Genomic DNA, 115,343 nt, shown 5'->3' with positions numbered 1-115,343 from the left:
CGCAATGCTGCTTTGCACGAGATTGGCCGATTGCCAAGTGATGAAGGCCGTGACCGTCAGGATAGCGACGATCAACGGCACAATGGCCAGAGCCAGAATCTGATATCGAAGCGTCACGCCTAGCTCCTCCCCACATCGCCGGACGGCTTTTGGAATAGGACTTTAATGCCCCGCTTCGAGGGACGGAAGGGGCGATATGCAATGCCAATTTGCGGCACATTGCCAAAGGGTAATATTATTTCGTATAGACTTAATTATGTAGATAGAATGCAAAGCGCGATCAGCTTTCCATTGCGCCTTGTTGCAAGAGCGGTATAGGAAAGGCAGAAATTGAACGTTCGCGCGCTTCATTCGCGACGTGCAGAACTCCCAATTCTGTTCGTCCAGCCCAATCCCCATCGTTGAAGTGCGCCTTCGGAGGAGTGAATATATGCAATATTGCGGCAAGGCGCCTCGCCAGCTTCCCAAGGAGAGAAGGCGATGAACGCCGAAGTAAAGCGCGGGCACTCGGGTGCAACCGACAAGCCGGCCATCGAGCTGAAAAATGTCCAGATTTCGTTCAAGCTGGTCGACGGCGGTCGCTTCGATGCCGTTGCCGAAAGCAATCTCACGGTCGCGGAAAACGAATTCGTCGCCATCGTCGGGCCGACCGGATGCGGAAAGTCGACCTTGCTCAATGCCGTGGCCGGTCTTCTCACGCCTGCCCAGGGCATTGTCGAGATCAACGGCCAGCGCCTGCAAGGGCTTAATCGCAAAGCGGGTTATCTCTTCCAGCAGGACGCATTGATGCCCTGGAAGACCGTGCTCGACAATGTCGCCATCGGCCTCGAAATCGCGGGCACGGCAAAGTCCGAAGCCCGAAGGCAGGCGCAGGAATGGCTTGCGCGCGTGGGCCTTGCAAGCTTCGGTGATCGCTATCCGCATATGCTTTCCGGCGGCCAGCGCAAGCGCGTGGGTTTGGCGCAGGTGCTGATCCGCAATCCGAAATATCTGCTGATGGACGAGCCATTCGGCCCGCTGGACGCGCAAACCCGCGTGATCATGGGTGATTTGCTGCTCGATCTGTGGTCGCAGGACAAGAAGGCCGTCATGTTCGTCACCCACGATCTGGAGGAAGCCATCGCGCTTGCCGACCGCGTCGTCATCATGTCTGCCGGTCCCCGTGCGCGCATCATGGCGGAATATCGCATTCCGCTCGAACGCCCCCGCGAGATTTCCGAAATCCGCCTCGACAACCAGTTTCACGAGATTCACCGGGAAATCTGGGGCGCGCTCAAGGAAGAAGTCCTCAAAGGCTACCAGCAGACGAGTGGAGAACGCGCCGGAGTACGTTCATGAAAAAGCCAATGCTGTTTCTGGCGCAGCTCAGTATTGCTGTCGCCGTTATTCTCGTGTGGCACGTCTTCACGGCCACGCATCTTTTCGGCAATCCCGCCAAGGCGAAGTTTTTCTTCGCCACGCCGGGCGATGTTGCCTTGCGCACCTATAAATGGTTTGCGGAAGGCACGATCTGGTATCACCTCGGCATCACGCTGCTCGAAGCCATGTTGGCCTTTGCCATCGGCTCGATTGCCGGTGTTCTGATCGGCTTCTGGTTTGCGCGCAAACCCATATTGGCCGCTGTTTTCGACCCCTATGTAAAAGCCGCAAACTCGCTGCCGCGCGTCGTTCTTGCGCCGATTTTTGCGCTGTGGCTTGGCCTCGGCATCTGGTCCAAGGTGGCGCTTGGCGTTTCGCTGGTGTTCTTCATCGTCTTCTTCAACGTCTATCAGGGCGTGAAGGAAGTGAACCAGACCGTACTGTCCAATGCCCGTATGCTTGGCATGAACGAGCGGCAATTGCTGCGCAATGTCTATCTGCCATCGGCTTTGTCGTGGATGTTTTCGAGCCTGCATACCGCCGTCGGCTTTGCCGTCGTGGGCGCGGTTGTGGGCGAATATCTCGGCTCTTCGGCAGGGCTTGGCTATCTCATCCATCAGGCCGAAGGTGTGTTCGATGTGACCGGCGTTTTTGCGGGTATGCTCGTGCTGACCGTCTTTGTGCTCATTATCGACTGGGGCGTTTCCCTCATCGAGGAACGCTTGCTTGTCTGGCGTCCGAAAGCGGCAACCCACAACGCATGAAGGCGCAGCAATTTATTCAGGAGGAAAATCATGAAGATTACTCGTAGAGACGCCCTGCTGGGCGCCGCAGCGCTCGGACTGGCTGGGATTGCTTCCCGCCTGCCTGCCTATGCGCAGGATGCATCGGCAACGCCTGAAAAGCCCGAACTGATGTTCGGCGTCGGCGGCAAGCCGCTATTCTATTATCTGCCACTGACGATTGCCGAGCGCAAAGGCTTCTTTGAAGAGCAAGGCCTGAAGGCGACCATCAACGATTTCGGCGGCGGTGCAAAGTCGTTGCAAGCCTTGATCGGCGGTTCGGTGGATGTCGTCACTGGCGCTTATGAGCATACGATCCGCATGCAGAACAAGGGCCAGGACATCAAGGCCGTCTGCGAACTCGGACGTTTCCCCGGCATCTGCATCGGCGTGCGCAAGGACCTCGCAGGCGAGATCAAGACCATCGCCGATCTGAAGGGCCAGAATGTTGGCGTCACCGCGCCGGGCTCATCGACCTCGCTGTTCTTGCAATATGCATTGATGAAGAACGGCCTATCGGAAGATGCCGCGTCGATTATCGGCGTTGGCGGCGGCGCAAGCGCGGTTGCAGCCATCAAGAAAGGCGAAATCGCGGCTCTCGTGCATCTTGATCCAGTGATTACCCGTCTCGAAGTCGATGGTGATATCAGCTTGCTGATCGACACCCGCACCGAAGAAGGTACGCGGCAGCTGTTTGGCGGGACCAATCCTGCCGCGACGGTTTACGTGCAGCAGAGCTTTATCGACGCCAACCCGATCACCACCCAGCGCGTCGTCAATGCTTTCGTCAAATCGCTGGACTGGATTCACAAGGCTTCAGCAGATGACGTTGCCGACGCTGTGCCGGAGGAATATCTGCTCGGTGATCGCGAACTCTACAAGACCGGCTTTGAGAAATCGCGCGCCATGTATTCCGAAAAGGGCCTGATCGCGGAAGAAGGCTTCAAGAGCCTCTATGAAATGCTGAAAGCGCTCGATCCCGAGCTTTCGAGCGCGGATATTTCATTCGCGCAGACTTTCGACCCGCGCTTTGTGCAGGCGGCAAAAATCTGACAAAAAGACCGGGATCGCTTCAGATCCCGGTCTTATCCTATTTATATTGCATTACGGAATTAAACGCCGTCATGGGACGGACGGGCGATATGTCGCTTTAGCAACGCGGCTGCGAACTCGAAATCCTCAGTTTCAATGGCCTGGAGAATCTCCAGATGGTCGGCGCATGCCTGACGAATCCGCGCTTCGCATAGACGGTCAAATTCACAGGATTCCGTCAGTCTGCGCAAATGGTTCTGCCAGCGGATCGCCTGGGTAAGAAAACGGTTATTGGCCCATGACACCAGCGTTTCGTGGAAATTCGCATTGACGTCGAACCAGAAGCCATCCGGAAAATCGGATATCGGGCGTTCGAGTATTTCAAGTTGTTCTCTTTGCAGCTCCTGCAGCTCGGACTGAACCGGGCTATAGTCGGCTTGTGTCAGCGCACCGCATTCGATGACCACCCGGAAAGAATAGCTTTCATTGATGGCGTGTTCGTTGTCGAGCGCTTCCGCAAAGCGCCAGCCATATCCGGGAAGTCTCTCGGCCAGCCCTTCGGCGGCAAAGCGCATCAATGTCCGGCGCACCGTTCCACGGGTCACTTCGAACTGCTCCGCCAGCGCGGCCTCTGAAATTTCCAGACCAATCGTGCCGGAAGCGCGCGCATTCATCAGCCTGTGATAGAGGTCTTCGAAATCGGATGGTGGCAAAATCTCGTTTGACAGCTCGTCCGGTTCTGGAAAACGCTGCAAGAGATAACCACGGTTCGGAGCCTGCGCGACGATGCCTCGCTGCACCAGAAGTTGCAGAACCTGCCGGACAGGCGAGCGCGAAACATGAAGCTCCCGCGCAATCGCAGCATCGGAAATGCGATCACCGATCTGCCAGCGCTCCTTGGTGATAAGCGCCAGCATCTTATGCGCAACTTCTACCTGAAGATTGCTCAAGCCGGTTTGCGCCACTGTTCCATCTGTCTGGGGTGCTTTCACGATGATATTCACGCGCGTAAATCCTCCATGACAAATTTATAACAAAAATCTGTACGCGCGGGAGATTCATTCACGCCCGGGCACACCAATGTGATCAGAGCGTGATGAGGCAATTGGATCGCAATTTTACTAATAATTACAATAATTTATGGCCGTCGAGCGACTTCGTTCGACCGGAACGGGCCCATTTCAATGCAGGAAACGGGCGCCCCAACAAAAAACAGGCGACAGATCGAAGACCTGCCGCCTGTTAATAACAATGGACTGGAGGTCACATCATTATCAGTCGATATTCCCAAGCCTCGTCAGACAACCCGACACGTTACTGCGAACATAAACCTAGACGAAACCTGTCTGGATACCGGGACAATGCCCCGATATCCGATCTTGATAAGCGATATTAGAACGAACGCTGGAAGCGAACGATACCACCCCAAGCGTCCTTCTCGACGACGCGGTCACGCCATTCGCCACCGAACTTGGTGTACGAAATTTCCGGGGTGATCGTGAAGCCAGGAACCAGCGTGTAGGCTACGTTAGCCGTAGCTGCAGTCTTGCCCCAATCGTCGTGTGCGCCCTGAATGTTGAAGACAGCCTTGTCGGTTGCCTTGAACTTCGCGCCGCCCCATACAGCCCAATCGCCGCCCCACTGGCCGTAGTTCTGCAGCGGGGATTCTTCCGAAGCGTAACCGCCCTGTACCCAAACCGAGAAGCGGTCGGTGATGTTCAGGTCGCCACGAACCTTTGCGGACCATTCTTCGATGACCGAGTCGTAAGCGGCGATACCGGCGATCGAGCCCCAGCCGCCCTCGTACTTCAGACCGCCGAGGATGTGCGGGGTGTAACCGTCGATAACGTAGCCCGAACCGCCTTCTTCAACAGCCAGGATAGCCGAGAAGCCGTTGCCGCCCTTGTAGGTGTACGAAATCTGACCGGTGGTGTAGGAGCCTGCTGCGATCACGTCATCGTTGATGACGCCGCCGAGGTAACCGGTGAAGGTGTGGAATGCGGATTCGTCGATACCGACCTTGAAGCCGCCGAGCTGGATGTAGCCGATACGGAAATCAACGCCCTGCGTCGTATAACCGTAATCACCATCTTCACGGCCATTGTTGGCGCCGTAGTTGAAGCGGGTTTCGGTGTAGGTCTTCAGGGTGCCGAGTTCGGTTTCCGAAGCGGTGTGGGTGCGCAGCGTGAAACGAGCGCCCTTGTCCCAGCCCTTACGGTCGAGACCGGTGTAGACGTCATCGCCGCCCTTTACGTCGTAACGGACATAGCCGCTGATGCGCAGGCAGGTTTCGGTGCCCGGGATGTAGAAGTAGCCAGCGCCGTAAGCATCGCAAACGCGGACGTATTCAACTGCTTCAGGTTCCGGCGCAACGATTGCGTCGGCGGCCTGTGCGCCGGAAACTGCAACGAGCGCTGCAGCGGAGCCGAGGAGAAGGCTCTTGATGTTCATTTCTGACCTCCAGGATCAAGTTGTTTGAAGTTTCGATTTTTTTACGAGTCGTTTTTTACGATTGCATAATACGATTTTCATTGATGGTTTCGTTAGTCAATGGCGTTTTTTTCCAATAAGATACAGACCGTTACTTCCATAGCGACCGTTGAAAATCTGCAACACCCGCAGAAACGCGCAACTGATCGATCCCCCACTTTTGCGGGAGTTTTGATTTTCACCTCCCGGTTGTCCGGGAGCACTGTTTTGAGGATTTCTGCACTTCACGATGGAACGCGTGCAGATAACGGAAACGGCTACATGCGGCGTGCAAGATCCGCGCATGCGAGCAACATCACGCACCGCATCCGCAGTGTGCAACCCATGGTCTCGACATTTCCGGTGGTAGCCAAACCCGCCATATTTCACCCCTCTCAAATACATCCCCGCAGCCGTTGTCCCCCAACGACCTTTGGAATGGACGGATGCTTCGCGCATTTCTGTTACAATCAGATGACGAACAGTGAGCGCTGCAACCAATATCGTTGTTTTAAATGATCGCGGGCAGAGTTCAGCTTATAATTTTTTATTATTTAGCGAGGGTTTAGCAAAATTCCCTACACACCCGCACTTTTTCTTCTATTGCCGCTGATTTTGGATTCACGCGGCTGGCAATGCCAGCCCGCCCCAAGCCATGTTTATCCCTTCGAAAGCGCAATCACCGGGTCCAGCCGCGAGGCATTTCGCGCAGGGAGATAGCCGAACACGACACCGATCAACGTCGAACACAGGAAGGCGGCCACAATCGACGTGGTCGAGTAGATCAGGCTGAAATTCGAGCTGAGCAGGCTAAACAGCAAGCCGAAGCCAAGTGCCGTCAGAATGCCCAGCACACCACCGATCAGGCAGACAAGCACGGCCTCGATCAGAAATTGCTGCAAGATATCACTTTGCCGCCCGCCAACCGCCATGCGCACCCCGATTTCCGAAACGCGCTCGGAGACAGTGACGAGCATGATGTTCATCACGCCGATGCCGCCGACAATCAACGAGATGATGGCGATTGCCGCCACCAGCAGCGTCAGCGTCTGGGTCGTGCTGGTGATCGTCTTGCGAATGTCGTCGGTGTTCAGAATATAGAAGTCCTTGGTGCCGTGGCGCTGCAACAAGAATTCAGTGACCGACTGCTCCGCCAGCGCCGTATCAATCCCGTCTTTGACCTGCAAGGTGATGCTGCGCAGCGAATTGCTGCCCAGAAATCGTGCCTGAACAGTCGTGTAGGGCAGATAAAGCGACAGATTCTGGTTGGAGCCGAAGCCGCCCTGCTGCGGCTCCATCACACCGACAATCCGTGCTGGAACATTGCCGATCAAAAGCACCTCTCCCACCGGATTGATATCGGCAAACAGGGCGTTCTTGGTGTTCTGGTCGATGACCACATCCTGCGCCGTTGTTCGCACGGCTTCACGATCAAAGAACTGGCCGTCGGCGATCTTGCTGCCCTTGGCGACAAAATATTGCTCGCTGACGCCGTTCACCAGCGCGTTGGACTCCTGCGAGCCGAAGCGCACCGTGCTGTTCGTCGAGACTGTTGGCGTGGCAGCAGCGACATAGGGCTGTTTGGATAATTCTATCGCGTCAGAAACCACCAGTGTGGTGATTTTTCCAGATCGCACATCGCCAAAATCCTTGCCTGCGAAGATTTCCAGCGTGTTGGTGCCAAGACTGGAAATATTGGCCAGCACCCGTTCCTGCGAACCGCGCCCCAGCGCGACCACACTGACGACGGAAGCAATGCCGATAATGATGCCAAGCATGGTCAGGAAGGTGCGCAGCTTGTGCGCCCGCATCGAGAGCAAAGCCATCAGAAAGGCTTCGCGGATCGACCCCATCAGCCCGTAAAGCGACAGCGAACGCTTGCGAGCCGATGCTGCATCCTGGGGGCTGAGGGCGCTTTCCACGATCTCGCTCTTTTCCACCGGATGGTCGGCGATGATCTCGCCATCGCTGATTTCGATGATGCGTTCTGCCTTGCTGGCAATCGACATATCGTGAGTAACGATGATGACCGTGCGCCCCTCGGCGTGCAATTCGCCCAGAATGCGCAGCACCTCTTCGCCGCTGTGCTTGTCGAGCGCGCCTGTCGGCTCATCGGCCAGAATGAGGCTGGCATTGTTCATCAACGCGCGCGCAATGGAAACACGCTGCTGCTGGCCGCCGGAAAGCTGACCGGGGCGGTGATGCAGCCGGTCGCCCATGCCCAGACGCGTCAGCAATGACGCAGCACGCTTGGCGCGCGTCGACGGATCGATCCCCGCATAAATCGCCGGTATCTCGACATTGCCGATTGCCGTCAGCTCGGGCAGCAGGTGATAACGCTGGAAAATGAAGCCGAAATGTTCGCGCCGTAACGCGGCCAGCTCATCGACATCCATGGCGGCGGTTTCCCGTCCGCCGATTTCGTAGCTGCCCGACGTAGGACGATCGAGGCAGCCCAGAATATTCATCAGCGTGGATTTACCAGAACCCGATGCGCCGACAATCGCCACCATCTCGCCTGCATTGATGGTGAGGTCGATGTCTTTCAGGACCGCGATGGAACTGTCGCCCGACGGATATTCGCGACGAACTTTTCTGAGGCGGATCAACGGTTCCGTCATGATCAGAAGCCCATCGGCGGGCCACGACGACCGGCCCGTGGAGCACTCGCCGCCGCACCTGCCGCCAATTCGCCGCTAATGACGCGTTCGCCCTCGTCCAGACCGGATTTCACCTGAACCATCACCTTATTGTTCAGGCCGATTTCAATCTTCTTGCGTGTGATCTCGCCCTTGTCATCGACCACGCGCACCGTATAGCGCCCATCAGCATCGGGCGCGCCCAAGGCAGAGGACGGAATGGTCAGGACATTCTTCTCCTGCCCGAGAACGATATGGACTTCCGCGGTCATATAAGTGCGCAAATGCCCGTCTTCGTTTGGGATGGTGAAAAGGCCGTTATAATAGATCGCTTCCGACGAGGAACTGCCCGAAGAAGAAGAGCTCGTGCTTGAGGAACTGAAGCTGCTGTCGCTCTTGATGGATTCTGGTGCTGGCTCCACCGATTCCAAGCTCGCTTCATAGCGACGATCCTGATCACCGAGCACGGTGAAATAGAGCGGCAGACCGGGTTTGACCCGGACGATATCGGCCTCGGAAATTTCCGTATAAACCGTCATCCGGTCAAGCTGACCGAGAATGACGATGGTCGGTGCGGATTGCGTTGCGTTGACCGTCTGGCCTTCCTGGCTGACGATGGACAGCACCGTCCCCTCAATTGGCGCAGTGATCTGCGTATAGCCGAGATTGGCTCTTGCAGTCTCGACGGCAACCCCAGCGGCCTTGATCTGCGCCTTGAGCGATTCAATCTGCGCCTGCGTGACATTCAGATCGGCGGCGGCCTTGTCGTACTCGGCCTGCGAAACGGCATGTTTGGCGAGCATGGCTTTCTGGCGCGACAGGGTTTGCTCGTTCAGCACCAGCGTCGCCTGCTTTTCCTTGAGCTGCGCGTGCATATTGGCAAGCGACGCCTCCGCCGTCCGCAGATTGTTTTTCTGCGTCGTGGAGTCGATCTCGGCAATCAGATCATTCGCCTTGACGGTCTGCCCCAGCTTTACTTTCACCGAAGTGATGCGGCCCGACGCCTGTGCGCCGACTGCAACCAGACGAACCGGCTTGACCGTTCCCGTGGCAAGCACCGTCACCTCGATGTCACTGCGCGTCACTGTCGCGGTCATCATTGATGGTGACTGTGACGACGATTGACTGCGCCAGTAAAAATATCCGCACACGATCACAGCGATGAGGACTGCGATCGTGACGACGAGACGTTTAAAGCGCATTCAGGGAACCTTGCGTTTTCTCGTGGATTGAATGTGACCTCTGAAACGGCCGAATGGTGCCGCATGATCAAGTGTCGGAATGGAAAAATCCACAAGAAATCTAAAACTGCGGGCAATCTTTTCAATGCCAGCATCGGCTGAACCAGCATATGAGACTGAAAGCAACTGCCGAAATGCGGCTGCCAAATCTTTGTGACCGGGATTGCGTTTAGCTGTTGGCGGCTGCCCGACGCGCCAGCGGATCAGGCTCTTTCACTGATGACGCGCCGCAAAAGATTATTGGCCGTGGTGATATCGGAATTTTCAAATTCCCTGAACAAATTCTGGTGCACACTGTCCAGAATAGTCTGCATGATGGAAACGACACGACGTCCCTCATCGGTCAGTCTGATCCGATTGGCCCGACGGTTGTTCTCATCCACCTCGCGGCGTGCGAGCTGAAGCGCTTCAAGCGCATCAATCATCCGCACCAGCGAAGCAGCCGTCAGCCCCATTTCCGTCGCGATATCGATTTGCTTGGCCCCATCGCCCACATGCGCGATCCAGAACAGACAGGCCGCGATCCCGGAATCCAGTCCAAGATCGAGTAATGCCTCATTGGCCAGCGACCGCCATATTTTTGCGGAGACAAGTATATTCGCCATCAAGTCGCGCAATAAAATCAATTTTTCTGCATCAATCGTCATCGACAAACTTCTTTTCCAATCACTCGCCCCAAAAGAACGATTAAGCCTCTCATTTTGAAATGCATGATTATACTATCAATTGAATTCGCAAAATCGCAACTTTTTGAAAAAACATGAGAAAAACACAATTAGTTATGCAATTATTTCATAGTTAAATTTCATGAAAATGAACATCTATTCTTATAAAATTAAAAATATAAATCAATATATATTATATAAATTGGTATCTCTTATGCAACATGCGTGCAATATCAACCTTAATTACTTTAACTATCGTTGAGACTTAAGTTTTGTCGCGATATAGATGGGCTATCAAAAGTTCACGCTGAATCGAGGCAACTCTTATGAAAATGAAGACCGTTCTGATCTCTTCGGCAGCAACGATGATGTCTTTTTCATCTTACGCTGCCGACACAATCGTCGCACCGGATCCGGAAGCCGTTGAATATGTGCGCGTTTGCGACGCCTATGGCGCCGGCTATTTTTACATTCCCGGCACCGAAACGTGCCTGCGCATTCACGGTTATCTGCGCTACGATGTGAACGGCGGCGACAATGTCTATACCGGCGTTGATCGCGAAGGCTGGGACAAGGGCGCGCGTTTTGCTCTTCGCACCTCGACCGCTTCCGAAACGGAACTGGGTACATTGCGGACTTTCACCGAAACCCGTTTTAACTACTGGGCGGATAACTCACGCAGTGAAGGTGATTACGGCGGCAGCAAGAAACCCAATGGTGAACGTGTTCGCGGTGGCGCCGGCTCGGACGTTGTCCTTCAATTCGCCTATATCGAATTGGGTGGCTTCAAGGTCGGCCTCGACGAGTCGGAATTCCACACCTTCACGGGCTATCTTGGCGACGTCATCAACGACGATGTGGTTTCTCCCGGCGCGTATCGCACAGGCAAAATCTCCTACACATTCGCAAGCAACAGCGGCTTTTCAGCGGTAATCGCTCTTGAGCAAGGCGGCGACAACGATAACGGTTACAGAAACCCTGCTGGCCACCATTATATCATTGACGGCTATATACCGCATGTCGTCGGCGGCCTGAAATATGCAGGCGGCTGGGGCTCGATCGCGGGCGTGGTTGCGTATGATTCCGTTATCGAAGAATGGGCCGCCAAGGTCCGCGGCGACGTCAATCTGACCGACCGTTTCTCGCTTTGGCTACAGGGTGGTTATGCTTCGGAAGACGACCCGGACCAGATGTACGGGCAGTGGGGTGGCGACTGGGCTGTCTGGGGCGGGCTGAAGTTCAAGGCAACCGACAATGTGGCGTTCAATCTGCAGGGCGCGCATGACGATTGGGGCAAGACGGCTGCTGCCGCCAATATCGCCTACCAAATCGTGCCCGGCTTCACCATCACGCCAGAAGTCAACTACACCAAATTCGGCGGCGACTGGAAGCGTTATGAAGCCTCAAATCGCAGCACCACTGTCAACGATGCCTGGGGAGGAACCGTGCGCTTCCAGCGGTCGTTCTAATGGCTCTCATGGCATTCACCAGCACCACCAGCTTGTGATGATCTGACCTCCAGTCGAAATGACATCACAAAGGGGAGCAGCGACAGAACCCGCATCTGTCGCTGCTTTTCCCAATAAACAGTCTCTATGCAGACAGCCGTCCATAACTGGCCAGTACTTCACGCAGCCTGTCGTGATCAATGGCCTGAACACGCAGGCGGTCATAGGAAGTCCCGCCCATATCTTCTGCTGCCAGCATGGCATTGACCACTGCCTCCTCTACGCCGTCGACCGCAGCGAGATAGAAGGGATCGAGCGGCTCGTCATTGACCACTTGCATCTGGAGGAAGGGCTCAGAGCGATGTTGCATCGGGCGCTGATTGGCCGTTGAGAAGGCCAGGAAAATATCGCCCGAATTGTTGCCGCCCGGTGTGCCGTTGCGACCGATCCCAATAGCAGCGCGGCGCGCCAGCCGCTGCAACTGATGCGGCATCAAAGGCAGGTCAGTCGCCAGGACCACGATGATGGAACCGCGTTCCTGCAACTGGCTTTGTGGGGTGCCGTCGCGCATATGCTGGCCAACCGGAACACCGGCAATCGTCAGCCAGTCGCGCTGACCATGATTGGCTTGCACCAGCGCGCCAATCGTAAAACTGCGGCCGCCGAATTCCACGACGCGCGATGACGTGCCCGTCCCACCCTTGAAACCATAGGTGATCATGCCCGTGCCGCCGCCGCAATTGCCTTCCTGTACAGGGCCGGAAGCGACGCTGTCGAGCGCCTTGCGCACATCGGCTTCCGTGACCGGAAAGCAGTTGATGTCGTTCAGGACGCCGTCATAGGTCTCCGCAATAACCGGCATGATCCAGAGAAAATCGTCAGTCTGGTAGGTCGAGGCATAGCGGTCCACCATCCAGCGGGTGGTGGCGTGATGCGCCATGCCGATGCCATGCGTATTGGTAATGACGACGGGTCCCAGAAAATAACCGCCATCCGCGATCCAGTGCGTGCCGGTCATTTCGCCATTGCCGTTGAAACGATGCACACCGGCATAGACCGGAACGGGCGTTTCCGACTGCATATGCGGCAGAATGGCGGTCACCCCGCTGCGAACGGGACGCTTGCGACCGGGACGCGGCTCGTTCTCGATGATCGTCTGAAAGCCAACGCCGACGCCATCAACATCGGTGATCGCATTGTGAGGCCCAGTGCGCCCGGTGAAGGGGATGCCAAGATCGCGGCCACGCGGTTTACAAAGAGGTATTTGTGAAGTCATGTCATTTCTGCCGGGAACGGGATGAAGATCGGCAGAAGTCGTAGCATCAACGCCTAAGATAAAGAAGAGACGCCAGCGATTGCCAGCTACGGACCATGACATATCAAACGATCTGTTCGTCCCTGTCGCTCCACGGGGCGGATTTCCCGAACGCCGGTAAAGCTCGCCTCAATGGACGATCCACAAATCATCCGAGAAATGCTCGAACCTTGCATCGATGCGGTATATCAGATTGTAACCGCAGTGCGAGACATGTATGATAAAGTACCGAATATCTGAGATATCCTTTAATGCGTTACGAATCCTCCAATGAGTCCATTGCTGAAAGCTGCTATCGCCGCATTCGGACCGATATTATCTTTGGGCGGCTGGCGCCTGCGCAGCGGTTGCGACTGGAAAGCCTGAAGGATTCCTACGACACCAGCGTCAGCACGCTACGCGAGATTCTGAACCGGCTATCGTCGGAAGGCTTTGTCGTCGCCGAGGGCCAGCGCGGCTTCGAAGTCGCCCCCATGTCGGATGCCGACCTCAAGGAAATCGCCGCGTTGCGTCTCCTGCTGGAAACCCACGCGCTCGAACAGTCCTTCGCTTTCGGGGGCATGGACTGGGAGGCGCAGTTGGTCTCCGCGCACTACAAGCTGGCGCGAATGGAGCAGATCATGGCGTCAGGAGACACCAGCCGGGCGGAAGAATGGAAGCGTTACGACTGGGAGTTTCATCAGGCGCTGATTTCCGCCTGCGGCTCCCGGTTGCTGATGGAAACCCATGCCACCGTTTTCGATAAATATCTGCGCTATCAGATGGTTGCGCTGTCCTATCGCGGCGACGTCGCCGAAAAGGAACATAAGCAATTGCTCGATGCCGCGCTGGCGCGCAATGCGACCGAGGCAAAAGCCATTCTTATCAAGCACATAGATGGCGGCGTCCAACATGCGCTGGCCGGCGGCACCCTACCCTGATGACCACTGCGTCGAACATGTCCGCCACGGAAAAGGAAACACCATGCTGCGGGAAGACAGTGCATCCACCGAAACCGTCAGCGATGTCGTTTTCCGGCAAATCCGCAAGGACATCATCTCCGGGACATTGCCGCCGCGGGCCAAGATAAAGCTGGAACAGGCGAAAGAGCGCTATTCGATCAGCGTTTCGTCGCTGCGCGAAATCCTCAACCGACTGACGACCGAAAATCTGGTCGTGGCCGAGGGGCAGCGCGGCTTTGAAGTCAGCCCAGCGTCCCGCAAGGAGCTTGAGGAACTGGCCGATCTGCGCGCGGTTCTCGAAACCCACGCCATTGGGCTATCCTTCGCGGTGGGCGATCTTGAATGGGAGGGGCGTATCGTCGCCGCCCACCACAAACTCGCGGCTGCTGAAAAGGTTTTGCTCGCGGGCGATGCATCGCGCACCATCGACTGGGTTCGTTACGACTGGGAGTTTCACCAGGCCATCGTGTCGGCGTGCAATTCGCAAACGCTGCTGACCACACTATCCTCGGTGTTCGACCGCTTTCTGCGCTATCACATGCTTGCGCAGACATTTCGCGGACGCCCTGTGGTCGACGACCACAAATTGCTGTTTGAACTGGCCGTTGCGCGAGATGTCGACGGCGCGCAAGCCGTCATACGCCGCCATATCCAGAGCGGCGTAGAGCATATCCTCAAAAGCGGACGCATCGTCTAAACCGTCATCCGCTCGATCACACCTGCGCGGGCGCGGGGCGTGAAAATACGTTTTATGCAAAATACAAAATCTCATATGATTTCGGTAAACTCGGTTGATTTGCCAAGCATCATCTGCCAAACATATACTCATACGGCCATCTGATCCACGGGAGAGGATCGATAGAGCGCCAGTTTTTGGGAGGAGGAACGAATGTTTAAATCGATGCTGACACGTCGCAATGTGATGCTGGGCGCGGCGGCGCTGGTTGCCGCTGCCGGGATGACCAAGCCCGCATCCGCGATTACGCCCGAGGAAATCAAGGCGCGCGGCAAGCTGATCGTCGGTATTCAGGGCGACAACCCGCCATGGGGTTTCGTGACGAGCGGCGGCCAGCAGGACGGTCTTGACGCCGATATCGCCAATCTGTTCGGCAAGGAACTGGGCGTGCCGGTCGAATTCGTACCGCTTGAAGTCAACAACCGCATTCCAGCCCTGACCACCGGTCGCGTCGATGTGCTTTTCGCAACCATGGCCATGCTGCCGGAGCGCGCCAAGGCCGTACAATTCAGCAAGCCCTATGTAGCCAACGCCATTGTGCTGATCGGCCCGAAATCCATGTCGATCAAGACCAATGAAGACATGGCCAATCTCACCATCGCCGTTGCGAAGGGCGCAGCGCAGGACACCCAGGTGACCAAGAACGCGCCAGCCAGCGCCACCATCCGCCGCTATGACGGCGATGCGCCGAGCGTTCAGGCTCTGGCTTCGGGTCAGGCGCAGGCCTTGGGCGGAAACATCTTCTATATGGACCGCGTCGAAAAAGCCCGTCCGGGCGAATTCGAAAACAAGCTCGAATTCCAGAAGCTCTATAACGGCGCCTGCACGCGTCTGGGCGAAAAGGAAATCAACGCCGCCATCAACAGCTTCATCGACAAGATCAAGGACAATGGCGAGCTGAAGAAAATTTACGACAAGTGGATGAAAGTGCCGGTTCCGGAATTCCCGGAAAAGCTGGAAGGCGTTTCCTTCACTGCCAACTGATCATTCCGCATTCCTGATTGCAGACGCTGGCTAAGAAGCATTCCCGGCAAAAGCGCGAAGTCGCTTTGCGTTCAAATGCATAAAAACAAGATTTGGATTGGAGCCGGGGGGCGCCAATCCGATCCAAAAATGCCAGCGTCTGCAACCGTTTCCTCCTGTCGTAAAACGGCCTGCCCGCCGTTACGGGAAGCACCATGTCCAGAACAATCTTCATCTTGAACGGCCCCAATCTCAATCTGCTCGGCGAGCGCGAGCCGGCGGTCTATGGCACCACGACGCTTGCCGATATTCGCGAACGGTCGATAAAAGTGGCCGAAACGCTGGGATTTACGGTCGATTTTCGCCAGACCAATTTTGAGGGCGAGCTGGTGGAAAGCGTGCATCAGGCGCGCAGAGAAGCCTGCGGCATCATCGTCAATCCGGCGGGCTATACATTCACGTCAGTCGCCCTGCTCGATGCGCTGAAAATGTTCGACGGCCCGAAGATCGAGCTGCATATTTCCAACGTCCATGCCCGCGAGAGCATCTACCACAATTCGCTCATTTCGCGTGTCGTGACCGGGATTCTGATCGGCTTCGGCGCGGATGGTTATGAGCTGGCTGTGCAAGCCATGGCAAAAATGGTCGACAGGGACTGACCGACAGGCTCTGGTCATCCGCCGGTCAATTGCAGCAAAGAGAGCAACGGCGATCTCGCCGCGCCTTGAAAAACAGACAGAGCGAACGATGAATTACACCCTGGATTTCACGCCGGTCATCGATGGCCTTCCCAACCTGCTGCTTGCCTGTCTGGGCACCTTTACCCTGGCCATATTCGGCATGTTGCTGGCAATCGTCATCGGTATTGGCGGCGTCCTGCTGCGCGGCTCGCGCTACTGGTTTCTGCGCTGGCTGGTCATCGGTTTTGTCGAACTGATCCGCAACACGCCATTTCTCGTCCAGATCTTCTTCATCTATTTCGCATTGCCGCTTGCCGGTGTCCGGCTCGATCCGACGCCGACCGCCATCATCGCGCTCGGGATCAATGGCGGGGCCTATGCCATCGAAATCATCCGCGGCGGCGTTCAATCCATTCCGAAAGGCCAGATCGAAGCCGGTATCGCGCTTGGCCTGCACAAGGCGCAGGTCTTCCGGCTCATCGTGCTGAAACCGGCCCTGCGGGCGATCTTCCCGTCGCTGACAAGCCAGTTCATCCTGTTGACGCTAACGACTAGCATTGCCTCGGCAATCTCGGCCTATGAGCTGACTTCGGTTGCCCAGCGCATCGAATCCGACAGCTTCCGCAGCTTCGAGGTCTATTTCACCGTTACGGCGTTCTATCTGGTGATTTCCTGGGTCATGATGCGCCTCTTCTCCTTCATCTCGGCGCGCTATTTCGCCTATCCGGTCAAGTAGGAGGTTTCCCATGGGCCACGATGAATTCGTCTTCCTGCTGATCGGATTGAAGTGGACAGTCGCGCTTTCCGCCGTTGGCTTCGTCTGCGGCTGCACGGCTGGCCTCGGCATCGCCTTGCTGCGCACATCGGGCTTTCCGCTGCTGGAGCGACTGACCGCCGGCTATATCGCGGTTTTTCAGGGCACGCCGCTTTTGATGCAGCTCTTTGTGGTCTATTACGGCCTCGCGCTCATCGGCCTGAAACTCGATGCGTGGCTGGCCGTCGCCATTGGCCTGACGCTGCATGCCAGCGCTTATCTTGGCGAAATCTGGCGCGGCTCGATTGAAGCCATTCCCAAGGGCCAGACGGAAGCTGCGAAGGCGCTCAGCCTTCGCTATTTCTGGCGCATGAAATACGTGATCCTGCCGCAGGCCATCCGCATTTCACTGCCTGCGACCATCGGCTTTCTGGTGCAGCTGATCAAGGGAACCTCGCTTGCCTCCATCGTCGGCTTTACCGAGCTGACGCGGGCCGGAAACATCATTTCCAACCAGATTTTCGAACCGCTCACCGTCTTCGGCATTGTTGGCGCGCTCTATTTCCTGATGTGCTGCCCGCTGACGATTTTTGGCGCGCATCTGGAACGTAAATTTGCCGCGTCGAGCCGCTGAGCCCGATAAATGCCCGAACGCACGCGCAAGTTTCTGGGCGAGCTATTGCATCACTGACGTTATTACAGCCTGCCTGTAGCAGAGCGGGACAGAGACGCGCCGGAGACATCGCGCAAGATCTGGATGAGCATTTGCAGCGCCCCGGAGCTCGCCGTATCCGTCCGCATTGTCAGGCCCACCGGGCCGGTGGTCTCGCTGGTATCGATCGGCAGCATGACCAGTTTGCCTTCCGCCACATCGCGCGCCGCCACACCTTCGGAAATGATCCAGATCGCATCGCTGTCGCGAACGAAAGCGCGCCCGAAGGCATCCGATACGGTTTCCACCTGAATGGGCAGCGCGCCGATGCCGTTGGCGATCAAAAGCCGCTCCACGAACGGACGGATGATCGAATTTTGCGTCGGCATCAGCACCGGATAATCCGCCAGATGATCGAAAACCGGTCGCCCGTCGGTCAGCGGATGCCCTGCCCGGACCAGAAACCGCACCTGTTCGGAATAGAGATGCTCGAAGGAAAAGCCGGTCATCTTTTCCGGCGCGGCCAGACGCCCGACAACGAGGTCAAGATCGCCCACGCGCAATTGCTCCAGCAGAACGGCATTCTCGCCCGTGACAATCTTGACCCGGCTCCCCGCCTTTTCCGCCAGAAACAGGCTCATGGCTTCGGGCATGATGCGGGTGGAAACTGTCGGCAAAGCGCCGATGCGGATGGGTGGGCCGGAACCGTCCAACTCATGCGAAACGGAATCCAGCCCCTGCCGCAAGGCCGTCAGCGCCGTGCCCGCATGGCGCAAAAATACCTCGCCAAAACGCGTCAGGCGAATGCCGCGACCGTCACGCTCCAGAACCGGGACACCCAGCACCTCCTCCAGTTCGCGGATTGTCTTGGTGACGGCGGGCTGGCTGATATTCAAAATCTCGGACGCCTTGACCACACTCTTCTGCCGCGCCACTTCAACGAAGGTGTGCAGATGGCGAAATTTGATCCTGTTCCCGATCACCTGTTCAATAACCTATAAGTTATGAGTTTGACTGATAATATCATTTTACTTAACCAATTGGAAAGCGCAACACTGCTGATCAAGAGGAGAAAGCCGTGCAATTCGCCAAGGTAAATGACGTCGTGCTTCACTATGATTTGCAGTGGCGCGGAGATGAAAAGCCTGTTCTGGTTTTCATCAATTCGCTGGGAACCGACATGCGCATCTGGGATGATGTTCGGGCAAAGCTCGGCAACGATCTCCCGACACTGGTTTACGACAAACGCGGACACGGCCTTTCCGATATTGGCAACACCCCTTACACCATCGCACTTCTGGCGCAGGATCTGATCGCGCTACTGGAAAAACTGTCGATCCGCCGCGTGGTTCTGTGCGGTCTTTCGGTCGGCGGTCTGATTGCGCAGGGTGTTTATGCCGCCCGCCCAGATCTCGTCGTGGGCCTGATCCTCTCCAACACCGCGCACAAGATCGGAACGGCGGATATGTGGAACGCCCGCATCGACGCCATTACGCAAAACGGTCTGGCCAGCATTCTCGACGGCACCATGCCGCGCTGGTTCACCGACGATTTCCGGAAGCCGGACAATGACGCATTCCGCGCCTATTGCAACATGTTCGTCCGCCAGCCGCTCGATGGCTATGCGGCCACCTGCGCGGCTTTGCGCGATGCGGATTTCACGCAAACGGCGAAGGCGATTTCCGTGCCCGTGCTTTGTATCGTCGGTGATCAGGATGGTTCGACGCCGCCAGCCCTCGTCAAGGAACTGGCAAGCCTCGTGCCCGGTGCGACTTTCGCTGAAATCGCGCATAGCGGCCACATACCCTGCGTGGAACAGCCAGACGCCTATGTCTCGCTGTTGCGCGATTTTCTTTCAACCCGCCTTTCAAATTAAGCTTCCAGGGAGAATAGCATGGGTGACACTGCCGAGCGCTCCGAGCGTTACAAGCTTGGAATGAGCGTCCGTCGCTCGGTTCTGGGCGACGCGCATGTGGACCGGGCATCGAATAGCGCCACGGGTCTCGATGCGCCGTTCCAGGAGCTTATCACCGAAACGGCATGGGGAACGGTCTGGTCGCGTCCGCAATGGACCAAGCGCGAGCGCTCCATGGTGACGATTGCGCTTCTGGCCGCACTCGGTCAGGACGATGAAGTTGCGATGCATATCCGCGCCACGAAGAATACCGGCGCGACCAAGGAAGACATCTGCGAAGCTCTGCTGCATGTTGCGATTTATGCGGGCGTGCCTGCATCGAACCACGCATTCAAGATCGCCAAACAGACCTACGCGCAGATGGAAGCGGAGGAAGCCGAGAAATGAAAAACACACCGCCGGAAACGACCCCCTTTTTCGCTCGCGATCTCGCCATGCATCCACCGGCCTATACGCCGTGGTACAAGACCTCCGTTCTGCGTTCGCCCACCCGCGCACTGCTGTCGCTGGAAGGCACCAAGAGCGAGATCACCGGCCCGGTTTTCGGCCATGGCATGTTGAACGAACTCGATAACGACCTGATACGCAATTATGCGCGCCCTGGCGAAATGCCGGTCGGCCCGCGCATTCTGGTGCATGGTCGCGTGCTTGACGAAAGCAATCGCCCGGTTCCCGGCGCCCTTGTCGAATTCTGGCAGGCCAATGCCGGCGGTCGCTACCGCCACAAGAAAGAAACCTATCTCGCCGCCATCGATCCGAATTTCGGCGGGGTTGGTCGCACCATCACCGACGAGAACGGCTATTACTGGTTCAAGACGATTCAGCCCGGCGCCTATCCCTGGCCAAACGGCGTCAATGACTGGCGCCCGGCGCATATCCATTTCTCGATCTTCGGCCACGGCTTCTCGCAGCGTCTGATCACCCAGATGTATTTCGAAGGCGATCCGCTGATCTGGCGCTGCCCGATTGTGAAGACCATTCCCGACAAGAGCGCCATCGAACGCCTCGTCGCACCACTCGACATGAATGCGGCCCTGCCGATGGACATGCTGGCCTACAAATTTGATATTGTGTTGCGCGGACGCCGCTCGACTTTCTTTGAAAACCGGCCGGAGGGCAACTGATATGGTACAGCCGCTGGGTTATCTCAAGGAAAGCGCATCGCAGACCGCAGGCCCTTACGTCCATATCGGATTGACGCCGAATTTCGTCGGCATCCATGGCGTTTTTGCGGAAGATCTCGGCTCGGGCCCGCTCACCAACGACAAGACGCTGGGCGAGCGCGTGACCATCAAGGGTCGCGTGATCGACGGCATGGGCGCGCCGCTGCGCGATGCGCTGGTGGAAATCTGGCAGGCCGACGCCAAAGGGCTCTACAACAGCCCTTCGGAAACGGGCGGCAAGGCCGATCCCAATTTCCGTGGCTGGGGCCGCTGCCCAAGCCACATGGAAACGGGCGAGTTCACCTTCGAGACGATCAAGCCCGGTCGCGTTCCCTTCCGGGATGGACGGCTGATGGCGCCGCATATCACCTTCTGGATCGTTGCGCGCGGCATCAATCTCGGCTTGCAGACGCGCATGTATTTCTCCGATGAAGCCGACGCCAATGCGGAAGATCCGGTGCTCGCGCGTGTCGAGCATCGCGCACGCGTCCAAACCTTGATCGGCCAGCGCGAAGGTGACATCTATACTTTCGACATTCACTTGCAGGGCGAAAAAGAAACCGTCTTTTTCGATATTTGACCCATGAGCATTTCGGTCTTCGAGCATCCGTTTCTGGCCGGGCTTTTCGGCGATGACGAAGAGATTTTAAGTCTCTTCACGGCTGCGGCTGATATCGCCGGAATGATCCGTTTCGAACTGGCTTTGTCGGATGCCCAGGCTTCGCTGGGGATTATCCCCGTTGAAGCTGCCCATGCGATCAGGCTTGCAGCCGAGACTTTCGAACCGGACCTGTCCGTTCTTGAAAGCGGGACCGCACGGGATGGCGTGATCATCCCGGCGCTCGTGAAGGAACTGCGCAAGGCAACAGGCCCGGAATTCGCTGCACAGCTGCATTTCGGAGCTACCAGCCAAGACGTCATCGACACAAGCCTGATGCTGCGGCTTCAGGAGGCAAGCACAATTCTGCGCGGTCGGCTGCAACATCTGTCCGACCGCTTCAAATGGCTGGACGCGACCTTCGGCAAAAACGGCCTCACCGCCTATACGCGGATGCAGGCGGCCATTCCCGTCACGGTTTCCGACCGGATCACGAGCTGGCGGGCGCCGCTCGCCGATTATGACCGGAAGCTTGCCGCGCTTTCGTTCCCGCTGCAATTCGGCGGAGCTGCCGGAACGCTGGAGAAATTCGGTGAAAAAGGCCCTGCGCTACGCGCCCTTCTGGCGCAAAAACTCGGCCTGCATGACCGCCCGCAATGGCAAAGCCAGCGCGCTTTCATCGCCGAATTCGGCAGCCTTCTGTCGCTGGTTACCGGCACGCTTGGCAAATTCGGGCAGGACATTGCGCTGATGGCCGAACTTGGCGCGGAGCTTTCGCTATCGGGTGGCGGCGGCTCGTCGGCCATGCCGCACAAGCAAAACCCGGTCGGCGCTGAAGTGCTGGTCAGCCTTGCCCGTTTCAACGCGGTTCAGCTTTCCGGCCTGCATCACTCCATGGTGCATGAACAGGAACGCTCGGGCGCGGCATGGATGCTGGAATGGATGATCCTGCCGCAGATCGTGACCGCGACCGGCAGCGCGCTCAATCTGGCCTCGGCACTCGTGGACAAGATCCTGCGCATCGGCACCGAATAGATTTCACAATCCACCGATCAAATTCTGACCCGATCACCGTCTGGAAACGGAACCAATTGTGTTTTCAGGCGTTTAAGTGTGTCATTCCATACGGAGGGTTGCACATGAACATCTTGAAAAAGGCGTGCGCGGGGACCTTGGCGCTGGTCTTTGGTATATCATCCATTGTTCCCAGCATGGCTGCGCCGATGAATCTTGAGCGTCCTGCTCTCAATCAGAACGTCGAGCAGGTTCGCGACGATCGCCGTCCGCCGCGCGCTCATGTCAACAGACCGGGCCGCCCGCCCAGCAATGCGCACCGGCCAGGTCGTCCGCCGCATCATGCCAACAGACCGGGACGCCCACCGAGCAATGCGCATCGCCCCGGTCGCCCGCCGCACAATTCCTACCGTCCTTCGAACCGTCCCGGCTACTGGCATGGTCATCATGGCTCGCGCTACTATCGCAACGGTTATCGCCGCCACAGCGACGGCTGGTGGTATCCGCTCGCAGCCTTCACTGCGGGTGCCGTTGTCGGTGGCGCACTGAACCAGCCGCGTGTTGTGTATAGCAACAACCACGTGCGCTGGTGCCAGAACCGTTATCGCAGCTATCGCGTTTCCGATAATACGTTCCAGCCAAACAGCGGCCCGCGTAAACAGTGCGTTTCGCCCTACCGGTAACGAGCTGTAGATCGGACAAAGGAAAGCGCCCTGTGGGGCGCTTTTTTTGTTGCCCGCCGTCCTGCTGAAAGCATTTTGACAACAGCGACCATAAAGCCGTCATAGCCGCACTCTTTCTTCTGGACGCTGTCTTCAAACAGGAATAAGCATCCCGGCGTCGGTCATGTACGCAGCCAAGAATTTCTATAATTCGATTGTTTTGCGACATGACAGACGGTTTCAGAACATGTGTTGCAGAAAAAATATGCTGATTTCCCTCTGCAACGCCGGTTTCGCCCGAATATAATCCGAGTTTGATAATGTCGCAGACGACAGCTCCAGAAAGTCCCGTAGCGGGCCCAACTCCTTCCAGCGCCCAGTCCTTCGGCCAGCGTTGGGCAATGCCCATTTTGGTGGCCGGTGGTTTTGCTATTGCCAGTTCGCCTATTTTCGTCCGTCTGTCGGAAGTCGGCCCGCTTGCAACCGGTTTCTGGCGCGTGGCGCTGGCGGTGATCCCGCTGATGCTGATGAGCGGACGCGACCGCAGCGACATCAAGGATAACAAGCGCCACACGCTCACGGACTGCCTGTTGCTGGCTGTGCCGGGCCTGTTCATCGCTGCCGATCTCGGCGCATGGCATTTATCGCTGCATTATACTTCGGTCGCCAATGCGACGCTTCTCGCCAATATGGCGCCGATCTTCGTCACGCTCGCCGCATGGTTGCTCTACAAGGCGCGTGTCAACCCGTCCTTTATCATCGGACTGGTTGTCGCCATTCTGGGCGTGGTCGTGCTGAAAGGCGGACCGGGCGAACTCCTGCATTCGCAATCGTCCGGCGATGCGCTCGCGCTGCTCGCGGCTGTGTTCTATGCCGGCTACATTCTGGCGGTCGGACGCCTGCGCAACCAGTTTTCGACCATGCGCATCATGCTCTGGAGCAGCGCTATTGCCGCGATTGTTTCGCTACCGGTGGCCTATTTCGCGGAAGGGCAGATCATGCCCACCACGCTTTACGGATGGCTTGTACTGGCTGGCCTTGCATGGTTCACCCACGCCGCCGGGCAAAGCATGATCGCCTATGCGCTGGCATTTTTGCCCGCTTCATTCTCGTCGCTTACCCTGCTGCTTCAACCGGTCGTGGCGTCGATCCTCGCCTGGACAATTTTGTCCGAACCGCTCGGCCTCATGCAGGGTCTTGGCGGCGCAATCGTCATTGCCGGTATCCTGATCGCCCGCAGGGGCTAAAAAGAAAGCCGCCTCGAAAGGCGGCTTTCTCATTAAGGCTGGACGCCGATTATTCGGCAAGCCATTCCTTGATGCGGTCCGGATGGTCGGCGATATATTTATCGACGGCCTTCTCGTAGGAGGTTTCCTGCGCATCGAACATCGCAGCTTCAAGTTCGCTGATCGGAATGCTGAATTTGGTCAGCAGCGCAGCAACTTTCGGATTGTCTTCCTTGAAGCCCTTGCGCGCAATGGCATTGATGTGTTCAGCACCGCCCAGCGCGCCTTCCGGATCGGCGATATAGCGCAGCTTGTACTTGCCGAACATCCAGTGCGGGCTCCATGAGGTCGCCACGAACCAGCCATTGGAACGCGTCGCACGGTCAACGGTTGTGAGCATGGCCGCTTCGCTCGAAATATTGAGCTTGTAATCAAGCCCGTATTTCTTGATCGCTTCTTGCGACAGACGCGTCAGACCGGCGCCCGGATCGATACCCTGAATTTCGCCTTTCAGCTTTTCCTTCACTTCCGGCTTCTTCAGGTCGGCAATGGAGCTGATTTCGCTTTCCGGAATATAATCCGGCACGATCCAGCCAAGCTTTGCGCCTTCATAAAGCGGTCCGAGATCTTCGACCTTGCCCTCGACGCGCTTGTAATAATCGGCGTGGGTTTCCGGCAACCAGGCCATCATCATGGCGTCGATATCGCCACGGCTGACCCCCTGATAAAGCGGCGCAACATCGGTCTGCACCAGTTCGACCTTCTGGCCGAGATTGTCCTCGATCAGCTTCTTCGCCAGTTTGGTGACGAATTCGGCATCGGACCACGGGGCCCAGCCGATCTTTACCGTCTTACCGTCCTGCGCAAAGGCAGCGCCCATTGTCATGGTACCCGCCACCACTGCAGCCAGACCGAAACCTGCAAGTTTCTTCAACATGCCTACTCCTTTTCGATTGGATTCAGTTCCCGTTATTGTTTCTTGTTGTCTCATGCTTCCTGCTTGCGAAAGGATGAGGCGGATTGGGTGTCCGCCGCCTTTCTCAACGATGCCAGCCGCTTGAAGAAGCCCGCGCCATTTCCCTTGCCAAAACTCTGGGTAATCCGGTCGAGAATGACCGCCAGAATGACCACGGCCAGCCCGCCTTCGAAGCCGAGCCCCACATTGAGGCGCTGAATGCCGGTCAGAACCGTGTTGCCGAGACCGCCCGCGCCGATCATCGACGCGATGACCACCATCGACAGGGACAGCATGATCGTCTGGTTCACACCGGCCATGATCGACGGCATGGCGTTTGGCAGCTGCACCTTGAACAGAAGCTGTCGCGACGTGCAGCCGAAGGCCAGTCCCGCCTCGACGAACTCCGAATGGACCTGCCGAATGCCGAGATTGGTCAGGCGCACCACTGGCGGCATGGCGAAGATCACCGTCGCAATTGTGCCAGGTACGGCACCAAGGCCGAAGAACATCGCCGCCGGAATGAGATAGACGAAGGCTGGCATTGTCTGCATCAGGTCAAGCACCGGACGCACAATCGACGCCACCATGTCGCTGCGCGCCATGGCGATACCAAGCGGGATACCGATCACCATCGCGATAACGGTCGATGCCAGCACCAGCGACAGGCTTTCCATGGTGCCGCTCCACAATTCCATGTGGATGATCAGCGCCAACGCAAGAAGCGTGAAAATCGCAAACTTCCAGCCGACGCGCCACAGCGCGAGCAAGGTGAGAATGGCCACACCGGCGACAGGCGGAATAGCGATGAGAGCGTTTTGAATACCATCGGTCACGAAACCGATTGTCGCTGCGATTATGTCGAGTGCAGGCGTGAAGTGGTCGAGAATATAATTGACCACCACATCAGCCGCACCACCAACACTGAAATTCAAATCCATGTTTTACCGTCCATTTCCGTATTTCTGGACTGGGCTAAATGCGAGAAAAATTTGGCGGCGGGCAATCAGCCCGCACGACCCAGCGTTTCAAGCAATGCCGACTTGCTGATCGCGCCGACATATCGGTTCTGCCGGTCGGTGACGGGCATCGGCCATGGGCTGGCGGCTACCTGCGTCAGGAGCCCCGACAGTGGCGCTTCCGCCTCGATGGCGGCCACATCGTCCAGCCGCGTTCCTGCCTCGACGACAGCGCCTTTGGCCAACGCATCGCGACTGACGAGACCGCGATAGGTGCGGTCGGCATCGACGAGTACGCCAAAGGTCTTGCCGCTGGCGTCAAAGCGCTCCAGCGCGGTGGCAAGCTGTTCGGGTTCGAACACGATCAGCTCATCCTCACGGGCGACATCGGCGGCCTTGAAGACCCGCGACACATCCACATTGCGGAAGAAGGAGCGGACATAATCATTGGCAGGCTCCGAGACGATCTCGTTCGGCGTGCCAACCTGCACGACCTTGCCATGCTGCATGATGCAGATACGGTCGCCGATGCGCATCGCTTCATCAAGGTCGTGGCTGACGAAGATGATGGTGCGGCTATGCTGGGCCTGAAGGCGCTTCAACTCATCCTGCATTTCCGTGCGGATCAGCGGATCGAGCGCCGAAAAGGCTTCATCCATCAAAAGGATGGTCGGCTCGCTGGCCAGCGCCCGCGCGAGACCCACGCGCTGCTTCATGCCACCGGAAAGCTGGTCCGGCATGCTGTTGGCATAGGGTTCGAGCCCGACGGCTGCAAGCGCGGTCAGCGCCTTGGCGTGACGCTCGGCCTCGCCCATTCCGGCCACTTCCAGGCCGAAGGCGGCGTTGTTCAGCACCGAACGATTGGGCAACAGCGCGAATGACTGGAAAACCATGCTCATGTCGCGGCGGCGAAGATCGATCAGCTCGCGCTTCGTCATTTTGACGATATCGCGGCCTTCCACTTCGATGGAACCGGCGGTCGGTTCAATAAGCCGATTGAGCAGGCGCAGGAGGGTCGATTTGCCCGAACCGGACAGACCCATGATGACGAATACTTCGCCTTCATAAATATCGAAACTGGCATCATCGACGCCTATTGTGGCCCCGAGATCACCGTAAATCTGCGCTTTTGACTTACCCGCGCGCAACGCTTCCATCGCACGCTTCGGGTCGTCGCCGAAGACTTTAAACACGCCATTCAAGCTTATCTTTGTCTTAGCTGGCGACTTCATACTTTCATCCTCGTATAAAATACCATGCATTAAGTTTAACCCCGCTGTGCTGGCGGACTTAATCTCCTTTTCAAGATTGATATAACTTCATTCCAGCGCAAACCGCGCGCACACAATCTGCAAACCGAGAACGGTTCGCACGGAATGATTAGTGAAAGATTGTCTGATTCTATATAGGTCATTTCCCGACATGTCCACCCACAGCCGTGAATTCATCCAAGCGCACCCATCCCCTTTAATGATTTTTTGAAAGGTTGCGCGACGAAATATGCAGGCTGGCCGGGGCATTATTGAAGTAGGTCGAAGTCGGCCAGCATGAGGACAATAGTAGTCCCCCACCACTCAATTGCACGAACGGCGTGCGACAAATATGCCATCAGCTGCGACATCCGGCTCATGATTATAGATTGAATATGGAATAGCTATAACTCTAGAAAAACAGTATGATTATACTATTAATCGGTATGTATTCGTCTATACATGAAAATAGGTGCAAACAGCCCTCATTTGAATCCCAAACGGCGTGAATCTGCTGTTTTTAGCGATATCTCATATAGCCAACGAAGCCTGTAATTTTCCAGCGCGCTTCGTCGCGACGGCAGAAATAAAGCGTCTGCCAGTTGAGGCGATCCACCGACCCATCTTTTTTCCCGATGGTGCCGTAAAATTTTTTCCGCGCAACTGCGACATCGCCCTTAATGTCAATAACGCTGAGATCAGTGGCGCGAAAAATGCCCTCTGAAAGAGATTCGGCATATTCCGTCGCGGCGCTTTCCGCCGCCTGCCGCAGCCACTCCTCGCGATAGTCCGCCAATGTTGGAAATCCAGCATCCCATTTATCGGGATCAGCTTCATGATGCGCATGAATGCCAATAAAGCGCATTTCGTCGAAATCATCGGCTACCAATGCCCAGTCCTGATGGACGAAAGCCTCTATGTCACGCCGCACCAGCATGTCCCAGATTTGCGCGCGATCCTGATCGCCTTCGAACGGATTGATCGTTGCCGTCATTTTCATCCCCTTGCCTGATCCTGCACGCGAAGCATAGAGCGGTCCTGTTAACACGGAACCGCTCTAAGCAAAAAAAAGGGAGCCAAACAGCTCCCCCTTGTCTCGAAAATGCGGCTTATTATGCCCGCTCGATCACGATTTTCAGCACATTGCGGTCGCCGTCCCAATAGGGCAGCGCCTGTTCGGCTTCCTCGAATGGAAACACCTTTGAGATCAGCTTGTCGGCGTCAGCGCCCAGCTTTTCCAGATGCGCGACCACCGCCTCGAAATCGGTCAGCGTCGCATTGCGCGACCCCATAATGTCCAGTTCCTTCAGGTTGAAGAACTGGGTCTGGTAGGTCACCGGCGCTTTCGAATAGCCGACATAGACCACGCGTCCCGCAAAGCAGGCAAGGTCGACCGCCTGCGTGAAGGTGATTGGTAGGCCAACCGCTTCGAAAGCGACATCCACGCCGTCGTCTCCGGTCAGTTCCATGACCTTTTGCACGACATCTTCGCCGCTCTCCAGAACATGCGTTGCGCCAAATTGCAGCGCCAGCTCGCGCTTTTCCGCACTCGGATCGATGGCGATAACCTTCGCGCCCCGCGCAACAGCGCCAATCAGCACGCCCATGCCGATCATGCCGCAGCCGAGCACCGCGACCGTATCGCCCGCCTCGACGCGACCACGCGCCACGGCATGGAAGCCGACCGAAAGCGGCTCGACCAGCGCCAGATGGCGCGGTTCCAGCGTATCGTTGAGGATCAGCTTTTCGGCAGGCAGCACGATCTGGTCGGCCAGACCGCCATTCTGCTGCACGCCGAGCGTCTTGTTGTAGCGGCACGCATTGAGACGCCCCTTGCGGCAGGACGAGCATTCGCCGCAATTCGTATAGGGCAGCACGATGACGCGTTTGCCCGCAGCATAAGCCGCATCGACGCCCGCACCAGCCTCGATGATTTCGCCGCCGATTTCATGCCCCGGAATGCGCGGCAGCTGCACCAGCGGATTAAGACCCTTGAAGGTGTTCAGATCGCTGCCGCACAGGCCGACATGGCGCACCCTGACGCGCACATGGCCGGGGAGCAGCGGCGCTTCGTCGATTTCGGCGAAGCGGGTAACGTTTTCGCTCTCGATACGCAGAGCTTTGACCATCGGATATTCCTGTCGGTTACAGATTGAAAGATGCGGATCAGGTGACGGCGCCGACCTGCCATGGCACGAATTCATTATCGCCATAGTCGTAGATTTCGCTCAGCGTCTTTTCGCCCGAGGCGGCTGCGATGATATATTCGAAGATGCGCGTGCCGGATTCCTCGATGGTCTCCTCGCCGGTGACGATGCCGCCGCAATTGATGTCCATGTCTTCCTTCATGTGCTCGTACATTTCGGAATTCGTGGCGATCTTGATGCAAGGGGCTGGCTTGAAGCCGGAAACCGAACCACGGCCCGTGGTGAAGCAGATGACATTGCACCCGCCCGCGACCTGACCAGTCACGGCAACGGGATCATAGCCCGGCGTATCCATGAAGACGAAGCCCGGCTCGGTGACCGTTTCGGCAAATTCATAGACGGCCTTGAGCGGCATGGAACCGCCCTTGGCGACCGCGCCAAGCGACTTTTCCAGAATGGTCGTGAGGCCGCCAAGCTTGTTGCCATGCGACGGATTATTGTTGAGTTCGTCGCCGTTGCGCGCGGTATAATCGCGCCACCAGTCGATGCGCTGCAGCAGCTTTTCCGCCACCGCAGGCGTCACGGCGCGGCGCGTCAAAAGATGCTCTGCGCCATAGATTTCCGGCGTTTCCGCCAGAACGGTCGTGCCGCCATTGCGCACGATCAGGTCAGAGGCATAGCCCAGCGCCGGATTGGCCGAAATGCCGGAATAACCATCCGAGCCGCCGCATTCCAGCGCCACTTTCAGCTTCGACAACGGCTGTTTGGTGCGCACCGCCGAATTGACCAGCGGCAGCATTTCCTTGATCTCGGCAATCGCATGATCGATGGTCTTGCGTGTGCCACCGTGCTGCTGGATCGTCATGGTGCGCAGGCGCGAGCCTTCTTCCATGCGGTAATGTTCGAGGATCGGCGCGATCTGGTTGGTTTCGCAGCCAAGGCCGATCAGCAATATGCCGCCGAAATTCGGGTGCTTGGCATAGCCCTGAATCGTGCGCGTCAACAGGCGATAGCCTTCCGACTTGGTGTTGAGCGCGCAGCCGCTGCCATGGGTCAGCGCGACGACGCCATCGACATTGTCGAAACCGTCAAGACCACCCATGCGGTTGAAATAGTCGGCAATATAGCGCGACACGGTGGCCGAGCAGTTCACCGAGGAGATGACGCCGATATAGTTGCGCGTGCCGACACCGCCAGCGCCGCGATCATAGCCCATGAATTGGCGGCGTTCGGCTTCCGGCAACATGCCGCGTTCTTCGATATCGATGGAGAACTGGTGTTCATGCTCGGAGGGCAGCATGGCGAGGTTTTGCAGATGCACATGCTCGCCGGGCGCGATGTCCTTGGTGGCGACGCCGATGACCTGTCCGTATTTCAGAACTTCCTTGCCTTCGGGAATGGCGCGAATGGCAACCTTGTGGCCGCGTCCGATCAGCTCACGGGCATGGATGCCTTCCAGACCGATGGGGTCGCCAGCGCGAACGGAAATGCGCGCCACCGCGACATCGTCGGACGGATGCAGCAGGATGACCGGCGTTGCAGTCGGGGAAACGGAAATATTCATGGGTCTGACCTCACTCCCAATTCATGTCGCCGCGAATGATCTGTCACGCGGCTCGTTATCCATCCAACGCTGTTTGGATTGCTCCAGATGCGTTCGCATGGCTGCCTGCGCCTGAAGCGGATCCCTCGCCTCCAGCGCCGCATAGATGATTTCGTGTTCCGCCAAAGCCAGAACCCAGGTATCGTTATTCTCAAACCGCGTCCTGATCTGCGACGTCAGCGGGCTATGCCGCTCGTCGAAGAGATCGCGGATAATTCGCACCAGCACCGAATTGCCCGCCTGTTCGGCCAGCAACAGGTGAAACTGCCGGTCAAGTTCCATCGCCCGGCGGTCGACATGCACATTGCCCCGCATCTCGTCGAGCGTGGCGCGCAACGCAGCCAGGGTCTCCCGCGTCATGCGCGCGCAGGCCATCACCGCCACGCTGCCTTCAATCAGCTCGCGCGCCTGCATGATTTCAAGCGGGCTTTCGCCGATGGATAGGCCTTGCGTCACAACGCGCTTTTCCGGCTCGGCGCTGACATAAATGCCGGAGCCCATACGGATTTCGACATTGCCGGCAATTTCGAGTGCGATCAGCGCTTCGCGGAGGGACGGGCGCGACACGCCCAGCTGCTGGGCAAGCTCGCGCTCAGCCGGAAGCCTGCTTCCCACCGGAAACTGACCGGCCCGAATGAGACTTCTCACCCGGTCGGCAATCTGCTGGTAAAGCCTGCGGGGTTCCGCTGTGGCCGCAAAGTCGCTCATCATCACTCCCAAATTGGCCTTACCATAGTTCCAGCGGGCGGGAAGCGCAATATGCCTGAATCGGTACAAAAATGCGGCAAATCGCGCAGCCTTGTAGAAAAATCCGTCGCTATTTCCGCAACCGAAAGCCTATTGGCTTGACCAATTTAGCGCAGTTCGCTTAGTTGTGCCGGCTAATTCGGGAGCATTCCATGCAAAACAAGCCAGCGATTCTTCAGTTCGGCACCAGCCGTTTTCTGCTCGCCCATGCCGATTTCTTCGTCGCCGAAGCGCTGGCGACAGGAGATGCTATCGGCACGATTGCGGTGGTGCAGACCACCTCCAATCCGCAAAGCGCGCAGCGCATTGCAGCGCTGAACGAGGGCAACGGCTACCCCGTCGTGATCCGCGGTCTGGTCGATGGCAAGCCTTCGGAAACGGAACACACCGCCAAGGGCGTAACCGCCGCCTATTCCGCGCATAACGACTGGGCTGAGATTCTCGATCTCGGCGCGACAGTTCAGGTGATCCTCTCGAACACCGGCGACAAGGGTTATGAGCTGGATGCAAGCGACGACGCATCGCTCATCGCCAATCCGCAGACCTTGCCGAAAAGCTTTCCCGCCAAGCTGCTCGTGCTTCTGCACAACCGCTGGCAGAACAACCCGGACGCACCGCTCTCGATTTTCCCCTGCGAGCTGATTTCCCGCAACGGTGACAAGCTGCGCGGCATCCTGATCAAGCTGGCGCAGGACTGGAAGCTGCCCAACGGCTTTGTCGAATGGCTGGAAACGCGCTGCATCTTTGCAAATAGTCTGGTGGACCGCATCGTCTCCGAAGCGATTGAGCCGGTTGGCGCAATCGCCGAACCCTATGCGATCTGGGCTATCGAACAGGCGCAGGACCTGACACTGCCATGCCGCCACAAGGATATCGTCGTCACCGACGATCTGGCGCGCTATGAGCGGCTGAAGCTTTATCTGCTCAATCTCGGCCATAGTTTCATTGCCGAACGCTGGCTGAAGGGCAATCGCCCGAAAGACGAAATCGTGCTGGAAGCCATGCAGGATGAAACCATCCGCAGCGAGCTGGAAGCCCTGTGGCGCGAGGAAGTGCTGCCGGTCTTTGCCGCAGATGGGCTTGGCGATGAGGCGGAAGCCTATGTGGTTTCCGTGCGCGAGCGTTTTCTCAACCCGTTCCTGAAGCACCGCATCGCCGACATTGCTTCCAATCATGAGGAAAAGAAGCAGCGCCGCTTTGCGCCGATCATCGCCCGCGCGCAAGAGCTTGGGCTCGGACTGGAGCAGCGCCGGTTGAAAGCTGCTTTAGGCTAGAGCGGTTCCTGTTTTGACGGAATCGTCGGAACCGCTCTAAGTCTTTGTTTTTACGCATTTCCGGACGCAAAACCGCTTCGCACTTTTGCTGGAAATGCTCTAACCCGCCCGCAATTGCAGCACCGGCGCTTCATGCCCATGCCCCGGTGCGCAATAGCGGATATGACAGCCGCTGGCGCCCATATGCTGGACCTCCACATCAACGCCGAAAATCGAACGGATACGCGCTGCCGTTAAAACCTCTCGCGGCGCGCCCAGCGCCGCCAGCCGCCCCCTATCCATCACCGCAATACGGTCGCAGAACATGGCCGCGTGGTTGAGATCGTGCAGCGCGGCCACCACAGTCAAGCCCATAGTCCGACTTTGACGCCGGACAAGATCGAGAAGCCCGATCTGATGGCCGATATCGAGATGATTGGTCGGCTCATCCAGCAACAGAATGCGCGGCTGCTGCGCCAGAGCGCGGGCAATATGCAGGCGCTGGCGTTCACCGCCCGATAGCGTGTGCCAATTACGTTTGGCGAGATGCGTCATATCCACATGCGCCAGCGCCTGATCGACGATGGCGTCATCTTCCCCAGACCATGGCGAAAGCGGACCGAGATAAGGCGTGCGCCCAAGCTCCACCGCCTGCCGGGCCGTAATGCGGTCCGTCGTTTCCGCCTGCTGTTCAACCAGCGCCAGCAAGCGCGCAATCTCGCGGCGGTTGAAACGTTCAATCGGCGCTTCTCCGAGATGAACCACGCCACCGCGCGGACGTTTCAGACCGGAAAGCAGCGAGAGAAGCGTGGTCTTGCCGGAACCATTCGGCCCGATAATGCCCAGAAACTCGCCTTCCACAACATCGAGCGAGACGCAGCGCAGGATTTCGGCACTGCCTGCCGACCATGAAAGATTCTGTGCCGAGAGCCTCATGCCCGCGCCCTCCTCTGCCCAAGCAGCAGCGCAAAGGCCGGAGCACCGACCAGCGCCGTGACAACCCCGATGGGCAGCACCTGCCCCGGCACGATGATGCGCGACACGATATCGGCCGCGATCATGAAGATCGCGCCGATCAGGGCTGATGTCGGCAGCAAAACGCCATGCCGCACGCCAACCACCATCCGCGCCGCATGGGGAATGACAAGGCCGATAAAGCCAATGGATCCGACGATGGAGACCATCACCGCCGTCATCATGGCGCTTGCGCCAATCAGCACGGCATAGACGCGCCGCACCGGAATGCCGAGCGAAGCGGCGGATTCCGCGCCGAATGTGAAGGCATCGAGCGCACGCGCATGCCACAGGCAGACCACCAGCCCGATCAGGCAGGCGGGCAGCGCCAGCGTCACATCGGGCCAGCGCACGCCGGAGAGATTGCCGAGCAGCCAGAACATGATGCCACGCGCCTGCTCGGCATTGGCGGCCTTGGTCACGATGAACGAAGTCAGAGCGTTGAAAAGCTGCGAACCGGCAATACCCGCCAGAATGATGGCGCTGTTGCCCCGCCCGGCCTTCAGCGCCAGTAGCGACACCAGCACAAAGGCGAAAATCGCCCCGATGAACGCGCCGAGCGAAAGCGTAAGAACGCCAGCGCCGATGCCAAGAATGGCGACGCTGACCGCCCCGGTCGAAGCCCCGGCGGAAATGCCCAGAATATACGGATCGGCGAGCGAATTACGCAGCAGCGATTGCAGCACAACGCCGGACAGCGCCAGTGCAGCACCGCAGCACGCCGCCACCACGGCACGGCTGAGACGATAGCTCCACACAATCCCTTCATCGATGGGATCGAGCACATAGCCCGCTTGCCACAGCCGGTTGGCGACGGTCTTCGCCACCACATCGAGCGGTATGGCGGTTTCACCAATCGCCGCGCCCAGCCACAAGGCGGCAAGCAGCAGGATGAGCGCCAGAAGCCCGGCGCTCACTTTATTGCTGAAAGGAAGCCTTCCTATGGCCACCAATGCCGTCATTTGTTGAGGTCCGAAGCAGCGATGGCCGCTGCCAGCGTTTCGATGCCCTCAATCACCCGCAGCGACGTGCTCATCGACTGCGCATCCATGTCAAAGACATGACCGTCTTTGACGGCAGGCATCAGGCTCGTTACCGGATCACTTTCGAGGAACTTGCGCTTCACTGCGATATCGTCCGCCGGATAGCGGCGACGATCGAGCTTCGCCGCCACGATCATCGACGGGTTGGACTTGGCAATCGTCTCCCAGCCGACAGTCGGCCATTCTTCTTCGCTATCGATCACATTCCTGATGCCAAGCGCCGACAGGATATAGGCCGGAGCGCCGAACTTCCCGGCGATATAGGGATCGGCATCGATCTGCGTGCTGGAGAACCAGACCGCAGCGGAAAGCTTGGCCCCGCTGGCGGCAATTTTGCTGCGGGCCGCTTCTTCGCGTCCTTTCAGCTCAGCAATCAGCTTTTCACCGCGATCCTGCACGTTGAAGATCGCGGCCAGCTCGCCGATTTCCTGATAGACGACATCCATCGTGAAGGCCGCCGTACGCACGCCGTCGCCTCCGCCGGAATTATCCTTGCCAACGCAATCCGTTGGAGACGTATAGGCCGGAATACCCAGTTCCTCGAACTGTTCGGGCTTTGCGACGATGCCGTTCGGCCCGACATGCCACTGAAAATCCGCAGTGACGAGATCGGGCTTCTGCGCAAGAACGCTTTCGAAGCTCGGATCGTTATCGGCCAGCCGCTTGACCTTGGCGTTGACCTCTTCAAAGCCCTTGAGCACTGGACCGAACCACACCGCCGTGCCGACGACCTCGTCGCCCAGACCAAGGCTGTACAGAATTTCCGTGCTGCTTTGACCGACAGCCACCGCGCGCGTCGGGGCCTGTTTGAATGTAACGTCGCGTCCGCAGTTCTTCAGCGTCAGCGGATATTGCGTTTCCGCCGCCTGCAGTGCTGGCGCGCCTGCGAAAAGAGAAAGAGCGCATAAAGCTGTGCGAAACGACATTTTGCCGTGCAATGTCATGAGAAACCCCGAAATGGTGAGAGAATGGCCACGTCAGCAAGCGACGGCGATAAAACACCGTGAGCAAACGGAGATATCCGGGGATATGGATGACGATGAAAGATAGCGCCTTGCAGCGCGATGTGCTGTCATAACCTGCTCCTGCTCCGGGCATCCCCGCCCGTGACAATGGATAATGATGGGCCCAAGGCCCTATGACGGCAGGTCTCCTGGCTTGCGGATGGTCGCTTCCATCTGCCTTCCCGTGTCTTTCAGCTTTCGCCGGTTCGAACACAGTGGCATGACGCCCGTCGGCGTCACGAGGATGGACAGCAATCCGCTTACAGTTGCGGGGGCAGCCACGGTCTTGGTCCCTTTTCGGGTCGTCCTCACCGTGTTCCCTATTAATCCCCTTCACTCTCGGTCGGGGAACCGTCGTAATACTATTACGTTCTGATTTCCGAACGGTCAAGTGGCCAGAGTCCAGATCGTGCGGGTTGGCCACACATAAAGCCATGGTTAACAAAGTATTAATATCACATTGATTTTATTTAATGTTTCGGAACACTGCCCATTCATCTTCCGTTCATTCGTCTCCCAATAGTGTCCACCCAACAGCAAAGGAGAACGTGATGTTCAAAAAAATTATTCTCGCAGCCGTAGCCCTTTCCTTCGTCGGCGCACCGCTGGCCGCCCAGGCGCAGGATTATCAGCGCAAGCCGGGTCCGCACCGCATGGACCAGAAGCCACGCCCGCCGCATGGCAAGGATTTCGGTCGCAACGATCATCGCGATCATGGCCGTCAGCATTGGTCGAAGGGCCAGCGCTACAATGATTGGCGCCGTCAACCGGAAGTGCGCGACTACAAGCGATATGGTCTGCGCCGTCCGGGTCCAGGCCAGCGCTGGGTGAAGGTTGACAACCAGTTCCTGCTGGTCGCCACCGCAACCGGCGTCATTGCTGGCATTCTCGCAGGCCGGTAAGCGCCGCACGCTTTAACCTCCAGCATTTAAAAACATTGGCCAGAGCCAAGCTCTGGCCAATGTTGTTTCCGATCCTAGAAACTGACTTTCACACCGCCGCCAAGCGTGAACGACTGCAAGCCAGCGCCCGCATCATCGGGGAAGCTCTTAACCTCCCCCGTTGCTCTGTTTTCCATCGTCGTGTCTCCCCTCATACGGAAATATTTTTCATATGCCGCGGAAAAATAAACCTGCGCGCGCTCGGTAAAGGCATAAGAAACTTCGGCCTCGGTATCCAGAAACGGCTGGCTTCCGAACGTATCAGTAAACCGCTTATTCCCACGCCAATGATCGTCGATGTCCTTGGCAGCGACAGTTGCCCCTACGCGTCCCAGCAGCGAGAAAGACCATTTTTCGAATGTCGAACGCCATTCGCCGCCCACGAACAGCGCTGGCAAGCTCTGCTCGTAGCTGATCCCCTTTCCAGAGAGGACGCCCGTTTTATCGCGAAAACCGTCTCTGCTATAGACATAGCGGGAGTTGCTGCTGGTCCATTTCACATTGGTATATTTGAAGCCGCCGTGCAGATTGAAAACGTCGTATTGATTGATATCGAAATCATGCCCGACAGCGATATCCACATTGATGTAACGATCCAGATCGGTCTCGTTGCTAATCGAGAGATCTGTCCAGTCGTCAAAATCATAGCTTTTTAAATGGGGGTACAACCAGTCATAGTCTGCCATCTGGTGACTGCCGCCCAGTCCGACTTTCGCCCGGCCAAACATGGTTATATTATTTATCGGTTCGGCCCTGAAAGCACCGGTCAGCACAGGCATCTGCGATTGCCAGAACAGATGGCTGATGCGATTTCCACCGCTATAGACGATTTCGTCCGCTTTGACCCAAGTATATCCAACGCCGCCAAGAAATGTGAAACTTTTGTCTATATTGGTATATTGCAAATCCGCTGGCTTATCCGCGGCGAATGCCAAAGAAAAATGTAAAAACATTAAGAATATTGATAAAACGATACGCCACATGCGTCTCTCCTATACAAAGATCACGCATAATTATATTTTAAGTTGTCAGAATAAAACGACCAGAGAGAGGTCGCTATTTCTGATTTCCCAGAAAAGCTTAACTGAAACTGGCGCATCAAACCCTGAATACCAATAGTGTATACGCATAAGAGCGTTACGCACTTTCAGCCTACCGGTTGCGGGCCTTCATCAATATCCAGATGAGTACAACCATCACCACAAGCCCGATGGCCAGACCAATAAGGCCGCCGTAAACAGCGTCGGAGCTTCCGCCGATCAATGCGCCAATGCCAGCCCCTAAAATCAGCAGAATAAGCGGCGGCATGCATCCAATCATGGCTATATCCTTGAAGTGCGCGCGTTTCTGGCCGCGAATGTAGCCAAATTGGCCGCAAGCGACAACGGTTTCACAGCGAGATTGCCCAATCCCGCAGTAAACTCAATGTGTTAGTGAAATGGCCTGAGAGAGAAATGGTACGGTCGGTTGGAGTTGAACCAACGACCTCAGGAGCCACAATCCTGCGCTCTAACCAACTGAGCTACGACCGCGTACCTTTGCCGGTGTGAGCGCCTTAACGCCGCCGACAGGGGGTCACATACGGAGAATCGATCCATATTGCAAGCGATTATAGCGCTCTTTTTTCAGAAATACCCAATTGTCGGATTCAATGTCGAATTCCACCGATAATCTAGACAGACTGGTAACCATTGCGGCGGGCGGGCTGTGAACAACCGAAATATTGGCCGCAACCTGTAAAATTGCCATTCCGGCATTAACTAATGAAACAGAAAATCGGGCTCATACCGTATGGAAATATGGACCCGCGGCCTCAGTGAGCTTATTAACAGGCGGTTAATGGCTACGACGGGCGGTCGAAAGAACAGATAAGGACCGGTATGTCTGGATCATACCCATTCATCGATATTGCCGCGCTGGATGCTATCCGCGAAGGCTTTGCCAAAGGCGATGCGCAGATCGTGCTGACGCGCGACCTGTCGGCTGTGCTTTGGGTGAACGGCGCTGGAGCCCGGCTGTTCGGCTTCGACCGTATCGAGGATATGATCGGCAGCGCAATCGATCTGCCTGTCGCCGCACGCCGTCAAATCGCAGCCGCCAGTGACGATAACAGCGCAGAACCCCGCGCTGTGTCCGTGCGTCTTGGCGGTGGCCTGCGTTCAGAACTGACACGTCTATGGATTTCCCATATTGTCTTGCCCGACGGCGTGGCCGGTCTGGCGATCACCACCAGCGGCGCATCGAGCGACGCGGAAGATATCATTGCCGGTCTGAGCGATGACGATACCCATGTCGCGCTGATTGATGCTGACTGCAAGGTCATCGCCGCAAGCCCGCGCTTCGCCGCGCTCGATATTTCCGCCGCAACGCTGGAAGATCTGGTCGTCGAAGCCGCCGACGCGCCGGACCGTACCGTCAAGCGCCGCATCCGCGCAGGTCGCCAGTCGGTTCCGGGCGCTATCGCCCGGCTGATCGACGCACCCGCTCTGCATCTTTTGTGCATCGTTGCGGAAGCCCCGGCACAGACAGCTACGGAACCAACTGCCCAGCCGCCTGAAGGCGCGGAAGAAATCCTTGAAGAAATGCTCCCTGAACAGGAACCGACTGTTGAGGACACGCCGGTCGCTGCGCCAGTGGCTGAAACGCCAAAGCCGCAGGGCTTCCAGTTCGACCGCGATGCACCGCCCGCCCGCTTCATCTGGAAAACCAGCGCTGACGGCGTGTTCAGCGAGATTTCGCCGGAGTTCGGCATCACAGTCGGCCCCAACGCGGCCGATGTGACCGGACGCCGTTTCAGCGATGTCGCCAATGTATTCGGCTTCGATCACGATGGCAGCATTGCCTCGCTGCTTGGCAAGCGCGATACGTGGTCAGGCAAGCGTCTGATGTGGCCGGTCGAAGGCACCAATCTGCGCGTGCCGGTGGAACTGGCCGCTCTGCCGGTCTATTCCCGCGACCGCGTGTTCATCGGTTTCCGCGGTTTTGGTCTGGTGCGCCCTGACGAAGCGGTGGAAGACCCGGAAGAAATCGGTCTCGCTCTGGCGGGCGGCATTCCGCAAAAGCGTAAGCCGGAAGTTCAGGAAGCCGCCAGCGCCGATGCTTCGGACGACGATGTGCTGGCGCTGACGGAAGAAATCGCCAATGACGACCATCCCGGCGATATTCTGCCGAAGCCGCCGCTCAATATCGCGCCGACAGCCGGACGCCGCGATTCAGACAAGGTGATCAGCCTTCTGAATGCTGCCGCCCAGGAGAAAGTCGCTGCCGATCAGGCGAAACTCCTGAAAGTCAGGGAGCGCGAACAGCGCCCCGAAGGCGGGCTGACAAAGACCGAGCGCAATGCATTTCGCGAAATCGCCGACCGCCTGCGCAAGCAGGGTCTTTCCAGCGCGCAGAGCGAGACGCCTGTCATCGCGCTGGAAGACGTGACCGCTGAAACGACGCCGGTTGCAACCGTTGCAGATATCCCGATAGCACACGTCGAAGAGCCGCAGGCCGAGGACGCCGTTCACGCACCGGCTGCCATCGACGAGACAGCCCTGCTCGCAAACCTGCCGGTTCCGGTGATCATTCATTCCGGCGACAAAGTGCATTATGTCAATCAGGCGCTGCTCGACCTCACCGGCTATGACGCCATGGAAGACATTCGCGATGCCGGCGGCGTGGAAGCGCTGTTCAACAGTGAAAGCGACGACCATGCGCCGCGTCAGGGCATGGTGCTGCGCCGTGCCGATGGCAGCGAACAGCCGGTCGATGCGCATCTCAATGCGATTGCATGGCAAGGCGGTCGCGCCTTGTTGCTGAGCCTCATGCCGGTTGCCGAAACGCCAGCCGCGCAAGCGCCTGTTGAAACAGCTGTGCCGCAATCCGTCACCGATGACGAGGACAAGCAGGCGCTTGAAGCCCATGTGGATGAGCTGAAAACCATCCTCGACACAGCGACCGACGGCGTGGTGCTGATCGACCCGGAAGGGCGCATCCGCTCGATGAACCATTCCGCATCCGCCCTGTTCGGCTATGACCGCGAAGAGACGGAAGGCAAGTTCTTCTCCATGCTGTTCGCCATTGAAAGCCAGCGCGCTGCGATGGATTACTTGAGCGGACTATCCGGCAACGGTGTGTTGAGCGTGCTCAATGATGGACGCGAAGTGATCGGTCGTGAAGCCAAGGGCGGTTTCATCCCGCTCTTCATGACCATCGGCAAGTTGCCGCAGAAGCGTGGTTTCTGCGCCGTGCTGCGTGACATCACGCAGTGGAAGCGCACGGAAGAAGAACTGACCAATGCGCGCAAGGAGGCCGAACGCGCCTCCAACCAGAAGACCGATTTTCTGGCGCGCATCAGCCATGAAATCCGCACGCCGCTCAACGCCATTATCGGCTTTTCCGAACTGATGGCCGACGAGAAATTCGGCCCCATCGGCAATGATCGCTATCGCGATTACCTGCGGGATATCAACCGCTCGGGCAATCATGTGCTGGCGCTCGTCAACGACCTGCTGGATATTTCCAAGATCGAAGCCGGTGCACTGGAAATGCAGTTCGAAGCGGTATCGCTCAACGATGCGATTGCGGAAGCCATTGCGCTGATGCAGCCGCAGGCCAATCGCGAGCGCATCATCATCCGCTCAAGCTTCCAGTCCAATCTGCCGGACATCGTGGCGGATGCGCGTTCGATCAAGCAGGTGGCGCTCAATCTCCTGTCCAATGCCGTGCGGTTTACCGCGCCCGGTGGTCAGGTCATCGTCTCGACCAGCTATGAAATGAATGGCGATGTGGCCATGCGGGTGCGCGACACCGGCATCGGCATGACCAAGTCGGAAGTCGAGCAGGCCTTGAAGCCGTTCCGTCAGGTCAACGCTTCGCAGCGCCGGCAGAGCGAACAGGCGCGTGACTGGCGCAATGAGGGCACCGGCCTTGGCCTGCCGCTCACCAAGGCGATGGTCGAAGCCAATCGCGCCCAGTTCGCAATCGACTCGACGCCCGGTCGCGGCACCGTTGTGGAAATTCTCTTTCCCCCGACACGGGTTCTGGCTGACTGACCAGTTCCATCCTGATTTCCAAAAAAAAGCGCCGGATAAAACCGGCGCTACGAGAATCTCAGAGACAAAGACACAAAAGCAACTTGCAAGAGGATGCCGGAAACGGCGGCTCTATCATCACCCGTTGTGTTAGAGCCTGAATCAAAAAGCGGCATGTGTGTGCGAAAATGGTGATTTTCGAGTACCGGAGCGGAGCGTACTATTAGTACGTGAGCACCGGAATGCAGAAAATTGCCATTTGCAGCCGCACAGGACGACTTTTGTAACAGGCTCTCAACGCTTTCTCGCATCATGCCGGTTAATGCGGCCTTAATTTCATCGTTCCAAATTTACACATTCGTAGCCACTGTAAAATCAGGGTTAAATTTCAGCACACAATTGATTAACCATAGTGCGTTGTCGGCAAATTTATGCCGCGCTCGTGCCCGAAAACAAATAGATAGAGCGGTTCCAGGCCGAATCTGCGAAGGCGGCTTTGCTTTGTGGCGCTGCTCGTTTAAACGAGAATGAGAGGGATTAGGGATCGGATGGTTGATGCGCTGGCCTAAATTCGCACGCCTTGTCATCGCGCTGGTCATTCTGTGTGCCGCGGCTGCAGCAACCTTGCTGGCCGTGGTGCCTTTCATCGTCTCGACCGATGCGATCCGCGTGCGCGTGGCGCAGGAAATCAGCGCCTGGACCGGCTATAGCGTCGAGCTACGGGAAGCCCCGCGCCTGAAAGTCTTCCCCGTGCTGCGCGCCTCGCTGAACGGCGTCACCTTGAGCAAGATGACCGAACAGGGTCAGAAGCCCTTCATGAGCGCGGCCCGCATCGATGTGGAATTGTCGCCGCTCGATGCGATCATGGGGCATATTTCCTTCTCCGAAACGCAGATCGTGCGCCCGCATGTCAATCTGGACGGGCCGGTTTCCAACTTCCCTGCCTTGCTCGACGCCATTGCCAGTTCCAACGGTCGGCTTGGCACGGCCATCCGCGCCCAGCGCGCCTTGCAGCAGCGTGGTGCGAACAACGACACGCAGGCGACGGAAGAAGCGTCGCAGCCTTTTGGCCGCGTGGTGGTGCGGGACGGAACAATTTCCTTTCCGCGTGCCGAAAACGGCGGAGACGCCGCCAAGGACGAGCAGCTGACCAATGTGAATATGACGCTCGAATGGCCCCAGACGTCGAGCGCAGCGACGCTGCGCGGCAGCGGCAAATGGCGCAATGAAGCCTCGCAATTCAGCATCACGGCGGCGCAGGCCCTGCCGCTTCTGGCGGGCGGCACATCGGACGTAACAGCGAGCCTCACGGCCAATCCGTTGAGCCTGACCTTTCAGGGCAAGGCCAATATCTCGAAAGACCGGTTCTTCGAAGGGGAGCTGAGCGCCAAGACGCCCTCTTTAAGCGGCGCAGTGCGGTGGCTCAGCCTGCCGCCCATCGCGGGCAGCTCGGAGGTTGGCGCATTCTCACTCGATTCCACCATCACCGCCACGCCGAAGCGCTGGAAATTTGCCGATGTGGAAATGAATGCAGGCGACAGTCCCGCCAAAGGCGTGATCGAGATCGGCCTCGAACAGGAACAGCCCGCCGTCACCGGCACGCTTGCCTTCGACAAGCTGGATCTTCGCAGCCTGTTTGCCGCTTTCGTGCCCCTGCCGGACACCACCGCGCGCGCGCCGAATGATCGCGGCGATGTCGACACCATCAATACCAGCTTTTTCGACCGTTCCGAATTCGACCTGCGCCTTTCCGCCCAGAACGCCACGGCAGGTCCCGTAGCGCTGACGGGCGTTGCGGCGGCGATCCAGATACGCGGTGGCCGCGCGATTTTCGACATTGGCGACGCCAAAGCCTTCAACGGCACCTTGCAGACCAATGTGCAGATCGTGCGCGATCTCAAGAGCGCTACGGGGGAACTGCGTTTCAATGCCAGCGACATTGAAAGCACGCAGTTCCTGACCGCGCTTGGTTTCGACAAGCCGTTTATCAGCGGCAAAGGCAATGTTTCGCTGTTCATGAAAGGGCCGGTCAATCGCTGGTCCAGCCTGCTTTCCGGCGCGCAGGGCAATGTCTCCGTGCAGCTGAACAACGGCCAGATGCAGGGCTTTGCCGTTCAGGATTTTCTGACCAAGGCGCAAAGCGAGCGCTTCTTCGCGCTGGAGCGGAAAGACAATGTCGCGCTGGCCTTCAACCGGCTCGACCTCAAGGCCAATCTTTCCGAAGGCGTGGCATCGCTGGAAAGCGCACGCCTCGATACATCCGACGGGACGCTCAATCTCGCTGGCATCGTGCCTTTCGTGGATCGCAGTCTCGCGCTGAGCGGCGAAGTGATCTTCCCCAACAGCCAGCCGGAAACACCGGAACAGCAGCCGCAGGCCGGAACGGAAGGCCAACCCGCGCCCGCACCAGCTGAAAATGCAACGCCCGCCAAGCCGCCGCTGCATTTCTTCGTTGGCGGTTCGTGGGATCGGCCCTTTATCTCACCATCGTCAACCGGATTGGGGCAGTAAAGCCCCAATCAGAGTCTACCCCATGCGGAATGCTGCCTGCTCATCGCGACGGCGCTGCACTTCGCGGCGCTTGTTGACGATGGATGCGATGATGACGCCTGTGGTCACCAGCGCGATCAGGATCGTACAGACCGCATTGATTTCCGGCGTCACGCCAAGACGGACCTGGCTGTAGATTTTCATCGGCAGCGTGGTTGCGCCCGGCCCCGAGGTGAAGCTTGCGATCACCAGATCGTCGAGCGACAGAGTGAAGGCCAGCATCCAGCCGGAAACCACCGCAGGCAGGATCACCGGCAGTGTGATCTTCATGAAGGTCGTGACCGGCGGCGCGCCGAGATCCATCGCCGCTTCCTCCAGCGAGCGATCAAAACTCACCAGACGCGACTGCACCACGACCGCCACGAAACACATGGCAAATGTGATATGCGCCAGCGTGACCGTCCAGAAGCCGCGGTCGAAATTCATCGCCACGAAGAGCAGCAGAAGCGACAGACCGGTGATCACATCCGGCATGACCAGCGGCGCATAGACCATGCCGGAAAACAGGATGCGTCCGCGAAAACGGGTATAGCGCGTCAGCGCCAGCGCCGCGAGCGTACCCAGCACGGTTGCAAGAGTGGCCGACAGGAAGGCGACGCGGATCGTCACCCATGCTGCATCCATCAGCGCCTGATTGCGGAACAGCTCAACGTACCATTTGGTCGAGAACCCCGCCCAGACTGTCACGAGCCGGGATTCATTGAACGAATAGATAACCAGCAGCACGATGGGCAGATAGAGGAAGGCGAAGCCGACAACCACCGATGCGATATTGAAACGGGACCAGTTGTTGTTCATCGCTTATCTCCCCTTTTCCTGCGCGCGCGCCTGCACCTGCTGGAAGATCACAATCGGCACGATCAGCAGGATAAGCAGCACCACCGCCACAGCGGACGATACGGGCCAGTCGCGGTTGGAGAAGAACTCGCTCCAGATCGTCTTGCCGATCATCAATGTCTGCGATCCGCCGAGAAGATCGGGGATCACGAACTCACCGACAGCCGGGATGAAGACCAGGAAGCAGCCTGCCAGAACACCGGCCAGCGACAGCGGAAAGGTAATTTTCCAGAATGCGGCAAACGGCGTGCAGCCCAGATCCTGCGCCGCTTCGATCAGCGAATAATCCATCTTTTCAAGCGACGAATAGATCGGCAGCACCATGAAAGGCAGATAGGAATAGACGATACCGATAAAGACCGCCGTATCCGTGTTCAGAATATTGAGCGGCGTATCGATGATATTCAGCCACATCAGAAACTGGTTCAGCAAACCTTCCGGCTTCAGAATACCGATCCACGCATAGACGCGAATGAGGAACGAGGTCCAGAACGGCAGGATCACCAGCATCAGCAGCGTCGGGCGGATAGTCGTCGGCGCGCGCGCAATGCCATAGGCCATCGGATAGGCCACCAGCAGCGTCAGGACCGTCGAAATGGCGGCAATACGGACGCTCGACAGATAGGCCTTGTAATAAAGCGGGTCATCCAGCAGCCAGAGATAATTGGCGAAGGAAAGCTGCTTGATCTTCTCCCAATTGGCCGCAAAGCCCTGCGCCAGATCGAAGGTCGGCATATAGGCCGGGATCGCCATCGCGACTTCCGACAGGGAAATCTTGAAGACGATGAAGAACGGGACGAGAAAGAATACCAGCAGCCAGAAATAGGGTATCGCGATGACGAGGCGGCTGGCGATGGAAGCGATCAGCTTCTGCATGGGGCAATCCTCACGCTGTGAGCACCAGACCGGCGTCGGTATCGAAGGAAACCCAGACGCGCTCGTCATAGGTCAGCGGATTTTCGGTCTTGCGCACGGCGTTGAGGCTCGCGGCCTTGATGGTGCGGCCATTGTCGAGCCGCACATGGAAAACCGTCATGTCACCGAAATAGGCGATATCCCACAACTCGCCTTCCACCGCATTGACTGAGGCTTCTTCAGGCTTGGTGCGCGAAATGCGGGTCTTTTCCGGGCGCACCGCATACCAGACCTTCTGGCCGGGATTGAGCTGTTCGCGCGTTTCGGTCTGGATATGGAAGCCGAATTTTTCGGTGGCGATTTCCGCCTCGCCATTGGCGGCCTTCACCACTTCGCCTTCGATGATATTCACATTGCCGATAAAGTCGGCCACGAATTTGGAGCGCGGCGCTTCATAGACTTCCGCCGGTGTCGCCACCTGTTTGATGCGGCCCTTGTCCATGACCGCGATACGGTCCGACATGGTCATGGCTTCTTCCTGATCGTGGGTGACGACCATGAAGGTCATGCCGAGCTTGACCTGCAGATCCATCAGTTCGAACTGGGTTTCTTCGCGCAGCTTCTTGTCGAGCGCGCCAAGCGGCTCATCCAGCAGCAGCACCTTGGGGCGCTTGGCGACGGAGCGGGCGAGCGCCACGCGCTGACGCTGGCCACCCGACAGCTGGTGCGGCTTGCGCTTGCCATATTGCTCCAGTTTCACGAGCTTGAGCATTTCGGCGACGCGCGCATCGATTTCCGATTTCGCCATGCCGTCCTGTTTGAGACCGAAGGCGATATTGTTCTCCACCGTCATATGGGGGAACAAAGCATAGGACTGGAACATCATGTTGACCGGGCGCTTATAGGGCGGGATGCCGCGCATATCCTGACCGTCCAGCGTGATACGGCCCGATGTCGGCTCCTCGAAGCCTGCCAGCATACGCATCAGCGTGGTCTTGCCACAGCCCGACGCACCGAGCAGCGCAAAGAATTCGCGGTTGAAAACATTCAGCGACAGATCATCGACAGCGGTGAAATCACCGAAGATTTTCGTCACATTCTCGAAAGAAATATAGGGCTTGGCCGCAGGATCGTTCCAAGGCGCAAATTTGCGGCGAAAGCTGCCAAAAGATTCCATACCGTTCCCCTATCCGATCTTCCCGGAGCCAAAAGCCTGCCTCAAAGCGAGACGGCTCCCGACGATTATGCAGTATTTACAAGACGTAGAGCGGCCCTCTGTCCAACAGTGAGCCGCTCTTCACAATGTCATCGCACGGGACCACGCCCGGCATAGAACGGTTCCGGCCAATACCGGAATTGTGGAACCGCTCTATTTATTTGTTTTTACGCATTATCCTGCGCAAAACCGCTACGCACTTTTGCTGGAAATGCTCTAGCGTTCGATGATTACTGGCCTGTGACAATCTTGGTCCAGACGCGGGTGACCACGCGCTGGGTCTTGGTGTCGTAGGGCGTCGGCACGAACAGTTTTTTCATGACGTCTTCGGTCGGGTAGATCGCCGGATCTTCCAGAATATCCTTGTTGATGAACTCCTGCGAAGCCTTGTTGCCGTTGGCATAGAACACATAGTCCGAAGCCTTGGCCGCCACTTCCGGACGCATGATGTAGTTTATGAATTCCAGCGCTTCCGGCACATGCTTGGCATCAGCCGGGATTGCCATCTGGTCGAACCACATCAAAGCGCCTTCCTTCGGGATCGAGTAGCCGATCTCGACGCCCTGATTGGCCTTTTCGGCACGATCACGCGCCTGGAAAATATCGCCTGAATAGCCGATGGCCATGCAGATATCGCCATTGGCCAGCGCATTGATATATTCCGACGAGTGGAATTTGCGGATATTCGGGCGGATCTTGAGATAGAGATCCTGTGCCTTCTGCAAGTCGTCCGGCGACGGCGAATTCGGATCGAGACCCAGATAATTCAAAGCCGGGCGCAGCATTTCGCTGGCGGAATCCAGAAGATAGATGCCGCAGCCTTTAAGCTTTGCCGACTTTTCCGGGTCGAACAGCACATCCCAAGAATCGATGGTATCGGTGCCCAGCGCTTCCTTGATCTTGGCCTTGTTATAACCGATGCCAGTCGTGCCCCACATATAATTGACCGAGTATTCGTTGCCCGGATCGTAAGTTGCGGCGCGGCTCGAAATCTCGTCCCACATATTCTTGAGGTTCGGCAGCTTGTCCTTGTCGAGCTTCAGGAACACGCCGGCAGGAATCTGACGGCCCAGGAATTCGCCCGACGGAACGACAAGATCGTAGCCGCTGCCGCCAGCCAGAAGCTTGGTTTCGAGGATTTCGTTGGAATCATAGACGTCATAGACAACCTTGATGCCGGTTTCCTTGGTGAAATCCTTGAGGATGGAATCGTCGATATAATCCGACCAGTTGTAGATATTGACCACCCGCTCCTGCGCGCTGGCGGAGAAAGCTGCGGCGACAACGCCGGTTACGACGGTTGTGGCCAGAAGGAAGGATTTGATCCCCATTATTTGCTCCATTCTACACGCTCATTTCCGGTGCAGGTACAGGTTTGGATATACTATTCCTTGATTGCACTTTTTTAGATTGCACCGGTTTCGTCAACCGCCTCCGGCGATGACGAACATAAAAAATTGCACCCTGAGCGTTGCCCGAGGGGCGATGAGATTTCGACTGTGCTGAGCCAAAATGGTGGGGCTTGAGAACCGGAGCGGAGCGTACTTCAAGCAAAGTCCCGAAAAGTTGCAGACTTTTCGGATAAGACTTGCGTAAAAGGAGCATACGTGAGCACCGGAAGCGAAAAGCCACGCCATTTGCAGGGCAAAGCACATCCCGAAAAGTGCGAAGCGGTTTTCGGAAAGATGTGCGTATAAAGAACTACACAGCCGAAATATCGCGCCTCTACTGAAAATCGAAGGCAGAAAGCCCCGCCACCATCTCATCCAGCCCCAGCGGGCGGGTCAAAGGCGGCTCGGCGCGGGTGACACAGCCTTGCCGCTCGCACAGACGACAAGCCGGACCAATCTCTGTGTTGCCCGCCTTTGCGATGGCAGCGCCGTAAACGGTCTCCTCCCCCGCCTCCAGCGCACAAGCCAACAGGATCGCGGTGCGGCGCGGGCGCTCGTTGAATGCGCCCTGCGGTCCTTCGAGCGTGCGCGCAATGGTCAGAAATGCGGTGCCATCCGGCAGTTCCATCGGCTCGACCAGCACCTGACCCGCCTGAGCGAAGGCCGCATAGACAGGGAGCTTGGGGCACTGGCCGCCGAAGCGCGTCGGAAAACCCTCGGCGCCTGCAATCCGCAGCCGATTGCCGGCATGATCGATTTCCATCACGAAAAACGGCAGCGCGCTCGCGCCCTGCCGCTGCAAGGTCGTCAGCCGGTTCGCCGCCTGCTGGAACGAAACGCCAAATCGCGAGCGCAATGCATCGACATCATAACGCATCCGCACAGCCGCATCGCGAAACTGGCGATAGGGCATCATCAGCGCCTGCGCGGCATAGCGCGCCAGCTCGAACCGGGCGATACGTTTTGCTTCGCCGGACGACAGTTTCAGCCCTTCCGTCTCCGCGCCGATCACCACCTGCATGCGGATAAGCGCCGCTTCCATGGCGATTTCCTGCAACTGATCGAAGGGCGACAAACGCTCGGAAATGAACAGGCGCTGCGAATGGCGGTCATAGCGCCTGCGCCAGTTGGGCATGGTCGCGACCGGCAGCGTGCGTACAGTAATGCCGTGCTCGCGCCGCAGCCATTCCTTCAAGGCTGCCGACAGATCGCCATCCGGCTTCAGCAGCGCGAAAAAGCTCTCCGCCTCTTCCTCGATCCGCGGATAATGATTGGGTCGCCGCGCCATCACGTCGCGCACTTCATCCAGCGGCAGGCGGGTGGCGGAAAGCTGCGCCGCTCTGCCCTCATGCGACAGCAATTGCGACAGGTCGGACAGGCGTTGCTGCTGCTCGCGATAGGCGCGGTAAAGCTTCATGATTCCGACGGCGGCGTTGGGCGCGGCTTCGCCGATTTCCACCAGTTCCTGATCGCCCGGCAATTCGCCAGTCAGAAGCGGATCGGAAAACACTTCCTTCAAACCGGTGATCGTCGCACCACTTTCGGCCTGCAGACTATCGAGATCAAGCTTGTAAACACTGGCGAGCCGCAACAGGAGCTGCACCGTCAAAGGCCGCTGGTTGCGCTCGATCAGGTTGAGATAGGACGGCGAAATGCCAAGCGCCTCGGCCATGGCCGTCTGCGTCAGGGAGCGCTCGTTGCGAATACGCCTGATGCGCGGGCCGGCAAAAATCTTGCGTTCGCTCAACTTGGTCCTCCCAAAACCGCAATGATGAGTTTTACAATTCATGACAAAATAGCTGCAAAGTCAGGCTTTGACAATATTTACAAATTTACAGAGTGCCTTCGTCAAATATCCGACAGCTTAACTTCAATTTTCAGGCGCATTTGCTGCTTTTTCTGGCCCTCTCCCCATAGCGAATGTAAATTCAGTCACAGACAGAGCAGCGACAAACGCTCTTCGAAAACCAGTGATAAGTATGAGGAGACACCGAAATGACAGATTTTTACAGCCTTATTCCTTCGGCGCCCAAGGGTCGTTTCGACGGTATCGAACGTGCGCATACGGCCGAAGATGTAAAAAGGCTGCGCGGTTCGGTGGAGATCAAGTATTCGCTGGCTGAAATGGGCGCAAACCGCCTGTGGAAGCTGATCCATGAGGAAGATTTCGTCAATGCGCTGGGCGCGCTTTCCGGCAATCAGGCCATGCAGATGGTTCGCGCCGGTTTGAAGGCGATCTACCTCTCCGGCTGGCAGGTTGCAGCGGACGCCAATACGGCATCGGCCATGTATCCCGACCAGTCGCTTTATCCGGCCAATGCGGCCCCGGAACTAGCCAAGCGCATCAACAAGACGTTGCAGCGCGCCGACCAGATCGAAACCGCCGAAGGCAAGGGACTTTCGGTCGACACCTGGTTTGCCCCGATCGTTGCCGACGCCGAAGCAGGTTTTGGCGGCCCGCTGAACGCCTTTGAAATCATGAAAGCCTTCATTGAGGCCGGTGCGGCTGGCGTACATTATGAAGACCAGCTCGCTTCGGAAAAGAAGTGCGGCCATCTTGGCGGCAAGGTTCTGATCCCGACGGCAGCGCATATCCGCAACCTCAACGCGGCGCGCCTTGCGGCAGACGTGATGGGAACGGCCACGCTGGTCATCGCCCGCACGGATGCGGAAGCCGCCAAGCTTCTGACCTCGGATATCGACGAGCGCGACCAGCCCTTTGTCGATTACGATGCGGGCCGCACGGCGGAAGGCTTCTATCAGGTGAAGAACGGCATCGAGCCATGTATCGCCCGTGCGATTGCCTATGCGCCTTATTGCGATCTGATCTGGATGGAAACGTCCAAGCCCGATCTCGAACAGGCCCGCCGCTTCGCGGAAGCCGTACACAAGGCGCATCCGGGCAAGAAGCTCGCCTATAACTGCTCGCCGTCGTTCAACTGGAAGAAGAACCTCGACGACGCCACGATTGCCAAGTTCCAGCGTGAGCTGGGCGCGATGGGCTACAAGTTCCAGTTCATCACGCTGGCCGGTTTCCACCAGCTCAACTTCGGCATGTTCGAACTGGCGCGCGGCTACAAGGACCGGCAGATGGCAGCCTATTCCGAACTGCAACAGGCAGAATTTGCAGCCGAAGCCAACGGCTATACCGCGACCAAGCACCAGCGCGAAGTCGGCACCGGCTATTTCGATGCCGTGTCGCTCGCAATCACCGGTGGGCAGTCTTCGACCACCGCCATGAAGGAATCGACTGAAACAGCACAGTTCAGACCAGCTGCTGAATAAAGCATTTCCAGCAAAAGTGGGAACCGGTTTTGCGTTCGGAAATGCGCAAACAAGCGGAATCCCGGCCACCAAACAGGAGGAACAGTTCCATGAACTCGCCAGCACGCGTCAAGGAAAGAGCAGAAGAACAATCGTCAAGCATGACCACGGATCAGCAGACCGTTATCCGCATGCTCGCCAACGATCTGCATCGCCTCAATTACACCGTCATGAAGGCGGTCGAGGCAGGCGTCTCGGTGGAACTGGTCCGCTCCGCCCGGCATCATGGCGGCGACGGCAACTGGGGTGATCTACTGATCCCGGTCATCGTCACCCACGACAAATGATGACGATCCTCGCCGCCGCCGTCGCCACCATGTTCTTTCATTTTGTGTGCCTTCGGCACCACGGGAACGGCGACGGCAACTGGGGTGATCTACTGATCCCGGTCATCGTCACCCACGACAAATGATGACGATCCCGACAATCGCCGTCGCCACCATGCTTATTCACTTTGCCGGTGGCGACGGCAGAAAACCCATCCCGGTCATTGCTTTCAAAAGGCCCTGACCACCCTCACTCAATGCCTTCTTCGTCTTCACTCCGTCCCCCGGCTGTCCCTCCAGCCGGAGTTTTTTCTGGTCGGAGGCGAACTTTTGCAGCCAACGGGTAAGCGTTAATTTCAGAAAACACCGTAATTTTTAAAATCACAATAATTGTGAATATAAATTTAATTCGATATTGGATATCGTAACAATATAAAATTTATGATTTCAATAAAGTGCAGATAAAATTGAAAAGGAGAAATATATGCGTAAGTATATCTTCATTCTCTCAATTGTTTCAAGCGCTTTAATTACAGGTGTAAACTATTCCATAGCCAGTGAAATGGTTGCAGAGGCTGGTCGAAATCAACAAACGCGGGGCCTTATCAACGATTTAATTTGCTTTTATGAGAATGGATTCCTCCATCTCAAATGCTGGGTTTCTTAAACGCCAGTCCCCTGAAAAGCCCTCGCAGGGGCTTTTATTCATAGTACGAGCGTGCCCGTACCCTCAAGAGACATAAGGATAGTCCTATGAATTCTCTCCTCATATTTCTGGCAACTGTGCTGATAACACTGGCATTCGGCTCAAAATATTCTTTTGTCAAAGATGCGAGCGGCAATGCCCTTGAAGCAAGGCAAGTATCAAATACGGATTCTACAGATTTCAAACTTCCCATATGCATTATTAATCGAGAAATATGCTTTCCGCGCGACCCGAGACTTTAAGAACAAATTGACCCAAACCATTCTTGTCGTCGACTGTCTGCGGGGTGGCGCATGAACATCCTCCCCGCACGCTCCTCGCAGACACACAAACCCGGTCGCCGGATCACCGCACGATCCTGTCTTTTCTGACCGTAGAAAGCCGCAACGATCCCGATCATCCTGCGCATTCAACAAAGCCATGATCACGCAGGATAGCATGACCGTTCAATCCCTCATTGACAGTGTCGCCTCGAAGAGCGGCATCGACCCTGCGGTTGCCGAACGCGTTGCAGGGATTATGTTCTCCGTCGTTCAGCACGAAAGGCCCGATCTTGCCGCCCGCCTGTTCGACAAAATTCCCGGCGCGGAAGAACTGGCCAACGCCAATGACGTCATGGCCCGCAGCACTGAAGGCGGCTTGCTCAGCTGGGCCGTCAATGCGGCGAGCAGCCTTGCGGGCGAGAGAATCGGCGCCTTGCTCAAAGGGCTTGCAGCCCTGAAAGCAAGCGGCCTGACCATGGAGGAGATCAAGCAGATCGGCCTGCACGCTCTAAGTCACATTCGGGAACTGGACGGCCTTCTCGCAGACGATATCAAAGAGCATTTTCGAAAATTAAAGGCCCGGTTCGGCCTTTGAGACTGCAGAGCCGCCGTCAGCCGCACCTGTTTTCCGGCTCCCAAAAAAGCCTGCTGGCCCATTTGTCAACGCCAGCCGACGCAGCTATCATGCACATATCGAAATCATTTTCTGGTGATGGATGTCTGCTGATACGACGGAAAAGAAGGTTACGCGTGCGCCGCGTCGCCGTACGCCTGCCTATGTCAAATCCCTGCGTGGAGTGAAGAACTGGAAGCAGGCAACCGAATGGCTGGCCTGGCGGGATATCGAAGACATCGAATGCATCACCCCCGATCAGGCGGGGGTCGCGCGCGGCAAGATGATGCCGTCCAAGAAATTCACGTCCAACACGTCGCTAGCTCTGCCGTCCGCCGTCTTCATGACGACGATTTCCGGCGACTATCCGGAAGACGGCTACGGCTTCCATTATCCGGAAGACGATGGCGACCTGAGATTGCTGCCTGACCTTTCCACCCTGTCGGCTGTTCCGTGGGAAAGCGACCCGACAGCGCAGGTGATCTGCGATCTGGTCTATCAGGACGGACGCGCCGTTGAATTCACCCCGCGCAACGTGCTGCGCAACGTCGTTGCCGCTTACAACAAGCGCGGCCTGAAACCGGTAGTGGCGCCGGAAATCGAATTCTATCTGGTGCGCAAAAATCCCGATCCGGATTATCCGCTGACGCCGCCGGTCGGGCGTTCGGGCCGCGCCATTGGCGGCGGACAGGGCTATTCGATTGCGGGCGTCAACGAGTTCGATGAACTGATCGACGATATCTACCATTTCTCCGAAGGTCAGGGTCTGGAGATCGACACGCTGATCCACGAGGAAGGCGCCGGTCAGCTGGAAATCAACCTGCGCCATGGCGACCCGGTTGAACTGGCCGATCAGGTTTTCATGTTCAAGCGCACGATCCGCGAGGCGGCGCTCAAACACGATATGTATGCCACCTTCATGGCGAAGCCCATTCAGGGCCAGCCGGGTTCGGCCATGCATATCCACCAGTCGATCGTCGACAAGAAGACGGGCCGCAACATTTTCACCAATGAAGATGGCAGCGAAAGCGAGGCTTTCCGCCACTTCATCGGCGGTATGCAGCGCCATGTGCCGAATGCGCTGGTGATGTTCGCGCCCTATGTGAATTCCTATCGTCGCCTGACGCCGGATGCCTCCGCGCCGGTGAACGTCAAATGGGGCTACGACAACCGCACCACGGCCTTCCGCGTGCCACGCTCTGACCCCAATGCGCGCCGTGTGGAAAACCGCATCCCCTCCTCCGATGCCAACCCCTATCTGGCGCTGGCGGCTTCGCTTGCCTGCGGCCTAATCGGCCTCGTCAACAAGATCGAGGCGGAACAGCCTGCAACGACCAGCGTCAACACCAAGGAAGTGGAGCTGCCGCGCGGCCTGATCGATGCTGTGGAACTGTTCGAGCAAGACACCGAACTGCGCAACCTCATCGGCAGCTCCTTCGTCACGACCTATGCCGCCATCAAGCGCGCCGAGTTCGAAACCTTCATGGAAGTCATCAGCCCGTGGGAGCGCGAGTTCCTGTTGCTCAATGTGTAGTTTAGGGGAGTAGGGCAGTAGGGCAGTAGGGCAGTAGGGCAGTAGGGCAGTAGGGCAGTAGGGCAGTAGGGCAGTAGGGCAGTAGGGCAGTAGGGCAGTAGGGAAAAGATACATGGGGGATCATGGCAGTCAATTCATACCGTGATCTGCTCGTGTGGCAGCAAGCCATGGAATTGGTAACTTCAATTTACCAGCTGACCAATAGTTGGCCCAAAGAAGAAATCTATGGGCTGACAAGTCAAGCTCGCCGGGCCGCCGTTTCTGTACCCGCCAATATCGCCGAAGGCTTCGGGCGTGAAAATCGCGGCTCTTACCAGCAGTTTCTGCGCATTGCTCAGGGTTCCCTGAAAGAACTGGAAACGCACCTGCTTATCGCCGAGCAGCTAGGCTATATCCAAAAAGAAGCAATTGATCCGATGATGGCTGCGAGTGAAAGTGTCGGAAAACTTCTGCGCTTTTTAATCAGAAAGCTTTCTGAGTAAAACATACTCCCCTACTGCCTTATTGCCTCACTGCCCTCTTCCACCGCGGAGACGCCGATGCCCTACCAATCCCCAATCTCCCCCGGCCTCTCGTGGTATGAGGCGAGTGTGCCGGAGCGGCCTGAATATCCCGAACTTGACGGTTCGCGGCAGGCCGATGTCGTCATCATCGGCGGCGGCTATACGGGACTGTCCGCTGCCTACCATCTGGCGAAACAGGGCGCGGATGTGGTTTTGATCGAGGCCGAGCGCTTCGGCGATGGCGCATCGGGGCGCAATGGCGGCCAGTTCAACACCGGCCAGCGCACATGGGCGGAAGACCTCGAAGCCGAATATGGCTATGAGCGCGCCAAGGCCCTGTTCGACGTGGCCGAAGAAGCGAAAGCCTATCTGCTGGCTTTTGCGAGCGAGCACCAGATCGACATGGACTATATGCCCGGACAAATCTCCGTCGTGCACAAGCCACGCTATCTCAAGCAATATGAGCGCCACGCGGAGCTGATGCAAAGCCGCTTCAATTATCCGCATATGCGTTTCATCGGGCGCGACGAGACCGCGGCCCTGCTGGGGTCCAGCCGTTATCACGGCGGTGTCTACGATGCGGGAACCGGCCACATACACCCGCTGAAACTGCTCATCGGCACGGCCAAGGCGGCAAAAGCGGCTGGCGCGAAGCTTTATGAAAACACCAAAGCGACAGGGATCAGCACTGCCAGCGGGCGCGTGGAAGTCGCGACGACACGCGGCACGATTGTCGCGAAAAACGCCTTCATCGCGGTCAATGCCTATGGCGGCACGCTGGAACCGATCAGCGCATCGCATGTCATGCCGATCCGCTCTTTCATCGGCGCGACCGTGCCGCTCGGCGACGACAGCCCGGTCATACCGGGCGGGGAGTCCGTCGACGACTCCCGTTTTGTGGTCCGCTATTTCCGCCGGTCGAAAGATGGGCGATTGCTGTTTGGCGGCCGCGAAGCCTATACAGCCGACAATCCGCGTGAGATCAGCACGCATATCCGCCGCCAGATCGCGGAAATCTATCCCGCTCTTGCCAATGTCGAGATCACCCATGCCTGGGGCGGCTCCGTCGGCATAACCATGCCGCGCCAGCCTTTTGTCCGCGAAGTGATGCCGGGCGTCATTTCGGCAGGCGGTTATTCAGGCCATGGCGTAATGCTGGCGAATTTCATGGGCAAGCTTTATGCCGACAGCATTTCCGGCAAGCGCGACAAGCTCAAACTGTTTGAAGAACTGCGCATTCCCCCCTTCCCCGGCGGGCGCACATTCCGCGCACCGCTCCTCTTCCTCGCGCTGTCATGGTACGCGCTGATGGATCGGATATGAAATGAAGGCGAGGCGCCAATGAGCGCCTCGCCTTTCTTCGACCTGCATTCTTGCAGGCCGCTCCCCTTACATTATTTGCTCCCCGGCCCTCAAAGCCAGACGCTGATAGGTTTCCTCCACCACATCGCGCATCGGCAACATGCGGCTCAAACACAACAAGGCGCGCATATGTTCGCGTCCGCCCTCATAGCCCATGATCGGCGCGAAGGGCCGCATGACAATATTCGGTTCGTCTGCATAAAGCTGCTCATACTCGGCAAAATTCAGGAAGCTCTTATAGCTGTCGCCAAGCAGCAGATAGGTTTCAACCGCAGCCCCTTCGGCGAATATTGCTTCATGGCTGTCGAGCAGAACATTGTAGTAATCGATGGATTGGTCCATCGCCACGCCGGTAATGGAACGCCCGTTGACGAGATCCTTGGCGCGGATCAAAACACCGTCGATGAAAAGCGCATGATTGGGCGATAGGTAAAGATCGCGACGCGGCGTCATGCGATCCAGCGCGTGACGTGCGATACGGATCGGCATCACATCCTCGCCCCATTCCGCGCCGCCCTTTCTGTAGCGTTGCCAGCCGACCCATTTCACCGGCACGACCTTGCAATTGGCGGTCACGACAAGGTCGCCGACGCCGAGGTTTTCCACGGCAACGGGCCCGCTCATTGTTTCAACCAGCGTGCCTTTCAAAAGGCAATTGGTGCCGCCGCTATCGCCGCTACCCGCATCCTCCCACCACTTGGTCCCCAAGGCGCGGGCAGGCGTTGTGAGCGACGACGCCAGAGCGCCAATTGCGGCAGCCCTTGCGGCGGCAGCGCTTGCCACCCCCAGAAAATGGCGTCGCGCTCGGTTGCGTGGTGAATGTCTGTTTTGTTTTTCTATCGACATAAATCCCTCCGCTCCATCTGTCTGTGACGACGCGCCACCCGCATGAAACGCCGCGCGCTTTTGCCGGAAATTCGTCGTTTCGATCACTTTGCCCCAAGACTACGGTTCTGATCTTAGCTGATCATTCCCCGCCGAATATTCCGGCAAAACGGACGAAATCCTCGATAAACAGGCGTAGCACCTACCTCCAAAGAGGAGGATTTTCGGCGTTCTTTCATGTGTCACAAAGCTTCGCGAACTGATCGAGATTAAGTGGCACCGCTCGCTGCTTGCGATTCTGCCGCTTGTCGAAACGCCAAAAATAGTATACCCCCCTATTTTATTAGGAGACGGCGACATGAGCACGCATCATCGACACGAGCAGCACCCTCATTCGCACCCGCGTCAGCTCGAAGCGCGGCACGAGCATGTGTTTCTGGGGGAAAACCACCAGCGCAACGAACGGCGGACCTGGATCGTCATCGCCATTACCGCCACGATGATGGTGATCGAGATTGTTGCCGGAAATCTCTATGGCTCCATGGCGCTGGTCGCCGATGGCTGGCACATGTCCACCCACGCGGCGGCGATGCTCATTGCAGCGCTCGCCTATCTCTATGCCCGCAAACACGCCAACAATCCGCGCTTCACCTTCGGGACGGGCAAGCTCGGCGATCTGGCGGGCTTTGCCAGCGCCATCGTTCTGGCCCTGATCGCGCTGCTGATCGGCTGGGAGAGTTTCCAGCGTTTCAGCGCCCCGGTGGCTATCGATTTCCATGAAGCCATTCTGGTCGCCTGCGTCGGCCTGGTGGTCAATCTCGTCTGCGCATGGTTGTTGAAGGACGATCACGCGCATCACCACCACGGACATGAACACGCGCATGACCATGAAAAGGGTCACGACCAGAACCTGCGCGCCGCTTATGTCCACGTGCTGGCCGACGCGCTGACCTCGGTACTGGCAATTGCCGCGCTCCTTTTCGGCAGTCTTTATGGCTGGCTATGGCTGGACCCGGCCATTGGCATTGTCGGCGCAGTGGTGATTGCGCGCTGGTCGTGGGGCCTCATTCGCGATGCGGGCGCGACCCTTCTCGATTACATCCCCGAGGGTGAGGATTTGCCCGAAGAGATCAGCGAAATCATCGAGAAGGAAGGCGGCGAAATCGCCGACCTGCATGTCTGGCAGCTGGGACCGGGACATCATGGCGCCATCGTGTCGATTGTCACGGCCACGCCAAAGGCGCCGTCCTATTACCGCAACAAGCTTGCAGCGATCCACGATTTGTCGCATGTGACGGTGGAGGTGGAAGCCCGCCCCGCCTGACCGACCGAACCTTCAGGAGCCGCCATGACCCACACCATCCGCGAAAAGCAAAAGCTCATCAACCGTGTGCGCCGTATTCGCGGACAGCTTGAGGGTGTGGAGCGGATGCTTGAGGAGGAAAAGGGCTGTGCGGAGGTCATGCAGGTAATTGCCGGTGTGCGCGGCGCGGTGAACGGGCTGATGGCGGAGGTGATCGAGGATCATATTCTGATGCACGTCGCCGATGGCGACCTGCCGCAGAAGGAGCGCGACGAAGGCGCTGGTGAACTTGTGGATGTGGTTCGCGCCTATTTGAAGTGAGAAGGGCCGGCCTCGAGCATCTCCAGCAAAAGTGCGAGGCGTCTACGCAGGGAAATCAGTCCACTGGACTGATTTCTGATCCTGCTTCGATGCGTCCGGAAATGCGTAAAAACATAGTCTTAGAGCGGGGAACCGCTCTAAAGCGGCATGGCAGAAGTCTGCTTGACGGTCTGGCTGGGCACATCCGTCTTGAGGTTCTGCACACCCTTGATGCGGCTTAGATATTCCGACTGAAACCGCCGATATTCCTCAATATCAGCCGCGACCACGCGGATCATCGCATCGTAATCGCCCAGCATGAAATAGCATTCGAGCACCTGCGGCAGCTTCAAGACCGCACGCGCAAATTCTTGAAGCGTCTCCTCATCCTGTCTGTCCAGCCGGATACGGGTAAAGAATGTCAGCCCCTTGCCGATCTTGGCCGGATTAAGCACCGCGACATAGCGGTCGATCCCGCCCGCCTCTTCCAGAAGCTTCACCCGCCTGAGACAGGGCGACGGCGACAGCCCGACCTCCCGCGCCAGATCATTATTGGCGATGCGCCCGTCGCGTTGCAGCACGCGCAGAATCCGTTTGTCGATCTCATCCAGCTTCATTGGCCACCAATTCCATTTTTGCCAAAATCATTAGCATTAGCTGCCAAATATTGTTGCAATTGGCCAATTTTTGCAACCCGATTGCGCATGATATTGGCTATATTGCCGTTCGCGCTCAAGCAAGCTCAAGCTGGAGCAACAGACAAGGGGCAGCCGCAAGTGGTCTGATTCCAACATTTGCATCCCTCGGTTCAAGCACTGAGCAAATGTTGGAATCAAAAAGACCACTAGCAAATATATGTATCTAGTGGATTTTTCGAATTTGACGTTTGAAACAGCATATGTGTCAGCCGGGATTCAAACGTCAAATTCAATCCACTAGACCCGCCAACAGGAATTTTATGGATATTTCACAGGCCTATGTGCCTCAACAAAGCAAATCCGGCCACAGATCAGAATTCTGGCGGGGTGCAGCCGCCGGACTGCCGGTTTTGCTAGGCATTATTCCCTATGCTCTGGTTCTGGGCGCGCAGGCTGCACAGAAGGGTCTCAGCATCATTGAAGTGCCGCTGATGACTGGCCTGAATTTCGCGGGCGGTTCGGAATTTGCGGCCATCCAGCTCTGGACTTCGCCGCCGCATATTTTACTCATTGCCGCGATCACGCTTCTGGTCAACAGCCGCCATCTGCTGATGGGCGCGGCCCTTGCGCCCTTCATCCGCCATCTGCCGAAGCGCAAGGCTTTCGCCAGCCTGTTTCTGATGTGTGATGAAAGCTGGGCGCTCGGCCTCGCTGATGCAAAGCGCCGTCAGGCGAAGGGCGTCAATCCCGCTCTCAGCCTCAAATTCTATGCGGGCGTCGCCATCCCGTTCTACATCGCTTGGGTGGTGTTCACCACGCTCGGCGCGGCTTTCGGCCCGATGATGGGCGATTTGCGCCCCTACGGTTTCGACATGGCGTTTCCGGCGGTGTTTCTGGTGCTGCTGGCGGGCATGTGGAAGGGCTTTAGCGCAGCGCGCCCGTGGCTGGTCAGCCTTGTCGTCGCCGCCGTGACCTATCTCACCATTCCCGGCGCATGGTATGTCGCCGCCGGCGCATTGTCCGGCCTCGTTGCCGCCTATCTTCTGGCAGGTGAAGAATGATCGATCCGTTAGCCGTTCTCACCATCGTTTTGATGGCCAGCGTCACCTACCTCACCCGCATCGGCGGTTATGTGCTGCTACGCAATCGCACGCTCAGCAAACGGGCCACGGCTGTTATGGAAGCCGCGCCCGGTTGCGTGCTGATATCGGTCATCGCGCCGGATTTCGTCTCCGACAAGCCCGCCGATCTTCTGGCGCTGGCGATCACCATTCTTGCCGCCACGCGCTTTTCCATGCTGCCGACCGTGATCATCGGCATCGGCGCTGCCGGTCTCTGCCGCTATCTGATTGGATAGCGACAGCGCAGCTCACTGCAGGTGCTGCAGCTTGTCGGGATTGCGGACGACATAGATCGCCGCAATCTTTCCGTCTTCAATATCGAGCGCCGTGGTCTGGATCTGGCCATCCGATTCAAGCGAGATGAAGCCTGGCAGGCCATTGATAAAGGTGGTGCGCAAGAGCTTCGAACCGTTGGCCCTGAAATAGCCGGCGAGCTTCTCGTGAATTTCCATGACATCGGTAAAACCGAAAATCGGCTTCGGGAAGGCCGGGCGTTTTCCGCCGCCATCCGCATGCATCTGCACATCGGCGGCCAGCATGGTGCCGAGCGCATTCATATCGCCGCTGCGTGAAGCCGTGAAGAAAGCCTGCGCCAGTTCGAGCCCGCGCTGCTTATCGACCTGAAAACGCGGGCGCTCCTCGCGAACATGTTTGCGTGCACGGGTCGCAAGCTGTCGACAGGCCGCCGCATCGCGCTGGATTGTCTTCGCTATTTCGTCGAAGTCGAGACCGAAGACATCGTGCAGCAGAAAGGCCGCGCGCTCCAGCGGTGAAAGCCGCTCCAGCGCCAGCATCAGCGGCAAGGTAACATCGTCGTCTTCCTCTTCCTCCTCGACCACCGGGTCTGGAATCCACGGGCCGAGATAGGTTTCGCGCTGCCTTTGGCCGGATTTCAGCCGGTCGAGACAAAGCCGCGTCACCGTCCGCCGCAGGAACGCTTCCGGTTCGCGCACCGCACTGCGGTCGGCGTTCATCCAGCGGATGAACGCCTCCTGCACCATATCTTCCGCATCGGCGACAGAGCCGAGCATCCGATAGGCGACGCGGATCAGTTTCGGACGCAGCGGATCGAAAATCTCCGCCGCGTCGTCATGCGCCAGCCTCCCCGTCATCAGGCGACAGCCTCGGCGGCAGTCTTCTGGGCGGTGGCTTTTGCAGCCGCCGGATCGAACCAGAGGCCGAAGCCGACGGCCATGCGGTTCCAGCCATTGATAATGTTGATCATCAGCGTGAGATTCACCTGTTCCCCCTCCGTAAACTGCGCCTGCAAGGCCCTGCGCGCCTCGGCAAGATCATGGCCCTGCGAGAGACGCGTCAGCGCATCCACCCAGCCCAGAGCCGCACGTTCCCGCTCGGAATAGCATGGCGCTTCCTGCCAGGCCGAGAGCAAATAAATGCGCTGTTCGGTTTCGCCCAGCGAGCGGGCTTCAATCGTATGCATGTTGATGCAGTTTGCGCAGGCATTGATCTGCGACGAGCGGATTTTGACCAGTTCGATCAGGCTCGGCTCCAAGCTGGAAGCGACGGCCTGCGAGGTGGTCATCCAGGACTTCATCAGGGCAGGAGCAACATTGAATGGGTTCAGCGTGGCAGTCATGGTCTCGTTCCTTTCGGGTTTGATTTGGTGGTTCGAAAGACATGACGAGCGAGCAAGGCTGAATGTGACATGCGGGTGAAAAAAATCTTTGCCCATAGACATTATTTTCCAAGTTCTCCCAGGATCCATGCCCGAAAAGCCCGGATTTTCGGCACGTTGCGGCGGGATTCCGGATAGACCAGCCAATAGGAACGGCCATCGTCGCAGAGAAGGTCGAAGGGCTGGATCAGCAGACCCGCCGCGACTTCCGCCGTGTGAAAGGCAGGGGGGAGGATGCCCATGCCAAGGCCCGCCGTGGCCGCCCGCCCTTCCAGATGCTGCGCACCCAGCCGGTTCTGCGTGTTGCCGCGCAGTTGCGGATCGGGAACGCCAGCGGCTTCAAACCACAGCCGCCACCACGGATCGCTGGCGTCGATGGCTGGCAGGCGCAACAGGTCGGCGGGCTCGCGCACCCCGCCAATGCTCGCTGCAAGCTTCGGGCTCAACATGGGTGTGAACTGCGCCTTGATCAGCTCATGACTAACCAATCCCGGCCAGTTGCCCGTGCCGGTGCGGATCGCCAGATCGACCTCGCTCTGCGTGAAATCGATCAGCCGGTCATTGGTATCGAGCCGCACCGCCAGAAGCGGGTGCTCCATCTGGAAAGAGCCGAGGCGCTGAACCAGCCAATTGGCTGCGAAAGTGGCGACCACGCTGATCGTGAGAACGCCTTCCGCATCCTCCCGCAACGCGGCGAAAGCCGTGCGCATTGTTTCAAAAGCTTCGGTGATGGACGGTGCCAATCGCTCGCCAAGCTCGGTCAGCTTCACTTGTCTCGGCATGCGCAGAAACAGAGGCGCTCCAACGCGCTCCTCCAGCATCTTGATCTGATAGCTGACGGCGGCCTGCGTCATGCCAAGCTCTTCCGCAGCCTTGGTAAAGCTCGCGTGGCGGGACGCGGATTCAAAGACGCGAATGGCGGATAAAGGGGGAAGCGATGACACCATGATACATAAGTTCTCCTTATGTATGGTAATCGACGTTCAATTGGAAAACAACAGCTTTTCCGGCCATATCTATAGGCACAGTTTAACTGAGCCGCCTCCCACAGTTCACAGAAGCAAAGCCGGAACCATGCAAAATATCGAGATGAATGCACCAGCCCTTGCAGGGGCCTGCGCTGCGTCTGGCCCTACCGACAAAGCAGCCTCTGGCTGGTATCGCCTTTTCAGCCGCCTGTTTCAGCGCAGACCAGCGACCTATGTCGTCAGCGAACACTCGCCCGACTATCTGCTGCGCGACCTTGGCCTCATGGAAGGGCGCACCTCCCACCTCCCGCGCGGCAGACACAAGCTGCCGGAGTGGCGCTAATTTAAGCGCTGATGACCGCAAAGCCGCGGGCCTTCAGGCCGCGACGGTCTTCATGCAAACTGCTGACGAGACGGTCGCGGCTACCGCCCAGATGGGCGCTTAACAGCCTTGCCGCCTCGTCCGCATCGCCATCGCGCACCGCATCAAGGATCGCGTGATGTTCGCGCCAGGCGCGGGCAAGTGCTGCTTCATCGCGCACTTCCAGCCAGCGCGCCCGCGACAGGCGCTGCATCGCATCCCGCACGCCACGGCTTAGAAACTCATTGCCCGACAGCCGCGCCAGTTCGATATGAAAATCCATGCCGACCCGATGCCATTCCTCCCGCGAGGTTTCGGCATCGCAACTGTCCAGCATCGCGCCAATCGGCTCGACGCCGCTGCGATCATCAAGCGCCGCAGTCAACCGGATAGCCGCCACCTCCAGCGCCTCGCGATAGACGCCGATCTGCTCGATTTCAGCAAGATTGATCGGCGAAACCGTCCAGCCGCGCCCTTCACGACACACAAGCCCTTCCGCTTCCAGCCGTAACAGCGCTGCGCGGATCGGCGTGCGCGAAGCGGCAAACTGCGCCTCCACCCATCGCTCGGTCAGGCGTTCGCCCGGCCCAAGCTCAAGCCCCAGTATCATGTCGCGAAGCTGCGTTTCCACTTCTTGCATCTGTGACATTGCCGACCGGTCTCCTAGAGCGGTTCCGGTTAAAACGGAATCGTGGAACCGCTCTATCTATTTGTTTTCACGCATTATCCGACGCAAAACCGCTACGCACTTTTGCTGGAAATGCTCTAGTTCACCACGCCGTCAATGCCTTGCTCCTGACGGGAGTTGACAAGGCGAAGCAACAGGCGCATGCATGTATACCGTTTTGGTATCCCAAAATGGCATACAAGACAATCCCATTCCCGCATCCGCATTTCATTCGCAGGACATGACATGAGCACGACCCAAGCTGCCGCCAGGGACGCTGTCGCTTTAGACGGCACCGCTGGCCCGAAACAGGCTGAGGAAAACCACGAGCGCTACTGGAAACAGAACCTCCTCATTTGCCTGATCGGTTCGTTCACCACGCTGATCGCCATGTCGCTCCTGCTTCCTTTCCTGCCGCTTTATGTGGAACAATTGGGCGTCTCCGATCATGCTGCCATCGTGCAGTGGTCCGGCATCGCCTATGGCGCCACCTTTCTCGCCGCAGCCTTCGTCGCGCCGCTTTGGGGCAAGCTTGGCGACCGTTATGGTCGCAAGCTGATGCTGATCCGCGCCAGTCTCGGCATGGCCATCGCCATGTCGCTGATCGGCATGGTGACAAGCGTCTGGCAGCTGGTCGCGCTGCGACTGTTCGTCGGTATTGCGGGCGGCTACTCCTCCGGCTCGATGATCCTCGTCGCCACGCAGACCCCAAAGGACAAGACCGGCTGGGCGCTGGGGGCGCTTTCGGCGGGCATCATGGCGGGCAATCTGGCCGGGCCGCTGCTCGGAGGCGCATTGCCGCCATTGATCGGCATTCGCGCCACTTTCTGGCTGGCGGGCGGCGTGATCTTCCTGACTTTCCTCGCCACGACTTTCCTGATCCGCGAAGAGCGCAAGCCGCCGAAACCGACCAAGGAACAGAAGGCGGAATCCATCTGGGCGGCTATCCCCGACAGAAAGCCGGTTCTGGCCATGCTGGTGACGGGCGTGCTGCTGCTCTTCGCCAATATGTCGATTGAGCCGATCATCACTGTCTATGTCATGCAACTGATGGACGACCAGACCAAGGTCACGCTGATCTCCGGCGTTGTGATGGCTGCGGCGGCGCTGGGCAGCATCCTGTCTTCGTCGCGCCTCGGGCGTCTGGCCGACCGCGTCGGGCACAGATATGTCATCATCGGCGCGCTGGCGGTTTCCGCATTGTTGCTGATCCCGCAGGCTTTCGTCACGCAAGCCTGGCAACTGATCGGCCTGCGCTTCCTGATGGGGCTGGCGCTGGGCGGTCTCCTGCCCTGCATCACCAGCGTTATCCGGCATAATGTGCCCGACCGGGTTGCTGGCGGCATCCTCGGCTATTCGGTCTCGGCGCAATATGTCGGTCAGGTCGCAGGCCCGGTGGCGGGCGGCTTTGTCGGCGGTCATTTCGGCATGCGCGCCGTGTTTCTCGGCACCTGCCTGATGATGGCCTTCGGCGCGCTTTATAACTGGATCGTGCTGCGACGCGCTTCACAGAACTGACGCAACCAAGGGATACTGGCTGTCACTCCATCACTTCCATGATTCTTGGGACATTGAATGACAGACCATATCTTCGCGCCCTTCGAAACGCTTGCTGCTGAACTTCTGCCGCATGCGCTGGAACATGGTGAGGACGGATCGCACGATCTGTCCCACCTCGCCCGCGTCTGGAAGAATGCCTCGGCCATTCACAGTACCGAAGGCGGCGACGCCGAAATTCTCTGCGCGGCGGCAATTCTGCATGATTGCGTGAGTGTGGAGAAAAATTCACCCGACCGGCACAAGGCTTCGCGGCTTGCAGCCGACAAGGCTTCCGCACTGCTGCGCAGCCTCGGCTGGAACGAAGAGCGCGTCGGTCGCGTCGCCCATGCGGTTGAAGCGCACAGTTTTTCCGCCTATATCGAGCCCGTGACCATCGAGGCGCAGACCTTGCAGGATGCAGACAGGCTCGACGCAATTGGCGTGATCGGCGCAGCACGCTGCTTCTATATTGCAGGCCGTATGGGAAGCGCCCTTTATGACTGGCGTGACCCGCGCGCTGACGACCGCGCGCTTGACGACAAAGCCTATGCGCTCGATCATTTCCGCACAAAGCTGTTCAAGCTTGCTTCCGGTTTCAGGACGGAAACCGGAAGGCGTATGGCTGCCGAACGCCACAAGCGGCTGGAAGCAATTTACGATGACTTCCTCGCCGAAGCAGGTTGCTAAATGGAATAGCCGCCGTCGACACTGAGCGCCGTCCCCGTCACCATCGAGGCGGCGTCGGATGCCAGCCAAAGGGCGGCTTCGGCCACATCGTCCGGCGTCGAAAACCGATCAAGCGGGATCGTCGCTTTCAGGGCCTGACGCGCGTCCGGCGTATCGTCTTCCAGAAACAGCTTCAGCGCTTCGCTATCGCTTTCCGCCGGGCAGATGCAGTTGACGCGAATGTTCTTCTCGGCCAGCTCCAGCGCCATCGCCTTGGTGGCGCTGATAATCCAGCCCTTGGATGCGCTATACCAGACCAGCCCCTTGCGTGGACGCAACGCGGTCGCAGAAGCGGTGTTGATGATGACGCCGCCGCCCTGATGCTCCATGATCGGCACGACGATCTGCGTCGAATAATAAAGCGCCTTCATATTGACGGCATTGATGAGATCGAAATTGTGCTCGTCCACCTCGGTCAGCGGCATGTTGCGATGGGTGAAACCGGCATTGTTGACCATGATGTCGATGCGCCCGAAAGCCTCAAAGGCCGCGCGCGCCACGCGTTCGACATCGTCTTTGCGCGACACGTCCGCCTGCACGGACAGCGCATTCTTGCCGATATGCGCCAGCTCATCTTCCACGCGCTTCACATTGACGTCGGCAAGCACGACTTTCGCGCCTTCGGCTGCAAATCGGTGCGCCATGCCTGAACCGAAACCCGATCCGGCGCCGGTGATGATTGCGACCTTATCCTGCAGCCTCTTCATGTCATTCTCCTTTGACAAAGCCGTTTCAGACTTTGTGAGCAAATCACTTGAAACAAGATTGTTTGTTCCAATATGGCTTTAAGATGAACATGTCATGTGTGCATAAGCGGTTAACCCGACAAAACCGACAGGCCGCCGTCGCGCGCGGCCTTATCCCTATATCTGACCCACATTTGGCGCCAAGTTCAAATTCGCGAGAATGCGGCAATCGGACGGTTGAATTTAAATCGATTAAATTATAAAGATGGGCCGCGCATATGGCACCGTTGTCATAGTAGGCTATGACTGACAGACTGATTTGCGCGAACGAAAGAAGAGAGCGACAGATGACCAGCCAGACTATTCCGGTAGAGCCTTTCGACTGCATCGTTTTTGGCGGCTCGGGCGACCTAGCCGAACGCAAACTGATCCCGGCATTGTATCAGCGGCAGCGTGCAGGCCAGCTCTCCGACCCGACGCGCATTATCGGCGCTTCGCGCAGCGCCATGACCGATGACGAGTATCGCAAGTTTGCGCGCGATGCCATTCATGAGCACGTCAAACCTGCGGAAGTCGACGAAAAGCAGGTCGAAGAATTTCTGAAGCGTGTCAGCTATGTTGCCGTCGACGCCAAGTCCGAAGAGGGCTGGGATGCGCTCAAGACATTGATCGGCAAGAAGCCGGAAAAGATTCGCGCCTTTTACCTTGCAGTCAGCCCGACCCTGTTCGGCGATATCGCCACGCGCCTGAAGAGCCACGGGCTCATCACCCGCGACACGCGCATCATCGTTGAAAAGCCGATTGGCCGCGATCTGGATTCGGCAATGGCGCTCAACGACACGCTGGGCAGCGTGTTCCGCGAAGACCAGATTTTCCGCATCGACCACTATCTGGGCAAGGAAACGGTGCAGAACCTGATGGCACTGCGCTTTGCCAATGCGCTTTATGAGCCGCTCTGGAACTCCGCCCATATCGACCATGTCCAGATCACCGTTGCAGAAGCCGTCGGCCTTGAAGGTCGCGCCGGTTATTACAACACGGCGGGCGCGCTGCGCGACATGGTGCAGAACCATATTCTTCAGCTGCTCTGCCTTGTGGCCATGGAGCCGCCATCCTCGATTGAAGCGGATGCCGTGCATGACGAAAAGGTGAAGGTGCTGCGCTCGCTGAAGCCCATCACCAACGCCAATGTCGAGGATGTGACCGTACGCGGCCAGTATCGCGCAGGCGCATCTGCGGGTGGTCCGGTTCGCGGTTATCTCGAAGACCTCGAAAGCGAGACCAGCAACACGGAAACCTTTGTGGCGCTGAAGGCCGAAATCGCCAACTGGCGTTGGGCGGGTGTGCCGTTCTATCTGCGCACAGGCAAGCGTCTGGCGACCCGCGTTTCGGAAATCGTCGTGACTTTCAAGCCGATCCCGCATTCGATCTTCGGGGAAAGTGCCGGCAAGGTCATTGCCAATCAGCTCGTGATCCGCCTGCAGCCGGATGAAGGCGTCAAGCAGTGGCTGATGATCAAGGATCCGGGCCCGGGCGGCATGCGCCTGCGTCACGTTCCGCTCGACATGAGCTTTGCTGCGTCCTTCAGCGAGCGCAATCCCGATGCCTATGAGCGGCTGATCATGGATGTCGTGCGCGGCAATCAGACCCTGTTCATGCGCCGCGACGAAGTCGAGGCCGCATGGCGCTGGATCGACCCGATCCTTCAGGGATGGGAGTTGAACGGTCAGCAGGTTCAGGGTTACACCGCGGGCACGTGGGGGCCATCGTCGTCCATCGCATTGATTGAACGCGACGGTCGCACCTGGCACGAAACGTTATAAAGGATCCTGAAAGGAACAGCATGACCATCGAACGGCACGATTTCACCAGCGGAACGGAACTGGCGCAGGCGCTCTCGGAGGCAATTGCAATCAAGCTGGCAGCCGCAATCGCTGAGCGGGGACAGGCCACACTGGCCGTTTCCGGCGGCACCACGCCGCTGAAACTGTTCGAGGTGCTGTCGCGCAAGATGATCGACTGGAACCTCGTCACGATCACCCTCGTTGACGAGCGTTTCGTGGCCACGGACAGTGATCGTTCCAATGAAAAGCTGGTCCGCGACCATCTTTTGCGCGATCATGCGGGCGTGGCGAAATTCGTCGGCCTTTATAATCCGGCGGCGACGGCAGAAACGGCAGCACTTGCTGCCGCAAGCCGCATCGATGCATTGCGCCGTCCGTTCGACGTGGTGGTGCTTGGCATGGGCAATGATGGTCATACCGCTTCGTTCTTCCCGAATGCCGACCGGCTCGACCAGGCGATTGACCCGACAACGCGGGCGCTCGTGCTGCCGATCCATGCGGAAGGTGCGGGCGAAAAGCGCCTGACGCTGACCCTGCCGCTCATCGCCGAGGCCGACATGCTGGTGTTGCACATCGAGGGTGTTGCCAAGCAGGCAACGCTTGAAAAGGCGCTGTCCGGCGACGATGAACTTGAAATGCCGGTACGGGCTGTCTTTCACCATGCCCGCACCCCCATCCAGCTTTACTGGACCAGTTAAATTCCATTCAGGCCAGATTGGCACAGGTGATACCCATGCCCATGCAGTCCGCTCACAAACGCATTAAGGAAATCACCGCGCGCATCCGCGAGCGCTCCAAACCAGCCCGCGAGGCCTATATTGGCCGCGTGCGTGAGGCGGCGCTGAAAAAACCGAACCGCACGGTTCTGGCCTGCGCTAATCTGGCACACGGTTTTGCGGCCTGCGGGCCGCATGACAAGGCGGCGCTGACTGGCGATGAAGTGCTCAATCTGGGCATCATCACCGCCTATAACGACATGCTTTCGGCGCATCAGCCGTTCGAGACTTTTCCGCAGCTCATCAAGCAGGCGGCCCGCGATGCGGGCGGCGTTGCGCAGGTGGCGGGCGGCGTACCGGCGATGTGCGACGGCGTGACCCAGGGTTTCGCCGGCATGGAACTGTCGCTGTTCTCGCGTGAAGTCATCGCCATGGCCGCAGCCGTTGGCCTGTCGCATGACATGTTCGATGCCGCCGTTTATCTCGGCGTCTGCGACAAGATCGTGCCGGGCCTCATCATCGGCGCGCTGACCTTTGGGCACCTGCCCGCGGTTTTCGTGCCTGCCGGTCCGATGACCACGGGCCTGCCCAATGACGAGAAGGCAAAGACCCGCCAGCTTTATGCGGAAGGCAAGGTCGGGCGCGCCGAACTGCTGGAATCGGAGTCGAAATCCTATCACGGTCCCGGCACCTGCACCTTCTACGGCACCGCCAATTCCAACCAGATGCTGATGGAAATCATGGGCCTGCATTTGCCGGGCGCATCCTTCATCAATCCGGGCACGCCGCTGCGCGATGCGCTGACGCGCGAAGCTGCCAAGCGGGCGCTGGCGATCACCGCCTGCGGCAATGAATATACGCCCGTCGGCGAAATGCTGGACGAACGGTCTTTCGTCAACGGCATTATCGGCCTCAACGCCACCGGCGGTTCGACGAACCATACGATCCACCTCATCGCCATGGCGGCGGCAGCCGGTATCAAGCTGACCTGGCACGATATTTCCGAGATTTCGGACGTGGTGCCGCTGCTGGCCCGCGTCTACCCGAACGGTCTTGCCGATGTGAACCATTTCCATGCCGCAGGCGGTATGGGCTTCCTTATCCGCGAGCTTCTGGACGGCGGTATTCTTCATGAAGATGTGCGCACCGTCTGGGGCGAAGGACTGCGCCCTTACGCCATCGAACCGAAGCTTGGCGCTGACGGCACCGTCATACGCGAACCGGTTCCCGAAAAGAGCGGCGACGACAAGGTGCTGGCGAAAATCCATGCGCCGTTCCAGCCGAGCGGCGGCCTCAAGGTGCTGACGGGCAATATCGGCAATGCTATCATCAAGGTTTCCGCCGTGAAGCCGGAGCGTCAAGTGATTGAAGCGCCTGCCAAGGTGTTCAACGATCAGGCCGAATTGCAGGCTGCCTTCAAGGCGGGCGACCTGACCGGCGATTTCATCGCGGTGGTTCGCTATCAAGGACCGAAAGCCAATGGCATGCCGGAACTGCACAAGCTGATGACGGTTCTCGGCATCTTGCAGGATCGCGGCCAGCGCGTGGCGCTTGTCACCGATGGTCGGCTGTCGGGCGCATCGGGCAAGGTGCCTTCCGCAATCCACGTCACGCCGGAAGCGCTCGATGGCGGCATCATCGGAAAAATCCGCAACGGCGATGTTATCCGCCTCGATGCCGTCAATGGTACGCTGGAAGTTTTGATCAATCAGGCGACACTCGACGCCCGGCTCGAAGAACGCCCCGATCTTTCCGCCAATGAACATGGCATGGGCCGCGAATTGTTCCGCGCCTTCCGGCAGATTGCCGGGCGAGCCGACGAGGGCGCTTCGGTGTTCTGAAACAATTAAGGCAAAGCGGGTTTTGCGCCGCTTTGCCTCTCAAATCGCATCAAATTGCGTGATAAGGCGCGAAAAGCGCCTCTCAATTGTGTCAAAAAACAGGCTTTTTTACGCCAGCACTGCGGCAGGCCGCCGTCAGCGTATTGGCCATCAGCATGGCGATGGTCATCGGGCCGACACCGCCCGGAACCGGCGTGATCGCGCCCGCAACCTTCTCCGCATCCGCAAAATCGACATCGCCGACAAGGCGGGTTTTGCCATCGCCCTTTTCCGGCGCCGGAATGCGGTTGATGCCGACGTCAATCACCGTCGCGCCGGGCTTGACCCAATCGCCCTTGACCATCTGCGGACGACCAACGGCTGCGACCAGAATATCCGCCGTGCGCGCAATCGCCGGCAGATCCTTGGTGCGGCTATGGGCAACCGTAACCGTTGCATTCGCAGCGAGCAGCAGGTTGAACATCGGCTTGCCGACAATGTTGGAACGCCCGATCACCACGGCGTTGAGACCCGAAAGATCGCGTCCGTGAACGCGCTCGATCATGATCATCGCACCGGCTGGCGTGCAGGGCACGAAAGCCGTATCGACCTCGCCAGTGCCGAGCTTGCCGACATTGATGAAGTGGAAGCCGTCCACGTCCTTGTCTGGCGAAATCGTCTGGATGACGCGGCCTGAATCGATGTGCTTCGGCAGCGGCAGCTGCACCAGAATGCCGTGAATGGCCGGATCGTTGTTGAGGCTCTCGATCAGGTCGAGCAGCTCCTGCTCCGAGGCTGTTTCCGGCAGATCGTGCTGGACGGAATGAAAACCGCATTCCTTGGCCTTGCGGCCTTTGGAGGCAACATAGACCTGGCTCGCCGGGTCTTCACCCACGATCACCACGGCAATACCGGGAACAACGCCGGTCGCTGCAACGAGCTTTTCGGTTTCGGTCTTCACCGTGGAAACCACATCCTCGGCGAGCTTCTTGCCATCGATCAACTGGGCCATAGCGAGCGCTTCTTTCTGTTCGAAATATCGGCTTTGCGAGATAACGGGGTGGAATGTCTGGGAGATACATCACATCCGTCGGGCATACATGCCAATAAGCGTCATGGCGCGCGATGACAATTACCGAATGCTCGACAAAGTGGAAATCAGGTCAGGATTTCAGAAGTTTCAGAACCGGGTGCCGCGATTTGCGCGGACATCGTCGATGGTACGCTGCAATTCATCCGCTTCTGCAACCGTATCGGCCCGATTGTTTTCGACTTCCCAGCGCTCATTCGCTTCCCGAATGACGGCGGCAAGCCGCGTTTCGCCATAGGTTTCAAGGACGTCTTCGACCTCGGCTTCGTCGGGCTCCCGTTGTTCTGCGGCAGGAACCGACCTGCTGCCAAACAGGCACGAGAAAAGGCCAAGCCAAAGGCCGCCAAGCAATCCGGCCAGAACGGAAGTCTGCAAGGACAGCCCATGCCGACCGGAAGACAGATTTGCCGGTGCGACGAGGCGCACCGTGGCTCCCGTCGCCGACAAGGTGCTCATATCGCCTTTCGCCGCACGCATTTGCGCATCGTCATAAAGCGCCTGCCGCGCGGCCAGATCGCGTTCCATTGCCTGCAGGCGATTGCGGTCTTCATCGCTCGCGGGCGCTGCATCCAGCCCTGTCATGGCCGATGCCGCCTTCTGCTCGTTTTCAACGGCTTTCCGCAGACCGGCCTGAATGAGGCTGCGCTGATTGGCAATTTCCCTATCGATTGCAGCAGCAACAGATTTAGCCGCCTCGCTTTTCCCGGCAGCGCGATATTGCTCGACGAGCGCACCCAGCACGCCTGACCGCATGTCTTCCGGCAAACCGTCCCGCAACAGGCTTTCCGCCGTCATGCTGCTCAAGCGACCAGCCTCGGCACCAATCCGCGCCGTTTCGGCCTTGGCCTCGGCGAAAGCCTTTTCAAGCGCCGCACGATCACCATCACCGAAATTCCGGCTGGCGCGGAAGGCTTCAACCGCCGCCTTGGCGGAAACCGCATCCGCTTCCAGAACCTGCAATCGCTCGGGCAGGCCGGCATCCGGCGCGCCCCCGCTGCCGGTCAGCTGATCACGGAAAGCCTGCGCAACGGCATTGGCAACGGCTGTCGCCGTTTGCTGTGTTGCGGCCTTGGCCTCCACCGTGACGATGCCGCTATCGAGCACCTGCGAAAATTCCAGATGCGGACGAAGCAGTGCTGCGCCCGTTTGCGCGGATTGCGTCGCGGGGGCAGCCTCGCCTTCCGCTGTGGTGAGCCGGTCAAGCGCGTGGCGTAGCTGGTCAAGAAGCGGCGGAGGTCCGAAATCCTGCGGCGACTGGATGCGCGCCAGTTGTGCGGCGCGATTCAGCACTGCTTCGGATGCTATCTCGCTGCGACGTTCGGAAGGAAACACCTGCAAGGATACCGACACATGATACTGTCGCGGCTCAAGGGCTGCATAGCCAAGCCCCAGCAACCCGCCCAGCATAGTGAAACCCAGAATGCGGCCCCAACGCAGACGCCAGCGCCCGCGCGGCTTGGCAGGTTGCGCCACAGCGGCTGGAGCGACAACGGCAGACACCGCGTGTTCCGGTTCGGCCTGCCTTTGCAGGTCCGGTGCAGGGGCCGCCGTTTGCGGGGCTGTTTCCGGCTCAAGCCGGGACTGCAATTCGGCGCGTATAGCGTTCATGCGCTGGCGCATATCGGCAGCAGGATCATGGACCGTTGAAGGGGCCGCCGGTGCGCCCTCCAGCATTTCCCGCTTGCGGCGCAAAAGCTCGTCACGCCGCCTGCGATGCTCGCGCTCGGCCAGCAATTCCTCGGCCAGTTCGGCTGTGGTCCTGGCCGATCCGGCATCGGGGGATTTGTCCAGAAACTCGGGAGCATAAGCCAATAAAGGGCGCAAAACAGCAGCTTTTCCCTTGTTGTTTTGCTCAACCATCGCTTTTCCCGATGCCTATCCAAGCCCATTTACCGGTCCTTCTTGCCGGACCATCCACCCATGATCATGCCCATATCACAGACCATAAGAATTATGGCATCAACCATGGCAAACAAACCGTTAAAATTGTAACTTTCCATAGTGATTGATAATGATGCGCGACTGGAGAAAACAACGATGCAAACCAAAATGGAACATCCGGTCGATATGGGACGCCTTGAGGGCATCATTCAGTTCATTCAGGCAGCAGAACGCCTGAAAAGCACATTGCGTTCCGGCCATACCGCCGAAGGCCGCCCGGAAAGTACTGCCGAACACAGCTGGCGGCTGTGTCTGCTGGTCACGCTTTTCGACAAGGAACTTGGAGACTGCGACCGGCTGCGCCTTCTCAAAATGTGCCTTGTGCATGATCTGGGCGAGGCGATTTCCGGCGATGTACCGGCCATTTACCAAAGCCTCGACGATGGCCGCGCCGAGCGGGAAAGGGCCGATCTTATAAAGCTCTGCGAACCGCTTCCCGACGATCTGCGTGCGGAAATTCTTGATCTTTGGGCCGATTACAATCGCGGCATTTCGCCGGAAGCCATCTTCGCCAAGGGCTTCGACAAGATCGAAACCATGCTCCAGCATAATATCGGGCTGAACCCGCCCGATTTCGATTATGGGTTCAATCTCGGCTACGGCCTCAAGCAGACCGAGCGCCACCCGCTCTTGCGCCAGTTTCGCACCCTTGTGGATGCGCAAACAGCGCGCAATGCAGAGCGGCAGAAGCGATCAGTTTAACGTCGCGAAGTGCCGCAGCGTGAAGACAATCTGGTAGACCAAGGCAAGTGTGGCAAAGGCCGCATGGTAACGCCGGTTGTCCCAGAACATGGCGATGACGCTGAAGACGATGAAACAGACAGTCTGGATCGGATACTCGATCCCATAGAGGTGATAGTGATCGACACCTTTCAACAAGGTATCGAGGACGTCCACCACATGGATCAGCGCCAGAATGCCGAAGAACCATTTGCGCCGCGACATGAAATAATCGCGATAGCCGGTATATTCCTCCATGTTGTCGGGGAAGAGCAGCGTGCATTGCAGGAAATAGAGCCCGGCATAGAAGATCACGAACAGATATTTTTCGAATGTCCATTGCGGAATGATTCTGAGGCCGAACTCGAACCACCAGAAATGCACCACCGACAGCAGCACGAAGGCCACCCAGGCCATATGCACCGGATAGATTTTCTGTTTGCCGGGATGCTGGATGAAACGCGCAAAGCCGGTGAGCAGGCGCGAAACGCACAAGCCCAAAATCATGCCGATGATGATGCGGACGTGACCGAAGGCTTCCGCAGGCGGAACGCCAGTCGTCAAAGACGGATCCATTGGCCCCTCATTCCAAGCGCGGATTAACTTAAAGAACCGCGATTTCCATGCGACTTTCTCAAGACATACTGGTCGATAATTTATGAGGCATCAATAAATTGCGGGCCGAAAAGGTATAATTTCCGCAGTTTTATGTTGTGACCGCCAGCAATGATCAAATATGGCCGCGCCACCTTGCGGATTGCGAAGGCGCGATTGTATACCGGGCGTCAACAACCCAAGCGCTTCAGCGCCGAAACATTCAGACAGGTGGAACAATCAATATGCAGGATACGGTCATTCTCGTCGGTTGCGGCAATATGGGCTTTGCCATGCTCAAAGGCTGGCTCGACAACGGTATTTTGAAAGCAGACGACGTTCATGTCGTTGAGCCGACGGATGCGCTTCGCGAGCGCGCTGCGGGCGCTGGCGTTCATGGCTATGCCAGCGTTGACGCCCTGCCTGCCGACCTGCAGCCGCGCATGATCCTCGTTGCCGTCAAACCGCAGGTGATGAACGCTGTTCTGCCAGCCTATAAGCGCTTTGCACCCGCCGCCACCTTTGTCAGCGTCGCTGCTGGCATTCCGGTTGCGCTGTTCGAAAATCATCTCGGCCACGACGCAGCCATCCTCCGCTGCATGCCCAACACGCCTGCCGCCATCGGCAAGGGCATGATGGTGACCTTCAAGAACGCCAATGTGACTGCTGACAATGAAGCTTTCGTTGCGCGCTTGCTCGCGACCTCGGGCAAGGTCGCAAGCGTTGATGACGAAGCGCTGATGGATGCCGTCACGGCGGTTTCTGGCTCCGGCCCGGCCTATGTGTTCCACTTCATTGAAGCGCTGACCGATGCCGGTGTCACCGCTGGCCTTCCACGCGAAACGGCGGCACTTCTTGCCATGCAGACCGTGATGGGTGCTGGCGCGCTTGCCGATGCCAGCACCGACACCCCGTCGAAGCTGCGCGAGCAGGTGACGAGCCCGAACGGCACCACGGCGGCAGCACTGGAAGTGCTGATGGGCGGCGACCGTCTCAAGACGCTGGTTGCCGAAGCCGTTGAGGCCGCGCGCAAGCGTTCGGTGGAGCTCGGCAAGGCTTAATCAGCCAGCCTCGGCACCGCTTCGATCAGCGCTCTGGTGACAGGCGCTTGCGGTGTCAGGATCAGCTCCCGCGTCGGGCGGTTTTCAACGATCCGCCCGCGCTCCATCACCGCAATGCGATCCGCCATTTGGGCAGCAACCGCTAGATCATGGGTAATGAAGAGATAGGCCGTCTGCTCGGCCCTTTGTATCTCCCGCAACAGGTCGAGAATGGCGCCGCGCACCGTCACATCGAGCGCGGAAACTGCTTCATCCAGCACGATCAGCGACGGGGATGTCGCAAGCGCGCGGGCAATCGCCACGCGCTGCCGCTGGCCGCCGGAGATTTCGTGCACGCCGCGCCGCGCAAGCGCCGGATCGAGCCCGACCTTTTCCAATAGAGCTCCAATAGCGCGCTTGATGCCGTGAATCCGCAGCGGTTCATGCAGAAGATCGCCAACGCTGGCGCGGGGATTGAAAGCGGATAGCGGGTCCTGAAACACCATCTGCATCCGCGCGCGGCGCTTTCGCAGCGCAGCACCTTGCCATGCCAGCCAATCCTCATTCTCAAAGCGGATTGTCCCGCTCTCCAGCGGCTGTAGACGCAGCAAAGCACGCGCAAGCGTGGACTTACCGCTGCCCGACGGACCGACCAGCGCCAGGGTTTCACCCTTGGCGATCTCAAGGCCGACATGGTCGAGCGCCAATGCACCGCCATAGCGCACCACCAGCCCATCAGCCTGCAACAATGCCTCAGCCATGGGGTGTCAACTCCAGTGCGGGCACGGCGGCAATCAGCGCGCGCGTATAGTCCGTCTGCGGGGTGTGGATGAGCGCCCGCGTGTCGCCGCTTTCCACAAGCCCACCCCGGCGAAAAACCGCGATACGATCCGCAAGTCCGGAAGCGAGCGCAATATCATGCGTGATGAAGATCAGCGTCATGCCGTCTTCGCGTACCAGCCTGTGCAGCAGCGTGACTATTTCCCGTTGGACAATCGTATCGAGCGCGCTTGTCGGCTCGTCGGCAATCAGCAAGCGCGGATTGGCGGCGATGGCGAGCGCTATGGCGATACGCTGCTTTTGCCCGCCGGAGAACTGATGCGGATAGCGGTAAAAACTATCCTCCACATCGGGGATGCGCACGCGCTCAAGCAGCGCCAACGCCCGCAGTTTGGCGGTCTGCCTATCCAGTTTTTCGTGGGCGCGAATGGTTTCGACCAATTGCGCGCCGGTGCTCATCAGTGGATCGAAGCTCGATGCCGGGTCCTGAAAGACAAAGCCGATATCGCGTCCGGGTTTCATCGGACCATCAGTCCAGTCGATGCGCCCCGAAGCCTGCGCATTGGCAGGGAGAAGGCCTGCAAGCGCCAGCGCCAGCGTGCTTTTGCCGGAGCCGCTTTCGCCGATGATGGCAAGCGTTTTGCCCGCTTCTATATCAAGCTGGACGTTGCCCAGCGCCATTTCGCGCCCATAGGTGACAGAGAGATTTTCCAGCTGCACGAGCAGGCTCATGATTGCACCTCGCGGCGTGTAGCGGCGGCAGTCATACCCTCGCCCGCCAGATAGACGCCGACGACGGTCAACGCCAATGCCAGTCCCGGCAAAATTGAAAGCCACGGCGCGGAGCGCAGAACCGTGCGGCCTTCCGCAATCATCCCGCCCCAGGTGACGCGGTTTGGATCGCCCAAGCCGAGAAAGGATAGTGCCGCTTCGATCAATATGGCGGAAGCGACAATCACCGGCACCAGCGCCAGAACCGGCGGCAGGGCATTGGGCAAGATCTGGCGAAAGGCGATCTCCAGCGGATGCATGCCGATGGTGCGAGCCGACGCCACATAGTCGCGTTCGCGGATCGATAGCACCTGTCCGCGTGTCAGCCGTGCGGCCTGCGTCCAGCTTGAAAGCACGATGGCCGCCACCAGAACCGGCAATGACGGCCCGGCAAGACTGACCAGCGCCAGCGCCAAGAGAAAGCCCGGCACCGTTTGGAACGCTTCGGTGATCCGCATCAGGATTTCATCCACGATCCCACCTGCAAAGCCTGCCAGCACGCCGACCGTGCTGCCGACGAGGATGGAAGCGAAAGCCGCCGCAAGACCGACAATCAGCGAAGTGCGCCCGCCATGGAAAAGTTCGGCCAGCACATTACGACCGAGTCGATCTGTGCCGAGCGGAAAAGCGCTGTTTTCGAACGGCGCCAGCAAGGGAGAGGCGACGATCCGCAGCGGATCGCCGGGAAAGAGAAGCGGCGCTAAAAGCGCTACTGCGACAAGGATCGTCAGGATGATCACCCCCGCCAGACCCTCGCCGGTTCTGAGACTGCGCAGAAAAACCGTCATGCGCTGGCCTTTCGTGCCGCCCGCTCCGCAATACGCGGATCGAGCCAGACATAGAGAAGGTCGATCACGAAATTGACCACGATCACCATGATCGCGCTCGTCAGAATGACGCCGAGAAGCAAGGGCGTATCGCGGCTTGCAACGGCCTCCTGCGCCAATCGTCCGAGACCGGGAACCGCGAATACGCTTTCGATCACCACGCTGCCGCCCAACATGCTGGCCGCCTGCAATCCAAGCAGCGTGACGAGCGGCAACAGCGCATTGCGCGCCACATGGCGCAACACGATGCGCGGCCGCGAAATGCCCCGCGCCCGCAAGGCCCGCACAAAATCCATCCGCCATATGTCGGCCATCGCAGCGCGCATGACCCGCAGATAGAGCGCCAGATAAATCAGCGCCAGCGACACAACCGGCAGCACCAGATGACGTGCGATATCGCCTGCCCGCGCCAGACCCTGCTTGCCCGATGTGATGGTTTCAATGCCGCTCGATGGCAACCAGCGCAGCCGGATGGAAAACAAAATGACCAGCACCAGCGCCAGCCAGAAACCCGGAATGGCGTAGAGCACCAGAGACGTAACCGACAGAAACCGATCCCGGAAACTGCCGGGTCTTGCGCCGGCGACAAGCCCGAGCAAAGTGCCGATGGCAAAGGACAGCGCCGTCGCCGCACCCATCAGCAGCAGCGTATTGGGCAGCCGTTCCAGAATGACGCCGAGAATGGGCCGGTTGAAACTGACCGACCAGCCAAGATTGCCCTGCAGGAGAGAGGCGAGATAGGCGGCAAGCCGATGCCAGACCGACTGGTCCAGCCCCCAGCGGGCGCGCATGTCCGCAATCTGCGTCGCATCGCCGCCAAAGCTGACGGCATAGGCGTCAACCGCATCGCCGGGGGCAAGTTCCAGCACCAGAAAACAGCCGACAACGACAATCAGCAGCACAAGACTGCTGCCGATCAGACGTTTCCGGAGAAGGGTTAGAATCTGCGCCACCCCGCGACGATACAATCAACGCGATGTTTCGTCACCGTTCTATCGCGGTTCAACCCAGGTATCGGCCCAGTTGGACACCGCCCAGCGCGGATTGTTGGAAACATTCTTCACCCGCTCATTGGCAACCGTGATGAAACCCCATTCGGTAACATTGATCAGCGGCAGATCCGCTTCAACTTTCTGCTGGAACTGATGGTAAAGCGCCGTGCGTTTCGCCTCATCAATCTCGCGTGCTGCGGCGGCAATCAGGGTATCCAGTTCTGCATTGGCATAGCCGCCCTGATTGGAGAATGGCACACCCGCCGGAATGCCGCTTTCCACCAGAATAGTCGTGGAGATGGCCGGATCGCCACGATAGACGGTCGGCGCAATGGCGAGGTCGAAATCGTGGTCGGTATAGACCGCCTTTTGATGCGCTGCCGCGTCATTGTTGACGATGCGCGCATCAATACCAATCGCGGCCAGCGCCTGACGCAGATAATCACCAAACTGTCTGGTCTCGTTGAAATAGGGCGCGGGCAAAAGCTTCAGCGCGAAGCGCGTTCCGCCCTCGCCCCGCTTGTAGCCCGCCTGGTCCAGAAGCGCATTCGCCTTGGCCACATCGAACGGATAGGACGGCACATCTCCCGTATAGAACTGGCTGTCATAGCGCGGCACAGGGCCGGTGGATGTCTTGGCATAGCCGAGGAATATGGTCTTGACCACGAAATCGCGGTCGATCGCATGGGCAATCGCCTGACGAACCTTGAGATCGGCCAGTTCCTTGCGGCGATGGTTGATTTCCACCACCAGCTGATAGGTCAGCGCCTCATAGCCCTTGGAAACAACCGTCAATCCCGGCACTTTCGAAATGCGCTCAAGGTCAGCCAGCGGCACGGCGGAGAAAGCCGCCAGATCAATCTCCTCTGCCTCCAGCGCTCCGGCTGCGGCAGCCCGGTCGGGCAGAACACGATAGACGATCTCATCGAGACAGGGTTCGCCGTCGCCCCAATAGGCGTCGTTCCTGACCAGCCGGTAATATTCGCCGGTCTTGTGTTCTGCGTATTTGAACGGTCCAGTGCCAATGAGCTTTTCATTGGCCGGATTGGCCGCAATATCCGTCCCCGCAAAAACATGTTTCGGCAGAACGGCGGTCAGCGCGGGCAGAGCGTTGCGCACGAGCTGGAACGGCGTCGGCTCCGAGAAATGAAAGACGGCGGTATGATCGTCCGGCGTTTCCACCTTTTCCAGCGCCTTGAACACGACGCGGCCAAGATTTTGCAACGGTTTCCAGACTTCCAGCGCGGAGAACGCCACATCTGCCGCCGTAAACGGCGTGCCGTCATGCCATTTGACGCCTTCACGCAGGCGAAATGTTACGGTCCGCCCGTCCGCCGAGCCTTCCCAGGCTGTGGCGAGACGCGGGCTCAGACCGTTTTCGCCGTCGAAAGAGGCTTCGGCCAGCGGTTCGACAATCTTGCTTGCAACGAAAAACACGCCATTGGAGGCGACGATAGCCGGATTGAGATTACGCGGTTCGGAATCCGCTGCCACCACAAGCCGTCCGCCCTTTTGCACGCTGCCCTCCGCCCGCACCCCTTTCGGCCATGCGACTGACGCAGCCAGAAAGGTCGAGCCGACCAGAAAACCTCTTCGCGACGCAATGAAACGAGACATGACCCACCTGCCCTGCAATTTTATACCGACGGGCATATTTCTATCGCAGCCGCCTGTAAATGACAGGGTCAAAACCTGTCACCACGACAATAAATATTGAAAATCATTTCCTTTTTCGGAGATTTTGACCAACAGATCAACGCAGTATATTCCAATTATATGCTCACTGATTATTCAGTATTTCGCAGAATATTGCTGAATTAATTTTTTACAAAATCGCCATCTAAAGAAATTCTCCCCTTGCCAAAGGGCCGCCTTTGCATAGATCATGGTTAATTATGTGTTGTCGTATTTCGTGAAGAGAGAGAAACGGATAGGACGAGCACATGACGACAGGAGAACGCCCCCGCTCCTGTTTCACCCACTTGCAGGCCCGACCAAGCAAATCCGGCTGCAAGTTTGAAGCTGAACCACATTGGAAGAGAGGAAACAGAAATGTCTAGTTTGCTGCCCCCGCTTCATGACGGTCACGCACCGATCTATCTTCATCATGCATTTCAGGATGCAGTGGACGCTTATGAAGATTGGACTTTGGAATCGGCCGAGCCGGTTGTTCAGGTCAATGGCAAGATTACGCGTATCAGCGTTGTCTTTCGTCGCCTGTGGAACTGCACCGACATGGTGCCGCGCCACACGCTGGAAGCATTGAAGGATATCGTTCCGTCGACACTGGTGCATGCGGAACGCTGGAAAGAAAACGCAACTTTTTCGGAAGCTGCCCGCGTGATGCGCGCGGCTTTGGAACGGCGTAAGGCACGACGGCTCCCTGTCGTGTGCTGATCGCGTGTAACCGGACAGGCGGGCGGGGTCATCCCCGCCCGCTTTTTTGTGCACGAAAGGCCGAAACCCGCCTGTATGACCTTTTTCAGCCGGGCCTCTCGCTCTATGAAACGGCCAATGAAATAAACCTCCCAAGTCTCAAACAAATTATCTCAGGAGTTCCGATGCGTAAGCTGCTTACCGCCGCCCTTATTCTCGCTTTCTGCACAGCCGGATCGGCGATGGCAAAAACCATACGCGTCGGCGTTACACCCGGCCCGCACGCTCAGATCATGGAAAAGGTCAAGCAGGTGGCCGCCGCCAAGGGTCTGGAAATCGACATTCAGGAATTTTCCGATTACGTCATTCCGAACATGGCGCTGGCCGATGGCGCGCTGGAAGCCAATTCTTTCCAGCATCAGCCCTATCTCGACAATCAGGTCGCCGACCGCAAGTTCGATATTGTCAGCGTCGCCCAGTCCGTCAACTTCCCGATGGGCATGTATTCGAAGAAGCTGAAGAATATCTCCGAACTTGCCGATGGCGCGACGGTGGCGATCCCCAACGACCCGACCAATGGCGCACGCGCGCTACTGGTTCTGGCCGATAACGGTCTCATCAAGGTCGATCCGGCCAAGGGTCTGCGCGCCAGCGTGATCGATGTGACCGAAAACCCAAAGAACCTCAAATTCGTCGAACTTGATGCCGCGCAGCTGCCGCGCTCGCTGGACGATGTCGAGGCCGCCGTCATCAACACGAATTATGCCATGGAAGCCGGTCTTAACCCGGCCAAGGACCCGCTGATCCGCGAAGGCGACAAGGCGCCCTATTTCAACGTCATTGCCGTGCGCACCGCTGACAAGGACGCCGATTGGGTCAAGGAACTTGTCGGCGCCTATCACAGCGCGGAAGTGAAGACCTTCATCGAAGAAACCTTCAAGGGCTCGGTTCAGCCTGCCTGGTAAGCCTATCTCGCAAAATAAAAAAGCCGGTCCGAGATAATCGGGCCGGCGTTTTATATGAATTGAATGACAGGTTCAGAGCTTGCGGAAGCGCACCCGCGCACTGCGCTCAATGGCGGCGACGGTCAGCTCGTCCAGCGTCCAGCGGTCGCGCAGCATCTGGAGAAACTCCAGCTCTTCCTGCTCGACATGCAGATCGGCAGCGGCCACTTCGACCGCCAGCGCGTAGGCCGTGTCGTAGAGCTTTTCAGGCAGTGCGTCATGGGCGAGGTCGAGGATCTTTTCCAGCCCGTCTTCGTCGGCCAGCAGCGCATAGCACGCATTGGCCAGGCGCGGCAATTCCGCCGTATCGAAGCCGCGGAACACCGGAAGGCGCGTCACCACATTGCCGATGGACTCCAGTTCGGCATCGGACATCGACGTATCGGCAGCCGACGTCGTGATCATGATGTAGACGAGCGCATCCTGCGGCGAGATTTTCTTCATCGGGTACTCCTCAGCAACACGAGAGCATTTCCAGCGCTATCAACGGAATCAGCTTTTCCGGTTACACTTTGCCGGAAAGTTAGGAAGCTGCTTGCGGTTAGGCAAGGAAATTCCGCACCAGCCGTTGACGACATCGGGTTGTCGCGCCATAGAGCATGAGCACGCAAGCGTGCATCGTTTTTCAAGAATAACGCCCTTCACAGGATATCAGGACAAAACCATGACCTCGCATCGTCTGCCCGAAATAACGCTGACCCCGGAACTGACCGCGGCGGCTGCGGACGCGAAAGCATGGCCCTTCGAAGAGGCGCGGAAAATCCTCAAACGCTATGCCAAGACCGGTCTGCCGGACACCGTGATTTTTGAAACCGGCTATGGCCCGTCGGGCCTGCCGCATATCGGCACCTTCGGCGAAGTGGCCCGCACCTCGATGGTGCGCCACGCCTTCCGTATTCTGACCGAAGACAAGGTGAAGACGCGCCTCATCTGCTTCTCCGACGATCTCGACGGTATGCGCAAGATTCCGGACAATGTACCGGACAAGGCCGCTCTTGAGCCTTATCTGCAAATGCCGCTTTCGTCCGTGCCGAACCCGTTTGGCGGCGAATATAAGAGCTTTGCCGAGCATAACAATGCCATGCTCTGCCGCTTCCTCGACACTTTCGGCTTCGATTATGAATTCGCCAGCGCGACGGAATATTACAAGTCCGGCAAGTTCGATGCGGTGCTGCTCAAGGCCGTCGAGCGCTATGACGACATCATGAAGGTCATGCTGCCGACGCTGGGCGAAGAGCGTCAGGCGACCTACAGCCCATTCCTGCCGATCTCGCCCAAGTCGGGTCGCGTGCTTTACGTGCCGATGAAGAGTGTCGATGCCAAGGCTGGCACGATCACCTTCAATGATGAAGACGGCGTTGAAACCACGCTTTCCGTCAAGGGCGGCAATGTAAAGCTGCAATGGAAGCCGGATTTCGGCATGCGTTGGGCGGCACTTGGCGTCGATTTCGAAATGTTCGGCAAGGATCACCAGACCAATGCGGGCGTTTACGACCGCATTTGCGAAATTCTGGGCGGACGCGCGCCGGAACATTTCGTCTACGAGTTGTTCCTCGACCAGCTCGGCCAGAAGATTTCCAAGTCCAAGGGCAACGGCATTTCGATTGACGAATGGCTGGCCTATGCCCCGACCGAAAGCCTCGCGCTTTACAATTTCCAGAAGCCGAAGACCGCGAAGCGTCTTTATTTCGATGTGATCCCGAAGGCGGTGGACGAATATTTCACCTATCTTTCGGCCTATGACCGTCAGGAATGGAAGGACCGGCTGAACAATCCGGTCTGGCACATTCATTACGGCAACCCGCCGAAGGTTGACCTGCCGGTCACCTTTGCGCTGATGCTGAATCTCGTCAGCGCATCGAATGCGGAAAACCCCTCGGTCCTGTGGGGCTTTATCTCGCGCCATGCGCCGGGCGTCACGCCGGAAAACAATCCGGAGCTCGATGCGCTCGTGGGCTACGCGATCCGTTACTTCAACGATTTCGTCAAGCCGACTAAGCAGTTCCGCGCACCGGACGATGTGGAGCGCGGCGCATTGGAAGCGCTGGACGCCAAGCTTGCGACCCTGCCTGCCGGGACCGATGGCAACGACATCCAGAACGCCATTCTGGACGTCGCCCGCGCTATCGAGCGCTATCAGGATCACACCAAGAAAAGCCCGGAAGGCGGACCCGGCGTGTCGGTTTCCTTCTTCCAGATGCTCTATGAAGTGCTGATCGGACAGGAACGCGGACCCCGCTTCGGCTCGTTCGTCGCACTTTACGGCATCGACGAAACCCGCGCCTTGATCAAAAAGGCGCTTGCTGGCGAACTGGTCTAGAGCATTTCCAGCAAACGTGCGAAGCGGTTTTGCGTGCGGAAATGCGTAAAAACAAAGACTTAGAGCGGTTCCGACGATTCCGTCAAAACAGGAACCGCTCTAAGCCGCTCAACAGCCAAACCAAAACAACAAGCCCCGCAGCCACCTGGCGCGGGGCTTTTTTGTGCTTGAAACGCTGTCACATTCGTTCCAATTGACTCTGCTCCTCATAGTAGGTAGAACGACCTACCTACTGTGAGGGTTGCTGTGATGAAGACCGTTCAGACACCATTTCCAGCTTCGACGGAAAGCGCGCGCGAAAAGCTGCTTAACGCCGCCGCCGTGCTGTTTTACGATCACGGCATCGGCGGCACCGGCATCGATGCGATCGTTCAAAAAGCGGGCGTTGCGAAGAAGAGCCTCTATAACAATTTTGCGTCCAAAGCCGATCTGGTGAACCAGTATCTGGAGGTGCGCCATGCGGAATGGTTGGGCCTTTACGATGCGCGCTTGCAGCAGGCGTCCACGCCGCTGGAAAAGGTTCTCGCGGTTTTCGACGCCTATCAGGACCATGCCGAATTTGCCTATGAGCACGGCTTTCGCGGATGCGGTCTGCTGAATGCTGCCGCCGAACTGACCGCGGGCGATATCGGACGGCAGGCCGTGAAAAACCACAAGCGCGAAGTTGAAGCCTTGCTGGCGGGGCATCTGGCAGAACTGCTACCGGGCGCCCCCGAAAAAGCGGTGACGCTCGCCCGGCAATTGTCGTTTCTGCTGGAAGGAGCGATGTCGCGTGCGGGCCTTGAGGGGAACAGCGCCTGCATTCAGGAAGCGCGGGCAATGGCATCGGACATGTTGGGGGCATTGTGAACACATCATCGCGCAATTATGCGATTGGCGTCGCGGCCATTCTGTTTTCCTCCGCCGTATGGGGCACGACCGGCACAGCCGCCACCTTCGCCCCGGACGTGGGGGCAGCCGCAATCGGCGCAGCCGCGATGGGTGTGGGCGGATTGATGCAGGCAGTTCTGGCCGGACGCGGCATCCGACGCGCATGGCCGCAACTGGCCCAGCACTGGCGCAACCTCGTCCTCGGCGGGCTGGCCGTCGCCATCTATCCGCTCGCCTTCTATGCCTCGATGCGGATGGCTGGCGTAACCATCGGAACTGTCGTGACGCTCGGTTCCGCGCCCCTGCTTTCCGCCCTGATCGAATATATATTCGACGGTTCCCGCCTGTCGCGGCAATGGTTGTGGGGGGCCATGATCGGACTGCTCGGCATGATCCTCATATCAGTGGCCGAAGGATCGGCGCATAGCGGCATTCAAACCGAAAGCTCGGTGCTGATTGGCATCGGTCTTGGACTGGTCGGCGGTCTGACCTATGCGCTCTATTCCTGGACCGCGCGTGGACTGATCCTGAGCGGCATCCATTCATCCGTGGCGATGGGCGCGACATTCGGCATTGGCGGTCTGCTGCTGATGCCTGTCCTGCTGATGACTGGCGCGCCCTTCCTCGCCTCGTGGAACAATGCTGCCGTCGGCATCTATATGGCGGCGGTGCCGATGTTCCTCGGCTATGTCTGCTTCGGCATCGGCCTTGCGCGTGTTCCCGTCAGCATGGCAACGACGATCACATTGGTCGAGCCCGTCGTCGCAGCACTGCTGGCCGTGGTCATCGTGGGAGAGCGTCTCCCAGCCATGGGCTGGCTCGGAGTCGTGCTGGTTATCGCGTGCCTGATTGTGATCACCGTACCGCTGAAATCAGCGACACGTAGAAACCCGAAGGCAACAGCGCAAGCTTAATTGGCCGGTGCTGGCGCCACCGGCGCTGGCGGGAATTCACCCTGCTGCGGAGAGGGCGCAGAGGGTTGCGTTTCCGGTACTGCGGGCGAAAGATCGTTCAGGCCATTGCCGGTATCAGGCTCAAGGCTCTGCAAGGAAACATCCGGCTTGTCACCAAAAATGCCAAGACGCGCCTCTTCCGCCTTGCGGCCCGCATCGGCGTAGGCGCCGTCCGGCGTCGCCTTGGCCCAGCCATTCGTCACCAGCCATTCGGCCGCATCGTCATTGCCCAGCTTGCACCCGGTGGCAATCGCGGCACCGCTATCATTCTGCGGCAGACGGCACATGATGGCGCGCGAGCGCAGCCACTGGCGGAACGCCGTCCGCGCCTGCATGCCGCAAGGCCAGCTTTCCCCGGCTGCGTTCTGGCACGTCTGCTCGACCGGGAGTACCTCAATGCCCTGCAGATCGATCAGGCGACCCTGACTTTCAAGCCGCCCGGCAGCAATAGCAACGGGGCGTTGCAAAAGCTGCATATCCTCATTCTCGCCAACCTGCGTCGCCGGCGGGGTGTTGGCCTCAGTCCGCGCGACGGGTTCCGGCGGCTTTGGCGTCGCCGCAAGACCGAGATCGCTCAGCGGCGGGCGTGGCGCTTCGCGCTGAAGCCCGTTTGCCGCATCGCTGGAATTGCCGGACTGGGCGTTTTGCTGTTCGTCCGCAGGCGGGGTCTGTGTCTTCGCTGCGACGTTGCTGTTCGGCTCGTCATAATCGAACTGTTCCACCACGATGCCGTTGCCCGAACCGCCATTCGGCTTCGCTGCATCGCTATCCGACGCGACCACTGGCACAGGCCCATCGAGAGCGCCATAAAAAGGAGCGATGAAAGCCGCGGCCAGCAGCGCGCCGGTCAATCCGGCAAGACTGCCATAAACGACCCGCGAATGGCTTCTTGTCTGCGACTGCGCCATTACTGGCTGGCCCATAGAATTCTGGCGATCCATTCCACATCCTTGGTTTCAAAGCTGCGGTTTGAATGCTCGGGGTTAAGCGAATGCAATTCGATTGTCCGTGGTGTCTGGCGATGAAGGATTTTGGCCATGACTTCTCCGTCCTTGGTTCGCACCACCACGCGGTCGCCGCGACGCACCGGCGCATTGGGCGCGACAATCAACGTATCGCCGTCACGGTAAAGGGGCAACATGCTGTCGCCCGAAACTTCCAGCGCATACACCCCTTCGCTGGTGCCCACCGGAAATTCCACAATGCCCCAGCCCTGCCCCGCCGGAAAACCGGCATCGTCGAAATAGCCGCCTGCGCCCGCCTCCGCCATGCCGAGAAGCGGGATCGACTGCGGGTCCTGCATATATTCGCCGAAACCCTGGTTCGCATTCCCGCCGCCCATCAGACGTGTGAGTTCTTCAAAAGTCGCACCGGTAGCTTCCATTACCTTCGCCAACGACTCCGTCGAGGGCCAGCGTGCACGCCCATCGGCAGCGTAACGCTTCGATTTGTTGAAGGTCGTGGGATCAAGACCCGCGCGGCGGGCAAGCCCCGACGCGCTCAAGGAATGGCGCTCGGCCAATGCGTCAATCGCCGCCCAGATGCTGTCATGAGAAAACATGTTATGATCCGTCAATTCAGGCAAGTCTCTTCCCACGACGAACTCGGACCGAGGAACGAGCTATTTAGGATTTTAAACCTACAACTTGTGGCGACTTGTGCCAGAACCTACCGAAAATTGGGGTTTTGCGCAAGATGCATGATTTGACAGGGAAAATTTTCTTATCTGAACATCGCGAAACGGGATGACAAGAAAGCGCGGTGTTTTCACACCGCGCTTTCTAAATTTTCAGCCTTTGTGGATTAAGCTGCTTTCTTGGTTTCGCCCTTGTAGGGATTGAAACGCTGATAGAAGCTTTCGCCATTCTCGGCCATGTCGAGAAGCAGCTTCGGCGCCTTGAACTGCTGGCCGTATTTCTTCTGCAACTCCTTGGCAAGCTTGACGAATTTCTTCGCGCCCATGCCATCGATATAGGACAGCGTGCCGCCCGTATAAGGCGCGAAACCGAAGGCGAGGATCGAGCCGACATCCGCTTCGCGCGGATCGGTTACAATGCCTTCTTCCATGACGCGGGCCGCTTCGAGAGCGATGGTGACGAGGAAGCGTTCTTTCAGCTCCTTCACGTCGATCTTGTCCGGGTTCTGCTGCGGATAGAGATCCTTGAGACCGGCCCAGAGATGCTTCTTGGCAGGTTTGGCCGGGTAGTCGTAGAATCCCTTGCCATTCTTGCGGCCCTTGCGGTCGAACTCGTTGACGAGCCTGTCCACCAGTTCGACATGGCGCGGATCGACAGCCTTATCGCCCAGATCGGCAAGCGTGGCTTTCAGGATCTTCTGCGACAGATCGATTGCCGTTTCGTCGTTGAGCGCCAGCGGACCAACCGGCATACCGGCCATGCGGGCGGCATTTTCGATCATCGCCGCCGGGACGCCTTCGACCAGCATGTTGTAGGCTTCCGACATATAGCGCAGCACGCAGCGATTGACGTAGAAGCCGCGCGTGTCGTTGACGACAATCGGCGTCTTCTTGATCGCGCGGACGTAATCGAGCGCGACGGCCAGCGCCTTGTCCGAAGTTTTCTTGCCGAGGATCACTTCCACCAGCATCATCTTATCGACCGGCGAGAAGAAGTGGATGCCGATGAAGTTTTTCGGACGCTTCGAGACCTTGGCAAGACCGCTGATCGGCAGGGTCGAGGTGTTGGACGCGAAGATCGCCGATGATTTCAGCACTTCCTCGGCTTTTTCGGTCGCGACACGCTTGACGTCGCGGTCCTCGAACACGGCTTCGATCACCAGATCGGCACCTTCGAGAAGCGCATAATCCGGGGTTGCGGTGATGAGCGACAGGAGCTTTTCCTTGTCGGCCTCGGTGGCGCGGCCCTTCTGCATTTCCTTGGTGACGAGATCGGCGGTATGGGCCTTCCCCTTGTCGGCGGATTCCTGATCGCGGTCGATCAGCACCACAGGAATGCCGGCCTTTGCCGTCACATAGGCAATGCCCGCACCCATGAAACCAGCGCCGATGACGCCGATTTTCTTGAGCTTGGTCGGCTTTTCATCCGCCGGGCGGCGCGCGCCCTTGTTCAGCTCCTGCAACGACACGAACAGCGAGCGGATCATCATGCCCGCTTCGGTCGTCTGAAGGATTTCGGTGAAATAGCGCTGCTCGATCTTAAGGCCGGTATCGAACGGAACCAGAAGGCCTTCATAAACGGACTTTAGAATGGCCAGCGCCGCTGGATAATTACCCGACGTTTCGCGGCGCAGAATAGCGGTTGCGGCAGGCCAAAGGTTCGCGCCGGCAGCCGAATAGATCGCGCCGCCCGGTAGCTTGAAGCCCTTTTCATCCCATGGCTGAACCGGCTTGAGGCCGCCCTTGATGAGCTTCTTGGCGGTTTCGACCAGCTTCTTTGCCGGGGCGACTTCCGTAACGAGGCCCATCGCCTTGGCGCGCTGCGCCGTCAGGCTGGAGCCGGTCGTCATCATTTGCAGCGCATCCTGCTGGTTGGCAAGACGCGGAACGCGCTGCGTGCCGCCAGCGCCCGGGAACAGGCCGACCTTCACTTCCGGCAGCGCCAGCTTCACGCCCGGCGCATCCGACACAACCCGCGCATGGCAGGCAAGCGACATTTCAAACGCGCCGCCCATGCAGGTGCCGTTGATGGCCGACACCCACGGCTTGCCGCTGGTTTCAAGCTTGCGGAACAGACCACTCATCTTGCCGACATTGTCGAAGAGAGACTGAACCGCGCCCTCGGGGTCCTTGGCCTTCTGCTTCTGGAACGCCTTGAACATGCCTTCCAGCATGGTCAGATCGGCACCGCCAGAGAAGCTTTCCTTGCCGGACGTGATCACCACGCCCTTGATCTTATCGTCGGCAACCACCGCATCGATGATGGCGTTCAGTTCCTGCATCACCTCGACGGTGAAAACATTCATCGACTTTTCAGGCATGTCCCAGGTGACGAGGGCAATGCCGTCGGCGTCGGTCTCAACTTTGAAATTCGTGTAAGCCATTCGTAAAACCTCCCTCGCCCTTATACGCGCTCGATGATCGTCGCCGTGCCCATGCCAGCGCCGATGCACAAGGTCACCAGCGCGGTGTTGAGATCGCGGCGTTCCAGCTCATCCAGCACTGTACCGAGGATCATCGCGCCGGTTGCGCCGAGCGGATGGCCCATGGCAATCGCGCCGCCATTGACGTTGATCTTGTCGTGCGGAATGTCGAAAGCCTGCATATAGCGCAGCACCACAGCGGCGAAGGCTTCATTGAGTTCGAACAGGTCGATATCCGAAATCTTCAGCTTGGCCTGCTTGAGCAGCTTTTCCGTCACATCGACCGGGCCGGTCAGCATAAGCGCCGGTTCGGAGCCGATATTGGCGAAAGCGCGTATGCGCGCACGCGGCTTGATGTCGAACGCCTTGCCTGCCTTTTTGGAGCCAACCAGAACGCCCGCCGCGCCATCGACGATACCCGACGAATTACCGGCATGATGCACGTGATTGACCGTTTCGATTTCCGGATGGGCCTGAATGCCAACGGCATTGAAACCGCCCATTTCGCCCGGCATCACGAAAGACGGGTTCAACTGGCCCAGCGCCTGCATGTCGGTCGAAGGGCGCATATGCTCGTCATGATCGAGAATGGTCAGGCCATTCTGATCCTTGATCGAGATGACCGAATTCTTGAAATAGCCCTTTTCCCACGACTTGGCGGCGCGCTTCTGGCTTTCGACAGCATAGGCATCCACATCATCGCGGCTGAAACCGTATTTGGTGGCGATCAGATCGGCGGAAACGCCCTGCGGCATGAAATAGCCGGGAAAGCCGACCGATGGGTCCATGTACCATGCGCCACCCGACATGCCCATGCCGACGCGCGACATGCTTTCCACACCGCCCGCAATCACCAGCTCGTCAGAACCGAACGCGACCTTCGCGGCAGCGAGGTTGATCGCATCGAGTCCGGAAGCGCAGAAGCGCGAAATCTGGATGCCGGGGGCCTTGAAGTCGTAGCCGGCTTCGAAAGCGGCGGAGCGCGGAATGACCGCGCCCGCTTCGCCAACTGGATCGACACAGCCGAAAATAATGTCATCGACCTTTGCGGTATCGATGCCGTTGCGATCGCGCAGGGATTCCAGAACCTTCGCGCCCAGACGCACGGCAGGCACTTCATGCAAGGACCCGTCCTTCTTGCCGCGCCCGCGCGGCGTCCGGACGTGATCGTAAATATAAGCCTCAGCCATTTTTTCTCCTTCCCGCCGGGTCCGAAGAACCCGGCCTAACCTTTAAAATATCGGCAGAAAATCAGAACGCATCCGCAGGCAGCGCCATCATGCTATCCGCACCCGACTGGATGCGCGCCAGATGGGCGGCACTTTCCGGCATGATACGCTCGAAATAGTACCGGGCAGTGACAAGCTTGGCTTCAAGGTAAGCCTTGTTGCCTTCGCCAGCCGCCAGTTTTTCTTCCGCGACCTTGGCCATGCGGCCCCACATCAGACCCAGCGCAACCAGACCGAACAGATGCATATAGTCATTGGATGCGGCACCGGCATTGTCGGGCTTCGCCATGGCGTTCTGCATCAGCCACATGGTGGCGGACTGAAGGTCGTTCAGACCCTTCTTCAGATGCTTGGTGAAGAAGGACAGCTTCTCATTGTGGCGATTGGCTTCGCAGAACTCGCCCGCTTCCTTGAAGAAGGTCGTGACCGCACGCCCGCCGTTCAGCGCCAGCTTGCGACCCACCAGATCAAGCGCCTGAATGCCGTTGGCACCTTCATAGATCATCGCGATACGCGCATCGCGCACATACTGGCTCATGCCATGTTCTTCGATATAGCCGTGACCGCCGAACACCTGCTGCGCCATGACGGCATGTTCAAAACCCTTGTCGGTCAGAACACCTTTCAGCACCGGCGTCAGCAAACCAACCAAATCATCGGCGGCCTGACGCTCGGCCTCGTCGCCGGAACGATGCGCAATATCGGAATTGAGCGCCGTCCACAGGATGAGCGCACGGCCTGCTTCGTTGAAAGCGCGGATCGTCATCAGGTTGCGACGGATATCCGGATGCACGATGATCGGATCGGCCTTCTTTTCCGGCTCTTTCGCGCCCGAAAGGGCCCGACCCTGAATACGCTCGCGGGCATAGATGGCGGCATTCTGATAGGCGGTTTCGGCAATCGAAAGCCCCTGCAAGGCCACGCCCAGACGCGCTTCGTTCATCATGGTGAACATGGCGCGCAGACCCTTATGCGCCTCGCCAATCAGATAGCCGGTCGCCTCGTCATAATTCATGACGCAGGTGGCATTGCCGTGAATGCCCATCTTCTCTTCGATGGACCCACAGGAAACGCCATTGCGCGCACCCGGATTGCCGTTTTCATCGAGAATGAACTTCGGCACGATGAACAGCGAAATGCCCTTCACGCCTTCCGGTGCGCCGTCGATACGGGCCAGCACCAGATGGATGATGTTTTCCGACATGTCATGTTCGCCAGCAGAGATGAAAATCTTCTGGCCGGAAATCTTGTAGGAGCCATCGCCCTGCGGCGCAGCACTGGTGCGCAACAGGCCCAAATCCGTGCCGCAATGCGGCTCGGTCAGGTTCATGGTGCCGGTCCAGGTGCCTTCCACCATCTTCGGCAGATAGGTATCCTTCTGCTCATCGGTGCCATGGGCGAGGATCGCGGCAATCGCGCCCTGCGTCAGACCTGGATACATGGTGAGCGCCATATTGGCCGACGACATATATTCGCCGACCGCCGTGTGCAGCAGGTAGGGCAGGCCCTGCCCGCCATATTGCTCCGGCACGGCAAGACCGAGCCAGCCACCTTCGCGGTAAAGATCGAAGGCTTCCTTAAAACCCTTCGGCGTGGTGACGCTGCCATCGGAGGCGCGCTTGCAGCCTTCGCGGTCGCCACTATGATTGACCGGAAACAGGGTGCCCTCAGCGAGCTTCGCACCTTCCGACAGGATTGCCTCGACCACGTCGGGCGACGCGTCGGCAAAGCCCGGCAGATTGTTGTAACGCTGATAGTTCAGAACGTCGTTGAGCACGAAATTCGTATCTTCAACGGGCGCGCGATAGCTCGGCATCAAAATCCTCCAAATTCATCACCTGAGCCAGCCCCGCGAAAGACGGATACCGGCTCCAGACCGCGTTTCACACCTGCTGTGTGCTTTATGAGCAAAAACACTGTGACAGCCTGCATGTTGCAACAAAAACAGACGTCCTCACTCGAAAACTTGCCATTTTTGCAGCATTCTGGCCAGCCTCAACCAAAATGAGGTCGCGGGAGACCAGTTCGGACTCGAAACTAGCGCAGTTTGACGTTTCCGTAAACGTCAAAATTTCGCGATTAAATACGAGGCATGGAAAGGTCACGATGAAGCGCCGCGTCATTCCCGCTAAGGTATTGTCAATGAAGGGCGATACCCATGTATTATCTACAAATATACGGCATTTGCCGTATTGAAGAGGTTTAGGCATCTCAATAAACTACCGCCTCATTTATGGGGCGGGGCACGTATTTTGGACAACAGTATTCATTCGGCGGCGTCCGTTTTTTTCACGACTCCTCGATCATTGGACAAAAATCGCTTCAACAATCGCCTCCTGAATGGAACCGCCCTATTGCCCATGCGAAGCGCACTGCGATTGGCAAGCGTCGCGGTTGCCAGCGGATTGACGCTCACCACAGCATCTGCCCAGATGATAACACAAGGCGGTGGAAATGGCGGTTTTGGCTCAACACCCGCCGGTTATACCACGACCGGGATCGGAAGGGGCGGCTTTGCTTCGGGTGGAGGCGGTAGCGGCAGCGGCGTCGTTATTACAAACGGATGCTGCGACATTTATGTCCTTTTGGGTGGATATGGTGGCGATGCCGCTCAAATCACGGGACTTGATCTGGAAGCAGCAGGCAAAAACGGAAACGCCGGTGGTGTGGTTGATCCAGTTACACGCTCCCTGACAGCAATAAACAATTATGGCACCGCAGCGCCGATTGGCGGAGCAGGCGGGGGCGGGGGCGGCCTCCTTTTATCGACCGACACATCTCTCATAGGCAACTATGGCGGCAACGGAGGCAGTTCTGCTTCCGGGCTGAATAATGCTGGCACCCCCCTTGCCTTACCCAATAGCAGTGGGGGCGGTGGCGGTGGCGGCAATGGCCACTATGAGATCATTTCGACCTACGCGACGATCTCAGGACCCACTCCATTTAACGGCTCGAACGGGGGAGATGCATATTGGAACGGCATTGATATTGACCCCGAGCTCGCAGGCGGCGGAGGCGGTGGCGGCGTTGGATTGGCACTCATCGTTGATCGTGACACTGTCCCCATTGCCGTGACTATCAATTCTGACGCCACTATTACAGGCGGGGCTGGCGGAACAGGCGTTAGGGGCGGCGACGGCGGCGCGGGTCTGTTCTATTACTTTGACCGCGTCGATGATAGTTTTGTCAACTACGGGAAGATAACCGGCGGAAGAGGTGGAATTTCCTTACGATCGAATCTTGCCGGAGGAAATGGCGCTGCGGGTTTGTTGATGAACCTGAACGGGACGGCTACCAATAAAGGCACGATCATTGGTGGCGATGCCGGACAGGGGTACCCCGGAGCCCTGAACGGTGCTGGTCTTGAGCTGTATGGCTCGGGAACGTTCAACAATGAGGGAACTATTCGCGGCGGCGATCCGATGATCAGTGCTTCCTGGTCGGGACTCGATGTCGTCATTCGCTCTGGATCGAATAACGGGAGCTTTATCAACCGACCTCTCGGCGTGATTGGAGACTACCTTTCTCAAACTGCCGTTCAGATCGACTCGAATTCTTATGATTTTACCAATTACGGGCGTATCATTGGCGACGTTATAATAGCCGGAAGTAACGTCGGATTTACTAATAACGGTCGCATTAACGGAACGGTTTATATCACAGGAGAGGATTCTTTTGTAAACGAATATTTAATTGTGTTCAATAATACTAATTATAACGTTTCGGCACAAGAGAGCCATTTAACTCTATTCCAACTTACAGACGTAACGTTGCATACAAGAGATTATAATCTTGACATTAGCAACACGAAGCGATTTTCTAATATAGCAATTATTGGTTCTCCGCTGGGCGAGTTAACAATCAATGGCGATTTTGTTGCTTCGCCAACGCCCAATCGTACTTTTATATATTCGGCAAACATTAAGGCGGAAGCTTTCTCGACATGGAGTGCGCCTCTTGCCTTATATAGCACCACGATAGATTTTGACGTCCCGACCACTGCTACTGTCGCCAGTAACCTGTTTGCAGCGATCGACACCAAGCTGATCAAAAGTGGTGTGGGCAGTCTTCTTTTTGATAGCGAGCCTGCGCAGGGGACATATGAGACACAGGTCAAGGAAGGAACCCTGACATTTTCACCTCGCTTCAAGTTGGGGGGCAATGTCGACATCCAACAGGGCGCAAAGCTGATACTGGAGAGCACCACACTTGATGTGCGCACGATCAATACGGTTATTTCAGGTGATGGCAGCGTCACGATCGATCAGAGTTCGGGTGGCCAAACTGATTTCACTGTGAACCAGCAATATACCGGAGACACGGTTGTAAAGGGTGGTTCCGTTTCATTAAACAATGCCACTTTGCAATCCGGAACAATGAGCCTCGCCGGGGCCACAATGTCCGGTCGCGGGACGGTTAACAACCTCGTTCTCAATAACAGCTCGCTTGATAACCGTTCGACGAGCTTGAATATAAGAGGCGACCTGACGCTTACCGATTCCGCAATCAATTTTTACATTGCACAGAACAATGGCACCGCCCCCACACAACGCCTTACGGTAGATGGCGATGTGAACTTCAACGGCTCCAACCAGCTGAATATTTCCTCCCTCGACCCGCTTGGGCTTTTGCCGATCGGCTACTATCGCTTGTTCGACTATGGGGGCAACTTCCAGCGGTCGAATTTCACGGTCAATGTAACCGGACTGACTGACCCGCACCAACTGGTTTATGGCCAAGATTACGTAGACTTTGTGGTTGGAACAATTGGTTCAACAAACCAGCTCCAAACCTGGGCAGGGTCTTCTTCATGGACCGCATCATCAATGAACTGGCTGAATGATGGCGGCAATGTCCCTGTCGTCTGGGGCGGCAATCATGCGGTATTCAAGGAACCTTCGGCTGGAACCACCCATTCCATTACCATTGACGACCAGATCGCGTTCAACAGCCTGCAATTCGTGGATGAAGGTTTTAGTCTCGATGCCGGCAGCGGCGCTTTGGTTCTGGATGGCAATCTTCCAAACGGGCTGGCGGAAGTCCGGGTTCTTGCAGATGTCGCGACAATCAATGCGCAGATCACAGGCAATGGCGGGTTGGCGAAGACCGAAGCAGGCACATTGGTGCTGACGGGGAACAACACCTATACCGGCGGCACGACCATTTACAACGGTGCGATCCAGATTACTGACGAAGGCAATCTCGGCGCAGGCGCACTGACCCTCGATGGGGGCAATCTGAACATGATTGCCGACATGACTGGTGGTCGGACGATTACAGTCGCAAGCATTGGCGCACTATCAGTCGCCCACAATGCCCAAGTGACCTGGACAGGAGCAATCGACGGCGCGGGTACACTGGCGAAGGACGGCGCAGGTTCCTTGTCGCTTGGAGCCGCCAACAGCTACGCGGGCGGGACGCTTCTGCGCGGCGGCAAATTGATCATCACGGCAGATAATAATCTCGGCGACGCAAGCGGCTGGCTGACATTTGCAGGCGGTGAATTGGATATCGGTGCTTCAATGACTTCCAACCGGAATGTCAATGTTGCGACTGAGGGCACCCTCGCTATCGACGATGGTTATCAGGTTCGCTGGAATGGCCAGATCAATGGCAGCGGCACGCTCACCAAAACAGGCAATGGTGCGTTGACACTTGGTGGCATCTCATCGGCAAACTGGAACATCCAGAATGGGTTAGTGGAGACCATCGCTTCAAATCTGCGCGGCAATGCTGCCATCCAGACAGACGGCACCCTGATCTTCGATCAGCCTGAAGATGGTGATTATTACGGGCAGATCTCCGGCAATGGCCATTTGATCAAGAACGGCGCAGGCAAGCTTACTGTCGCGGGAGACAGTTCCGCATTTTCCGGCCTGTTGATAGTTGCCGGTGGTGAACTCGACACCGGCACAAACAAAGGACGCGGCTCCATCGGTGGCGACATGCTGATCGCAAGTGGTGCAAAGCTTTCCGGCGTGGGGACCATTGGCAGTGGGGCCAACTCCACGATCACTGTTTCGGACCAGGCTATCCTAGCACCAGGTAATTCCATCGGCACACTGACCGTAAATGGCAATCTCGTGTTGGAACAGGGTTCCATTTACAATGTCGAAGTCGATCCCTCCGGTCCCGACAGCGACGTGATGAATGTGACCGGTAACGTGACCATCAATGGAGCGGCTGTAGCGCATATCGGTTATTCAGGCGAATATGCGCTGCATTCTGTCTATACAATCCTGAAGGCCGACGGCGCACTGACGGGCGCGTTCAGCACAGTGACATCCGAGTTCGCTTTTTTGAATCCGACATTGCTTTATGACTATGGCAAAGGCACCGTCAGTCTCGAGCTCAACCGCAATGACATTCGTTTCGCCGACATGGGAACGACGCGCAATCAAGTGGCCGTCGCCACCGCTGTGGAGGCACTTGGAAGCGATCATGCGATCTACGGCGCGGTTTCCGGCCTCCCAAACAACAAGACGGCCATCGGTTATGCGCTCGATAATCTGTCGGGCGAAATATACGGCTCCATTGCCTCGGCCTTGATCGAGGATTCTGCGTATATCCGCGATATCGCCAATAATCGTATGCGCGCGGCGCTTGGCGGCATTGCCATGCCGAAGGATGGCACAGAAGCACCGCTGGATAGCAAGTGGAGTGGATGGGCAGCGGCTTATGGCGGCTGGAACAAAATCGACGGCAATGGCAATTATGCCGATGTAAGGCATTCTGCAGGCGGCTTTGTCGTCGGGGCCGATACAAAGCTGGAGAGTGACTGGCTTGTGGGTGCTCTTGCGGGTTACGGCATCACATCCATAAAGGCCGATAACAGACAGTCTTCGACCTCAGTCGATAGTTTTCATGTCGGAGCATATGCAGCCAGACAGTGGGACCATATTGCATTGCGCGCAGGCATTGCGAATTCATGGCACCAGATCGACACTGATCGTAACGTGGGTTTTGTGGGGTTGGGGCCAGAGACTTTGACAGGTGATGGCAGTGCACGCACATTCCAGATATTCGGAGAACTTGCCTATAAAATCGACACCAGACATATGATGTTCGAACCCTATGCCAACCTCGCTTACATCAACCATCATATGAATGGTTACGATGAAACCGGCGGAGAAGCGGCACTGCACGGCTATAGCTCGAACACGAACGCCACCTTTGGCACAGTGGGACTGAGAGCCAAGTCCGCAATACAAATCACTACCGCAACAACTGCCAATGTCACCGCAGGCATTGGATACCGAAAAGCCTCAAATGGCATCAATGGCAATGCAAGGCATTCCTTCGACGGCGGCGAAGCGTTTTCGATCACCGGCGCGCCAATTGCAAAGGATGCCGCGATCCTTGAGGCCGGTCTGGAAATTCCCGTCTCCAGACAATCAAACTTCAATGTGAACTATCAGGCTCAGCTTGGGGCCAAGTCAACGCAACACACTTTGGGTGCAAAGTTTTCACTGAATTTTTGATAGCCGGAGCTGGCACATATTGTTTGTTGGATTTGTAGGAATAAAGCGCCCAAGCTGGCCTACCCCGTGCAGTGTCCGCAATGGACGCTCGTAACTTGAAGTAGCACCCAAAAATAAATCCCATACAAGCGATCGCTAATATTAAATTGCCAGCGACCCTTTGCTGTTTCGTAAAATTATAAAATACCTCAATAATAAGCTGCCTTCATATTAAGGCACATTTCAAAAATTGGGAGAAGCAAAATGCATACTACAAGCAAACCTGTGAGCACAGCTGCAATCGCCTTTGAAGATGTATTAAAGGGTCTTTCTGCATCCATCAGCCCCGGCAATAATTCTAATGGTTGCCCAGGATTTGAAAAGAAGAAGTAATTAAAATTCTGCTTAAGCTCAATACTAAACTCTGGATGGAGATTAGGGGGTAATTCACCCCCTAATTTTTTAATTGGAAGGATGACTTTTATGACGCAGCACTTTGAAACACCGGTTATCTTTTCGCTTGCTCCAGAAGCAGCACATAATTTCTGCGATCAGTATCTGACGAAGAACGGCATCATGCTCTCGCTCGCAGACTTGCGTGACAAAGAGCTGACAGCGGATCTCGCAAGTCAGGCTGCATACGCCTTCGCCGATTTGGTCACAGACCTGCAATTTCAGTTGGACAGTCCCGAAATCGGGATCGTCGCAGTCGATATTCCAACCATCTTTGAAGATGCCACATTAGACGCCACTGCTGGAGCGCTGTTAGGTATCTCGCTGGTTCAGGCGCTGATGCCGACCCTTTATGACGGGAAAAACCACACCCCGTTCTCAGTCTTTACAACCTCCGCGGATAGCCGTCTAAAACTGGAGCGCGTTGGCTTGCAGGATCTGGTTCCGTTAAACCGGTTGGAGTTTCACTCTGACAGCTCTGTCACAGGGAAGAGCGTAGCCGTTCCCCACTATATAGCGCTTTATAACATCGCCATTAACTTTGAAGAACGCGGCTGCTTTCACTGGGTGCCGACATGTAAAATCGACGGTATCTTCGAGCTTGTGAACAAGGTTGGCTTATCGACGGAATATTATTTCAAACTCAATCCTGCCGTCTACGAAGATGGGCGGAATGACGTGATGATCATAGAGCAGCGGGTCAAGGCGACCATTTTCAACCATGCCCAAAACGGCTCGATTACAACTTATATGAGCGGCCAGTTTGACGGGAAGGTAGGCGAGGAGCATACCCAATCCCACGATATTGTCGCCGACATAGTGAAAGCCATATCAGAAAACAAATTTCGCTATTCCATCCCGCAGGAAAATCGCAGGTTGCTTATAATGAACAACGCAAATGGCTTTCATGCCCGCGACGCCCTTGAAAAACCCCTGCCCGGCGTCTCCATGAACAGGGCCTATCTCCGCTGCACATCGGTGGCTGGCAAGATTGTCGGTGAAGTTTTGGACGACTGATGAAGCTTTTTTGCCAAATCGATACTGGCTGGGTTCAATTGCTCAGCAGCGTTTGCATCCGATCCTGATTGCGCAGCCCCACTTCCCGCACGATCTCGGCAATTTGCTTGAGTTGAGACGACAGCGGATTGCTCTTGCGCCAGACCAGACCGATGGTTCGCGACGGGCGCGGCTCGGCCAGCCGGAACATGCAGACATTCGCGGCAAGCGTTTCCGTATAGACCGCCATCTCCGGCACAAGCGTAATGCCGATGCCAGCACCCACCATCTGCACGAGAGTGGAAAGCGAACTACCCTCCATCAATTCGCGCGGTGGCGCATTCGTAATATTGCAGAAGGACAGCGCCTGATCGCGAAAACAATGCCCTTCTTCCAGAAGAAGCAACCGCATTTCGTGCAGTTTTTCCGCACTTGGAACCGGCTTGCCCGCATCTTCAAGCGGGCGCATCAGCACGAACTCCTCATCAAACAGCGGCACTTCCTGCAAGGCAGGTTCGGAAATCGGCAGAGCGACAATCGCCGCGTCCAGCCTCGCCTCCAGCAGATCGTCGATCAATCTCTGGGTAATCGCCTCACGCGGGCGTGGTTCCAGCCCCGGATAACGCTGAGTCAGCGTCTTGATGACTTCCGGCAGAAGATAAGGCGCAACAGTCGGGATCACGCCCAGACGCAGACGACCGGTAAACGGACCATGCGCCGCCCGCGCCAACTCTTCCAGCTCGTCAACCGAGCGCAAAATGCCGCGCACCCTTTCCGCGAATTCCTCGCCGAGCCCGGTCAGGCGGATTTGCCTGCCGCCGCGTTCCACCAGAGGCGCGCCGATCAAATCTTCCAGTTCCTTGATCTGCAAGGACAGGGCCGGCTGGGAGATGGAACAGGCCGCCGCCGCGCGCCCAAAATGGCTCAATCGCGCCAGTGAATCGAAGTAGCGGAGGTGTTTCATGGAAAGGCCAATCATAAGCTTAGCATATCGCAGCCTTTAGAATATACAATTGGAATTTATCGGAAGCATTGGTTAGGCTGCCTTTACTGACTGTTGGTTGCGGAGTGACCACATTCATATGCGGTCGCTTTGGAGTGCCAGTGTCAACCGCTCGTTCAATTTAGCGAAAGCCATCTTTGGGAAAGCCATCGGAGAGCAATCATGGACGTTAAGACGAAATCGGCCGGAAAATGTCCGGTCATGCATGGCGGCAATACCGCGCTTGGCAATTCCGTGATGGAATGGTGGCCCAACGCGCTGAACCTCGACATTCTGCACCAGCATGACACCAAGACCAATCCGCTGGGCAAGGACTTCAACTATAAAGAAGAGCTGAAGAAGCTTGACGTGGAAGCCCTCAAGGCCGATCTGCGCGCGCTCATGACGGATAGTCAGGAGTGGTGGCCTGCCGACTGGGGCAGCTATGTCGGCATGATGGCGCGCGTGACATGGCACGCCGCCGGTTCCTACCGCACCTCCGACGGTCGCGGCGGCGCCAACACCGGCAACCAGCGTTTTGCTCCACTCAATTCCTGGCCGGATAACGTCAATACCGACAAGGGTCGCCGTCTGCTGTGGCCGATCAAGAAGAAGTACGGCAACCGGATTTCCTGGGCCGACCTGATCGCGCTCGCCGGTACGATTGCCTACGATGTCGCTGGTCTCAAGACCTTCGGCTTCGCCTTCGGTCGCGAAGATATCTGGGCACCGGAAAAGGACACCTATTGGGGCAATGAAAAGGAATGGCTGGCGCCAAGCGACGGCCGTTACGGTGACGTGACCAAGCCCAACACGCTGGAAAATCCGCTGGCAGCTGTCCAGATGGGCCTCATCTACGTCAACCCGGAGGGCGTCAACGGCAAGTCCGACCCGCTGGCAACGGCGGCGCAGATGCGCGAAACCTTCGCCCGCATGGGGATGAACGACGAGGAAACTGTAGCGCTGACCGCCGGTGGCCACACCATCGGCAAGAGCCATGGCAATGGCGATCCGGCCAACCTCAGCCCTGATCCGGAAGATGCAGGCCCTGAATATCAGGGGCTGGGCTGGATGAACACCAAAGGCCGCGGCATCGGTCGCGACACCGTGGTTTCGGGCATTGAAGGCGCGTGGACCACGGAACCGACCAAGTGGGACAACGGCTTCTTCCAAATGCTGTTCAAGCACGACTGGCATCTGGTGAAAAGCCCGGCAGGCGCGTCGCAATGGGCGCCCATTTCAATCGCCGAGCAGGACAAGCCGGTTGACGTCGAAGACCCATCGATCCGCCTGAGCCCGATGATGACCGATGCGGATATGGCGCTGAAGGTGGACCCGATCTACCGCGCGATTTCCGAGCGTTTCATGAACGATTTCGACGCATTCTCGGATGCATTTGCCCGTGCATGGTTCAAGCTGACCCATCGCGACATGGGTCCGAAAACCCGTTACATCGGCCCTGACGCGCCGACCGAGGACCTGATCTGGCAGGACCCGGTTCCGGCTGGTCGCACCGATTACGACGTGAAGGACCTCAAGGCCAAGATCGCCGTTTCCGGTCTTTCCGTTTCCGATCTGGTTTCCACCGCCTGGGACAGCGCCCGCACCTATCGCGGTTCGGATTTCCGTGGCGGCGCAAACGGCGCTCGTATCCGTCTGGCTCCCCAGAAGAATTGGGAAGGCAACGAGCCGGAACGTCTGGCCCGTGTTCTCCAGGTTCTGGAACCGATAGCAGCGGCGTCTGGCGCAAGCCTGGCCGATGTGATCGTGCTGGCTGGCAATTACGGTGTGGAACAGGCCGCCAAGGCCGCCGGTTTCGACATTGAAGTGCCTTTCGCACCGGGACGTGGCGATGCAACAGCCGAGCAGACCGATGCCGAAAGCTTCGCTCCGCTTGAACCGCTGGCAGACGGTTTCCGCAACTGGCAGAAGAAGGACTATGTGGTCAGCGCCGAGGAACTGCTCCTCGACCGGGCACAGCTCATGGGCCTCACCGCCCCTGAAATGACGGCCCTTGTCGGCGGCATGCGCGCCATTGGCACCAACCATGGTGGCACGTCGCATGGCGTCTTCACGGACAAGGTCGGCGCTTTGACGACAGACTTCTTCGTCACGCTGACCGACATGCGCTACACGTGGGTTCCGACGGGCGAAGGCCTCTACGAAATCCGCGACCGCAAGACCGGCACGCCGAAGTTCACCGCAACACGCGTCGATCTCGTTTTCGGTTCGAATTCGATCCTTCGCGCCTATGCGGAAGTCTACGCCCAGGACGACAGCAAGGAGAAGTTCGTAAAGGACTTCGTTGCCGCCTGGACCAAGGTGATGAACGCCGACCGTTTCGATCTGGCATAAATACTGCTCTGACGAAAAGCCTCCCCCGAGTGTTCGGGGGAGGCTTTTTTTACTTCGCCACGTCGATGGCGGCGCTCAGTTCTTCCACAGCCTGATCCGCCGTCAGCTGACCGTTGAACTGGCGGGTGATGACATCGAACATCGCATTCTTGATCGCGGTCGGCTGTGCGTGCGACTGCGAGAAGGAACCAAGCAGCGATCCGCTCTTGTCGGCCGCGGCCAGATCCTTGATCGCCTTCTGTCCGCATTCATCGAATGCCGTGGTCGGCACATCGGTACGCGCTGGCGCCGAGCCCTTCACCACATTGAAGGCCGACTGGAAGTTGACGTCTTCCACAGCGGTTGCGAGTGCAAGCTGCGCCTTGCGCTTGTCTTTACCCACTTCAAAGACGGCGAACTGATCGGCGTTGAAGGCCACGGAACCTTCCGTTCCGGGGAAACGACCGCAAACGAAATCCGCACCCGGCTTCTTCCCGGCCCTGGTGAATTCGCCCTTGGCCCAATCGCCCATGAACTGCACGCCCGCCTTGTCATCAATGACCATGGCCGAGGCGAGATTCCAGTCGCGTCCCGAGAAATTGTCATCCACATAAGTGCGCAGCTTCGTCATCCGCTCGAAGACCTGCTTCATCGTATCGCTCTTCAAGGCTTCCGGATCGAGATCGATCAGCGCCTTCTTGTAGAAATCCGGCCCGAACGACATCACGACACTGGTGAAGATAAGCGCTTCCTGCCAGGGCTGGCCGCCATGGGCAATCGGCGTGATCCCCTGCTCCTTGAACTTGTCGAGCAGCGCGACAAGTTCATCCCAGTTCTGCGGCACTTTTCCGCCCGCCTTGTCGAGCGCAGCCTTGTTGTACCAGGCCCAGTTGGTGGAGTGCACATTGACCGGTGCGGCGATCCAATGGCCGTCATATTTCGAGAAGTGCTGGATGGCAGGCGGGATAACCTTGTCCCAGCCTTCCTTGTCGGCAACTTCATCCAGATTGCCGAGCACACCCTGCTCTGCCCAATCCAGAATGTCGAAACCCTGCATCTGCACGGCGGCAGGCGGATTGCCCGCCGTCACGCGGGCGCGCAAGGTCGTCATTGCGGCCTCACCCGCACCACCGGCAACCGGCATATCGACCCAGCCGATACCCTGTTTCTGAAGATTTTCCTTCAGGAGATTGAGCGCTGCCGCCTCGCCGCCCGAAGTCCAGTAATGGAGAACTTCCACACTTTCCTCGGCTTGCGCGAAACTTGCCCCACCCAAAATGCTGACACCCGCCAGCAGCATTCCCATCATCAAGCGCATTCTCATATCTCCTCATTAAGAATGAGGCAGCTTATCATGGACTTGCGCGAACGGAATTCACTATCGCGTTGGCGTGAACATGCCGCGGCATTCCAGCTCACGCTTCATCTTTCAGCGTTTCTTTCTGCGTAATCAGACGTGCCGAATGCTGCCCGGAAATAAACACCCAGAGCCAGCTGAGCGCCACCGCCAGACGGCTGCGCGTGCCGATGAGAAAATAGATATGGGCAAGCCCCCATATCCACCAGGCGATCCAGCCCTTGAGCCGCAGCGAGCCGAAATCGATCACCGCTGCACTTGGGCCAATGGTGGCCAGATTGCCAAGATGCCTGTAACGGAAGGGACCGGGCGCCGTACGATTGGCAAAGCGCGCCTTGATCACCTTCGCCACATATTTGCCCTGCTGCTTGGCGGCAGGTGCAATGCCCGGAACCGGCTTGCCATCAGCGGTTTTAACGAGAGCCGTATCTCCAACGATGAAGATTTCGGGATGACCTTTCACCGTCAGGTCCGGCTCGACCACGGCGCGCCCGGCGCGATCCTGTTCGGCGCCCACCCATTCGGCGGCTTTCGATGCCTGCACGCCCGCCGCCCAGATTACCGTGCGGCTCGCGACCTGTTCGTCACCGATGGAAATGCCCCTGGCATCGCAGGCCGTGACGGGCGTTCCGGTTCTGACCTCGACGCCCATTTTCGTCAGCGACTTCTCCGCATAGTCCGAAAGCGATGGCGGGAAAACCGGCAGAATGCGCGGCCCCGCTTCGATGAGAATAATGCGCGCTGTGGATGTATCGATAGTGCGGAATTCCTTGACCAGCGTGCGGTGGGCCAGTTCGGCAATGATCCCCGCCAGTTCCACGCCGGTCGGCCCCGCGCCGATAATGCTGAATGTCAGCAACGCCTTGCGAAGCTCGGGATCGGTTTCCAGCTCGGCCTGTTCGAAAGCCAGCAGGAGACGGCGGCGAATGGTCGTCGCATCTTCCAGCGTCTTCAGACCCGGCGCATAGGGCTCCCACTCGTCGTGTCCGAAATAGGCGTGCCGCGCACCGGTCGCGAGCACGAGCGTGTCGTAGTCGATGCTGGGCCCATCCCGAAGATGGACCTTGCGCGTCTCGGTATCCACGCCGGTCACTTCAGCCAGCAGCGTGGAAACCTCCTGGCGATTGCGGAAAACGGAACGGATCGGCCATGCGATTTCCGATGTGGCAAGCACAGTCGTCGCAACCTGATAGAGCAATGGCTGAAAGAGATGATGGTTTCTGCGATCGATCATCGTGATCGATATATCCGGACTTTGCAGGTCTTTCGCCAGCTGCAACCCCGCAAAACCGCCGCCGACAATCACTACGCGATGCTGAGCCAATGCGCTTTTCCTTTCGCCGCCTGCTAACCGTCGAGGACACCATACACGTGCTCGCTTGCTCTGCCTTTCAAAAACCGTCGCAAGCGTGGGGAATGCCCGCTCCCTGCAATAGGTAGCGCTTTGCGGAAAAAAGTCAGCCCGCAACCGATGCTCGGATGCGGGCTTTTGAGATTACGAAAAGCATTGTGCGGTCGTGAAGCAAGGCTTCAGCGCAGCAGATAGGCTGGTGTTTTGGGATCGAAGCCGACTATGCGCTGTCCCTCAGCAAAGGCCGAACGCAACGTCTCCCGCAGCGACAGTCGCGCCGCCATGGCAGCCGCCGGATCTGTCGCAAGCAGCTGATCGATATCACCGGGGAATTCCACGCGACGAATATCGGCAGGAAACTCCGGCTTCTGCCCTTGGGAACGGGCCTCAACACGGGGATTGTCCAACTGCCAGTCGGCCACGATACGATCGGACGGAAGGCCCGCATTGATGCCGACCATCGGACCGTAATAGTCGATATGATAGGTGCCGGATGTGGCGCCAAGGCTTGCAATATTCAACCCGGCATTGACCGCGCGAATGGGATCATAGGTCCAGCGCACGAGCGTCACACCGCGCGCAAGGCACCAGTCGCGCTGGAACCACTTCATGCGCGCGCCAAGCTTCAGGCCCCGCGCTTCCGGCAGAACCGCCAGACGATGAGAATGCTGAATGCCCGGCGTCGCACTCGGGAAACCGAAGATGAAACCCAGCATCTTCTCACCGTCGAAGGCGCCAGCGACAAGCCCGCCCTCATGCTGGATGGCGAGCAACAGATCGGAGGCATCGACCGGATCGTCGTCGCCCCAGACAAGGCGCTGCACGGTCTCCGAATCCTTCATTTCGGCGAGCGATGCGAGTTCGCGGATGACGATTTCGCTCATGCGGCAAACTCCTCGCGATGGTTCGTCACCGTATCGAGGAAGGCGCGGTCGAGCGTCACACCGATACCCGGACCGTTTTTCGGAACGGCCATGCGGCCATTCTCGGCTTCAAGCGGCTCATTGACGATGTCGCGCGGGAAGTAGCGGCTGGCGGATGAAGTATCCCCCGGCTTGGTGAAATTTGCGAGCGTCGAGAGATGGATATTGTGCGCCCGCCCGATGCCTGCTTCCAGCATGCCGCCGCACCACACAGGCACATCGAAAGCCGCGCAGACGTCATGAATGGCCCGCGAAGCGCTATGGCCGCCGACGCGCCCGACCTTGATGTTGATCACGCGGCAGGCGCGTGCAACGAGCGCCTTACGCGCATCGACTGAAGAGCGAATGCTTTCATCCAGACAGATGGCCGTCAGCAGTTTTTCCTGCACATGCACATGATCGGTAATGTCGTCAAACGCCAGCGGCTGCTCGATATAATCGAGCGCGAACGCATCCATGGCTTTCAAAAGCGGCAGGTCGGACAGGCGATAATCCGTATTGGCGTCAACGGTCAGCTTGGCATCCGGGAAGCGGTCGCGCACGGCTTGCAGCATCGCAAGATCATGGCCACGCTTGATCTTGAGCTTCACGCGCTTGTAACCAGCGTCGAGCGAAGCCGCGACGCGGTCAATCGTCGTTGGAATATCGGCAATGCCAAGGCTGACGCCGACATCGATGGCATCGCGAACGCCGCCAAGCGCGACGCTCAATGGCAGGTTCAGCGCTTTCGCCCACAGGTCCCACACGGCCATTTCAACCACGGCCTTGCTCATTCTGTGCCCGCGCCACGGATCGAGAATGGCGGCGAGATCAGCCGGTCCATTGAAGCGTTTTCCGACGATTTGCGGCAGCAGCACATCGCGCAGGAAGGAGAGCGAGCCGGAGATGGTTTCTTCCAGATAATCCGGCAAGGGATCCATCACGCCTTCGGCATAGCCTTCGAGACCTTCCGCCTTCAGGGTGAGGATCGGTATGACCTTTTCGGTCATCGTGCCGGTGGAGATCACGAAAGGCACAAGCAGCGGCAACCGGATAACCCGTATTTCAGCCGCCTCGATTTTTAATCCGGCGAAAATTGGCGCTGTCTGCATCGGATACTCCATCCGTGGTCATGATTGATAATGTCAGATCGAAACGGTTCTAGAGCGGTTCCGATTAAAACGGAATCGTGGAACCGCTCTATCTATTTGTTTTACGCATTATCCTACGCAAAACCGCTACGCACTTTTGCTGGAAATGCTCTAAATTCCCTGTTCGCTGCCAAAAGTCCAACAGATTCAGCTGGGCCTTTCGCTGATGGTCTCAGTCGAGCGCATCCAACGGGAAAACCGGACGCCGCAGGCGCGAATAGGTGCGTCTCGACAAATCCGGAGAACTCAAACCGCCTGCATCGGTCACGATGATCTGCGTTGCAATCGGACCGAAAGCCCCCTTGAAATGCTGCATCGACTTGACCGCAACAATTGCCTTTTCCTTCGGCTCGATACCGACAACCCGAAAAATGTTCTGATCAAGCATCTGCATCCGTTCGGAAACGATCATGATGTCGATCCCCTCTACGCGCAGGCACACGGATTTTCCGGTCGTTCCGGGCAGGCCCGTAAACATCGGGCCTTCGAAAACAAAACTGCCATCGCTGATCGCCATGACACGCCCCGTCACCGTCAGCGGACCGCCGCCGACCGATGGATCGGACTTGCCGCCAATCGTCACCGTGACGGTCTCACCCACCGCCTTGGCTGCAATCTCGGCCACCGCTTCCGGGTCGAGCAACGCGCCCGCGGCGGCATTGGTCACACCGGCGTCCAGCATCGCCGCAATCAGCGCAGTGCAATCGCTATAGGCGCCAGACCCGGGATTATCGGAGAAGTCCGCAACGACTATCGTGCCCTTAGCACCGCGCGCCTCTTTCAATCGCACGATGCAATCATCGAGAGGCAATGGCTGCGTCCACTGATCCTTATAGGCCCAGATTTCATCGCACATCTTGCCCGCGACATCGAAAGCGGCCTGCCGTTCAACGCTTTTCGCATCAAAGGTGACGATGACGCTTGGGCCCGCCGCCCAAACATCTGCATCGGTGAAACCGGCATTGATCGCGACATTCAGGATGCCGGGCTGCTGCATCTCACGCGCCGCGCTTTCAAGCAGACGGCACATCGGGCCGTTATCCGTCGTGCGACCGTCGTCGCAACCAAGCAGCATCGGCGGACGCGCGATGGCGAGAGCAGGTGCGATTTCACCTCCCATCGCCCGGTCCAGCAGCGAACAGGCCTCAACGCCAACCTCGTTCATATCGACATGCGGATAGGTTCGGAATGAAACGGCGATCTGCGCCAGATCGGCCAGTTCGTCAAAAATATTCGCATGAAGATCGAGCGTAATGGCAATCGGCACATCATACCCAACCACCGAGCGGATTTCGCGCAGGAACTGGCTGTCGCCGTCCTGATCCGTTTCCGTCACCATTGCGCCGTGCAGGGCAACGAATAGTCCGTCGAACGGTCCGGCCTCCTTCAACCGCCGCAGGCACTCATTGGTGATTTCCAGACGCGCGCTTTCCAGCACCGTGCCGTTCGGTTCCGCATGGGCGGCGGTGATATAGACAGGCGCCCACCCCTTCTCGTCCGCGACCTTTATCGCGCCGCCGACCTCCGAACCCGTGCCAAGGAAATTGGCCGGGATCTCATCACTCTTGAAATAGTGGGACGCGTGGAAATCGCTGATGCTCGTGCGATTGAGCGTGAAGGTATTACTTTCATTGATGAGTTCGATGATCGCAACGCGATAGGACACGGGTCCACCTTTCTTAGAGCGGTTCCGGTTAAAACGGAATCGTGGAACCGCTCTATCTATTTGTTTTTACGCATTATCCTACGCAAAACCGCTAGGCACTTTTGCTGGAAATGCTCTATGTCGGCGAAGACCAGTCTGGATTGGTCGAGAATGAAACAGCTGAAGCCTGATTGAACCGCCGGAACCTTGCGCATGGCACAAGGCGGGCACCTGATCTGATGTGGTGCTTCAGATCAGGCGCCCATTCGGAACGAATTATTTTGCGAAAATCTCGCTGGCGAATTTCGGCTTTTCTCGAATGTCGAAGTCGAAATACTTGGCGCGGATCTTGTCGTAGGTGCCGTCCTGGATGATTTCTTCCAGCGCCTTGTTGACGCGCGCGCGCAGTTCTTCATCGTCCTTGCGGAAGGCCATGCCAGCACCCAATGTGCCATCCAGCAGGAACTCGTTGCCGACGAACTCGCAGCAGCTCGCACCTTTCGAGATCCAATCGCTGAGTGCAAACTTGGATTCAAGCACGAGGTCCACGCGGCCGTTTTCAATGTCGAGAAAAGCTTCTTCCAGCGTCGGATAGAGCTTCACTTCATTATCCGGGAAAAAGCGCTGCAAAACATCAACCGCGATGGAGCCGGTCTGCGTGCCGATCACCTTGCCCTTGGCGCTTTCGGGCGTCACGTCCTTCAGGCCAAGCTCCTTCAACGCCACAAACCGCATGGTGTTGTAGTAATAAGGATCCGAGAAGTTGACCTGCTTCATGCGCGATTCAGTGATGGCCATGGACGAGGCCATGACATCGAATTTTTTCGCCTGCAGCGCAGGGATGATACCGCTCCATTCGTTGGCGCTCCACACGCAATCCGCTTTCAGCTTTTCGCAGATCGCATCACCGACATCGATATCGAAGCCTTTCAGCTTGCCGTTGGGATCGAGATAATTGAACGGCGCATAAGCGCCCTCGGCTCCCATGCGGATTTCCTCGGCATGGGTAGGAAAAGCACCGAGCACGGCAATAGCCGCGGCAATCATTCCCATTTTGATTTGCTTATGCATGTTCCGATCTCCTGTTATTGGCCCTTGCCGGCAATGCCAACCAACGACGATCAACGTCATCTAAGATCGTCAGCCAGTGGGAATAATTCCTTGGGCAGCTTTATTGATTGACGATTATGCTTGTGCTGGCGGTCGATCAATGCAAAAGAACTATTCAACACTATTAGAAAAATTCATGAGAAGATGAATTTACGGAGCGGGCGAAGAAGACTTCCAAGCTTGAAGGCTTTGCGGGCTTTTGAAGCGGTGGCACATTGCCAGAGCTTTACCGCCGCAGCGGAAGAGCTTGCAGTCAGCCAGGGCGCAGTCAGCCATCAGGTCAAGCTCCTGGAACAGGCCTTGGGTTGTCAGTTGCTTATTCGCGGCCCGCGCGGCGTCACAGTTACTTCGGAAGGTGCGCTGCTGGCTGAGGTCTGCGGACGCGCCTTCGATGAAATCGGCGCTGTGACAACCCTCATAAGCCCTGACAACAGGGCCCAGATTCTCCGCGTCCGCGCCGGGCCTTTCTTCTCGATGGAAGTGATCGCGAGCCGCATTGCGGGATTCCTGAAACAGAACCCCGGCATCCAGCTGCATCTGAATAATCTCGACATCGATTCTATTGCGCATGACAGGGAAGACGCGCAGATCAAATATTGTCTGAACGCACCTATCGGCTCTTACAGCATCGACCTGTTGACAGAAAAGCTGGTGCCCGTTTGCGGTCCAGCACTTCTCGAAGGCGTCGCAAACCCCGAGGACCTCCTCACAAATCCGGACATTCCGCGCCTGCATTACCGCGACATGAGCGATTGGAAGCGCTGGATCGCGCAACACGGTCTTGGCGACATAGCCGCGAATTCGAACCTGTTTTTCGATGACCAGCACACGCTCCTTGCAGCAGCGCGCTCAGGACAGGGCATTGGTTTTTCTCATCGTCCACTTCTCGAGGCAGATATACAGCGCGGCAGTCTGGGCATCGTTTCCGAGAAATACTTCCAGCCTAAAGAATCCTACAAGTTCATTTGCAGCCATGAGAGCATTGCATCCAACGCGGCATTGCAGCTCTTCCGCGACTGGCTCATCGTGGAGGTTTCGACAATCTGCTAGGTGGCACGAGTTTTTGAATACGTGTCCCTTCGACGCCCACTTTATTGGCGGCGCTTAAACGCCAAAAGCCCCGCATTTTGATGCGGGGCTTTTGTATTGATTTTGGTTGCGGGGGCAGGATTTGAACCTGCGGCCTTCAGGTTATGAGCCTGACGAGCTACCGGGCTGCTCCACCCCGCGCCAGGGTGTTTAATTTATAACCGGTTGGGTATTTTGAGCGATTATCGC

General features: G+C 57.8%; 103 protein-coding genes, 2 tRNA genes and 1 riboswitch (1 of these 106 running past the window's edge). Of the genes, 50 read left to right on the top strand and 55 right to left on the bottom strand.

Features of this window, described 5'->3' with window-relative positions; all coding sequences use genetic code 11:
• Positions 1-117, bottom strand: partial view of a cache domain-containing protein gene (locus JAU75_RS10265; RefSeq protein ID WP_199056428.1) — the 5' end (the start) only. It extends 1,296 nt beyond the left edge of the window; the window shows 117 of its 1,413 coding nt (coding positions 1-117); it begins with the start codon at positions 115-117; its stop codon lies beyond the left edge, outside the window.
• Between the two features lie 363 nt (positions 118-480).
• Between JAU75_RS10265 and JAU75_RS10260 the strand changes: the two genes are divergently transcribed.
• Genes JAU75_RS10260 through JAU75_RS10250 form a run of 3 tightly spaced genes read left to right on the top strand, consistent with a single transcriptional unit; the run spans position 481 to position 3,194 of the window.
• Positions 481-1,338, top strand: coding sequence for an ABC transporter ATP-binding protein (locus tag JAU75_RS10260; RefSeq protein WP_199056427.1), 858 nt, complete (start codon positions 481-483; stop codon positions 1,336-1,338).
• On the top strand, positions 1,335-2,123 hold the full coding sequence (locus tag JAU75_RS10255) for an ABC transporter permease (RefSeq protein ID WP_199056426.1): 789 nt from the start codon (positions 1,335-1,337) through the stop codon (positions 2,121-2,123). Before JAU75_RS10260 ends, JAU75_RS10255 begins: the two co-directional genes overlap by 4 nt.
• A gap of 30 nt (positions 2,124-2,153) precedes the next feature.
• On the top strand, positions 2,154-3,194 hold the full coding sequence (locus JAU75_RS10250; protein ID WP_199056425.1) for an ABC transporter substrate-binding protein: 1,041 nt from the start codon (positions 2,154-2,156) through the stop codon (positions 3,192-3,194).
• Positions 3,195-3,253: 59 nt separating this feature from the next.
• Here the strand turns inward: JAU75_RS10250 and JAU75_RS10245 are convergent, their stop codons facing one another.
• From JAU75_RS10245 to JAU75_RS10225, 5 genes are all read right to left on the bottom strand, one after another.
• Positions 3,254-4,177, bottom strand: coding sequence for a GntR family transcriptional regulator (locus JAU75_RS10245; RefSeq protein WP_371836150.1), 924 nt, complete (start codon positions 4,175-4,177; stop codon positions 3,254-3,256).
• A 388-nt stretch (positions 4,178-4,565) separates the two neighbouring features.
• Positions 4,566-5,624 (bottom strand): porin, encoded by a 1,059-nt coding sequence (locus JAU75_RS10240; RefSeq protein ID WP_199056424.1) that lies wholly within the window; start codon positions 5,622-5,624, stop codon positions 4,566-4,568.
• 677 nt (positions 5,625-6,301) lie between these two features.
• Positions 6,302-8,263, bottom strand: a complete 1,962-nt coding sequence (locus JAU75_RS10235; RefSeq protein WP_199056423.1) for a MacB family efflux pump subunit — start codon at positions 8,261-8,263, stop codon at positions 6,302-6,304.
• A 2-nt stretch (positions 8,264-8,265) separates the two neighbouring features.
• Positions 8,266-9,483, bottom strand: a complete 1,218-nt coding sequence (locus JAU75_RS10230; RefSeq protein WP_199056422.1) for an efflux RND transporter periplasmic adaptor subunit — start codon at positions 9,481-9,483, stop codon at positions 8,266-8,268.
• Between the two features lie 242 nt (positions 9,484-9,725).
• A complete protein-coding gene (locus tag JAU75_RS10225; RefSeq protein ID WP_210339261.1) occupies positions 9,726-10,169 on the bottom strand; it encodes a MarR family transcriptional regulator in 444 nt (147 codons plus the stop codon).
• Positions 10,170-10,513: 344 nt separating this feature from the next.
• On the opposite strand from JAU75_RS10225, the gene JAU75_RS10220 reads away from it, so the two are divergent.
• On the top strand, positions 10,514-11,656 hold the full coding sequence (locus tag JAU75_RS10220; RefSeq protein WP_199056420.1) for a porin: 1,143 nt from the start codon (positions 10,514-10,516) through the stop codon (positions 11,654-11,656).
• Positions 11,657-11,780: 124 nt separating this feature from the next.
• Here the strand turns inward: JAU75_RS10220 and JAU75_RS10215 are convergent, their stop codons facing one another.
• A complete protein-coding gene (locus JAU75_RS10215; RefSeq protein WP_199056419.1) occupies positions 11,781-12,911 on the bottom strand; it encodes a P1 family peptidase in 1,131 nt (376 codons plus the stop codon).
• Positions 12,912-13,201: 290 nt separating this feature from the next.
• Here JAU75_RS10215 and JAU75_RS10210 point away from each other — a divergent pair, with 290 nt between their 5' ends.
• The 6 genes from JAU75_RS10210 to JAU75_RS10185 all read left to right on the top strand — a co-directional run bounded on the left by JAU75_RS10210 (position 13,202) and on the right by JAU75_RS10185 (position 17,658).
• Positions 13,202-13,870 carry a GntR family transcriptional regulator gene (locus tag JAU75_RS10210; protein WP_199056418.1) on the top strand — a complete coding sequence of 223 codons (669 nt, stop codon included), beginning with the start codon at positions 13,202-13,204 and terminating at the stop codon, positions 13,868-13,870.
• A gap of 43 nt (positions 13,871-13,913) precedes the next feature.
• Positions 13,914-14,588 carry a GntR family transcriptional regulator gene (locus tag JAU75_RS10205; protein WP_199056417.1) on the top strand — a complete coding sequence of 225 codons (675 nt, stop codon included), beginning with the start codon at positions 13,914-13,916 and terminating at the stop codon, positions 14,586-14,588.
• A gap of 192 nt (positions 14,589-14,780) precedes the next feature.
• Positions 14,781-15,611 (top strand): transporter substrate-binding domain-containing protein, encoded by an 831-nt coding sequence (locus JAU75_RS10200; protein ID WP_199056416.1) that lies wholly within the window; start codon positions 14,781-14,783, stop codon positions 15,609-15,611.
• A 194-nt stretch (positions 15,612-15,805) separates the two neighbouring features.
• Entirely contained in the window at positions 15,806-16,249 is a 444-nt protein-coding gene (locus JAU75_RS10195) for a type II 3-dehydroquinate dehydratase (RefSeq protein ID WP_199056415.1), read from the top strand.
• An 88-nt stretch (positions 16,250-16,337) separates the two neighbouring features.
• A complete protein-coding gene (locus JAU75_RS10190; RefSeq protein WP_140023936.1) occupies positions 16,338-17,006 on the top strand; it encodes an amino acid ABC transporter permease in 669 nt (222 codons plus the stop codon).
• 10 nt (positions 17,007-17,016) lie between these two features.
• Positions 17,017-17,658: an amino acid ABC transporter permease gene (locus JAU75_RS10185; RefSeq protein WP_199056414.1), complete on the top strand. Its 642-nt coding sequence runs from the start codon at positions 17,017-17,019 to the stop codon at positions 17,656-17,658.
• A gap of 62 nt (positions 17,659-17,720) precedes the next feature.
• Here JAU75_RS10185 and pcaQ read toward each other — a convergent pair whose 3' ends face one another.
• Positions 17,721-18,659: a pca operon transcription factor PcaQ gene (gene pcaQ / locus JAU75_RS10180; RefSeq protein WP_199056413.1), complete on the bottom strand. Its 939-nt coding sequence runs from the start codon at positions 18,657-18,659 to the stop codon at positions 17,721-17,723.
• A gap of 95 nt (positions 18,660-18,754) precedes the next feature.
• On the opposite strand from pcaQ, the gene pcaD reads away from it, so the two are divergent.
• The 7 genes from pcaD (at position 18,755) to JAU75_RS10145 (ending at position 24,275) form a co-directional block, all read left to right on the top strand.
• Positions 18,755-19,552: a 3-oxoadipate enol-lactonase gene (gene pcaD / locus JAU75_RS10175; RefSeq protein ID WP_199056412.1), complete on the top strand. Its 798-nt coding sequence runs from the start codon at positions 18,755-18,757 to the stop codon at positions 19,550-19,552.
• An 18-nt stretch (positions 19,553-19,570) separates the two neighbouring features.
• The gene (gene pcaC / locus JAU75_RS10170; RefSeq protein WP_138784892.1) at positions 19,571-19,978 is read left to right on the top strand and encodes a 4-carboxymuconolactone decarboxylase; all 408 of its coding nucleotides are present in this window, start codon (positions 19,571-19,573) and stop codon (positions 19,976-19,978) included.
• A complete protein-coding gene (gene pcaH / locus JAU75_RS10165) occupies positions 19,975-20,715 on the top strand; it encodes a protocatechuate 3,4-dioxygenase subunit beta (protein ID WP_199056411.1) in 741 nt (246 codons plus the stop codon). Before pcaC ends, pcaH begins: the two co-directional genes overlap by 4 nt.
• 1 nt (position 20,716) lies before the next feature.
• Positions 20,717-21,334, top strand: coding sequence for a protocatechuate 3,4-dioxygenase subunit alpha (pcaG, locus tag JAU75_RS10160; RefSeq protein ID WP_199056410.1), 618 nt, complete (start codon positions 20,717-20,719; stop codon positions 21,332-21,334).
• Between the two features lie 3 nt (positions 21,335-21,337).
• Positions 21,338-22,387 (top strand): 3-carboxy-cis,cis-muconate cycloisomerase, encoded by a 1,050-nt coding sequence (locus tag JAU75_RS10155; RefSeq protein WP_199056409.1) that lies wholly within the window; start codon positions 21,338-21,340, stop codon positions 22,385-22,387.
• Between the two features lie 104 nt (positions 22,388-22,491).
• Positions 22,492-23,049: a BA14K family protein gene (locus JAU75_RS10150; protein WP_199056408.1), complete on the top strand. Its 558-nt coding sequence runs from the start codon at positions 22,492-22,494 to the stop codon at positions 23,047-23,049.
• A gap of 299 nt (positions 23,050-23,348) precedes the next feature.
• Entirely contained in the window at positions 23,349-24,275 is a 927-nt protein-coding gene (locus JAU75_RS10145) for a DMT family transporter (protein ID WP_199056407.1), read from the top strand.
• A 49-nt stretch (positions 24,276-24,324) separates the two neighbouring features.
• On the opposite strand, the gene JAU75_RS10140 is transcribed toward JAU75_RS10145, so the two are convergent.
• From JAU75_RS10140 to JAU75_RS10110, 7 genes are all read right to left on the bottom strand, one after another.
• Positions 24,325-25,191 (bottom strand): glycine betaine ABC transporter substrate-binding protein, encoded by an 867-nt coding sequence (locus JAU75_RS10140; RefSeq protein WP_199056406.1) that lies wholly within the window; start codon positions 25,189-25,191, stop codon positions 24,325-24,327.
• A gap of 50 nt (positions 25,192-25,241) precedes the next feature.
• Positions 25,242-26,150: a proline/glycine betaine ABC transporter permease gene (locus JAU75_RS10135; RefSeq protein ID WP_199056405.1), complete on the bottom strand. Its 909-nt coding sequence runs from the start codon at positions 26,148-26,150 to the stop codon at positions 25,242-25,244.
• Between the two features lie 65 nt (positions 26,151-26,215).
• On the bottom strand, positions 26,216-27,400 hold the full coding sequence (gene proV / locus JAU75_RS10130) for a glycine betaine/L-proline ABC transporter ATP-binding protein ProV (RefSeq protein WP_199056404.1): 1,185 nt from the start codon (positions 27,398-27,400) through the stop codon (positions 26,216-26,218).
• A gap of 538 nt (positions 27,401-27,938) precedes the next feature.
• Complete coding sequence (locus JAU75_RS10125) at positions 27,939-28,412, bottom strand: hypothetical protein (RefSeq protein ID WP_199056403.1); 474 nt, start codon at positions 28,410-28,412, stop codon at positions 27,939-27,941.
• Positions 28,413-28,530: 118 nt separating this feature from the next.
• A complete protein-coding gene (locus tag JAU75_RS10120) occupies positions 28,531-29,547 on the bottom strand; it encodes a zinc-binding alcohol dehydrogenase family protein (protein ID WP_199056402.1) in 1,017 nt (338 codons plus the stop codon).
• A gap of 37 nt (positions 29,548-29,584) precedes the next feature.
• Positions 29,585-31,129, bottom strand: coding sequence for an altronate dehydratase family protein (locus tag JAU75_RS10115; RefSeq protein ID WP_199056401.1), 1,545 nt, complete (start codon positions 31,127-31,129; stop codon positions 29,585-29,587).
• Positions 31,130-31,150: 21 nt separating this feature from the next.
• A complete protein-coding gene (locus tag JAU75_RS10110; RefSeq protein WP_199056400.1) occupies positions 31,151-31,876 on the bottom strand; it encodes a FadR/GntR family transcriptional regulator in 726 nt (241 codons plus the stop codon).
• Between the two features lie 191 nt (positions 31,877-32,067).
• On the opposite strand from JAU75_RS10110, the gene JAU75_RS10105 reads away from it, so the two are divergent.
• Positions 32,068-33,189, top strand: coding sequence for a mannitol dehydrogenase family protein (locus JAU75_RS10105; protein WP_199056399.1), 1,122 nt, complete (start codon positions 32,068-32,070; stop codon positions 33,187-33,189).
• A gap of 99 nt (positions 33,190-33,288) precedes the next feature.
• On the opposite strand, the gene JAU75_RS10100 is transcribed toward JAU75_RS10105, so the two are convergent.
• From JAU75_RS10100 to JAU75_RS10090, 3 genes are read right to left on the bottom strand one after another with little or no spacing between them, the layout of a single operon-like run.
• A complete protein-coding gene (locus JAU75_RS10100) occupies positions 33,289-34,104 on the bottom strand; it encodes an ABC transporter ATP-binding protein (RefSeq protein ID WP_199056398.1) in 816 nt (271 codons plus the stop codon).
• Complete coding sequence (locus JAU75_RS10095; protein WP_199056397.1) at positions 34,101-35,144, bottom strand: iron ABC transporter permease; 1,044 nt, start codon at positions 35,142-35,144, stop codon at positions 34,101-34,103. The genes JAU75_RS10100 and JAU75_RS10095 overlap by 4 nt, the downstream gene beginning before the upstream one ends.
• Entirely contained in the window at positions 35,141-36,151 is a 1,011-nt protein-coding gene (locus JAU75_RS10090) for an ABC transporter substrate-binding protein (RefSeq protein ID WP_371836154.1), read from the bottom strand. The genes JAU75_RS10095 and JAU75_RS10090 overlap by 4 nt, the downstream gene beginning before the upstream one ends.
• A gap of 199 nt (positions 36,152-36,350) precedes the next feature.
• Positions 36,351-36,600: riboswitch (cobalamin riboswitch) on the bottom strand.
• Between the two features lie 180 nt (positions 36,601-36,780).
• Here JAU75_RS10090 and JAU75_RS10085 point away from each other — a divergent pair.
• Positions 36,781-37,131 (top strand): RcnB family protein, encoded by a 351-nt coding sequence (locus JAU75_RS10085; RefSeq protein ID WP_199056395.1) that lies wholly within the window; start codon positions 36,781-36,783, stop codon positions 37,129-37,131.
• A 74-nt stretch (positions 37,132-37,205) separates the two neighbouring features.
• On the opposite strand, the gene JAU75_RS10080 is transcribed toward JAU75_RS10085, so the two are convergent.
• The 3 genes from JAU75_RS10080 to JAU75_RS10070 all read right to left on the bottom strand — a co-directional run bounded on the left by JAU75_RS10080 (position 37,206) and on the right by JAU75_RS10070 (position 38,702).
• Positions 37,206-38,153, bottom strand: a complete 948-nt coding sequence (locus JAU75_RS10080; RefSeq protein WP_247880448.1) for an omptin family outer membrane protease — start codon at positions 38,151-38,153, stop codon at positions 37,206-37,208.
• Positions 38,154-38,322: 169 nt separating this feature from the next.
• The gene (locus JAU75_RS10075) at positions 38,323-38,490 is read right to left on the bottom strand and encodes a hypothetical protein (RefSeq protein ID WP_199056394.1); all 168 of its coding nucleotides are present in this window, start codon (positions 38,488-38,490) and stop codon (positions 38,323-38,325) included.
• Positions 38,491-38,625: 135 nt separating this feature from the next.
• Positions 38,626-38,702: transfer RNA gene (locus tag JAU75_RS10070), tRNA-His, on the bottom strand.
• A gap of 348 nt (positions 38,703-39,050) precedes the next feature.
• Here JAU75_RS10070 and pdhS point away from each other — a divergent pair.
• Entirely contained in the window at positions 39,051-42,209 is a 3,159-nt protein-coding gene (gene pdhS, locus JAU75_RS10065; protein ID WP_199056393.1) for a cell-division control histidine kinase PdhS, read from the top strand.
• Between the two features lie 534 nt (positions 42,210-42,743).
• Entirely contained in the window at positions 42,744-44,699 is a 1,956-nt protein-coding gene (locus JAU75_RS10060) for an AsmA-like C-terminal region-containing protein (protein ID WP_199056392.1), read from the top strand.
• A gap of 15 nt (positions 44,700-44,714) precedes the next feature.
• Here JAU75_RS10060 and JAU75_RS10055 read toward each other — a convergent pair whose 3' ends face one another.
• From JAU75_RS10055 to JAU75_RS10035, 5 genes are all read right to left on the bottom strand, one after another.
• Positions 44,715-45,536 (bottom strand): ABC transporter permease subunit, encoded by an 822-nt coding sequence (locus tag JAU75_RS10055; RefSeq protein WP_199056391.1) that lies wholly within the window; start codon positions 45,534-45,536, stop codon positions 44,715-44,717.
• Positions 45,537-45,539: 3 nt separating this feature from the next.
• Complete coding sequence (locus JAU75_RS10050) at positions 45,540-46,451, bottom strand: ABC transporter permease subunit (protein ID WP_199056390.1); 912 nt, start codon at positions 46,449-46,451, stop codon at positions 45,540-45,542.
• A 10-nt stretch (positions 46,452-46,461) separates the two neighbouring features.
• Entirely contained in the window at positions 46,462-47,607 is a 1,146-nt protein-coding gene (locus JAU75_RS10045; protein WP_199056389.1) for an ABC transporter ATP-binding protein, read from the bottom strand.
• A 269-nt stretch (positions 47,608-47,876) separates the two neighbouring features.
• Positions 47,877-48,977, bottom strand: coding sequence for a polyamine ABC transporter substrate-binding protein (locus JAU75_RS10040; RefSeq protein WP_199056388.1), 1,101 nt, complete (start codon positions 48,975-48,977; stop codon positions 47,877-47,879).
• A gap of 394 nt (positions 48,978-49,371) precedes the next feature.
• The gene (locus JAU75_RS10035; protein ID WP_199056387.1) at positions 49,372-50,784 is read right to left on the bottom strand and encodes a helix-turn-helix domain-containing protein; all 1,413 of its coding nucleotides are present in this window, start codon (positions 50,782-50,784) and stop codon (positions 49,372-49,374) included.
• Between the two features lie 248 nt (positions 50,785-51,032).
• Here JAU75_RS10035 and aceA point away from each other — a divergent pair, with 248 nt between their 5' ends.
• The 7 genes from aceA (at position 51,033) to JAU75_RS10005 (ending at position 57,569) form a co-directional block, all read left to right on the top strand.
• Positions 51,033-52,322 carry an isocitrate lyase gene (gene aceA / locus JAU75_RS10030; protein WP_078339792.1) on the top strand — a complete coding sequence of 430 codons (1,290 nt, stop codon included), beginning with the start codon at positions 51,033-51,035 and terminating at the stop codon, positions 52,320-52,322.
• Positions 52,323-52,411: 89 nt separating this feature from the next.
• The gene (locus JAU75_RS10025; RefSeq protein ID WP_010659117.1) at positions 52,412-52,648 is read left to right on the top strand and encodes a hypothetical protein; all 237 of its coding nucleotides are present in this window, start codon (positions 52,412-52,414) and stop codon (positions 52,646-52,648) included.
• Entirely contained in the window at positions 52,648-52,773 is a 126-nt protein-coding gene (locus JAU75_RS24245) for a hypothetical protein (protein WP_371836149.1), read from the top strand. Before JAU75_RS10025 ends, JAU75_RS24245 begins: the two co-directional genes overlap by 1 nt.
• 998 nt (positions 52,774-53,771) lie before the next feature.
• On the top strand, positions 53,772-54,191 hold the full coding sequence (locus tag JAU75_RS10020) for a DUF2267 domain-containing protein (RefSeq protein WP_199056386.1): 420 nt from the start codon (positions 53,772-53,774) through the stop codon (positions 54,189-54,191).
• A gap of 121 nt (positions 54,192-54,312) precedes the next feature.
• Entirely contained in the window at positions 54,313-55,743 is a 1,431-nt protein-coding gene (locus tag JAU75_RS10015) for a glutamine synthetase family protein (protein ID WP_199056385.1), read from the top strand.
• A gap of 122 nt (positions 55,744-55,865) precedes the next feature.
• Positions 55,866-56,225, top strand: coding sequence for a four helix bundle protein (locus tag JAU75_RS10010; RefSeq protein WP_199056384.1), 360 nt, complete (start codon positions 55,866-55,868; stop codon positions 56,223-56,225).
• A 57-nt stretch (positions 56,226-56,282) separates the two neighbouring features.
• A complete protein-coding gene (locus JAU75_RS10005; RefSeq protein ID WP_199056383.1) occupies positions 56,283-57,569 on the top strand; it encodes an FAD-binding oxidoreductase in 1,287 nt (428 codons plus the stop codon).
• Positions 57,570-57,635: 66 nt separating this feature from the next.
• Here the strand turns inward: JAU75_RS10005 and JAU75_RS10000 are convergent, their stop codons facing one another.
• Complete coding sequence (locus JAU75_RS10000; protein WP_199056382.1) at positions 57,636-58,454, bottom strand: Hint domain-containing protein; 819 nt, start codon at positions 58,452-58,454, stop codon at positions 57,636-57,638.
• 337 nt (positions 58,455-58,791) lie between these two features.
• On the opposite strand from JAU75_RS10000, the gene dmeF reads away from it, so the two are divergent.
• Together dmeF and JAU75_RS09990 are read left to right on the top strand one after the other, a co-directional pair.
• On the top strand, positions 58,792-59,757 hold the full coding sequence (gene dmeF, locus JAU75_RS09995; RefSeq protein WP_199056381.1) for a CDF family Co(II)/Ni(II) efflux transporter DmeF: 966 nt from the start codon (positions 58,792-58,794) through the stop codon (positions 59,755-59,757).
• Positions 59,758-59,781: 24 nt separating this feature from the next.
• The gene (locus JAU75_RS09990; protein ID WP_199056380.1) at positions 59,782-60,057 is read left to right on the top strand and encodes a metal/formaldehyde-sensitive transcriptional repressor; all 276 of its coding nucleotides are present in this window, start codon (positions 59,782-59,784) and stop codon (positions 60,055-60,057) included.
• A gap of 137 nt (positions 60,058-60,194) precedes the next feature.
• Here the strand turns inward: JAU75_RS09990 and JAU75_RS09985 are convergent, their stop codons facing one another.
• Complete coding sequence (locus JAU75_RS09985) at positions 60,195-60,653, bottom strand: Lrp/AsnC family transcriptional regulator (protein WP_199056379.1); 459 nt, start codon at positions 60,651-60,653, stop codon at positions 60,195-60,197.
• Positions 60,654-60,994: 341 nt separating this feature from the next.
• Here JAU75_RS09985 and JAU75_RS09980 point away from each other — a divergent pair, with 341 nt between their 5' ends.
• Together JAU75_RS09980 and JAU75_RS09975 are read left to right on the top strand one after the other, a co-directional pair.
• Entirely contained in the window at positions 60,995-61,735 is a 741-nt protein-coding gene (locus JAU75_RS09980; protein ID WP_199056378.1) for an AzlC family ABC transporter permease, read from the top strand.
• The gene (locus tag JAU75_RS09975; protein WP_199056377.1) at positions 61,732-62,031 is read left to right on the top strand and encodes an AzlD family protein; all 300 of its coding nucleotides are present in this window, start codon (positions 61,732-61,734) and stop codon (positions 62,029-62,031) included. Before JAU75_RS09980 ends, JAU75_RS09975 begins: the two co-directional genes overlap by 4 nt.
• Before the next feature lie 12 nt (positions 62,032-62,043).
• Here JAU75_RS09975 and JAU75_RS09970 read toward each other — a convergent pair whose 3' ends face one another.
• The 3 genes from JAU75_RS09970 to JAU75_RS09960 all read right to left on the bottom strand — a co-directional run bounded on the left by JAU75_RS09970 (position 62,044) and on the right by JAU75_RS09960 (position 64,378).
• Positions 62,044-62,907: a sigma-70 family RNA polymerase sigma factor gene (locus tag JAU75_RS09970; RefSeq protein WP_199056376.1), complete on the bottom strand. Its 864-nt coding sequence runs from the start codon at positions 62,905-62,907 to the stop codon at positions 62,044-62,046.
• Complete coding sequence (locus JAU75_RS09965; protein WP_199056375.1) at positions 62,907-63,392, bottom strand: carboxymuconolactone decarboxylase family protein; 486 nt, start codon at positions 63,390-63,392, stop codon at positions 62,907-62,909. The genes JAU75_RS09970 and JAU75_RS09965 overlap by 1 nt, the downstream gene beginning before the upstream one ends.
• A gap of 101 nt (positions 63,393-63,493) precedes the next feature.
• Positions 63,494-64,378, bottom strand: coding sequence for a LysR substrate-binding domain-containing protein (locus tag JAU75_RS09960; RefSeq protein WP_199056374.1), 885 nt, complete (start codon positions 64,376-64,378; stop codon positions 63,494-63,496).
• Positions 64,379-64,505: 127 nt separating this feature from the next.
• On the opposite strand from JAU75_RS09960, the gene JAU75_RS09955 reads away from it, so the two are divergent.
• The gene (locus tag JAU75_RS09955; RefSeq protein WP_199056373.1) at positions 64,506-64,742 is read left to right on the top strand and encodes a hypothetical protein; all 237 of its coding nucleotides are present in this window, start codon (positions 64,506-64,508) and stop codon (positions 64,740-64,742) included.
• 1 nt (position 64,743) lies between these two features.
• Here JAU75_RS09955 and JAU75_RS09950 read toward each other — a convergent pair whose 3' ends face one another.
• A complete protein-coding gene (locus JAU75_RS09950; RefSeq protein WP_199056372.1) occupies positions 64,744-65,409 on the bottom strand; it encodes a GntR family transcriptional regulator in 666 nt (221 codons plus the stop codon).
• A 264-nt stretch (positions 65,410-65,673) separates the two neighbouring features.
• Here JAU75_RS09950 and JAU75_RS09945 point away from each other — a divergent pair, with 264 nt between their 5' ends.
• Positions 65,674-66,945 (top strand): multidrug efflux MFS transporter, encoded by a 1,272-nt coding sequence (locus JAU75_RS09945; RefSeq protein WP_199056371.1) that lies wholly within the window; start codon positions 65,674-65,676, stop codon positions 66,943-66,945.
• A 57-nt stretch (positions 66,946-67,002) separates the two neighbouring features.
• Positions 67,003-67,653: an HD domain-containing protein gene (locus tag JAU75_RS09940; protein ID WP_199056370.1), complete on the top strand. Its 651-nt coding sequence runs from the start codon at positions 67,003-67,005 to the stop codon at positions 67,651-67,653.
• Here JAU75_RS09940 and JAU75_RS09935 read toward each other — a convergent pair.
• On the bottom strand, positions 67,650-68,399 hold the full coding sequence (locus tag JAU75_RS09935) for an SDR family oxidoreductase (RefSeq protein ID WP_199056369.1): 750 nt from the start codon (positions 68,397-68,399) through the stop codon (positions 67,650-67,652). The genes JAU75_RS09940 and JAU75_RS09935 overlap by 4 nt on opposite strands.
• A 326-nt stretch (positions 68,400-68,725) precedes the next feature.
• On the opposite strand from JAU75_RS09935, the gene zwf reads away from it, so the two are divergent.
• The 3 genes from zwf to edd are packed head-to-tail and all read left to right on the top strand — an operon-like array spanning position 68,726 to position 72,779.
• The gene (zwf, locus tag JAU75_RS09930; RefSeq protein WP_199056368.1) at positions 68,726-70,201 is read left to right on the top strand and encodes a glucose-6-phosphate dehydrogenase; all 1,476 of its coding nucleotides are present in this window, start codon (positions 68,726-68,728) and stop codon (positions 70,199-70,201) included.
• Positions 70,202-70,221: 20 nt separating this feature from the next.
• On the top strand, positions 70,222-70,920 hold the full coding sequence (gene pgl, locus JAU75_RS09925) for a 6-phosphogluconolactonase (protein WP_199056367.1): 699 nt from the start codon (positions 70,222-70,224) through the stop codon (positions 70,918-70,920).
• A 35-nt stretch (positions 70,921-70,955) separates the two neighbouring features.
• Positions 70,956-72,779: a phosphogluconate dehydratase gene (edd, locus tag JAU75_RS09920; RefSeq protein ID WP_199056366.1), complete on the top strand. Its 1,824-nt coding sequence runs from the start codon at positions 70,956-70,958 to the stop codon at positions 72,777-72,779.
• Positions 72,780-72,870: 91 nt separating this feature from the next.
• On the opposite strand, the gene folD is transcribed toward edd, so the two are convergent.
• Positions 72,871-73,770: a bifunctional methylenetetrahydrofolate dehydrogenase/methenyltetrahydrofolate cyclohydrolase FolD gene (gene folD, locus JAU75_RS09915; protein ID WP_199056365.1), complete on the bottom strand. Its 900-nt coding sequence runs from the start codon at positions 73,768-73,770 to the stop codon at positions 72,871-72,873.
• A 168-nt stretch (positions 73,771-73,938) separates the two neighbouring features.
• Positions 73,939-75,708: a lipopolysaccharide biosynthesis protein gene (locus JAU75_RS09910; RefSeq protein WP_199056364.1), complete on the bottom strand. Its 1,770-nt coding sequence runs from the start codon at positions 75,706-75,708 to the stop codon at positions 73,939-73,941.
• A gap of 177 nt (positions 75,709-75,885) precedes the next feature.
• Here JAU75_RS09910 and JAU75_RS09905 point away from each other — a divergent pair, with 177 nt between their 5' ends.
• Positions 75,886-76,491 (top strand): HD domain-containing protein, encoded by a 606-nt coding sequence (locus tag JAU75_RS09905; RefSeq protein ID WP_199056363.1) that lies wholly within the window; start codon positions 75,886-75,888, stop codon positions 76,489-76,491.
• Here JAU75_RS09905 and JAU75_RS09900 read toward each other — a convergent pair.
• The gene (locus JAU75_RS09900; protein WP_199056362.1) at positions 76,483-77,085 is read right to left on the bottom strand and encodes a hypothetical protein; all 603 of its coding nucleotides are present in this window, start codon (positions 77,083-77,085) and stop codon (positions 76,483-76,485) included. The two genes, JAU75_RS09905 and JAU75_RS09900, sit on opposite strands and share 9 nt — an antisense overlap.
• A gap of 263 nt (positions 77,086-77,348) precedes the next feature.
• Here JAU75_RS09900 and proC point away from each other — a divergent pair, with 263 nt between their 5' ends.
• The gene (proC, locus tag JAU75_RS09895; protein ID WP_199056361.1) at positions 77,349-78,164 is read left to right on the top strand and encodes a pyrroline-5-carboxylate reductase; all 816 of its coding nucleotides are present in this window, start codon (positions 77,349-77,351) and stop codon (positions 78,162-78,164) included.
• Here the strand turns inward: proC and JAU75_RS09890 are convergent.
• The 5 genes from JAU75_RS09890 to JAU75_RS09870 are packed head-to-tail and all read right to left on the bottom strand — an operon-like array spanning position 78,161 to position 83,130.
• On the bottom strand, positions 78,161-78,904 hold the full coding sequence (locus JAU75_RS09890) for a dipeptide/oligopeptide/nickel ABC transporter ATP-binding protein (RefSeq protein ID WP_199056360.1): 744 nt from the start codon (positions 78,902-78,904) through the stop codon (positions 78,161-78,163). The two genes, proC and JAU75_RS09890, sit on opposite strands and share 4 nt — an antisense overlap.
• The gene (locus JAU75_RS09885; protein WP_199056359.1) at positions 78,897-79,655 is read right to left on the bottom strand and encodes an ABC transporter ATP-binding protein; all 759 of its coding nucleotides are present in this window, start codon (positions 79,653-79,655) and stop codon (positions 78,897-78,899) included. Before JAU75_RS09885 ends, JAU75_RS09890 begins: the two co-directional genes overlap by 8 nt.
• Positions 79,652-80,482: an ABC transporter permease gene (locus JAU75_RS09880; RefSeq protein WP_199056358.1), complete on the bottom strand. Its 831-nt coding sequence runs from the start codon at positions 80,480-80,482 to the stop codon at positions 79,652-79,654. Before JAU75_RS09880 ends, JAU75_RS09885 begins: the two co-directional genes overlap by 4 nt.
• Positions 80,479-81,474 carry an ABC transporter permease gene (locus JAU75_RS09875; RefSeq protein WP_371836153.1) on the bottom strand — a complete coding sequence of 332 codons (996 nt, stop codon included), beginning with the start codon at positions 81,472-81,474 and terminating at the stop codon, positions 80,479-80,481. The genes JAU75_RS09880 and JAU75_RS09875 overlap by 4 nt, the downstream gene beginning before the upstream one ends.
• Positions 81,475-81,513: 39 nt before the next feature.
• Positions 81,514-83,130, bottom strand: a complete 1,617-nt coding sequence (locus tag JAU75_RS09870) for an ABC transporter substrate-binding protein (protein ID WP_199056356.1) — start codon at positions 83,128-83,130, stop codon at positions 81,514-81,516.
• 435 nt (positions 83,131-83,565) lie between these two features.
• Here JAU75_RS09870 and JAU75_RS09865 point away from each other — a divergent pair, with 435 nt between their 5' ends.
• On the top strand, positions 83,566-83,910 hold the full coding sequence (locus tag JAU75_RS09865; RefSeq protein ID WP_199056355.1) for a hypothetical protein: 345 nt from the start codon (positions 83,566-83,568) through the stop codon (positions 83,908-83,910).
• 164 nt (positions 83,911-84,074) lie between these two features.
• Positions 84,075-84,854 carry a MetQ/NlpA family ABC transporter substrate-binding protein gene (locus JAU75_RS09860; protein WP_199056354.1) on the top strand — a complete coding sequence of 260 codons (780 nt, stop codon included), beginning with the start codon at positions 84,075-84,077 and terminating at the stop codon, positions 84,852-84,854.
• Positions 84,855-84,926: 72 nt separating this feature from the next.
• Here the strand turns inward: JAU75_RS09860 and JAU75_RS09855 are convergent, their stop codons facing one another.
• A complete protein-coding gene (locus JAU75_RS09855) occupies positions 84,927-85,337 on the bottom strand; it encodes a tellurite resistance TerB family protein (RefSeq protein ID WP_199056353.1) in 411 nt (136 codons plus the stop codon).
• Positions 85,338-85,557: 220 nt separating this feature from the next.
• Here JAU75_RS09855 and JAU75_RS09850 point away from each other — a divergent pair, with 220 nt between their 5' ends.
• From JAU75_RS09850 to JAU75_RS09840, 3 genes are all read left to right on the top strand, one after another.
• Positions 85,558-87,213 carry a lysine--tRNA ligase gene (locus JAU75_RS09850; protein ID WP_199056352.1) on the top strand — a complete coding sequence of 552 codons (1,656 nt, stop codon included), beginning with the start codon at positions 85,558-85,560 and terminating at the stop codon, positions 87,211-87,213.
• Positions 87,214-87,462: 249 nt separating this feature from the next.
• Positions 87,463-88,062, top strand: a complete 600-nt coding sequence (locus JAU75_RS09845) for a TetR/AcrR family transcriptional regulator (protein WP_199056351.1) — start codon at positions 87,463-87,465, stop codon at positions 88,060-88,062.
• Positions 88,059-88,997 (top strand): EamA family transporter, encoded by a 939-nt coding sequence (locus tag JAU75_RS09840; RefSeq protein ID WP_199056350.1) that lies wholly within the window; start codon positions 88,059-88,061, stop codon positions 88,995-88,997. Before JAU75_RS09845 ends, JAU75_RS09840 begins: the two co-directional genes overlap by 4 nt.
• On the opposite strand, the gene JAU75_RS09835 is transcribed toward JAU75_RS09840, so the two are convergent.
• The 5 genes from JAU75_RS09835 to JAU75_RS09815 form a co-directional block, all read right to left on the bottom strand.
• The gene (locus tag JAU75_RS09835; protein WP_199056576.1) at positions 88,994-89,944 is read right to left on the bottom strand and encodes a thermonuclease family protein; all 951 of its coding nucleotides are present in this window, start codon (positions 89,942-89,944) and stop codon (positions 88,994-88,996) included. The two genes, JAU75_RS09840 and JAU75_RS09835, sit on opposite strands and share 4 nt — an antisense overlap.
• Complete coding sequence (locus tag JAU75_RS09830; protein WP_199056349.1) at positions 89,944-90,597, bottom strand: helix-turn-helix transcriptional regulator; 654 nt, start codon at positions 90,595-90,597, stop codon at positions 89,944-89,946. The genes JAU75_RS09835 and JAU75_RS09830 overlap by 1 nt, the downstream gene beginning before the upstream one ends.
• A 242-nt stretch (positions 90,598-90,839) precedes the next feature.
• Positions 90,840-93,056: a 3-hydroxyacyl-CoA dehydrogenase NAD-binding domain-containing protein gene (locus JAU75_RS09825; protein ID WP_199056348.1), complete on the bottom strand. Its 2,217-nt coding sequence runs from the start codon at positions 93,054-93,056 to the stop codon at positions 90,840-90,842.
• Positions 93,057-93,076: 20 nt separating this feature from the next.
• Positions 93,077-94,285 carry an acetyl-CoA C-acetyltransferase gene (locus JAU75_RS09820; protein WP_199056347.1) on the bottom strand — a complete coding sequence of 403 codons (1,209 nt, stop codon included), beginning with the start codon at positions 94,283-94,285 and terminating at the stop codon, positions 93,077-93,079.
• 61 nt (positions 94,286-94,346) lie between these two features.
• Entirely contained in the window at positions 94,347-96,140 is a 1,794-nt protein-coding gene (locus JAU75_RS09815; RefSeq protein ID WP_199056346.1) for an acyl-CoA dehydrogenase C-terminal domain-containing protein, read from the bottom strand.
• Between the two features lie 436 nt (positions 96,141-96,576).
• Here JAU75_RS09815 and JAU75_RS09810 point away from each other — a divergent pair, with 436 nt between their 5' ends.
• The 3 genes from JAU75_RS09810 to JAU75_RS09805 all read left to right on the top strand — a co-directional run bounded on the left by JAU75_RS09810 (position 96,577) and on the right by JAU75_RS09805 (position 103,254).
• Positions 96,577-101,805 carry an autotransporter domain-containing protein gene (locus tag JAU75_RS09810; protein ID WP_199056345.1) on the top strand — a complete coding sequence of 1,743 codons (5,229 nt, stop codon included), beginning with the start codon at positions 96,577-96,579 and terminating at the stop codon, positions 101,803-101,805.
• 243 nt (positions 101,806-102,048) lie between these two features.
• Positions 102,049-102,177 carry a hypothetical protein gene (locus tag JAU75_RS24240; RefSeq protein ID WP_371836148.1) on the top strand — a complete coding sequence of 43 codons (129 nt, stop codon included), beginning with the start codon at positions 102,049-102,051 and terminating at the stop codon, positions 102,175-102,177.
• A gap of 90 nt (positions 102,178-102,267) precedes the next feature.
• Positions 102,268-103,254 carry a hypothetical protein gene (locus JAU75_RS09805; protein ID WP_199056344.1) on the top strand — a complete coding sequence of 329 codons (987 nt, stop codon included), beginning with the start codon at positions 102,268-102,270 and terminating at the stop codon, positions 103,252-103,254.
• 34 nt (positions 103,255-103,288) lie between these two features.
• Here the strand turns inward: JAU75_RS09805 and JAU75_RS09800 are convergent, their stop codons facing one another.
• Positions 103,289-104,212, bottom strand: a complete 924-nt coding sequence (locus tag JAU75_RS09800; RefSeq protein ID WP_199056343.1) for a hydrogen peroxide-inducible genes activator — start codon at positions 104,210-104,212, stop codon at positions 103,289-103,291.
• 186 nt (positions 104,213-104,398) lie between these two features.
• Between JAU75_RS09800 and katG the strand changes: the two genes are divergently transcribed.
• Positions 104,399-106,570: a catalase/peroxidase HPI gene (gene katG, locus JAU75_RS09795; RefSeq protein ID WP_199056342.1), complete on the top strand. Its 2,172-nt coding sequence runs from the start codon at positions 104,399-104,401 to the stop codon at positions 106,568-106,570.
• A gap of 49 nt (positions 106,571-106,619) precedes the next feature.
• Here katG and JAU75_RS09790 read toward each other — a convergent pair whose 3' ends face one another.
• The 6 genes from JAU75_RS09790 to JAU75_RS09765 form a co-directional block, all read right to left on the bottom strand.
• A complete protein-coding gene (locus JAU75_RS09790) occupies positions 106,620-107,867 on the bottom strand; it encodes an ABC transporter substrate-binding protein (RefSeq protein ID WP_199056341.1) in 1,248 nt (415 codons plus the stop codon).
• A gap of 97 nt (positions 107,868-107,964) precedes the next feature.
• Positions 107,965-109,230, bottom strand: coding sequence for an NAD(P)/FAD-dependent oxidoreductase (locus tag JAU75_RS09785; RefSeq protein WP_199056340.1), 1,266 nt, complete (start codon positions 109,228-109,230; stop codon positions 107,965-107,967).
• Positions 109,231-109,436: 206 nt separating this feature from the next.
• Positions 109,437-110,141 carry a GNAT family N-acetyltransferase gene (locus JAU75_RS09780; RefSeq protein ID WP_199056339.1) on the bottom strand — a complete coding sequence of 235 codons (705 nt, stop codon included), beginning with the start codon at positions 110,139-110,141 and terminating at the stop codon, positions 109,437-109,439.
• The gene (gene menC, locus JAU75_RS09775; RefSeq protein ID WP_199056338.1) at positions 110,138-111,271 is read right to left on the bottom strand and encodes an o-succinylbenzoate synthase; all 1,134 of its coding nucleotides are present in this window, start codon (positions 111,269-111,271) and stop codon (positions 110,138-110,140) included. Before menC ends, JAU75_RS09780 begins: the two co-directional genes overlap by 4 nt.
• Positions 111,272-111,482: 211 nt before the next feature.
• Positions 111,483-112,976: a M81 family metallopeptidase gene (locus JAU75_RS24235; protein WP_199056337.1), complete on the bottom strand. Its 1,494-nt coding sequence runs from the start codon at positions 112,974-112,976 to the stop codon at positions 111,483-111,485.
• 255 nt (positions 112,977-113,231) lie between these two features.
• On the bottom strand, positions 113,232-114,026 hold the full coding sequence (locus JAU75_RS09765) for an ABC transporter substrate-binding protein (protein WP_247880447.1): 795 nt from the start codon (positions 114,024-114,026) through the stop codon (positions 113,232-113,234).
• 219 nt (positions 114,027-114,245) lie between these two features.
• Between JAU75_RS09765 and JAU75_RS09760 the strand changes: the two genes are divergently transcribed.
• Complete coding sequence (locus tag JAU75_RS09760) at positions 114,246-115,115, top strand: LysR family transcriptional regulator (RefSeq protein ID WP_247880446.1); 870 nt, start codon at positions 114,246-114,248, stop codon at positions 115,113-115,115.
• Positions 115,116-115,218: 103 nt separating this feature from the next.
• Here JAU75_RS09760 and JAU75_RS09755 read toward each other — a convergent pair.
• Positions 115,219-115,295 (bottom strand) — tRNA-Met (locus JAU75_RS09755).
• Between the last annotated feature and the right edge of the window lie 48 nt (positions 115,296-115,343).

The organism is Ochrobactrum sp. Q0168, from assembly GCF_016427605.1.
Lineage (GTDB): Bacteria > Pseudomonadota > Alphaproteobacteria > Rhizobiales > Rhizobiaceae > Brucella.
This window is presented reverse-complemented; position numbering and strand designations above follow the sequence as displayed.

Bases quoted from the DNA above. Each gene is read 5' to 3' on its own strand.
- JAU75_RS10080 (WP_247880448.1), bottom strand. From the start codon at position 38,153: ATGTGGCGTATCGTTTTATCAATATTCTTAATGTTTTTACATTTTTCT.
- JAU75_RS10190 (WP_140023936.1), top strand. From the start codon at position 16,338: ATGAATTACACCCTGGATTTCACGCCGGTCATCGATGGCCTTCCCAAC.
- JAU75_RS10225 (WP_210339261.1), bottom strand. From the start codon at position 10,169: ATGACGATTGATGCAGAAAAATTGATTTTATTGCGCGACTTGATGGCG.
- JAU75_RS09910 (WP_199056364.1), bottom strand. From the start codon at position 75,708: ATGGTTGAGCAAAACAACAAGGGAAAAGCTGCTGTTTTGCGCCCTTTA.
- JAU75_RS10005 (WP_199056383.1), top strand. From the start codon at position 56,283: ATGCCCTACCAATCCCCAATCTCCCCCGGCCTCTCGTGGTATGAGGCG.
- JAU75_RS10195 (WP_199056415.1), top strand. From the start codon at position 15,806: ATGTCCAGAACAATCTTCATCTTGAACGGCCCCAATCTCAATCTGCTC.
- JAU75_RS10025 (WP_010659117.1), top strand. From the start codon at position 52,412: ATGAACTCGCCAGCACGCGTCAAGGAAAGAGCAGAAGAACAATCGTCA.
- JAU75_RS09805 (WP_199056344.1), top strand. From the start codon at position 102,268: ATGACGCAGCACTTTGAAACACCGGTTATCTTTTCGCTTGCTCCAGAA.
- JAU75_RS10055 (WP_199056391.1), bottom strand. From the start codon at position 45,536: ATGAACAACAACTGGTCCCGTTTCAATATCGCATCGGTGGTTGTCGGC.
- JAU75_RS09825 (WP_199056348.1), bottom strand. From the start codon at position 93,056: ATGGCTTACACGAATTTCAAAGTTGAGACCGACGCCGACGGCATTGCC.
- JAU75_RS10120 (WP_199056402.1), bottom strand. From the start codon at position 29,547: ATGGTCAAAGCTCTGCGTATCGAGAGCGAAAACGTTACCCGCTTCGCC.
- proC (WP_199056361.1), top strand. From the start codon at position 77,349: ATGCAGGATACGGTCATTCTCGTCGGTTGCGGCAATATGGGCTTTGCC.
- JAU75_RS09835 (WP_199056576.1), bottom strand. From the start codon at position 89,944: ATGGCGCAGTCGCAGACAAGAAGCCATTCGCGGGTCGTTTATGGCAGT.
- JAU75_RS09790 (WP_199056341.1), bottom strand. From the start codon at position 107,867: ATGCGCTTGATGATGGGAATGCTGCTGGCGGGTGTCAGCATTTTGGGT.
- pcaH (WP_199056411.1), top strand. From the start codon at position 19,975: ATGAAAAACACACCGCCGGAAACGACCCCCTTTTTCGCTCGCGATCTC.
- JAU75_RS10230 (WP_199056422.1), bottom strand. From the start codon at position 9,483: ATGCGCTTTAAACGTCTCGTCGTCACGATCGCAGTCCTCATCGCTGTG.
- JAU75_RS09830 (WP_199056349.1), bottom strand. From the start codon at position 90,597: ATGTTTTCTCATGACAGCATCTGGGCGGCGATTGACGCATTGGCCGAG.
- JAU75_RS10000 (WP_199056382.1), bottom strand. From the start codon at position 58,454: ATGTCGATAGAAAAACAAAACAGACATTCACCACGCAACCGAGCGCGA.
- JAU75_RS10140 (WP_199056406.1), bottom strand. From the start codon at position 25,191: ATGTTGAAGAAACTTGCAGGTTTCGGTCTGGCTGCAGTGGTGGCGGGT.
- JAU75_RS10215 (WP_199056419.1), bottom strand. From the start codon at position 12,911: ATGACTTCACAAATACCTCTTTGTAAACCGCGTGGCCGCGATCTTGGC.
- JAU75_RS10010 (WP_199056384.1), top strand. From the start codon at position 55,866: ATGGCAGTCAATTCATACCGTGATCTGCTCGTGTGGCAGCAAGCCATG.
- pcaG (WP_199056410.1), top strand. From the start codon at position 20,717: ATGGTACAGCCGCTGGGTTATCTCAAGGAAAGCGCATCGCAGACCGCA.
- JAU75_RS10210 (WP_199056418.1), top strand. From the start codon at position 13,202: ATGCGTTACGAATCCTCCAATGAGTCCATTGCTGAAAGCTGCTATCGC.
- JAU75_RS10125 (WP_199056403.1), bottom strand. From the start codon at position 28,412: ATGACGGCAACGATCAATCCGTTCGAAGGCGATCAGGATCGCGCGCAA.
- JAU75_RS09945 (WP_199056371.1), top strand. From the start codon at position 65,674: ATGAGCACGACCCAAGCTGCCGCCAGGGACGCTGTCGCTTTAGACGGC.
- JAU75_RS09975 (WP_199056377.1), top strand. From the start codon at position 61,732: ATGATCGATCCGTTAGCCGTTCTCACCATCGTTTTGATGGCCAGCGTC.
- JAU75_RS10020 (WP_199056386.1), top strand. From the start codon at position 53,772: ATGACCGTTCAATCCCTCATTGACAGTGTCGCCTCGAAGAGCGGCATC.
- JAU75_RS10015 (WP_199056385.1), top strand. From the start codon at position 54,313: ATGTCTGCTGATACGACGGAAAAGAAGGTTACGCGTGCGCCGCGTCGC.
- JAU75_RS09940 (WP_199056370.1), top strand. From the start codon at position 67,003: ATGACAGACCATATCTTCGCGCCCTTCGAAACGCTTGCTGCTGAACTT.
- JAU75_RS09980 (WP_199056378.1), top strand. From the start codon at position 60,995: ATGGATATTTCACAGGCCTATGTGCCTCAACAAAGCAAATCCGGCCAC.
- JAU75_RS10045 (WP_199056389.1), bottom strand. From the start codon at position 47,607: ATGGAATCTTTTGGCAGCTTTCGCCGCAAATTTGCGCCTTGGAACGAT.
- pdhS (WP_199056393.1), top strand. From the start codon at position 39,051: ATGTCTGGATCATACCCATTCATCGATATTGCCGCGCTGGATGCTATC.
- JAU75_RS09820 (WP_199056347.1), bottom strand. From the start codon at position 94,285: ATGGCTGAGGCTTATATTTACGATCACGTCCGGACGCCGCGCGGGCGC.
- JAU75_RS09885 (WP_199056359.1), bottom strand. From the start codon at position 79,655: ATGAGCCTGCTCGTGCAGCTGGAAAATCTCTCTGTCACCTATGGGCGC.
- JAU75_RS09950 (WP_199056372.1), bottom strand. From the start codon at position 65,409: ATGTCACAGATGCAAGAAGTGGAAACGCAGCTTCGCGACATGATACTG.
- JAU75_RS09905 (WP_199056363.1), top strand. From the start codon at position 75,886: ATGCAAACCAAAATGGAACATCCGGTCGATATGGGACGCCTTGAGGGC.
- folD (WP_199056365.1), bottom strand. From the start codon at position 73,770: ATGGCCCAGTTGATCGATGGCAAGAAGCTCGCCGAGGATGTGGTTTCC.
- JAU75_RS09990 (WP_199056380.1), top strand. From the start codon at position 59,782: ATGACCCACACCATCCGCGAAAAGCAAAAGCTCATCAACCGTGTGCGC.
- JAU75_RS09850 (WP_199056352.1), top strand. From the start codon at position 85,558: ATGACCTCGCATCGTCTGCCCGAAATAACGCTGACCCCGGAACTGACC.
- JAU75_RS10115 (WP_199056401.1), bottom strand. From the start codon at position 31,129: ATGAATATTTCCGTTTCCCCGACTGCAACGCCGGTCATCCTGCTGCAT.
- JAU75_RS09855 (WP_199056353.1), bottom strand. From the start codon at position 85,337: ATGAAGAAAATCTCGCCGCAGGATGCGCTCGTCTACATCATGATCACG.
- pgl (WP_199056367.1), top strand. From the start codon at position 70,222: ATGACCATCGAACGGCACGATTTCACCAGCGGAACGGAACTGGCGCAG.
- JAU75_RS24240 (WP_371836148.1), top strand. From the start codon at position 102,049: ATGCATACTACAAGCAAACCTGTGAGCACAGCTGCAATCGCCTTTGAA.
- JAU75_RS10155 (WP_199056409.1), top strand. From the start codon at position 21,338: ATGAGCATTTCGGTCTTCGAGCATCCGTTTCTGGCCGGGCTTTTCGGC.
- JAU75_RS10100 (WP_199056398.1), bottom strand. From the start codon at position 34,104: ATGAGGCTCTCGGCACAGAATCTTTCATGGTCGGCAGGCAGTGCCGAA.
- JAU75_RS10090 (WP_371836154.1), bottom strand. From the start codon at position 36,151: ATGTCGTTTCGCACAGCTTTATGCGCTCTTTCTCTTTTCGCAGGCGCG.
- dmeF (WP_199056381.1), top strand. From the start codon at position 58,792: ATGAGCACGCATCATCGACACGAGCAGCACCCTCATTCGCACCCGCGT.
- JAU75_RS09935 (WP_199056369.1), bottom strand. From the start codon at position 68,399: ATGAAGAGGCTGCAGGATAAGGTCGCAATCATCACCGGCGCCGGATCG.
- JAU75_RS10150 (WP_199056408.1), top strand. From the start codon at position 22,492: ATGAACATCTTGAAAAAGGCGTGCGCGGGGACCTTGGCGCTGGTCTTT.
- JAU75_RS10255 (WP_199056426.1), top strand. From the start codon at position 1,335: ATGAAAAAGCCAATGCTGTTTCTGGCGCAGCTCAGTATTGCTGTCGCC.
- JAU75_RS09815 (WP_199056346.1), bottom strand. From the start codon at position 96,140: ATGCCGAGCTATCGCGCGCCCGTTGAAGATACGAATTTCGTGCTCAAC.
- JAU75_RS09845 (WP_199056351.1), top strand. From the start codon at position 87,463: ATGAAGACCGTTCAGACACCATTTCCAGCTTCGACGGAAAGCGCGCGC.
- JAU75_RS09900 (WP_199056362.1), bottom strand. From the start codon at position 77,085: ATGGATCCGTCTTTGACGACTGGCGTTCCGCCTGCGGAAGCCTTCGGT.
- JAU75_RS10110 (WP_199056400.1), bottom strand. From the start codon at position 31,876: ATGAGCGACTTTGCGGCCACAGCGGAACCCCGCAGGCTTTACCAGCAG.
- JAU75_RS10205 (WP_199056417.1), top strand. From the start codon at position 13,914: ATGCTGCGGGAAGACAGTGCATCCACCGAAACCGTCAGCGATGTCGTT.
- JAU75_RS09890 (WP_199056360.1), bottom strand. From the start codon at position 78,904: ATGGCTGAGGCATTGTTGCAGGCTGATGGGCTGGTGGTGCGCTATGGC.
- aceA (WP_078339792.1), top strand. From the start codon at position 51,033: ATGACAGATTTTTACAGCCTTATTCCTTCGGCGCCCAAGGGTCGTTTC.
- JAU75_RS09970 (WP_199056376.1), bottom strand. From the start codon at position 62,907: ATGACGGGGAGGCTGGCGCATGACGACGCGGCGGAGATTTTCGATCCG.
- JAU75_RS10240 (WP_199056424.1), bottom strand. From the start codon at position 5,624: ATGAACATCAAGAGCCTTCTCCTCGGCTCCGCTGCAGCGCTCGTTGCA.
- JAU75_RS09860 (WP_199056354.1), top strand. From the start codon at position 84,075: ATGCGTAAGCTGCTTACCGCCGCCCTTATTCTCGCTTTCTGCACAGCC.
- JAU75_RS10250 (WP_199056425.1), top strand. From the start codon at position 2,154: ATGAAGATTACTCGTAGAGACGCCCTGCTGGGCGCCGCAGCGCTCGGA.
- JAU75_RS09780 (WP_199056339.1), bottom strand. From the start codon at position 110,141: ATGAGCGAAATCGTCATCCGCGAACTCGCATCGCTCGCCGAAATGAAG.
- JAU75_RS09965 (WP_199056375.1), bottom strand. From the start codon at position 63,392: ATGACTGCCACGCTGAACCCATTCAATGTTGCTCCTGCCCTGATGAAG.
- JAU75_RS10145 (WP_199056407.1), top strand. From the start codon at position 23,349: ATGTCGCAGACGACAGCTCCAGAAAGTCCCGTAGCGGGCCCAACTCCT.
- JAU75_RS10060 (WP_199056392.1), top strand. From the start codon at position 42,744: ATGCGCTGGCCTAAATTCGCACGCCTTGTCATCGCGCTGGTCATTCTG.
- JAU75_RS09800 (WP_199056343.1), bottom strand. From the start codon at position 104,212: ATGATTGGCCTTTCCATGAAACACCTCCGCTACTTCGATTCACTGGCG.
- JAU75_RS10220 (WP_199056420.1), top strand. From the start codon at position 10,514: ATGAAAATGAAGACCGTTCTGATCTCTTCGGCAGCAACGATGATGTCT.
- JAU75_RS10235 (WP_199056423.1), bottom strand. From the start codon at position 8,263: ATGACGGAACCGTTGATCCGCCTCAGAAAAGTTCGTCGCGAATATCCG.
- JAU75_RS09765 (WP_247880447.1), bottom strand. From the start codon at position 114,026: ATGCATAAGCAAATCAAAATGGGAATGATTGCCGCGGCTATTGCCGTG.
- JAU75_RS09960 (WP_199056374.1), bottom strand. From the start codon at position 64,378: ATGGTGTCATCGCTTCCCCCTTTATCCGCCATTCGCGTCTTTGAATCC.
- JAU75_RS10085 (WP_199056395.1), top strand. From the start codon at position 36,781: ATGTTCAAAAAAATTATTCTCGCAGCCGTAGCCCTTTCCTTCGTCGGC.
- JAU75_RS10105 (WP_199056399.1), top strand. From the start codon at position 32,068: ATGCAAAACAAGCCAGCGATTCTTCAGTTCGGCACCAGCCGTTTTCTG.
- JAU75_RS10095 (WP_199056397.1), bottom strand. From the start codon at position 35,144: ATGACGGCATTGGTGGCCATAGGAAGGCTTCCTTTCAGCAATAAAGTG.
- menC (WP_199056338.1), bottom strand. From the start codon at position 111,271: ATGCAGACAGCGCCAATTTTCGCCGGATTAAAAATCGAGGCGGCTGAA.
- JAU75_RS09865 (WP_199056355.1), top strand. From the start codon at position 83,566: ATGTCTAGTTTGCTGCCCCCGCTTCATGACGGTCACGCACCGATCTAT.
- zwf (WP_199056368.1), top strand. From the start codon at position 68,726: ATGACCAGCCAGACTATTCCGGTAGAGCCTTTCGACTGCATCGTTTTT.
- JAU75_RS10135 (WP_199056405.1), bottom strand. From the start codon at position 26,150: ATGGATTTGAATTTCAGTGTTGGTGGTGCGGCTGATGTGGTGGTCAAT.
- JAU75_RS10040 (WP_199056388.1), bottom strand. From the start codon at position 48,977: ATGGGGATCAAATCCTTCCTTCTGGCCACAACCGTCGTAACCGGCGTT.
- katG (WP_199056342.1), top strand. From the start codon at position 104,399: ATGGACGTTAAGACGAAATCGGCCGGAAAATGTCCGGTCATGCATGGC.
- JAU75_RS09880 (WP_199056358.1), bottom strand. From the start codon at position 80,482: ATGACGGTTTTTCTGCGCAGTCTCAGAACCGGCGAGGGTCTGGCGGGG.
- JAU75_RS10260 (WP_199056427.1), top strand. From the start codon at position 481: ATGAACGCCGAAGTAAAGCGCGGGCACTCGGGTGCAACCGACAAGCCG.
- JAU75_RS10200 (WP_199056416.1), top strand. From the start codon at position 14,781: ATGTTTAAATCGATGCTGACACGTCGCAATGTGATGCTGGGCGCGGCG.
- JAU75_RS10185 (WP_199056414.1), top strand. From the start codon at position 17,017: ATGGGCCACGATGAATTCGTCTTCCTGCTGATCGGATTGAAGTGGACA.
- JAU75_RS09955 (WP_199056373.1), top strand. From the start codon at position 64,506: ATGCAAAATATCGAGATGAATGCACCAGCCCTTGCAGGGGCCTGCGCT.
- edd (WP_199056366.1), top strand. From the start codon at position 70,956: ATGCCCATGCAGTCCGCTCACAAACGCATTAAGGAAATCACCGCGCGC.
- pcaC (WP_138784892.1), top strand. From the start codon at position 19,571: ATGGGTGACACTGCCGAGCGCTCCGAGCGTTACAAGCTTGGAATGAGC.
- JAU75_RS24245 (WP_371836149.1), top strand. From the start codon at position 52,648: ATGACGATCCTCGCCGCCGCCGTCGCCACCATGTTCTTTCATTTTGTG.
- JAU75_RS10050 (WP_199056390.1), bottom strand. From the start codon at position 46,451: ATGCAGAAGCTGATCGCTTCCATCGCCAGCCGCCTCGTCATCGCGATA.
- JAU75_RS10075 (WP_199056394.1), bottom strand. From the start codon at position 38,490: ATGATTGGATGCATGCCGCCGCTTATTCTGCTGATTTTAGGGGCTGGC.
- JAU75_RS09870 (WP_199056356.1), bottom strand. From the start codon at position 83,130: ATGTCTCGTTTCATTGCGTCGCGAAGAGGTTTTCTGGTCGGCTCGACC.
- proV (WP_199056404.1), bottom strand. From the start codon at position 27,400: ATGAAGTCGCCAGCTAAGACAAAGATAAGCTTGAATGGCGTGTTTAAA.
- JAU75_RS09985 (WP_199056379.1), bottom strand. From the start codon at position 60,653: ATGAAGCTGGATGAGATCGACAAACGGATTCTGCGCGTGCTGCAACGC.